The following is an 87,107-nucleotide window of genomic DNA, read 5'->3' as shown; positions in this document are numbered from 1 at the left end:
TAGGCACGCCGCCAGCGTTCGTCCTGAGCCAGGATCAAACTCTCATGTAAATGTGGACTCTTGTACAGAAATCCTACATGTTAAGCTGATAGCTCTTAATTTCTTGCTGACTTTATGTTTGCGATACAAAGTATCGTCTTCGTTTGCTTCGACCGAAGTCTAAGCTCCTTGCACATTTGGTTCGTTCATTCTTTATTCAGTTTTCAAAGGTCAATCGTGTATCACGCGTTACGTGATTGCTTACCTATATTAGCACGGCTTCGTTTATCCGTCAAGCGATTTTTGAAATATTTTTCAAAAACATTTACTGACGACTGCTCGAAGCAGCAACTTTTATATCTTATCACCCACACGATTGCATGTCAACAATTTTTTTCAATTGTTTTCTTTGCTCCCGTGGACAACTTCTAAATACTACCACCGGCCCCTACTGTTGTCAACACTTAGTAGCAGAGAAAAGTCCGGACGGCCGAATAAATGATTTCATTTATGCATTCCTTCATTAGAGTGCGAAGCAAATAAACACGAATAAAAAAAAGGATATCCGGTTTCCGCCGAATATCCGTTTGCATTTGATTTGTTATTTACTGATTTTCTCGTAGATTTCGACGATTTCTTTCGCCAAGTCTTTGAATGCGATCGAAGTCATCAAATGATCTTGTCCGTGCACCATCAATAACGACAGTTCCACTGCATCGCCTGATGCTTCTTGTGTCAACAGACCGGTCTGTGCATGGTGGGCTTCCACCAATGCTTTTTCCGATTCGCCGATTTTTTCGTTCGCTAATGCAAAGTCTCCTGCTTTTGCCGCTTCGATCGCTTCAATCGCATTTCCTTTTGCATCGCCCCCATGCATGATCAATTGCATGATGACATCCAGGTTTTTTGGTTCTGCCATGTTATAAACTCCTTAGTCTTCTTATTATTCGCCCATCAAAGTTAGAGCTGTTTTCAATACTTTTTCGCCGTTCATCATGCCGTAGTCCTGCATGTTGATGACATCCATTTTTGTATCCGTGCCGGCTACTTTATCTTCGAATTGTTTTTTCATGTATTTAACTTGAGGTCCCAACATCAGAACGTCGATTTTTTTCTTAGCCAAGTGTGCATCTGCTTCTGAAGCGGATACTGCGAAAATATCAGCGTCCAATCCTTGTGCCACCGCCGCTTTTTGCATTTTTGATACAAGTAAGCTGGTGCTCATTCCAGCTGCACATACTAACATGATTGTTTTATCTGCCATATTCATTCTCTCCATCCATAAATATAATTTAATATGCAATTATTATAACACACATGATAGCGTTTGTCGCAAGCACTTACATAAATTTACAAACGTTTTCAGCAAATCGCTTTCTTTTTGCTTCCGCGAAGGAAAGATCCTACTTCAGGTTCTTGCCGTTTTGTTCTATGACCTCTTTATACCAGTAATAACTGGCTTTTTTGTAGCGTTTCAATTGTTTCGGACTGTCTTCATCGCGGTCCACATATACAAATCCATAGCGCTTTTGATACCCGTTCAACCAACTCAAAAGATCGGTATAGCTCCAAGTGCAGTAGCCAAGCACTGTGACCCCGTCGGTAATGGCTTCCTGGACCGCTTTGGCATGGTCGTTCAGATAGTCAATCCGGTACTGGTCATGGATTTCTCCGTCTTCAAGCTTATCGTATTCGCCCAATCCGTTTTCGGTTATCAATATCGGCAATCCGTAGCGGCTGTTTATCCGACGCAAGGCAATCCTAAGTCCAACTGGATCGATATCCCAATCCCAATTGGTTTTTTCGACGAATGGATTCAACACTTCTTTGAAGACGCCTGGAGTCCCGCCTCTTTCGGTACTTCCCTTTTCGCCGGAATAGTTCGGAGTCCCGATGCCGACGCCATCCAATGGATTCGCGGCAACTGTGGATGTCTGATAATAATTCACGCCCATGAAATCCGGCTTGCCAGCTTTCAATACCTCAAAATCTTCCGCTAGCGTTTCAGGCATCAAATCATTCTCTTCCAACCAATTCCAGATGACCGAAGGGTACTCCCCCTTGGCATAGACATCCATCCAAAAATAAGCATTCAGTTCATCGAAGTTCTCCGCCGCCAAAATATTCTCAGGTCGGGCATCAATAGGATAGCCTGGCGAATAAGCGAAACTCGGACCGATTTTCCCTTCCAATCCAAGCGAACGGTATTTTTTGATGGCTGACGCATTCGCTACATTCGCATGATGATTGGCTTGGTACATCCGTTTCGGATCTTTCACTGCCGGCGGGTGGGTCGCCATCAAGTAGCCATGGGAAATGAAGACATTTTGTTCATTCAAGGTTACCCAATGGTTGACCCGGTCGCCGTATCTCCGGAACACGGTTTCTGCGTAAGTGGTGAAGTCTTCAATTATCTGGCGGGATTCCCATCCCAGATAATCATCCTGCAGATATTGCGGGATATCCCAATGATACAACGTGACAACCGGTTCAATATGGTTCGCCAACAATTCATCAATCAGATCCTCATAAAATTGCAGGCCTTTTTCATTCACTTCCCGCATGTTGTGCGGGAAAATGCGGCTCCAGGCAATCGAGAAACGGTAAGCCTTCAACCCTTGTTCAGCCATCAGCGCGACATCCTCTTTGAACCGGTGGTAGTGGTCAACCGCTACATCCCCGTTCGTGCCTTTAAAAGTCTTGCCGGGAATCCTGACAAAGGTATCCCATACAGATGCGCCTTTCCCATCTTCATCCCAAGCCCCTTCGACTTGATAGGCGGCCGAGGCAGAGCCCCATAAGAAGTCTTCAGGAAAATCCTTCAGTTTTTTGTGTTGCATATCATGACCCGCTTTCTCTTTAGTTTGTTTCTGCTTCTCAAAACACAAAATGGACCATAAATCATATGAGCGATTTATGGTCCATCTATGTTTGGTGATCAGTGACTATTTTGCGATTTTCTCATAGATTTCGACGATTTCTTTCGCCAAGTCTTTGAATGCGATGGACGTCATCAAGTGATCTTGTCCGTGGACCATCAATAAGGACAATTCCACTGCATCTCCTGATGCTTCTTGTGTCAACAGACCGGTTTGCGCATGGTGAGCTTCCACCAATGCTTTTTCCGATTCGCCGATTTTTTCGCTTGCTAATGCAAAGTCTCCTGCTTTTGCCGCTTCGATCGCTTCAATCGCATTTCCTTTTGCATCGCCCCCATGCATGATCAATTGCATGATGACATCCAGATTTTTTGGTTCTGCCATGTTGGTAACTCCTTCAGTGTTATTTGTTTATTCGCCCATTAATGTAAGAGCTGTTTTCAATACTTTTTCGCCGTTCATCATGCCATAGTCCTGCATGTTGATGACATCCATTTTTGTGTCTGTGCCGGCTACTTTATCTTCGAATTGTTTTTTCATGTATTTGACTTGAGGTCCCAACATCAGAACGTCGATTTTCTTCTTGGCCAAATGTGCGTCTGCTTCTGAAGCGGATACTGCGAAAATATCAGCGTCCAATCCTTGTGCCACCGCCGCTTTTTGCATTTTTGATACAAGTAAGCTGGTGCTCATTCCAGCTGCACATACTAACATGATTGTTTTATCTGCCATAATATTTTCTCCACCCTTATATATATTTGAGCCCCTATAAAAGGGGCTCATTGTGAGGCTATATGATTATGCTACTACGTTGCCTGAAGCATCAGCTTCAAGTTCACCGATTTCAACATTGTATGCTTTGTTGTCTTCGATTTTGAAGAATGGGTAGAAGATTACAGCACTGATGACTGTTTCGACGATTTGCCATACAGCACCTCTCCATCCGCTGATCAAGAAACCAGAGAATACTGGAGGAGTTGTCCAAGGAATGTTTACCCCGTTTGCAAGAGGAACCAAACCGATGCTCATCACGACATAAGTAAGGATAGCCAAGATTACTGGAGTCAAGATGAATGGAATCATCAAGATTGGGTTCAATACGATTGGCATACCGAAGATCAATGGCTCGTTGATGTTGAACAATCCAGGTCCGATCGCTAATTTTCCGAGTGTTTTGAATTGAGTCGATCTAGCTACGAATAAGCAAAGCAATGCTAAACCTAATGTTGAACCTGCACCACCGATTTTAACGAAGTTTGCATAGAATTGGTAGTTGACGATGTTCGGCAATTCCAAACCTGCAGCGTAAGCATCTGCATTTTCTGCAGTCAGAGTCAACCAGATTGGTTGCATTACAGCACCCAAGATGTTTGGACCGTGAAGACCGAATGAGAACAAAAGTGTTTCCAAAATTAGTACCAAGACAGTTGCAGGCAATGTTGCGCCTAAGCTAGTCAGTGGTGCTTGGATGATTTCGAAGATGAATGATTGAGCTGTTTCGTAAGGTGTCAAAGCGAATACCATACGCAAGATGTTGAAGATCAGGATAACGAACAATCCAGGGATCAAAGCGTCAAATGATTTTGCAACGTTTGATGGTACGGAATCAGGCATGCTTAATTTCCAGCCGCGAGCCAATACCCAACGGATGATTTCGACTGCGAATACAGCACTCATCATACCAAGGAACAATCCGCTTGCGCTCAAGTTACCCATTGGGATTCCTGATGCATTTTCAGCACTCAATAATGTTGGAGTCAAGATTAGGAATCCTACGATACCGTAGATGATTCCTGCCAGATCATCCAAGCCGTAGTGTTTAGACAAGTCTTGGGAAATCCCGATCATAACGAACAACGTCATGATGTTCATTGTCATGTTGTAAGGTACCATGAAGAATTCTGTCCAGTTAGCGCCGAAGACGCCTGCCATCATGTCTGCGTAACCAGGAATTGGTAAGTTAGCGAATAATAGGAAAATCGATCCGATGATCAGTAGGGACATTGCTCCGAAGAACCCACTCTTGATTGCTGAAAGGTAACGGTTTTCGTTTAATTTATAAGCAATTGGTCCTAATTTTTCTTGTAATGTATCTAAGAATTTATCCATAATAAAATCCTCCTCTGTTAGAACACTTGTGAAGACAGCGTACCGTCTTCAAAAACAGTAAAATAAATTGATATGATTGCTTGTCCGGATTCTGCCAGTCAGTCTCAGAACAATGGCCCTTCGTCTTCCGCATTCATTTGCCGCTGTTCTTTATCAACAACGGATGGTGCGAAAAACTCTTCTTGCTTTCTACCTCTAACCTTCCAGTTTTTCCCCGTTCGACGCGATCACTCCTTTGTACCAATAGAAACTATCTTTCCGGTATCTCTTCAGATCTTTCAGATCGAAGTCTTCCCGGTTGACGTAAACAAAGCCATAACGCTTGCGGAACCCTTGGTGGGTGCTGATGAGGTCGATCGCACTCCAGGTGCAATAGCCGAACACATCTGCTCCATCCGTAACAGCCAGGTTCATCTGTTCGATATGGTTGCGGAGATAGTCGATCCGATAGTGATCATGGACCTTCCCATCTTCCAGCTTATCAATACCGCCTAAACCGTTTTCAGTAACGATCAGGGGTTTACGATAACGAGAGTAAATTTGGTTAATCGTCGTGCGGAATCCAGTGGGATCGATCTGCCAACCGAATTCAGTATAAGGAAGATGCTCATTGTCGGATCCTGCGAAGAATCCTTCTTGGCTATCTGATAATTGCTGATCTTTTTTGCCTGTTGCGCGTTCCGTTCCGGCCGGATAGGCTTGAACAGTCGAGCTGTTGTAGTAGTTGAAGGCGATGAAATCGCATTCCGCAGATTTCAGTATCTCCAAATCACCCGGTTCCATATCAGGCAGGGCTTCATTTTCTTCCAGGTAAGCCCACACTTGGTGATTGTATACACCATACACGGCGATATCAAGATATAGCCAGTTACGGATTGCGGTATACAGATCGGCTGCTTGGACATCCGCTGGGTTGTTCGATTTCGGATAGACGGCCGAAATGTTCGGTGCCGGTCCGATTTTCACATGCGGTAATTTTTCGTGGCAGTTGTTCATCACCATCGCTTGCGCAACAAGCATGTGGTGGTTTTGTTGGTACAAGGATTTCAAGGTGCTTTCTCCTGTACCGACTGCAGCGCCGTGAAGAATCATCATGTTCTGTTCGTTGATCGTCAGCCATAATTTGACGCGGTCTCCTAAGTTATCGAAGAGGACATCGCAGTAGCGGACAAAAGCATCGATTGTGGCACGGTTTTCCCAACCACCTTTTTCAGCAAGTCCCTGCGGTAAGTCAAAGTGGTAGACCGTCACTAACGGTTCTATGCCGTATTTCAGACATTCATCAATCAAATCGCTGTAGAACTGAAGACCTTTCGGATTGACTTCTCCGTCACCGTCCGGAATGACCCGTGACCATGAAATCGAGAAGCGATAGGTTTTGAAACCCATCTCAGCCAACAATGCGATATCTTCCTGCATATGGTGGTAATGGTCAGTGGCTACTTTAAAATCAGAAGTATCGGGAACGATTTCCTTCGCGTCCTGAACAGATGGTCCTTTTCCGTCTTCATTCCAAGCGCCTTCGACTTGATATGCGCTGGTTGCGGATCCCCATAAAAAATCTTCTTTAAACGGTTTCAATTTCTTATGATACATACTCTCATTCCTTCCCTATCGATTTCCACTCAGGAATCCGACTATCTTTAAGCGGTTACATGATTTTCAAAAGCGAACTCTCTTCTTTTCAAAAAGAGTCGTTTTCAGATCGCGAATGCGCTTTCTGTTTTTCAATATAAGCTTATTATAGAGTTTGTGAACGGAATGTAAACAGTTACATGCATTAAAGGAACAATAATCAGCTTTTGGAATGATGTTTCAGAAAAGAAACGTTTTGTTTCAGCTTAACCCTCTGCTAAAGCTTATTGTTAAGCATTTGTTGCATGTAGTTATAATTGCGTCTTGCCAGTGTTTCAATCAAAAATACGACCGGCAGTTGGGAAGTCACGTTCACCTCATCGTCGACGTATTCAGGAGTCAGGTGATAGGCAAAGTTTATGTCCGACTGTCTGGCCAATGAATTGGTGGAGGAATTCGTGATGCTGATGACTTTGCTCCCCAGACTCTTCAGGTCGCCCACCTTCCTTAAGGTGATGTCCGTTTCTCCTGACACGGAACAAACAATCGCCACTGTGTTCGTATATTGCTTGCTGATCAAATGGAAGGGATAGTAAGCATCCTGGATATGGAAGGTGCTTTGGCCCAAATTTGAAAACTGGCGGGCTGCATAAGCGGCAATCAGGCCTGATGTGCCGATCCCGAAAAAAAGTGCGACTTCTGAATTGGCTATCAGTTCGACTGCGGATTGTATTTTTTCTTCGTATTCCGACTGCATGGAACGGCTGAAAAACTCTTCGACGATTTCGGAAGTTTCAAACACCTTCTTATTGTGTTTGCGGTTGTCCATTTCCTTCAAGTGCAGCTTGCACTCCCAGATGTTTTCGAACCCCAGCTTGCTGATGGTCCGCGTAACCGTTGCCGGCGATACATGGGTCTCGGAAGCTATCTCGCGAACGCTCATACGGATGACTTTTTGGGTATGCTGTACGATGTACTCGTATACCTTTAACTCTGTATTCGTCAGTAACTTCACATTCTCTTGATTGAACACGTAAAAACCCCTTTATCCGGAACAAAATAAGCTCTGAGGCGTGCATTAGTTCGTTGTCTTTTCTTCTTAACCATTTTACCATTTATTTTGAAAAAAACAAAAAACAAAACAATTTTACGGAACGCAAAATTGTTTTGTTTTTTTGTGATGCTTATTTCAGAAAAACAGGCTATTTCTTAGAAGATATCATCCGCAAGGCTTTTGCGGAATGCCTCTATTTTGCGTAATTTGCTCTTTTCACTGTGTGCGATGTCCAGCTCATCCAGCAAGGGAACCAACATTTCGTAGGTTTCCAACACGCTGTCGCCGCGCATTTCGATTTTTGCAGGGAAGACTTTCGCTTCAAACAGGTATTTGTACAGTTCGAATTGGATATCGCGTGATTTGTCGGAAGTCAGCACAGTCGCCAGCAGCACTTCCCCTGATTTTTTATCTGCGACGGCCATCATCTTCACAAAACGCGGCCGTTCCCCTTCTTTGAAGGTGATTGGTTGCGGTAAATAGAACAAGTCTACTTCGAAGGTGTTTCTTAGGAAGTTTTTCTTTTCCATCATCAGACGACGGATTTCGAACTGGGAAAGCATCAGATCGTATGGACCTTTCGTCAATTCGCCGCCAGTCAGGAACGCAAGGATATGTTCTTCTTTCAATTTCCAAACACTGTCCTTTGTACCGGCTTGGTAATAGTAACGCGTCGGAACGTCATCCGCAGCAAAAGACTTGTCAAAATCCAGTTTGCTGTAGATGGGGAACATTTCCAAAAAGCTCTCCAGCACCCGTTCGAAAAGAGTGATGTCCTCTTCGGTCGCCGACCAAGGAACAAAGCCTGGCGTAAAATCCAGCAGTTCCGGCCAAGCTTTCTTGCCGCGGAATTTGACATCCGTTGTGCGGATGCGGTTATAGTCGATTTCTTCCAGTTTGCTTCGGTCGACGAATTCAAGTCTGATGTTTTTCAGTTTTTCTGTGTATTCCCCGATGCCATCCGCTTCCGTGAACTCAGACTCCAACAGATCCAAGTAGAGGATGTATTCCGAAACATCCCTGAATACGCTCAATCCGATGCTGTCCTCATCCAGCCCATCCAAAGCAAAGAATACCGGTTCCTTGCGATCGGAATATTTGATTCCGACGACGTCCGTGTCTTTCATTTTATCCCAAGGTTTCAATTTATGAAAAGCCTTTATGTTCTCGTACAATTTTTGATAATCTCTCATTTATATCTCCTATCTACTAAAAAACATAAGCGCAAACACTTGATAATGGCCGAACGCGGAGCACACGCCGCTACTTTTAGCATGTGTTTCCAGCAATTCCGCCGCTTATCCTGTTTCGGCTTATTGTAACAAATTCCTTTCCTATGCTATCATATCTTGAAGCGTGCATCAATTTTTCTTTTTAAGGAGTCCAAAAATGACCTTTTCTTTCAAGGATATCGAACATAGCAAGTCTATCGTCAAAGAAACCTCTCTGTACACGCACCATCTCAATGAAGACGCTCTTTTTATGCACGTCGAGAATTATGTGGTTTTCCATCGCGTCCCCACCTTCGCTGAATTCGTGGAGACGGAAGCCTATTTGAAATCGGAGCACCAAAAATATGGCCAGGATTTCATAAAATTCATTTGGCCCGAAGATTGCGAAATTCCGCAGCCGATCATTTCCTATCTGGGATCGAACGACTTCAGCCTGGATGTCCTTGAGCTCTACGCGGCCCCTCCCGGAACTTTTGTGCCGACGCGGATTGATGAAACGCCTTCCGACGTCAGAGTGGAATGGGTGAACGCCGATAACCGCAGTGCCTATCTGGATTTGTCCGCACGGGCAGACAAGGAAGTCGGCGAGGAATTCGCGAAACAGAAGCAACCCTACACCCAAGCTAAATTCGACAATCCGGCCTTCCGCCCCATCGTGGCCATGTGCTCCGATGAAGCGGTCGGTTCCATCGACCTTTATCTGAAAGAGGACAGCATTGAAATCGATAATTTTCACGTTGCCGCAGATTCCCGGGGGAAAGGGATCGGAACGGCGCTGCAACAGTTCGTCATGGAGCATGCCGACGGGAAGACCGTCCTTTTGGTGGCTGATGCATCCGATACGGCGCGCGAGATGTACAACCGCCAAAATTACACGTATATTTCTTTCCGCTACGAGCTCCTGAAAGTCTTCAAATAATAGATCAACGCACCTTCACCCACTCGGCTAATTGCCGGATGGCTGGAAGTGCGTTGGTTTTTTTATTCGATTTCGTTGATTTGGTAGATTTCCACCGGATAGTTCGATTCAATTTCCTCAATGATTTTATCCACGATTTGTTGGCATAGGACCCGGGAGCTGTTGACAACCGCCAATCCGATGACGGCCTGGTTCAACATATCCTGTGCCGATACTTCCGCAATGCTGACATTGTACCGTTGATGCATCTTGGCAAGGATGCTTTTCACAACGCTGCGCTTGTCCTTCAGAGAATTGGAATCAAAAAGCCGCATAGACAGTTCCACAGCCAACACGTTCATCGTCATCGCCCCATTTTTGTTTAATATGGAAACATTCTCTCTTCAAGACAAAAAATAACCGAAACTGCCCCTTCTGTCAAGGGATAGCTCCGGTTACCGGATAAATCAAGGACGGGATTCATCGTATCCTAGAACGGTTCTGAATCCTAGAGTTCTCCGCCTAACGCTGTTCACGCCCACTCAGCCAAAAACGGGCTGTTTGGTCCTGAACCTCGTTAGTGCTCAAACTCTGAGCTTAGGATTCATCACACACTTTAGTAGTTGAACTCTGAATCCCAGAACTCTCCGCCTAAGTTGACAACCACACGCGGACAAAAAACGTCCGCTTTGCGTTTGTCCTCTTAGTGCTCGATTTCTAAACGGGATTCATCGTATCCTAGTATTCTTCTACATCTTTTCGTTCGCCTTTGAAGTTGTTTTTCTTTTGGTGGCGTTCGATGAGGACTTTGGTCACATCGGCTACGTCGACGCCTTGGTCGTACAGGAGTACGCCGAGGTGATAAAGCAGGTCTGCCGTTTCGTTGGCGACTTCTTCTTTGTCGTGATTTTTTGCGCCGATGACGACTTCAAAAGCCTCTTCGCCGAATTTCTTGGCAATTTTATCTGTTCCCTTGTCCAGCAAGTAGTTCGTGTAGGACTTTTCATCATGTCCGACAGCGCGCTGGCGGATCGTCTCTTCCAAGTCATCCAAACCAAAGGCAACCGGCACATCGAAACAGCTTTCCGTGTTACGGTGGCAAGTCGGGCCAGCCGGATCAATCATGATGAGCAACGCATCCTGATCGCAGTCCAGATACATGTCCTTCACGAACTGGTAATGCTCGCTGGACTCGCCTTTTTTCCAGAGCCGGTTCTTGCTTCTGGAAAAGAACCAGACAACCTCGTCCCGTTTCGTCAATTCGAAGGCCTCTTCATTCATGAAGCCGACCATCAAAACATTTTTGTTCGTAAAGTGCTGAAGAACGACAGTCAATAACCCTTTCGAAAAATCAGGCACTAGTGCATCGTATTTAGACATTGCGCATATCCACTCCATTCTCCGTGCAGCATTCTTTCACTTCGGCGATTGACACTTCTTCATCATGGAAGATTGAAGCTGCCAATCCTGCCGATACATCTGTTTCCTTGAACAAGGCGGCGAAATGCTGGGCATTGCCGCCGCCTCCGGAAGCGATGACAGGGATCGATACCAAGGCTTGGATTTTGTTCAGCAAACGGTGATCGAAGCCTTGCTTCATGCCATCATAATCCATGCTGGTGACCAGCAATTCGCCGGCCCCCAGCGCTTCCACTTGCTGCACCCAGTCCAACGTCTTGATGTCGGTCCGTTTTTTGCCGCCGTGGGTATAGCAATACCATTCCTCTTTATCGGCTTCCCATTTCGCATCGACAGCGATGCAGATGCATTGGCTGCCGAACTTGTCGCTTGCTTCCTTGATCAGCTGCGGATTCGCCAATGCTGATGAATTCAGGCTGACTTTATCCGCTCCGGCATTGAGCAGACGGGAAATGTCATCCGTCGACTTGATGCCGCCGCCGATCGTCATCGGGATGAACAGCTGTTGCGCCGTTTTGCGGATGACATCGATCATCAGATTGTGCCCGGTTTCGGTTGCCGAAATGTCCAGAAAGACAAGTTCATCCGCACCCAAAGCATTGTAGCGCTTCGCCAGTTCGACCGGATCGCCGATTTCACGCAATCCCTTGAATTGGATCCCTTTTACAACGGTGCCGTCCTTCACATCCAGGCAGGGTATGATCCGTTTCTTTATCATGCCAAGCCCTCCCAGAAGGCATCCGTATTGGCCGCTTTGCCGACGATCGCTGCCGCCACACCCAAAGCTGCCAATTTTTTGATGTCTTCGATGTTGCGGACGCCGCCAGATGCAGTTATGGGATGGGTCGAGAGTTCGACAAGCTTGCCCGTCAACTCAAAGTTCGGTCCGGCCATCTTGCCGTCTTTCGAGATATCCGTATAGATGATGCCGCCCAAAGCCATCGGATTCGTCGCTTCCACGACATCATAGATGGTCTGGCGGCCCGTTTCGGTCCAGCCGTTCACAGCAACCAGTTCACCTTTTGCATCCAGACCCAAGTAGATCTTGCCGGGATATTTCGCCGTCATCTCAGCCAACCATGGCAGATCCTGCAGCCCTTTCGTCCCGACGATCACATAGCTGGCGCCTTTTTCGAAATAGTGCTTGATGGTTTCTTCGGAACGGATGCCCCCGCCGATTTCGACAGGCAATGCGCTCTGTTGCAAAAGTTGCTCGATGAACGGTGTCTCTTCCGGTTTTTGGTTCAAGGCGCCCATCAAATCCACGATGTGGATGCGTTTCACTTGCTCATATTGCGCATAAAAAGCGATGGCTTCCTGAGGTGTGCGCTGCATTTCTTCTTTCGTGCCGTAGTCCCCTTCGGTCAGACGGACACTCTTGTTGTCGATCAAGTCGATCGCCGGCCAAATCTCTATCATTTATTTCCATCCCCCTTGCAAAGCTTGGTTCAAAATTTCCAGACCGTAATCCCCGCTTTTTTCCGGGTGGAACTGGATTCCGATGACATTGTCCTTCTGGACGATCGCCACGATTTCCTGACCATAGTCCGCCGTTGCCACAACATTTTCGTCGGTCACTACCTTATAGGAATGGATGAAATAGACATCCCGATCCAAACCTGGTTGGCTTGAATGCAGATTGTTCCAGCCCAAATGTGGAACCGGCAGGTCGCTGACGATGTATTTCACTTCGCCCGGCAAAAAGCCCAATCCATCCACATCGCCTTCTTCGCTGTGTTGGAACAGGAGTTGCATCCCGAGACAGATACCGATGAACGGCTTCGTCTGCTCCAACTCAGTCAGGAGTTCCCGCAAACCGATCGCATCGATCCGCTCGATGGCATCCTTGAAATGTCCCACTCCCGGCAAAACGATGACATCCGCCTTGCGCAATTCTGTTTCATCATGCGTCAGGACCGTTTCATAGCCCAGATAACGGATGGCGTTCGTCAGGTTCGCGATGTTTCCCAAACCATAATCAACGATTGCTATCATTCAATCACTCCTTTTGAGGAAGGCAAGCGCTGCACATCTGAATCGGCCATCGCGATGCGCAGGCTTTGCGCAAAAGCTTTGAAGACGGCTTCGATTTCATGGTGCGTGTTGCCGCCGCGAATCAAATCGATATGCGCCGTATAACGGGCATTGATGACCAATCCATGGAAAAATTCTTCAACCAGTTCCACATCGAAACTGCCCACTTTTTCTTTCGAAAACGCGGCATTGAAGCTCAGATAAGGGCGGCCGCTGATGTCGATGACGGAACGGGCCAAGGTTTCATCCATAGGCACATAGGCACTCCCGTAGCGGTTGATGGCGCCTTTGTCCTGACCCAGTTCAGCCAAAAGCTGCCCCAAGACGATACCGACATCCTCGCTTGTATGGTGATCGTCCACATCCGTGTCGCCGTCCACCTGCACATCCAAAACGAAGTGGCCATGGAAAGCGAACAGATCCAACATATGATTCAAGAAGCCCACACCTGTGTTGATGACGGAAGGTTCCAACCCTCGTTTCAAGGTGATGGCGATTTTCGTTTCTTTGGTAATGCGCTCTTTTGATACGCTCACAGCTGTTCTCTCCATTCTCTGATGATTTCGGCTAAGGCATCCAACTGTTCATCCGTGGCGATCGAGTAACGGACAGCCGTTTCGATGCACGCGATGCCTGATTTTTCATAGGTGCGCGGCTGATAGCCGTGGTCGATGATCCATTGGCCCAACGCGGGCGCCAATTCACCGTAAGTGAAGACGAAATTTGTTTCGCTCGGCAGCACGGAAAGAATATCCCCTACGCCTTCATTGAAAATTTTCTTCAATTTGGCGGAAAGCCGGCGCTGATCAGCCATGAAGGCCCTCAGCCTTTCCGGATGCTCCAGCAGGAAAGCCGCTATGCTCAAAGATAAGGTATTGAGCGGATAAGGATGCGCGATGGAGTTCAACAACTGCATCGTCTTCTCCGTCGAACTGGCGATGCCGATGCGCAGACCAGCCAATCCGTAGATTTTTGACAAGGTACGCAAAAGGATGACATGATCCCCGACCGGCCGTGCCGGCGGATTGTCCACGAAATCCATATAAGCCTCGTCCAAAATCAGATAGCCGCCATATGCAGCCAGCAGATCCGCTGTCTTTTCGATGAAAGCGGCAGGGTGCAGCCCGCCCAGCGGGTTGTTCGGTTGCGAAACGATGAAATAGGAAGGTTTTTCCTTCTCGATGACGGCATACACCTCGTCATAGTCAAACGAATAATCCGCTCTGCATGGCACTTTGATGATTTCGCGTTGGAATTGCGCGGCGTACTCTTCGTACATCACAAAATCCGGTTCCAGCATCAGTATCGGACCATCCCCCAAAAGGATCGTACACTTCTGGATCCATTCATCCGATCCGTTGGCAAAAGCGATCAGGGCGGGATCCTCGCCGTGGAAAGCGGCGTACGCTTCCGTCAGGCGGTCGATGGCATCGTCCGTATACTCCTGGAAGCGCGTCGCTACAGCTATTTCGGCAATTTCTTCATTTGTCAGTGCACGGATGGGACTTTCATTTTTGTTGATGCGGATCATTTGTCGTCCCCCATTCTGACAGCCAAGGAATCGTGGTGGGCCTGCAGCGACTCTTCGGTCGCAATCAGCATCCCGGCCGGGGCCATTTTGCGGAACGTTTCTTTCTTCAGGTTCAGGACAGAGTTCGGGCGCAGGAAGTCGTTTACGGACAAACCGTTCGCAAAGCGGGCATTGCCTCCGGTCGGCAGCACATGGCTTGGTCCGGCAACATAATCTCCGATCGCTTCAGGCGAATATTCGCCGATGAAGATCGCTCCGGCTGTTTCGATGGCATCTATGTAGTCTTCTGCGTCTTTTGTCTGGATCGAGACGTGCTCTCCCGCAATCAGGTTCACGACTTCGATGTTCTCTTCTTTACCGCTCGTCAAGATCGGGAAGTGGTTGTGCTTCAAACTCTCCTCGATGACCTCGATGCGGCTTTGTTTCGCTTTCTGGACAAGCAGCTCGGCTTCGATGGCGGCCAATTTCTCTTCGTTGTCGCAGACAAGGAAAGTGCGGGCCAATTCATCATGCTCGGCTTGCGCCAACAGGTCGATGGCAACCCATTCGTTGTTCGCCGTTTCGTCAACGACTACGACGATTTCGGATGGTCCGGCGATCGAATCGATGCCGACATCTCCGTACACCAATTTTTTGGCCAAGGCGACGTATTGGTTCCCGGGTCCGACGATTTTGTCGACGCGCGGAATGGTTTCCGTCCCGTAAGCCAGGGCAGCAACTGCTTGGGCTCCGCCCACTTGATAAACGTGGGTCACGCCGCAGATATAGCAAGCGGCCAAAGTTGCTTGGTTGATGGCGGTCTTTTGCGGAGGGGTCACGACGATCGTTTCCTTTACGCCCGCTACATTAGCCAATACGGCAGTCATGAGCACTGTGGAAGGATAACTTGCTTTGCCGCCCGGCACATAGATGCCGACTTTGTTCAATGGATGGATTTTCTGGTACAGTTCCCCTGCCGGAGACTGTTGCCATTTGATGCTTTCTTGGTAGACCGTGATGTTGTCGCGGGCTTCCTCCAAGGCAGCGCGCAAGTCCGCATCCAAGCTGTCATAGGCTTCCTTGATGACGCTCTGCGGCACTTCCAATTCCGTGATGTCCGCCCCATCGAAGCGTTTTGCGTATTCGAACAGCGCAGCGTCGCCTTTTTCCTGGACCGTCTGAATGATTTCCATCACGGCTTGCGTCTTCGAAAAGTCGATTGTGTTTTTGGTTTTGTAAGCTTCCTTGAACGTTTTAGTTGTGTACATTATTCGTCACCTTCAATTGATTGATTATAGTCTGGATTTCATCATATTTGGAGAAATAAGCGTGCTTGTTCGAAATCAGGCGTGCATTGATTTCATCAAGGCGGACTTGCTCGCTTAAACCATTATCATGCAGCGTTTTGCCTGATTGGACGATATCCATGATGGCATCCGCCATATCGATGGTAGCGGCCAATTCTACGGACCCATTCAGCTTGATGATCTTCACGGGTTGCTTGATGGAATCAAAATATTGTCTGGTGAAGTTCACGTACTTCGTCGCAACCACTGGATAAACGTCCTTCTTCTCTTTGCTGGCGATGGCGAAATGGCAATAGCCGAAAGGCAGATCCATCAGATTGTTGATGTTGCAGTTCTGCTCGATCAGAATATCGCTTCCGGTGATGCCCAGATCCGCGATCCCTTCCTCCACATATACGGGCACATCTTCCCCTTTAACCAAAATGAAGCGGGTGTCCTTTGTCTGAATGACCAATTCCCGAGAAACGGACTTCAATGCTGTCGACCATTCCGTCAGGTTGATTTCGTCCAAGTATTGGATAAAATCCTTAAGCTGTCTGCCTTTTGATAGCGCGATAGTAATCATTTTTTCCCTCCGTTAATTGTTGATGGCCATTCCGAATGCTTTGGAAGAGCTTGTGTATTGACCGCCCGATGCTACGGGTTCCGTTTGGTTTTCTCCGTACAGTTGGATAAAAATCCCTTTGTAATAAGATTGGTTCGGCAACGCCAGCATATCCGCGTAGACGTAATCCACGTTCTTGCTTTTCAGAGTCGATTCCCATTCCGCCAGTTCATTCAAATGTCCTGTCAGTTCAGGATAGTGTTCTTTCAGATAGCCGGCCTGTTCGGTAGGTGCTTGGTCCATCAAACCGATCAGCGGATGGTCCGCACCCAAACGATGCTTCAAGGCATCCTGGTTTCTTTCGCAGATGAACTTGCGGACGGAAGGATCTTCCAACTCCCTAGGGCTCAGAATTTTTTTCAGTAATTTGTTATGGCTGACTACCGCAACCGATAAGGAAAGGTCCAATTCCTTCTCCATGAATGTGATCATATCGCCCAGAACCTCGATTTGTTTCGGAATCGAGTCGGTAAATGTTTCCACACCCAATTGGTGACGCTCTTTAAGCAGCGAATAGACCGGGCCGGAATAGGCTATTTTATCGGCGCGTAAATGGTACTGCTTGCGGTATCTCACGATGGCATTCGTCCAGTCACTGCGCAGGGCGAAAAGTTTATCGCCGCTTTGCCATTTATGCCGGTTCAGCATCAGGTGCAAGTCATCATGAGACAGTTGTGTCCACTCAAATTTCTCTACGACTCCCAGGTCGATCAGATCGTACCCTAAGTGGTGGAAATGATGGAGAAACCCCATCTCTCTTTGTTTCTTCGCTAGCAACGATTCATTCGTCATCATTTCGTCCAAACTGTCTCACTCCCATTTCTTTTTGATAGCCCATCTGTTATCCTTAGAATATCGTTAGAATACCATTAGACGTTGGTGTTATCATACCATAGAAAGGTGCTACATTGTATCCTAAAATGATGACACTTTACGAAGGAAGGAAGATAGAAGATGCTAAGCGACAGACACGTCCATACCCCCTATTGCCTGCACGGTTCATCCGATGCTATGGAAAATTATGTGAAGGTTGCCATCGAGGCCGGCCTCGAGTCCCTCACATTCACGGAACACGCCCCTTTACCGATGGAAGATCCGCTTCCGGACAAGGATAGTTCGATGCGTCCTGAAGATGTCGATGCCTACCTTTCCGAAGTCCGCTTACTTGCCAAGAAGTATCAAGGCAGTATCGAAATCCACGCCGGTTTTGAATTTGATTATCTGGAAGGAAAAGAAAAAGAAACGCGTGCCTTCCTGGAAAAATACCCAGAGACCGTCCCCCACTCGATTCTGAGCGTGCATTTCGTGCAGCTCGCGCCGGAAGAATACTTCTGCATCGACTTGGATCGCGAATCCTTCACGCAAAAAGGCACGGAAATCGGCTACGAAACCCTCTACAGCCTTTACGAAGCGGCAGTCAAAAAAGCTTTGGCGCTTCCGTATGGAGAACTGACCCCGAAAAAAATCGGCCACATCAATCTGATCCATAAGTTCCAAAAGGCCTACAGCGTCAGCGACCCGATCGACTGGAAGCTACTGTTGGATAAGGTGAAGGAGAGCGGGTACACCCTTGATTACAATTTTGCCGGAATCGACAAACCGGACTACGGCAAAACTTACCCGGATCCGGAAATGATGGCTTACGCCATAAAAATCGGCCTCACCTACGAGAAGGGTTCCGATGCCCACGCCTCCCATGAAGTCGCCCGTTATTTCGGCACGGCAACAGAAACGGAATATGATGACTGGAAAGAAGCCTGAAAATGGCTTCTTTTTTTAATAGTCTTATCCTGTCAGCGCCGAGCCTTCGGAATTGAATTTCCTGTCGAATACTGGTACATTTATCTAGTAACCAAAAGTATTACATCTAGTATCGAAAACTAGATTAAATTTTTTTTAGTTCAGAAAGCAGGTTTTCCCGTGAAGCTTAAACCAGAATTGGAAGAATACCAGCAACAGCTGCTCGACTTGACGTTCATCCGATTTGACGAGCTGCCTGATTTTGGCCTCTACAGCGATCAAGTGATCGCCATCATCGAAAAGCAATTGAGTTTCCTGAACGCCACCCAAGAAGAGCGCATCATCACACCGACTATGATCAATAATTACGTAAAACTGCAGCTGATCGATAAACCAGAGAAAAAGAAATATTTCAAAACCCACATCGCCCAACTGATCGTCATCACCTTGCTCAAACAGGTATTGCCGTTGTCAGAGGTGAAAAAAGGCCTGGAACTGCAAGTATCCATCCGCGGATTCCAGATTGCGTACGACACCTTCTGCCAAGAATTGGAGTATGCTTTCCGGATGCTCTTCCGTGATCTCGACAAGAAAGAGCATTTCACTTATACCTTGGAGGACATCCACAGCGAAAACATCGCTTTGAAAATGATCACGCTGTCGCTTGCTTCGAAATTGTTGACACAAAAAATCATATTGGTCGATGGCGTCAGTCACGCATCCAATAAAGGGGAGAATACTAATGATGAAACCTAATTCCATCGCCGTCTTGGCCGATTCCTGCAATGATATTCCGCAGGAGCTGCTCGAAAAATACCACATCTACATCTTGCCGTTGATGATCAATTATAAAGACGCGAGCTATCGCGACCGGGTCGACATCACGCCGGAGCAAGTCTACGAAAGATTCCAGGAAGAGATACCGAAGACAAGCCTGCCGTTGCCGGAAACGATTGTCGAAACTTTCGCCAAAATCAAAGCGGACGGCTTTGATCAAGTGATCGTATCCGCCATTTCCAGCGGGTTGAGCGGCACCTGCCAAGCCATCAAATTGTTGGCGGACGATATCGAGGATATGCAGATCGTTGTCATCGATACGCTGAATATCGCCATCGCATCCGGATTTGTGGCACTTTTCGCTGCCGAGCAGATCGAAGCGGGACTTCCCTTTGATGAAGTCGTTTCGAAAACACAAGCAGCCGTGAAAAAGTCCACCATCCTTTTCGGGGTCGGCACCTTGGAGTATCTGATGAAAGGCGGCCGCATCGGTAAAGTCTCCGGGATCCTCGGAAGCGCCTTGAACATCAAACCGATCATCTCCTGCAACGAAGAAGGCATCTACGACACGGTCGCAAAAGTGCGTGGCCGCAAACAGAGCATCCAGAAATTGATCGATATGACCCGCGAAAAACTGGGTCAGCACAAAAATTATTACTTGTCCATCTGCCATGGTGATGCCTACGATGAGATGCTCGTTATGAAAGAACAACTGAAAGATCTGGTAGCCGGAGCTAAAATATACGCCGAAGGCCAAATCTCGCCGGTATTGGGTGTCCACACCGGACCTGGTCTGCTGGGCATCGGTATCATGGTACTTGAGGACTAAAACAGAGTGTGATGATTCGCGGGAGGGGATGAGCACTAAGAGGACTAACACTAAGCGGACGTTTTTTGTCCGTGTGTGTTAGTCAACTTAGGCGGAATCCCCTGCGAATCAGAACACGTTTAATAAGAGTGTGATGATCCCGCTGGCCGGAGAACAGCGTCGAAATTCCGGTGTACCTCAGGCCGGGCCGCTGTCCCCGGAGGACACCGGCAATGATCCGCCTCAGCTCCGGTGAAGCCTTCCTTGTCGGAGAACGCAACCAGAATGTCGGGCGAACTCCGGCGAAGCCTCCGTTCTCCGGAGGTCGCAAACACAAAAAGAGTGGCTGCCCGAAAGGGCAATATCATTAACTTAAGCAACTTGACAACTTTAAAAAAAACGAGAATGCAAAATGCATCCTCGCTTTTTTTTGATGAGAGGTGGAATCTTTTCCTACCCTTCGGGTTTCCCGTTATACTTAATGTAGGATGGTCAACACATTAAAAGGAGGGTTCAAAAATGACGGTCCAACTGATGTCATTTCAGGAATATATTGAGGAGGCCCAAATTATCTATCTGGAAGATATCCGCGAAGGGAACCCACATGCTTTTACCCGAAAAAGGAAAACTACCCCTATCGCATTGATGCTTCAAATGTTTGCGCAAAAGGGGAACTCCCAATTTTGCGAACTCTTAAATTTCTACGAGGATCAGGGGAAGCCTCTCGACATTTCAACCGTCGCTTTTTATAAGGCCCGAATGAACTATAATCCCAAAGCCATCCGGTTGATGATGACTGACTACATGTCCATGATTTATGAAGAGAACGATGACCAATTGGTCAAGCTGAACGGATACATTGTGACTGCGATAGACGGTTCTGACATCATCCTGCCCTCCACGGAGGAAAACGCCAAGAAATACGGTGTGGTTCCTAATCCCAAGGCATCTGCCACTCCGGTGATGGCCTCCGTCTCCCTCCTTTATGATTGTATCAACAAATTGGTGATTGACACGTTTGTCGGTCCGTACAAGAGCAGCGAACGCGACTCGGCTTCGCAACATCTTCACGTATTGAAAGAAACGCTTCGGCAACCGACGATTACCGTGTTTGATCGCGGCTATTTCTCGATGCGTCTGGTTCACCAACTAATCCAGGACGGGCAAAAATTCGTGATGCGGATGGATCACCAGAACTTAAAGCGTTATTCCAGCCAACTGTCTGTCGGGCAAGATCAAACTTTTGATGTCACCTTTGACAGATATCAGACAAATGACTACAGGAATGATCGGATTTTCCGAGCAACCTTGATGAGTACAGTTTATCCCTTGAGGTTTATAAAAATTCCACTTCACAAGAAGGACAGCGATAAGATAGAGGACGAAGTCCTTTTGACGAATCTAACACCTGCAGAATTTTCATCCGACGACTTGAATGAAGTGTACCGATTGAGATGGGAAATCGAAACTGCCTACAACGTCCTGAAAAACCGGATGAAGTTAGAAGAGTTCAGTGGCATTCGGGAACGGTTGATTCTTCAGGACATTTATTGTAGTGTCTGGTTGTACAACCTGACGATGCTTCATCTAATCGAAGTGAGCGAAACAAGAGCCATCCCCCAAGAGCGTTATAAATATGAAATGAAGCAAAATCTCAGCATCGCTATCGGAATCGTGAAAACCTATTTCATACGATCGTTCATGAGTGAAACACGCGAACAACGGAGAGAAAGTTTCGAACAAATGAGTGCGTTGCTTACCAATCACCTTGTCCCCGTCCGCCCAAATCGGGCGGCCAAAAGGAAGACTCCGGTGAACAAATCTAGACGATCTTATCGTTACACATATTAACTTGGATTCCCTATAAAATTGTAAAGGGGATCATTTAAAGCTTGATAAATAGATGTTTACCTGTTGAACCACGTTATAGTAATTCGGGAATGAAGGTGTTAGGGCAACTTTTTTCATGGAGTTGCCTCGCTTCGTCGTGCTTTCGATTGTTAGAAAAAAAAGAGACAGTGGAAACGTGAGAATTTCTCTCCCATTTCCACTGTCTTTTTTTGTCAATACCCTTAAGTTAATGACATTGCCCGAAAGGGCAGCCACTCTTTTTGTGCTATCTGTTCTTAGTTTGATTTCATCAATTCATCGACGTAAGCAACTGTTTCCGGTTGGTTTGCTTCGATTTCAGCGATTTTCTCTGCGAATTGTGGCAAGTGCTCTTTGTGTGCATACAATAATTCATCCAACAAAGTCTTAGCCGTTGTACCGCCTGGTACTAGCGGGTTGATTGTGAATGCTTGCAATGCCGCGCCGTAGCTGCCTGTGATGGCTGCGCGGATGACCGTTTCTTCCATCGCTTTCATGCCTTGCAATAAGCCACGGGCCGCGGAAGGCATTTCACCCCAGTTGTATGGTTCTGCGCCATGAGCTGTGATCAAAGCGGAAACTTCTACGACGCAATCATAAGGCATATCTTGGATCGTACCGTTGTTCGCTGTTGATACGACCATGTCCGTGCGTTTGTCGTTTTGGATCGACGCGATCACTTCGCAGGCTGCATCGCTGTAGTGCGTACCGCCGCGTTGCGATAATTCTTCCGGTTTGTAGTTCAAAGCAGGATCTTTGTAAAGTTCGAACAAGCGCGTTTCTGTTGCCTTGACGACTTGTGCACGCGTTTCGCCTTTTTCGAACTCTTCGATGGAATGCTTCAACATTTCATCTTCGATATAGTAATAACGGTGGTATCCGCATGGAAGCAATCCTAAGTCCTTCAATTGCTCGTAGTGGAATTGCGCACTGTGGATATTTTTCAGATGGTTTTCATCTTCTGTTTTTTGTGGTCCGTAAACCATATCGATCACTTCATCTGTGCGTTCAGCGCCCTTGTCATCCCAGACACGGTGCCAGTGGAAATGGTTGATTCCAGCAAATTTGAATAATAATTCCTCTTCAGGAATCGCTAATTTTTCTGCTGCGACTTTGCGGTGTCCGATCGGAACATTGCATAGGCCGATTGTTTTCTTCCAACCGAAATGTTTGATGGCTGCTTCAGTCACCATACCTGCAGGGTTCGTAAAGTTGATCAACCATGCATCCGGACATTGCACTCTCATATCCGCAATGATTTGACCGATGATCGGAATCGTACGGAAAGCTTTGAACATTCCGCCTGCACCATTGGTTTCTTGACCCAAAACACCATGGGACAATGGAATGCGCTCATCTTTGATACGAGCATTCAGTAAACCTACACGGAATTGCGTCGTTACGAAATCCGCATCTTTCAAAGCATTGAAACGATCCAATGTTAAGTGGACTTCCCAGTCCAATCCAGCCGCCTCGACTTGGCGTTTCGCCATTGCGCCGACGATTTCCAGTTTTTCTTTACCTGCTTCGATATCCACCAACCAAATTTCTTTGATAGGCAATTCATCTTTTCTTAAGATGTATCCTTCAATCAATTCCGGTGTATAACTGGAACCTCCACCAATCGTTACAATCTTCAAAGCTTCTTTCGACATGCATGCTTCCTCCTATTTTTGGTTACTTTTTTGCTTTCCGGCTCGGCCGGCTCAAAAATTCTGTCGTGACAATGCATTCCCTAGCAAAAACGGCTAATGTCCCCCAACACCCGGTCAGGAAAGGCTTTCATTCCAGCCGTCCGTGAAAGGGCTTTTCGCTTTCATGATTTCATTTTAGCACAACCCCGGTGCATCCGGAGAATCCCCTTACATTTTGATTGCAGGTTCCCCCTAATGATTTTCGTTTCAGAAATGAAACAGTTTGTTTCATCCTCAAAGGATATCCAGCGCCGTTTTGCGGGCGGGTGCCGGGAACCTTTTGTCCAGCAGTTTCAGATCTTCATCATCCAGACGGATTTTGGAAGCCTGGGCATTGAGATACGTGTGGTCGGGATTTGATGAGCGCGGTATCGCTGCAATGTCCGGATGGATGATGCACCACGCCAGAATGATTTGGATCGCTTCGACACCGTGTTTTTTGGCGATGCTCTGCACTTCCTCGCTCTCCAGCAGTTGCTCGCGCAACCTGCCTCCCTGGGCTAATGGCGAGTAGGCCATGATCGGAATGTTGTGCTCCCGTTGCCATTTCAGCAAATCGTACTCTATTCCGCGGGAGCCCAAATGATACAAAACCTGATTGACTTGGCATTGGTTCCCGTGCTCCATCGACAAGAGGTTCTGCATATCATGGATATCGAAATTGGAAACGCCCCATCTGCCGATTTTCCCTTCCGCCTTCAGCTGTTCCATTCCGGCTATCGTTTGCGACAAAGGTACACTTCCGCGCCAATGCAGCAAATAAAGATCCAAGTGGTCCGTATCCAATCTGCGCAAACTTTCGGCACAGGCTGCCAAAATTTCATTCCGGCTCGCCCGATGGGGATACACTTTGGAAACAAGGTAAACCTGGTCGCGGATGCCTTTGATCGCTTCACCCACCAAGTGCTCCGACTTCCCGTCCCCATACATTTCAGCTGTATCGATAAGGGTCATGCCCAGTTGCACGCCTAAACGCAAAGCCTCGATTTCCTCTTGCCTTTTTTCAGGATCTTCCCCCAAGTACCATGTTCCTTGCCCCACTTGCGGCATCATGCTGCCATCCGGCAACGCCACCATCCGATTGGCATTTTCCCTCTGCAGAGACGCCATTGTATGTTCGTCTATGTTCGTCATTTACAGACACCATCCTTTCTGTTTTCGACAATATTCCTTACATCAAGTATACCTTTTTTTGTCGTTAATACAAAAATAATCATAGCGCTTCCATATTTTTCGATTCGGTGGCCTTTTCCTTTGGCGATTTCGATTTTGTGGCTTATGATAAGGATATAAAACTATTTTGGCTATCATCAAAGTCTGATTAAGTGAATCAAGGAGGACGAGTGGATGAAATACAGGAATCTAGGGAAAAGTGGTTTGCGCGTCAGCGAAATCGCACTGGGCAGTTGGTTGACCTATGGAAAATCAGTAGCGGATCAGACAGCGGAGGAATGCATCCGGACCGCGTATGATGCAGGCATCAACTTTTTCGACACAGCCAACGTTTATGAAAAGGGTGCTGCTGAGACCGTGCTCGGAAAAGTGTTGAAGGACTATCGGCGCTCCAGTTTGGTCGTCGCCAGCAAAGTCTATTTCCCGATGGGCGATGGGCCGAACGACAGGGGCTTGTCGCGCAAACACATCATCGAATCCTGCGACGCCAGCCTGAAACGCCTGGATATGGATTATATGGACCTTTACCAATGCCACCGTTACGATCCGAGCGTACCGATGGAGGAAACGCTCTGGGCGCTCGATGATCTGCAGCGTCAGGGCAAGATCCTTTATGCCGGCGTCAGCGAATGGCCAGCCGACAAAATCCAGGAAGCCCACCAGATCGCAAAACAGCATAATTTCCGGCCGCTCATTTCCAACCAACCGATCTACAATATGATCGAGCGCTACATCGAGGTCGATGTGCTGCCCGTCTCCGTCGCCAACGGAATGGGCCAAGTCGTCTTTTCCCCATTGGGACAAGGCATCCTGACCGGCAAGTACAAATCCGGACAACAAGTTCCGGAAGGCAGCCGTGCCGCCAACAGCAAGCTGAACAGCACGATGCAAAAGTATCTGGAAAACGAGTCCCTGTTGGAAGCCGTCGGAGAAATCGAAGCCATCGCGCATGAATTGGAAATAACCATGCCGCAAATGGCTTTGGCCTGGATTCTGCGCCAACCCGGCGTCAGCTCGGCCATCATCGGCGCCAGCCGTCCGGAGCAGATTGAGGATAACATCAAGTCGGTGGATATCGAATTGACGGATGAACTGTTGCTTGGCATCAACCAAATTTTATTGAAAGTGAGCAGCTTCAAACCGCGAAGCTGATTGTGGGATGAATCAATCCGGGAAACCGGACGCCGAAAAGGCCACCTTGATCGATAAGGGTGGCCTTTTTGGTGTTCTCCATTCATTTGTTCTCCTGATCCAATAAAAATATGGGACCTCCGGTGAACGGAGGCTTCGCAGGAGTTCGCCCAACATTTCTGCTTGCGTTCTCCGATGAGGAAGCTCTCGCCGGAGTTGCGGTTGAAGACGGCCGGCGTGCTCCGGCAAGCGAAGCTTCACCGGAGCTGAGCGGAAATCCGAAAGTTCCGAACCGCTCTGCTCAGCCCGTCGGCTCTTAATCCAACGCTAAAATTTCCAGGATGGAACGGACATCGCGGACCGACACCTGACCGGGCGCGGAAACCTCTTTGGCCGCCGCAAAAGTCAGGCACGAACCGAACAGTTCTCCTGCCAACCGCGAAATGACGCCGTATTTGCCCATCGACATCGTGATGCACGGGCGGTCAGCTTTCGCTTTTTTCATTTCCAACGTCGCCGCCAGCAGCGTCAGGACATCCTCCTCGCTCTGCGGCATGACCGCAATCTTCGTGATATCCGCCCCGAGTTCCTGCATCTTCACCAATCTTGCGACGATTTCCTCTTTAGGCGGCGTACGGAAAAAATCGTGGCTCGACAGAACGACTTTCACGTTTTTTTCGTTCGCTTCGGCAATCAACTTGATCACGTCTTCTTCTGAACTGAATAGCTCGAGATCGATCATGTCCACCAATCCGCTCCGGATTGCGAAACGGTTCAGTTCGAAATAATTATCCAAATTCAGTTCGCGCTCTCCGCCCTCTTTTTTGGTGCGGAAGGTGAACAGCAACGGCTTTTTGTAAAGGCTGTTGATTTCGGTCAATAATGCTTCGACCTGCTCCGGGTGCTCTACCCCTTCGAAAAAATCGATGCGCAACTCCGCCAGATCGAAAGCGACGTTCTCCAGCATTTTTACCTCGGCAATGATTTCCTGTTTTGTTTTCCCTACCAACGGCACGCAGATTTTCGGCCTGCCTTCGTTGAAGACGACATCTTTCACTTGAACGGTTTTCACTGGTGTATCCCCTCCATGGCGCATTCCTGTCCCTCTCCCTTGAATATTTCCGGTCAAAGGAAGCTGAACTTACGAGTATATGTTACTTCCCATTTTATCGTTTATTGCGCCAAAAGCATAGGAGCACTTTGCGGAAGTTTTTCCATAAGCTAACATTTCCGTCCTGTCTCTACTTGGAAACATACAGAACGACGCCGTGCGGAGCGATAAAAGCCGTTTCCGCATCCGCCACCGATACTGCCCTGTTTGCCCAAACCTCATGCAGTTCCCCACCGAGGGACTGCAGCCATTCCCCGGCTGCAGCAGGCAAACCTGCCGGACGATCCGCAAGATTGAAGCACGCGACATATTTCCTGGCATCGCTTGCCGAAACCCAGATCACCAAATCATCCTTCCGGTACACTTCCCTTGCATCGCGCCCGTTCTGATGTGCATCGATCAGATAAGGATCGGTCAGCAGCGACCGCGTCCAATCATCCAACTTCCGCAGATCGCCGCCGAACAGCAGCGGCGAACGGAAAATCGACCACAGTGTCATCAGGGAGCGCTGTTCATCCTTCGTGAACCGCGTCATGCGCGCTTCCGATCCGTCAGCAGCGGTCCGGGTGCCGATATGGCCCAGCGGCAGCATGTCGCAATCCGGCCAAGTGCCGGAGCCTACAAAAGTCGACCACTTTCCGCAGCGTCCGAACATGTCATAAAGCTGATTCCAGTTGTCCCACAGGTCATCCGTCAGCCGCCACATGTTGGCATGCCGCTGGAAAAATGTGCCAGACTCGATCGGGGCGGGTCCCGGCGAGAGGCTCAACACCATTGGCCTGCCGCAGCCGTCGATGGCTTTCCGGATCAGCTCGATTTCACCTGTGTGCGTTCCGTATAATTTCGAATCGGCGATGTCATCCACCTTCAGGAAGTCGACTCCCCAGGAAGCGTATAAAGCCAGCAGTGAATCATAGTACGCTTGTGCGCCTTCCTTCGATGCATCCACGCCGTACATATCCGTGTTCCACGGGCAAATGGAATTCGCATCCGCAATATCTCGGGCCGTTTTTTGCGCACCCAAAATTTTTGTATTGTCGTGCACCGCCTGCCTCGGGATGCCGCGCATGATATGGATGCCGAATTTCAGCCCCATTGCGTGCACCGCATCCGCCAGTGGTTTGAACCCTTGTCCCCCGGCACTCGAAGGAAACCGGTTTTCGGCAGGGATCAGTCGGCTGTATTCATCCTGATGAAGTTCAGTGAACGGATGATAGGCGCAGGAGTCCGCGCGTGGTTCGTACCACTGGATATCAACGACAACGTATTCCCAACCATAATCTTTCAAATTTTTCGCCATCACTTCGGCGTTGCCCAACACTTCCGCTTCCGTGACGCTTGCTCCGAAAGAATCCCAACTGTTCCAACCTTTTGGTGGTGTCTGCGCGTAAATCCTAAACATATGCGTCCTCCTTGTCGACCCATACCTGCATTTCTCCCAAAGAGCGATTGCCCCAGCTGTAGTACGGGATAAACGTCAGCTTTTTGGGAGTGGTTTGCGGTTTCTGATGGACGCGGTATAACGTGTCCTGCCAACCATCCTCCATCACGTGCATCTTCCCTTCGGCTTCCAGGCAGACGATATCGCCGAGAATCATATTCGATCGGAAACGCGGTCGGATCGCTCCGGTCAATGCCATCAGATGCAGCTGTTTCCCGTTGTCCTGTTCTTCCAGGCAATAAATGAACGGCCCCCGTTGCAGGGCGACTTTGCCCTTATCCGCTTTGACGAGCGGGTGCGCCTCGAGTTCATTGATTGCGATCGTGTAGGTCAATTCGATAGCCGTCGACTCGGCCCTTGCGGTCACATAGGTGTAGCCATTGCGTATGTCAGCAATCGCTTCTTCGCCGTCCACAATCAGCACGGGATGCTCCGCCCAATAAGGGATGCGGATGCCCAAACGCAGCATTTCGGAAAATGCTTTTTCAACCGTGATGACGGACCGCCCCTGCTCGGAAAACGTATGGCTTTGTCGAATCGTGTATGGTTTGCCGGCTTGCTCCCCGGTCAACTCGCTGTCGATGAACAGATTCAGCAGCACTTCATCTGCCTTTTGCGTGAAGGCGTATCTCCCGACAGCGGGCAGCGTGCGCGCCAAGTTTGGCGGGCAGCAGGCACAACCGAACCAGGAAGGCCGCTTCGCTTTCACGTGGCTCTTGTCCGGATTCAGGGCGCTCGCTTGGGGATCCACCTCCAACGGATTGACGTAAAAGAAGTGCTTGCCGTCCAAGGCCATGCCGCTGATGATGCCGTTATAGAGCACTCTTTCCATGATGTCCACATACCGGCTGTCGGTTTCGGTCTTCAGCAATTCATGCGAAAAATTCAACAGCCCGATCGCCGCGCATGTTTCGCAGTACATCAGATCGTTCGGCAGGTCATAATCATAGGTGAAGGCTTCCCCGCGGACGGTCGAGCCGATGCCGCCTGTGACGTACATGCGTTTTTGGACGATGTTATCCCAAATTTTTTTCGCCGCAGCAACCAATTTCCCATTTTCTTGGTAATGTCCGGCACCCGCCATCGCCTGCGCCATATAGACCAGCCGGACAGCGTGCCCTCTGGCCGTATCCTGTTCGATTACCGGTATATCCGCTTGATGATAGACGGCATTGATGATGGGCTTGGGCCCTTGCTGCAATCCCAAGCGGTCATTTTCTTCCAGTTGCTCCGCAAAGAAATGCGGATTCTGGCCGCGAACCTCCAGGAAGTAGGCACTCAAATCCAAGTATTTCCGGTTGCCCGTCAACTCGTAGAGGCGCACAAGCGCGAGTTCGATTTCCTGGTGGCCATCGCTACCGTCGATTTTACCTTCCTCTTTGCCGAAGTGCGTTTCGATGCAGGCGATCGCTTTGTCGGAAATATGAAGCAGCCGATCGGAACCAGTCGCTTCATGATAGGCGATGGCAGCTTCGATCAGATGACCGATGCAGTACAGCTCATGGCTTTCGAACAACCTTCTGAACTTCAGTTGCGGGGCATCGATCTGATAATAGGTGCTCAAATACCCGTCATCAGCTTGCGCCGCTTCCAAGAGGTCTATCGCTTCCTCCACTTGGGCGACCAAAGCTTCATCCTTTTCCAACGCGAGCGTGTTGGCTGCCGCTTCGATCCATTTGTACAGATCGCTGTCCTGGAACAGCCAGCCGTAATGGTGGCCTGCCTTCAGCCCAGCCGCTATCTTGAAATTTTCGATCACATGGCTTTTTTCCGTCGGGATGGTCGCATCGTCCCTTTCGCTTTCAATGATGATGTTCCCTCTGTCGTTGAGGACATCCCATTGGAATGGGATCATTTTCTCCTTCACCAGTTGCATATACTTCAGCCAAAAACTATCTGCCACTGTCACTTTCGGGTGTTGCTGCAGCGATGGTTTGTTCATTTTTTGTCCTCATTTCATCCAATTTTTATGCCAAGATACAAGAAAAGCCACCAGCAAGCCGGCAGCTATTCCTGTTGATATGCGCGTTAATGCAAACGCGGTGCCTGAGACGGATGGATTCACCACTTACCCAAAGGGCAGCGTTTGTCCTGCAGACTGGCACGGAAGCGCACGAAGCAGCCGCAATGCCGGCACGTATGTTCCGAAAGCGCCGGACACACACTGCAGGCAGCCAGCCGTTGATCCCGCAGCTCTTCGGAAGCGTGGTTCAGCTCCATCGACAGTTGCTCATCAATGGCGCTTTCGATATCCATCTCCATCATCTGGTTGTGGCGTTCGCAGCCTTTGCAGGCCATGTCAGTTTTCCTTTGCGTATAAAGAAATGACACTCATCGGAGGCAAAGTGATCGTCAACTCGTTGCCTTCCACGCTGAAATCGGTGAATGCTTGTTTCGCAACGGCTTCAGGATTTTCGAACGAATTGTGGGCATCCGTCTTGTTTCCGAAGATGCCCTCTGCTGTCACTTCGCCGAATGCGCCATCGACACGGCTCAACGTGATGGTTTCTGCGTCAGTCAGACTGTAGTTGCAGAAGGATGCCGTCATGACGCCGTCTTTTTTGGATACCGTGTAGCTGGTCGTGCCGGAAACAGCGCCATCCGCATCTACGAGGGTGGCGTCTTGGTGATTTTTGTAGAGATCGAACACATGGTAGGTTGGGGTCTTGATCATCTCTGCGCCTTCGGTCAGGATCATGGCCTGCAGCACATTGACCATTTGGGCAATGTTCGCCATCTGAACGCGCTCTGCATGTTTATGGAAAATGTTCAGAGTCAGACTTGCGATCATCGCATCCCTGATCGTGTTCTGTTGGTAAAGGAAACCCGGGTTTGTGCCCGGCTCCACAGCCAGCCAAGAACCCCATTCATCCACGATCAGACCGACGCGTTTGTCAGGGTCGTATTTGTCCATGATCGTGCTGTGCCGCGTGATCAATTCATCCATCTTCAAAGCGCTGTCGATCAGCGAAAACCATTCTTTTTCAGGGAATCCCAATGCCGGGCGCTTGTCTTCCCATACAGAAGCCAGCGCATAATGGTGCAGGCTGATGCCGTCCATGAACGGTGCCGCATGCTTCATCAGCACATCCATCCAATTGTAATCGTCGATGTTCGGACCGCAGGCGATTTTGTAAAGCGGTTCTTTTGTGTACTGTCTGACGTAGGTTTGGTAACGGCGGTACAGATCAGCGTAGTATTCCGGACGCATGTTGCCTCCGCAGCCCCAGCTCTCATTGCCGACGCCAAAGAATTTGACTTTCCAAGGCTCGTCCTGGCCGTTTTCGCGCCGCAACTTCGACATCGGCGAAATGCCGTCCATCGTCATGTATTCGACCCATTCCTGCATCTCCTGGACCGTGCCGCTGCCGACGTTGCCGTTGATGTAGGCTTCAGCCCCGACCTGTCTGCATAATTCAAAGAACTCATGCGTACCGAAATGATTGTTCTCCGTCACGCCGCCCCAGTGCGTATTCACAATTGTGGCGCGCTCTTCGGTAGGACCGATGCCGTCTTTCCAGTGGTACTCGTCCGCAAAGCAGCCGCCCGGCCATCTGATGACCGGAACCTGGATGGCTTTCAAAGCCTCCACAACATCTTGTCTGATGCCATTGACATTCGGGATTTCCGAATCGGTTCCCACCCAGACACCTTCATAAATGCATCTGCCCAGATGCTCCGCAAATTGACCATATATATAGCGACTGATCGTCCCTGTTTCTCTGTTCAAGGTTACTTGTATCTTATTCAAATCGATATCCATCCCTTCTAGTCATTGTCTGTCCCGGGTTCTCCGAAAATCGGAAACCCGTTATCGCTCCAAGAAAACACTTGCGCATGCGCATGGCGGTCCGGCACATCCAGTGGATCGCCTTCCGTCACGATTTTCGGCCGCGCGTGGTAGATCAACACGTCGTTCTCCCCGTCTTCGCTGCGGGTGAAGCTGTTGTGCCCCGGCCCGAACAGTTGGTTTTTTGAAGAACTCTGGAAGACCGGTTCCGCCAGTTTGTGCCAGTTGTAGCCGTCCAACAGATTGGTTTCCGTGTCCGCCCACAACAGACCCATGCAATAATTTTCATCGGTCGCGCTGCCGGAATAGGTGATGAAGACTTTGCCGTTGCGGATGATGACCGCCGGCCCTTCGTTCACCAGGAAGCCCGTTTTTTCCCAAGCGTATTCCGGAATGCTCAGGAGCGTCTGCTTGCCGCACAGCGTCCAAGGGTTCTGCATTTCGGAAATATAGAGATTGGAATTGCCCGGGATGGCCGGATCTTTCTGGGCCCAGACATAATAGAGCTTGTTGCCCAATTCGAACACAGTCGCATCCAGGCTGAAGCTTTCGAATGCCGTTTTGACCTGGCCTTTTTCGATCCAATTGCCGGTCAACGGGTTTTCGCCGTCGCATTCCAGCACATACATACGGTGCTGGAACGTGCCTTTGGCGACTTGATCCGTTCCGGCCGCGGCGAAATAGATGTACCAACGGCCTTGGATCAGATGGATTTCCGGCGCCCAGATCAGGCTGCTCAGAGGACCTGTTGCATGCGCCTGCCAAACGCTGGCGCGTTCGCCGTCTTCAAGCTCGTTGAGGCTTTTCGCGCGGCGCACTTCGATCTCCTGATAGCCCGGAACCGAGCCAGTGAAATAATAATAGCCGTCCGTATGTTTGTAGACCCATGGATCCGCTCTTTCGATCACAATCGGGTTTTTGTAAGTTGTCATAGCCTTAACCAAAGCATCCACCTCTTTATTCTTTACTCTAATCTTCTGTTTTTTTGATGCCGAACAGGGCTTCCCCTTCAGCGGACATGCCTGAAAAAGTCGTCGTTTCGACGCCGTTCACTTCATCCCATTGTCTGATGAAGTAGCCTTTGTATTCGGTGAAATTCACGACCAAGCTGGATTCGTTCGGCAATTCCGACCCTTTCCAGTAGCCTCCGCCTTGACCGTAGACAAGATGCGTAGCCGTCAACGTCAGCGCGAGTTCCTCTTCATAGTCGGCATCGATCGCATTGTCCATTTTGTAGATGCGGTAATCCCCTGCTATATCCGCTGTTTCCAAAGCGGCGATTGACTCCCCGGCATATCTCATCGGCGCAATCACCGGCCAGCCATCCGAATTAAAGAACAATTGATGGACCCGCACTTCATTATGCTCGCCCTTGTTCGGAAAGCGTGCGTGGAAAATGATGTAGTACTTGTCCTCAACTTCATCGTAATAGGCTGAATTATGCCCAGGCGACACATAGCCGCCGACCGGGATATCCTGTTCATTCGTGATCTCAAAATTACCGATAAGTTTGGTTCCGTAGTCTTCTATCGCCTTATCATCGAAGAAGCTGCCTTCTTCACCTTTGGCTTCCATCATCGCATTGCCGCTTGCGTCCTCATACGGCCCATCGGGATTCTTCGATCGCGCGACCCTTATGTTGTAGCCGCCGCTTGCGTCCAAGCCGCCAAAGGACAGGAACAGGTAATAATACGCTGTGTCTTTGTTGTATAAAATATAGGGGGCTTCAATCCTGCTGTGGTTGCCGCCCAACAACTTTTTGCCATAGCCTTGTTCTTCTTTCGGAAAACCGGTTGCGGAGTCCATCTCAAGTATAAAAATGCCTCCCGAGTAGGATCCATAAACCATCCACAGCCTTTCCTCCTCATCGTAAAAAACGTGGGGATCAATGACATTCGGCTCTTCCGTCGCATCGAACGCCGCACCGGTCACACTCTCGGTGCCGGAAGTCAAAAAGATGCCTTTGTCCTCGTAGGGTCCTTCGATCGAATCCGCCACTGCCACTCCAAGCGTCGACTGCGGGCTGCTGCCTTCACAGAAACAATAGTAAAGATAGTATTTTCCGTCCTTCAGTTGGGTTATGTCGCTTGCCCAGAGCGTATCCGTTCTGGCATAATCGAAACTTTCCGCCAACGAAACGGTGACGTCCTCGAACAACTCGCTTGTCGAAACACTCGTCGCCAATTGATCCCAATTCATCAAGTCCGGACTCTTCGCAAATGCCAGATGGGACCCGATTACATAGTATTGCTCCTCCGCAAAAATGATCGACGGGTCATGGACGGAGGCTTCCTTGAAATTTTGATTCAGGCTGACCTCCTGGTTCGGTACCGCTGTCGCATTTTTTGCTTCTTCCCCGCAGCTGGCCAATAATGCTACAGCCGACAGACTAAACAGTATTTTTTTCCGCACAATCACAACCTCGACTTTTCTCTTCATTTCTCTTTTTTTTTTTAAAATCAAAGGGACATTTGGTTTGCCAATCGGATCGCTTTATTGCGCGATTGATAGATGACGAACAGCACCGAGTAGATGATGATGCCGATGATATCCATGGTGCTGATGGAGAAGAGGAGCAATCCCCCCAGCCAAACAACTACCCTTTTCTGTATTTGATTATTCCGGAGACGGCGCACAATAATGATGTTGAACACACCGATGATCAATTGCAGAATGCCGTATCCGACTGCAATGGTGTAGACGGAGTCGATCAAAGAACCGTCGAAATTGATATCGGATGACATCCCGGAGGACAGCGCACCGATTCCGGATGTTTTGATCCAGGTTGCATATCCCAGTATCGTGACCACCCCATTGATGAGATTCCAGATGGCACCGCCTCTTAATAGGTTTCTTTCCAAAGTTCTTTTCATCTTTTAACACCCCGTTACTTAATGCCTACATTTAGGTTCAATGAATCAATGAAATACTTCTGTGCAAATACGAACAGCAGCACTGTCGGGATCATGGCGATGACTGCAGCCGACATCAGTTGCCCGATCATCACATAGTTGCCGTACAAGTCCTGCAGCAATTGCAGACCGGCTGTAATCGTCATTTTTTTGACGTCGCTCAAAACGATTGTTGGCCACAGGAAGTCATTCCATGAGCCGACGAACGAGAACATACCCGCAACAATCAGGACAGGCTTCACTAAAGGAAGGATGATGTTTTTGTAGATCACGAAATCCGATGCACCATCCATTCTTGCGGACTCGTCGTATTCTTTCGGAATGTTCTGCATGAATTGGCGGACCAGAAACACATTTCCGACGCCGCCCAACCCTGGGATGATGACCGCCAAGTACGTGTTCACCCAACCAAGGGAATCCACTATCTTATAGGAAGGGATGATGTTCACGGCTGATGGGAACATCGAGATGGCAAGCACGCCATAGAACAAAGCATCGCGGCCTTTGAAATTGACCCTTGTGTAGCCGAATGCAGCCAAGGAGACGACTACCACAACCAACAAGGCATGCGTGGTCGAAACGAACAGTGAATTGAAGAACCACGTGATGATTGGTGCGCTCGATGTGTTCTGCAGCAATTTCAGGTAATTGGTGACGATCCAGTTGGCCGGGAACATCCGGAAGCCCACTTCCATGATGTCGCCTTGGGATTTGAAGGATGTGAACAGCCCGAAAAGAGCCGGGAACAACCAGACAAGCGCCAACAGAATCAGGAAGGCATAAGCCAAATATTTTGAAACATTGTTTTTTCTCATCTTTTTCACCCCTTCGATCTTTTCGTCATGACATAGAATTGCAAGGCTGAGACTGCCAGAATGACCAGACCCAACAGGACTGCCATTGCGGAAGCCATACCCGCAACCGACTCGCCCGAGCCGAATGCCAGGTTGCGGATGTACATCATCAGGACGGTGGTGGACTGATTAGGTCCCCCGTTGGTTGCCATCAGCGGTTGAACGTACACATTGAAGGCACCTGCAGTGGACATGACGAATGTATAGAACAGCGGGAACCGGATGGAAGGCAACGTGATGCTGATGAATTTCCGGAACGAGCCCGCACCGTCAATTTCCGCGGCTTCGTAAAGGTCCTCCGATACGCCCGCCATAGCGGAACGATAAATGATCAGGTTGCCGCCGATCGCACCCCACATCGACATCACGAAGATGACGATCCAGGCATACGGTTGCTGGGCTGTCCAAACGACATCCGAATTGACCAAGTTGTTCATGGGCCCCAATCTCGGATTAAAGATCAATAGCCAAATCAAGGCACCTGCCGAGGCGGAAACGAGTCCTGGAACATAAAAGATGGCTTGGAACAAGCCTTTGAATTTCAGTCCTTTATGCTGCATGACGGTTGCGATGATCAGCGGGAACAAAATTTGGAAAGGGATCGTGTAGAGCACAAAGAGCAAAGTGTTTTTCAGACCATTCCGGAATTGAAAATAGAACGTCGACTCCTGGTCCAACAAAATCGTTTTGTAGTTGTTCAAGCCTACCCAAGTCTGGTCGGAAATAAGGTTCCACTGTGTGAATGAAGAATAAATACCGTATATGATCGGCAACAGCACGAATACAAAGAACAGAATCAAGTGGGGACCTATGAAGTACAGAAATTTAAAGTTTTTTTTCTTGTTGTCTTTAGCGTTGACTTTGGTGGATACAGCTTCAGATGTTTGCATATTATCTTCCTTTCAAAAAAATCCATACAGCAATTCCGGTTAAGAATGCCGTATGAATTTTTGAATTACTTCCTTGTCACTCCATTGCGTTTGGATGATCAGCTTGCATTTTCGGCAATCAAATCTTCGACTGTTTTTTGCGCTTGATCCAGACCTTCGTCGATTGTGATGTTGCCATAGATCATGTCAGATAAAACGGTACCCAAAGCCGATTCGACATAGCTGTAATATTTGTAATCAAAGATATAGGAAGCTTCTTTTTCAGCATCTGAACTTGTGAAGAAGGATTGTGGATATTTTTGATATTCTTCGCTCTCGAATACTTCTTTACTTGCAACGATTTGGCCGGCACCTGCCCAGTCGATCGAATTTTCACGCATCCAGCTCAAGAAATCTGCAACCCCTTGTTCTTTTTCATCGGTTCTGTCTTCATTGCTTAGCAATGAGAACAAGTGGGCAGACGATCTGTTTGTGAATTTGTCAGGCGTCACGGAATAAACGTTGGTCACTCCGAAGTTCAATCCTTCAACAGAGCCGTGAGCTGTGGATGTCCAAGTTCCGTCAGTGGAGAATAACACATCTCCCGATTGGAACATCGCATAGCCATCTTCTCCGTAAGGTGACATCAAGCCTGCATCCGCTACCGATTTCAACTGTTCGACTACCGTTTTCATTGCATCCGTATTGATGGTAGGATTGCCGGCTTCGTCGGAAATATCCCCACCTATATTGACGACGTTCGCTAATGCCACCCATTCGATCAAGGCGTTATTGATGGCATACTGTCCTTCATCCAGTTTCCCATCCAATGATAGGATTTCTTCGATCGTCACCACATCATCATCCAGGAAAGTGTTTGCGTCATATTTATCCAGCAGATCTGTATTGTAATACATCGCATTCCCGTGGATATCCAACGGAACCGTGTATTGCGTTCCCTCATAATTGCCTGCATTCCAGGCTACTTCAAGGTAGTTGTCCGCTGTCAGATCGGTATTCGTCGCCATCAGACCTTCGACAGGCTCCAACATATCCAAATCAGCGAATTGGGGTACGCGGTCTGCGTGAATCAAGGCCAAATCCGGAATGTCTTTGCCGGAGTTCATGACTGTGTAGATTTTGGTGTACATATCCGCTGTGATGACGCTCTCGACGGGAAATTCAGGGTCTGTCTCATTGTACTCGGCAACCAACGCATCCATATAGGCACCATCGTCCCCGGTCAACGGGTTCCAGAAGGTGATCGTGTTTGCGTTCCCGCAACCTGCCAATAAGGTGATGCCTGCCAAAGTCGCTGCTGATAAAAACTTTCTGTGTGCATTTTTCATTTTTTATGCCTCCATTTTATTTTGTTTTTATTCTGATGACATTCCAAGATAACGGTTTCAAAACAGTGGACAATCTACCCTCCTTCAGTTCCACATCCGACTTTTCTTTCAGTTTGACCAAATCATGATTCGTTGCATTTGTATCGTTTTTATCATATCCAGCTAGCTCCGTCGCGTCGGCGATGCTTTCCAACCCGAACCCTTCTTCTTCGAAGGTAAAGGCGATGTCCGTATCTTCTGATCGGTTCACCGCAAAAATCACCAGTTCATCCGTTTCATCGTTGTGGACTGCAATCGTTTCGATATACGGCACTTCGGCAAAATCCTTCGAAGCGTATGTTTCCGACTCGACATGCGGAGTCAGCACCACGCCTCTCCCATAATTGGAAACTTGCATAAAAGGATAGAAAATGGTTTGTTTCCATGTATCTCCATTCTTTTCCGTCATGATCGGTGCGATGACATTAACCAATTGGGCTAGGCAAGCAATCTTGACGCGGTCAGCATTTTTCAACAGCGTGATCAGCAAGCACCCAACCATCAAGGCATCTTCGAAATTATAGATGTCCTCCAATAAAGGCGGCGCGACTTGCCATGGTTCCAATTCCTTATCCTGATCATTGGAGTGATACCATACGTTCCACTCGTCAAACGACAGATTGATCTGTTTGTCGCTGCCTTTTTTGACCTTCACGAAATCGCAGATGGAAACAACAGTCTTGATGAAGCGGTCCATATCCAAAGATTGTGCCAGATAATTGCCAATGTCATTTTCCTTATTTCCATAATAGCAATGCAATGAAAGATAGTCGACATAATCATAGGTATGTTCCAAAACGATCCGTTCCCAGTCACCGAAAGTCGGCATTTTGCTGGTCGAACTTCCACAAACGACCAATTCGATGCTGTCATCGACCAACTTCATCGCCTTAGCGGTCTCTGCCGCCAAGCGTCCGTATTCTTCCGCGGTCTTATGGCCGATCTGCCACGGCCCATCCATTTCATTGCCGAGCGACCAAGTCTTGATTCCGAAAGGTTCCGCCGATCCGTTCTGCTTGCGTAGGTCGCTCCAATGGGTTCCGCCTTCAAAGTTGCAGTATTCCAAGCATTCCACAGCTTCCTGGATGCCGCGCGTGCCTAAATTGACTGCCATGTTGACTTCAGCATTGACTTCTTTTGCCCATTTGGCGAATTCGTGGATGCCTACCTGGTTCGTCTCCAGCGAGCGCCACGCCAAATCCAATTTTTTGGGACGCGTCTCTTTTGGCCCGATCCCATCCTCCCACTTATACCCTGATACAAAATTCCCTCCAGGATAACGGATAAGCGGTACATTCAGTTCCGCCACCACCTCTTTTACATCTGTCCGAAAGCCCTCTGCATCGGCATTTTTGTGTTCCGGTTCGTAAATGCCGTCATATACAGCCCTTCCCAAGTGTTCTATGAACGAACCATACAAACGCTTATCTATCTTGCTGATGGTATTCTGCCTGTTGATCGATAATTTCGCTTCCATTTGTCCTCCTTACCAACTTAGTTAACATTTTAGTTTACTAAGATTAATAAAATTAACTTATGAGGTAATAATATCGAACTATGCAAACGTTGTCAACACTATTTGCGTTGTTTTGGCAAATATATTTTAAATTTAATTAACACATTTGTTAACCATGTTCATAATCGCTACCGTCACGCTCTTTTCAATCAGCATTTTCATAAACCTATGGGAAATATATCTTTTTTAGTTAACTAATAGAGTAATCTAACCTAACCTATTGACAGACAAGTGATAAACTTTTATATTTATCACATACAGTGATAAACAATATCATTAACAGAAATGAAAAATGAGGTGAGCTTATGCAATTGGACATATCCGAATCATCTTTGGCTGTATATGAGGCATTGGCCAGCGATATACGCTTAAAGATCATCCAATTATTATCCAAACAAAAAATGAATGTGAAAGATCTCGCGCTTGAACTGAATCTAAGCAGCGCCATCATTTCAAAGCACATCAAAAAACTTGAAGCCGTAGGTATCATCAAAACGGAAAGGATCCCCGGCATATCCGGTCTCCAAAAAGTATCCATCCTGAAAGTCGATCATATCGATATCCATTTTCCGAAGAAAATCTACCACTCCTTCGAAACCTTCGATACCGCCATTCCGATCGGGCACTACACGGATTATCACGTCACTCCGACTTGCGGCTTGGCCGATTCCAAAGATTTCATCGGAAATGTCGATGAACCGAAATACTTCATGGACTCTGGGCGAATGGACGCCAGCATCCTTTGGTTCACTGCAGGTTATGTGGAATACAAAACCCCCAACTTCCTGACGCCTGATGACACGCTGGAGCAGATTGACATCAGCATGGAAATCAGTTCGGAATTCCCTTTTTCGAATGATGTTTGGCCATCCGACATCACATTCACCTTGAACGGAACAGAGTTGGGCACGTGGACGAGTCCAGGCGACTTCGCGGACACGCGCGGGAAGCTGAATCCATCTTGGTGGCCTTCTAATTTGAATCAATACGGTTTGTTGAAGACACTAAGGGTAACCCATCACGGCACTTACATGGACGGAGACCCCCTTTCCCAAGTCAGCATCTCTGACCTGAATAAGACAGCTGAAACATGGGAAATCCGCATCGAAGTGAAACCGGATGCTGAAAATGTCGGAGGCGTAACCCTATTCGGCAAAAAATTCGGGAATCATGACCAGGACATCAACTTCAAAGCCTATTACTCCTGAAAAATGAAAAAAGCTGCGACCCACTCCTCTCGGAGCGGATCGCAGCTTTTTGATTCCTTAAATTGAAGTCTATTTTGCGAATTTTGCTTGATAAGCTGCAACCACTTTTTCAGTAGTGAAGCCATATTCCGCCATTACCACGTTGCCGTTGCCGCTTGCACCGTAAGTATCGATGCCGTAAGCTAGGCCATCCAGACCAACATAACGTTCCCAACCGAAGGTCGCGCCCATTTCGATGGACATGCGGTTGCGGACTGCGCCAGGTAGGACTGTTTCTTTGTAGGCTGCATCCTGCGCTTCGAACAGATCGAAACTCGGCATGGAGACAACAGATACGTCCACTCCAGCTTCACGCAATTGTTTTTGAGCTTCCACAGCCAAGTTCACTTCCGAACCGGTTGCAATCAGGATGCCGGCAGGCGTTTCGCCTTGTTGTGGAGAAAGTACGTAAGCACCCTTCTTCACGCCTTCGCGGGCCATTTCTTTTGTGCCTTCCAAAACAGGTAAGTTTTGGCGCGTCAGTACCAACATCGTTGGTTTGTCCGCTGAAGACACTGCGATTTCCCATGCAGCACTGACTTCGTTGCCGTCGGCCGGACGCAGAACCGTCAAGTTCGGCATGCCACGGTAGCTGGACAAGTGTTCCACAGGCTCATGCGTCGGGCCGTCTTCGCCGACCGCGATTGAGTCATGCGTCATCACGTAAGTGCCAGGCAAGTGCGAAATGGCAGCCAAACGCATCGCTGGGCGCAAGTAGTCAGTGAAGACGAAGAATGTCCCTACATACGTTCTCGTTCCGCCATGCAGAACGATGCCGTTCATGATAGCGGCCATCGCGAATTCGCGCACACCGTACCAGATATTGCGGCCGGCATAGTTGCCCGGCTCAAAATCGCTTGCCGATTTGATCATTGTGTTGTTTGAAGACGATAAGTCCGCAGAACCGCCCCAGAAATAAGGTACAACTTCACCCAATGCTTGAATCGCTTCAGCACTGGTCACACGGCTTGCTTTGGCTGCGCTGCCCACTTCATAAGTCGGCAGTTTGTCTTGCCAACCTTCAGGCAATTTACCGTCGATGGCAGCTTCGAATTGTTGCGCCAATTCCGGATAAGCGGCTTTGTAGTCGTTGAACATCGCTGTCCAAGCTGCTTCAGCCTGTTGGCCTTCTTCAACCATTTTTTCATTGAAACGGGTTGTCACTTCAGCCGGTACGCAGAAAGCTTCGTCCGCACAGCCGTAAGCCGCTTTAGCAAAAGCAACGCCTTCCGCTCCAAGGGGAGCACCATGCACTTTATGCGTTCCTGCGTCAGGAGCACCAAAGCCGATGATGGTTTTGATTTCGATCAAAGTCGGTTTTTCGGTTTCAGCTTTCGCTTCTTCGATGGCTTTGGAGATGGCTTCCAGATCATTGCCGTCCTTCACCAGGATATGCTGCCAACCGTAAGCTTTAAAACGAGCAGCCACGTCTTCCGTAAAGGATTTCGATGTTGGGCCGTCAAGGGAAATGTCGTTGGAGTCATACAAACCAATCAGTTTGCCCAATTTCAAGTGGCCAGCCAAGCTGGCTGCTTCATGGGAGATGCCTTCCATCAGATCGCCGTCGCCGTTCAGGAAGTAAGTATAGTGATCCACAACCGGGAAGTTTTCTTTGTTGTAGGTAGCAGCCAAGTGCGCTTCAGCCATCGCAAAACCGACCGCATTCGCGATCCCTTGTCCCAAAGGACCAGTCGTCGCTTCCACGCCGTCTGTGTCATGCACTTCCGGGTGTCCAGGTGTTTTGCTGCCGAATTGACGGAAGTTCTTCACGTCGTCCAGGCTTACAGCGAAGCCGGATAAGTGCAACAAGCTGTACAACATGGATGACCCATGTCCAGCCGATAATACGAAACGGTCACGGTCTGCCCACAAGCTGTTCTTAGGGTTGACTTTCAAATGTTTTGTCCAAAGCGCGTAGGCCATCGGAGCGGCTCCCATCGGCAAACCAGGATGTCCTGAATTGGCCTTCTGTACGGCGTCTATGCTAAGTGTACGTACTGCATTAACTGCTAACTCATCAATTTGATCAAACATTTTTTTCCTCCTCAAGATAGTGAATCTAGTATTGAACTCCTCAACAAACTTTTTTAATCATGATTTAATCTTATTATAACATATTCCGAATCGGTTTATATCAGTTTATTAACTTAGATATGCATCAATAATGGATTATCAATCCGACAATTCAACCAATCGCTCACCCTCGGCTTCCTTGCGTCTGTTCTCCTCCAAAGAGGTCAATTTTCTTTTCAACTGACGATAAGCGTACATCATCGGAACGGCAGCTCCCACCCATGCAATCGGGTTGGCAAAAGCAACAGCTTGGTAGCCTAGCAGACCGGAAAATCCCAACGGAACAAGGACGCGCGCGACCATCTCCATCACACCCCCAAAGGTAGGCGCGGCATTGTCCCCCACACCTTGCAGCGTATACCGCAAAATGATCAACGTCGTCAATACAAGATAGAAGCTGGCCGTCGCAATAAAATACGTATGCGCATATGCCAATACTGCCGGATCATTCTGATTGAACAACAGCCGGATGATATCCGTCCCGAAGAACAAAAGCGCTCCTCCTAAAACAATGCTGTAGACAAAGGACAGCAGCAAACTGATGCGCGCGCCTGCCCAAATACGCGAATACAATCCGGCCCCGTAGTTTTGGGCTGCGAAAGTCGCCATCGCGATACCGATGGAGGCTATCGGCAAAGTTGCCATGATGTCCAATTTTTGGGCGATGGCGTATCCACCGACCGCTTCCGGTCCAAAGCCATTCAGACTTTTCTGCAATACAATCAAACCGATCGAAATGATGGAGGCTTGCAGACCGATCGGGAGCGAAATTTTCAACGGCAACGAGAAGTCCGCGGGCTGCATGCGCCAATCTTCTTTGGAAAAGCGCAGAATCGCCATTTTTTTCCGGATATATACGAAACAGAGAAAACTGGCGAATAATTGCGCCGCAACTGTCGCCAGCGCTGCTCCTGCAACCCCCATAGAAAACCAGACAATGAAAACATAATCCAATACCACATTCAATATGGAAGAAATCACCAGGATGACCAATGGAAGTTTGCTGTCACCCAGTGAACGCAGGATGTTGCTCAACAAATTGAATACCATGATCGCCACCGAACCCCACATCAAAGTCAAAAAGTAAGCTTCGGCTTCCTTGCGTATTTCTGCCGGCGTATCCATGAACAACAGGATATCTTCAGCTAGCCAAACGCTCAGGATGGTTATAAGAACAGTCATGAAAAGAGTGATCCAGACGCTTATCGTGATGCTTTTCCGGATCCGCTCCTCATTTTTCGTGCCAAAACGCTGCGCGATGACGATTCCCAAACCCGAAGTGACCCCGATCCCGAATCCATGGATAAAAAAGAGCACCCCGCCGACCGATCCGATGGCCGCCAGTCCGTCCACTCCCAATGTCCTGCCGATGATGATCGTGTCCGCTAAGCTGTAAAGTTGTTGGAATATATTCCCTATCAGCATCGGAACCGCGAACAGCACGAGCAGCTTCGCGGGACTGCCGGCAGTCATATCTTTTGTCATCCTTCACCTCCATTTGATGATCCTTGGCCTTGCTGATTTATATTATACCAGAGATGTACGAACAAATTAACAAAAATATGTAAATTGTACCTACAAAAATTCCGGCCTATTCGTTTGGCTTGCTTCCGAATCCGTTGTCGGCGAGAATTTTCTCGCACAAAGAGTGGCTCAGATAGCTCGATTCTGTGGAGACGGGGTTAGTATGTTCCTTTATGCCTGCGACAAACGAACCGATCAACGGTGCGAATCCTCGCTTGCGGAGCGTCCCTTCCCAATCGCCAAAAGCAATTTGCTGCTTGCCATTTTTTTGTCCAATGGTCATGTCGGTCAGATTCAGGACGCGCGCAATCCCCTCAGGACTTTGGACCTCCATGACTTCCTGATTGGCTCCCGCTTCATAGTTCATTGAAACGAAACAAGTGGTGCTCTTCGTTTCGAGCATCAGCCATAGCCGTTTCAGTTCCCCTTCGGTTTCGACCAGATGCGATTGCACCGAAACCACCTCATCATCCAATAAATACAAAGCCGTATCCGCGATATGGATGAACAGATCATAGACAGCAAAACGGACCGGTTCCACGTTCTTCACGCGATCCTTCTGAATCAGGATCATCTTTTTATCAGGGATCCCTTTCAGCCGTTCCACCATCGGAGCAAACCGGCGATTGAAGCCAGCGGTAAGGAGCAATCCCTTGGCATCCGCCAACTCGATCAGTTGCTTTGTTTCTTCCAAATCATCACTGATGGGCTTGTCCACATAGACCGAAATGCCGCGCTCCAATAGCTTGCGGATGATTTCCGCATGGGCAACGGTAGCTACGTGCACAAAAGCAGCCTCGATTCCGCTGTCCAACCATTCCTCAATCGAAGTGTACAAATGCCGGAAGCCGAATTTTTTCCCTACAGTTTCCAGCGTCTCCCGATTCCGCGAGCACAGATGCCATTCCACCTCATCCTGCATCTCGACCATGACCGGAAGATACGCCTTTTGCGCAATGTTACCTAACCCGATGACTCCAATTTTCATCACCTATCGCCTCCAAACCTGTTTGTTCTCTTTATACCATAATCAACTCCCCAATTCTCGTCAGAACGCAAAAATAATTGAGAAATAATAAAAATATATATTTTTCGTTGAAATCGATTGCATTTTCTTTTTCTGTTTTGTATAATTCTATTTGAAGTTATGTATAGACATAGAAAAGGAGTTGTTTAGATGAAATACGAATTTCCTGCAGGTTTCTGGTGGGGATCGGCAGCAAGCGGACCGCAGACAGAGGGCACGGTTGCCGGAGACGGCAAGGGGGACAGCATCTGGGATCATTGGTACAAGCAGAACCCGGAACTGTTCTTCAATCAGGTCGGCCCTGAAGACACATCCTACGTATACAATCGCTACAAAGAAGATATAGCACTCATGAAAAAAACGGGACACACTACGTACCGAACCTCCATCCAATGGAGCCGTCTGATTCCGGACGGGATCGGCACAGTGAATCCAGAAGCGGTGGCGTTTTACAACAGCTACATCGACGAGCTGTTGGCCAACGGCATCGAACCTTTCATGAACCTTTATCACTTTGATATGCCGTTGTCATTACAACAGAAAGGAGGCTGGGAAAGCAAAGAAGTCGTGGATGCCTATGCGGATTACGCACGCATCTGCTTCGAGCTGTTCGGCGACCGCGTAAAAAAATGGTTCACCCACAATGAACCGATCGTTCCGGTCGAAGGCGGCTATCTCTACCAATTCCACTACCCAAGTGTCGTGGATATGAAAAAAGCCGTTCAAGTCGCTTATCACGAAACTTTGGCAAGCGCAAAAGCCATCAAAATTTATCATGAAATGAACCTTGACGGGCAAATCGGTATCATCCTCAATCTGACGCCTAGTTACCCGCGCAATGAGAATGATCCTGAAGACGTCAAGGCAGCCCGTCTCGCGGATGCCTTCTTCAACCGTTCCTTCTTGGATCCTGCCATCAAAGGTACCTTCCCCGAAGATTTGGTTTCGCTGTTGAAGGAATTGGATTACCTACCGGAATATACGCAATCGGAATTAGAACTCATCCAACATAATACCATCGACATTCTGGGGATCAATTACTATCAGCCAAGACGCATCATGAAAAAAGAAAGCACGGAACGCTTGTCCGACAAGCCGATGCCGGATGATTACTTCGACAACTACATCTGGCCGGAACGCAAAATGAATCCGTACCGCGGCTGGGAAATCTACGAGAAAGGCATTTATGATTGCCTGATCAATGTCCGCGACAACTACGGCAACCTGCCCTGCTACATTTCCGAAAACGGGATGGGTGTGGAAGGCGAAGAGCGCTACATCAACGCGGATGGCAGGATTGATGATGATTACCGTATCGAATTTGTCCAAGATCATCTGAAATATGTCCATCAAGCGTTGCAGGAGGGTTGCAACGTGAAAGGCTACCACATGTGGACGTGCATGGATAACTGGTCCTGGACCAATGCCTACAAAAACCGCTACGGATTCATAGCGGTCGATCTGGCGGAAAAAGGAAAACGCACAATCAAGAAAAGTGGCTACTGGTTCAAAGAGGTTTCTGACAATAATGGTTTTGACGCATAAGTTTTCTAAGAGAGGAAAATGACTAATGAATAATTTTATTGATAATTTAGCCGAAAAATTGACTCCGCTTGCCGGCAAGCTCGGCTCAAACAGATACTTGGCAGTATTGCGTGACGCTTTTATGCTTTCTTTCCCACTGACAATGTTCGGTTCCATCGTAGTGGTGCTGAACAACCTGCCCTTCTGGAGCGATGACTTGAAAGGAACGTTGGGCGGTCTCTTCGGAAACGGCCAAAATGCGACCATGTCCATCATGACGATCTTCATCACATTCGGTATCGGGTATTACCTGACCCGTTCCTATGATGAGGACGGCATCTTCGGTGGAGCTGTTTCGCTGGCTTCTTATCTGATTTTGACACCTTTCAGCTTCACGACTGCAGACGGCGCTGAAGTAAGCGGCGCGCTGTCCTTGGATCGCTTGGGCGCAAAAGGGATGTTCATCGGGATGCTGGCTGCTTTCCTTGCGGCTGAAATCTATGTCCGCATCACGAAAAAAGGCATCGTCATCAAAATGCCTGAAGGTGTTCCTGATGCCGTTGCCCGTTCTTTCGCTTCCCTGATCCCTGCCATTTCGACTCTGACCATCTTCTTGTTTGTGAATGCCTTTGTTTCCGGCGTGTTCACGACAAACTTGCATGATGTGGTCTACACCGTCATCCAAAAACCGTTGGTAGGTTTAGGCAGCGGCTTGCCCGCAACCCTGCTTTCCTTGTTCTTTGTCCAAATCCTGTGGTTCTTCGGTCTTCACGGCCAAATCATCGTCAACTCCGTTATGGACCCGATCTGGAACACCTTGGCTCTGGAAAACCTGGATGCTTTTAAAGCCGGCGAAGCACTGCCGCACATCATCACGAAACCTTTCATGGAGACATTCACTGTCGGCCTGGGCGGTTCCGGTATGACATTGATGGTAGTCATCTTGATGGCTTTCGTCATGAAGAGCAGACAAATGAAAGACATCGGTCGGCTGGCGATCGGACCTGGAATATTCAACGTAAACGAGCCTGTCATCTTCGGCTTGCCGATCGTATTGAATGCCTCCATCCTGATCCCTTGGGTATTGACACCGCTGATCGTAACGACCGTCAATTACTTGTCGATGGCATCCGGTTTGTTCCCTACTCCAACAGGCGTAACGGTTCCTTGGACTGTTCCGTTGTTCTTCAGCGGTATGATGGCCACCAACTCGGTTATGGGCGGCGTGCTTCAGCTGATCGACTTCGCAATCGTCGGAGTGATGTGGTATCCATTCCTGAAGGTTGTCGATAAAGCGAATTTGGCACTCACTGTCGAGGATGATGAGCAAGCACCTGAGCGCACTTCCTTGCAAGGCGCGCAATCAAAAAACTAAGCTGATTCATTCCGGAAACTGCATTCTCTGATTTTTTGAGCAAATGGCCCGAGGCAACCTGCTTCGGGCCATTTGCCTTTCCTTAATCAGCCAAATGTAAAGGTTAACTTGTTTCAAGTCTAGCCATTACGGTATAATGGGGAATGAAATCGTGTAATTCCCGGGAGGATCGACTCTAATGAAAAAATATGAAGAAATAGCGGATGAATTGCGGCGCCGCATCGCTGACGGCGAATATGCGGAAGATGAAATGCTCCCGGACCAGATCGCCTTGGCGGAAGAATTCGGCGTCAGCCGGATGACCTTAAAGAAAGCCATCGACATGATCGCAATGGAAGGACTGATTTTCCGCAAACGGGGTGTCGGCACCTTCGTCATCAAGAGCGCCCTCTGGAACAGCGGAGATTCCAAAGCAGATGAATACGCCGGCTTGTCCAAACAGTTCCCGAACAAGACTGTAAAGAGCAAAATCATCCTATTCGATATCATGTTTCCCCCAAAAACGATCCAAGCCTTGTTGATGCTGGAAGATAATCAGCCTGTCTATCATCTGCAGCGGCTACGGATCATCGACGACAAACCGTATATACTTGAAAACACCTACTTTGTGGCCGGATTGGTGAAGAACCTGACGGAGGACATCATCCACCATTCCATCTACGACCATATCCGCGATACCTTAGGGCTGAAAATCGGCGGCGCCTACCGAAAAATCCACGCCGACCGATCCAATGAACTGGATTGGCAAGAACTGGAATGCGATGCGAATACTCCGATCCTTGAAGTGGAACAGGTCGTTTATCTCACGAACGGGACTCCTTTCGAATACTCGACTTCCCGCAGCCGCTTCGATACACGTTCCTACACCATCACCGATATCATCAAACAATAGGAAAAGCGGTCCAAGCCAGCTCTGCCTCGAAAGAAATTTAGGAAATCTGGCCTCGCAACGTTCCCTACGGTCACCTTGTACTGGGGCTCTAAGGGATGAATCCCTAAGAGCCCCATGCAAATGAGCATCGCAGAGCGCAATGGGTCAGATTTATCTAATTTCCGAGAGGCAGGCTTGGACCGCTAGACATCTTTTTAGATGCATAATGCATTTTGTTAATCTGCGCTTTGTTCAATTCATCAAGAAAATTTACTACTCAAACCTAGGAGGAAAAATATGCAAGAGCCATTGTTCATCCAACCTGTCCTGCAGGAAAAAATCTGGGGCGGCACAAAGCTGCGCGACATCTACGGTTACGACATTCCCAGCGACCATACCGGGGAATGTTGGGCGATCAGCGCCCATCCGGATGGCACCGGAGCCGTGGAAAACGGCCAATATGCCGGCACCAAACTGGATGTCCTCTATGCGGAGCATCCTGAACTGTTCGAAAACCCGACTTCGCCCGTCTTCCCATTGCTGACCAAAATCATCGATGCTGCAGAAGCCTTATCCGTCCAAGTGCATCCCGATGACGCTTATGGACTGAAGCATGAAGGCGAGTTGGGGAAAACGGAATGCTGGTACATCATTGATGCCGATGACGATTCCGAAATCATCTACGGACACAATGCCCAAACAAAAGAACAGTTTTCCGAAATGATTGCGGAAGGCAATTGGGATACCTTGCTGCGCCACGTCAAAGTAAAAAAAGGCGACTTCTTCTTCGTACCAAGCGGCACCATCCATGCCATCGGCGGCGGTATCACGATTCTGGAGACGCAACAGAGCAGCAACACAACTTACCGCGTCTACGACTTTGACCGCAAGGACGATCAAGGCAAAACCCGTGACCTGCACATCCAACAATCCATCGATGTGTCGATGATCCCGCACACGGATCCTGCGAACCATTTCGAAACAACCACAGTGGATGGCAATACCGTGACGACTTTCATCGAAAGCGACTATTTCACTGTCTATAAATGGGACATCCTTTCGGAAATGGCCTTCAAAAAGACGGCTCCCTACACCTTGGGAAGCGTCATCGAAGGTAGCGGCACCCTGACTGTCGACGGAAAAGCCTATCCGTTGCAAAAAGGCTACCACTTCATCTTGCCTGCGACCGTTTCGACTTGGTCCCTATCCGGCAAAATGGAACTGGTAGCATCCAATCCCGGACCGAAAAACAGCTGAGAATAATAAAGCGGCCCCTTCCTGACGATAGCTTCGTCAGGAAGGGCCGCTTTTTCTGTTGCTGATTCGATCGTTTATTATGCTTTTACTTCATTCGCCAGAATAATCGCACCGGTAATACCAGCATCGTCGCCCAAGCCCGGCAGCACCAGGTAATCATCGACAGCAGGGACCGGCACATAATCGGCAAGCAGCTTCGTAAATTTCGCTTTGATATTATCAAGCATACCAGGAACCTTCATGACACCGCCGCCCAATACAATACGCTCCGGACGCAGAATGACCGTGTAGGCTTCCAAAGCTTGCGCGATATAGTAAGCAATGTAATCCCAAACCGCATCGGTAGGCTCAACATCTTTACCGGCTTTACCCAACCGTCCGTCTATTGAAGGACCGGCAGCCATGCCTTCAAGGCAATTGCCGTGATAAGGACAGAAACCTTCATAGTGGTCATCTTCATGCGGACGCACCAACATATGCCCCATTTCCGGATGCCCGATGCCTTGCAGGATTTTCCCGTCGACGATCGCACCGGCTCCAACACCTGTGCCGATTGTGATGTACATGATGTTCTTCATCCCTTTTGCGGCGCCCAGAGCGGATTCGCCCAAGGCAGCACCGTTCACATCAGTCGTCCACCCCATCGGAACGGCATATCTTGCTTTCATGGCACCAAGGAAATCAAAATCTTTCCAGGCCAACTTTGGCGTGGAGAGAATATGGCCATATGTTTCCGAGTCTGCGTTGACGTCGATCGGCCCGAAGGAACCGATTCCGATTGCAGCTAAATCAAAACGATCAAAGAAAGCAAACACCTGCTCCAATGTTTCTTCCGGCGTAGTCGTCGGGAAAGCGACCCGTTCCAACAACTCATTCTTTTCATTTCCGATGGCGCACACAAATTTTGTTCCGCCTGCTTCAATTCCACCTACTAGCATAAATTTATCACTCCAATTGGTTAGTTTTCGCGTGCGTTGCCACCCTCGGAACCAAGATGAAAAGACGTCCGATTTGTCATGATCCAGCATGCCCGCACTTCTTCCCATTATACCGCTTTCAGTTACCGGAAACATGTTTTTCAGGCATTTTCTGCTGAAATGCAGCACTTTTTTTGATGAAGTCACAACCATCAGTAAATATTTACTTAAATTATAAAATATTTTACTATTTTTGTTGCTTTACAAAATTCAAACGCTTACAATAGAGTGGAAACTTATCTACAATTTCAGTGAAAAATACAGCGGATGTGTGCATTCGCTCAAATCTAAGCAACCACGAGAGGGGAAACAAAATGAAAGTTTCTGAAGCAATAATCGGGCAAGCCAACGGAAAGGATGTTGTGGCTTATACCTTGACGAATCCGAACGGCATCTCCCTGACAGCGATGACCTACGGCGCCACCATCACGGAACTTTTGATGCCTGACAAAAACGGAAAGACGGAGAACGTTATTTTGGCAATGGATTCGTTGGATGATTACGTGACGCATCGCCCGTATTACGGAGCCACTATCGGCCGGATCGCCGGACGCATCACCAAAGGGGCTTTTGATCTGGACGGAACGGCGCATCAATTGGTCGTGAATGAGGGGGGCAATCAGCTCCATGGAGGGCCGGCTGGATTGGATACGCATGTCTGGGATGCGGAGATCCAGGCATCCGCTGATGAAGCCAGCATCCATTTCACAACGACCGACGCGGACGGCGCCAACGGCTATCCCGGAACACTTTCGGTAACGGTCAGCTATACGCTCACTGCCGAGAACGAATGGAAAGTCACTTATCGGGCAACGACGGATCAGGCGACTTTGTTCAACCCGACCAATCATGTCTACTTCAACCTGAGCGGCGACATCAGCAAACCAATCCTGCAGCACGATCTGCAACTGAACAGCGCCGTTTTTGCCGAATTGGGCGACGGCAACCTTCCCACCGGAGCCTTGTTGCCTGCAGAAGGGACCGCTTTTGACTTCCGCAATGGAGGAAAACTTACAGTTGCCGCTGAACAGAACCACCCGCAGACCCAAAAAGTCGCCGGCTTCGACCATCCTTTCCTGCTGCAGCACGATGATGGAAACCCTGATGCGATCCTCAGCGATGTGGAATCCGGCCGAACCGTCAAAATGTATACGGATCAGGATTGCGTCGTGATTTATATGCATAACGCCGCCATCGATAAGTACACGATCTCCGGCAGCCCGGTCATCCAATACGCGGGCATCACCTTGGAGACGCAGGCATTGCCTGACGCCATCAACCAAGAAGGCTTCGGCGACATCACGCTCCGACCGGATGAAGTCTATTCGGCTGAAACAATCTACAAATTCGAAATCCAAGACTGATAGCTAATAAAAGAAGGTGGACCGTAAATCCGGATGATTTACGGTCCACCTTCTTTTATTGCATGTTGATAGCGTAAAAACTGCCATTACCTTCAGTCCTGGACATCCTTAATGGACTGTCGTTCTGTCAAGGTTGTCTTCGGCTTCAGTTCCACCACAAGCACGCCGGCCAGAATCAGCGCTGCTCCGATAAGCATCCGCAACGTAATCTCTTCCTTCAGAAAAAGCGCCGAAGCGACCATTCCGAACACGGCCTCCAACGACAGGATGATGGCTGTTTCCGTTTCTTTGGTGAACTGCTGCGAGGCCGTTTGGATCAGAAAGCCCAGCATCGTGCTGACCGTTCCCAAATAAATGATGGAAAAGTAGCCTTCCGCGGCTGCCGGAAACAAAAATTCTCCCCTTGCGAGCGATACGAGCACCCCTAAGAGAGTGGCAGTGCCCATCTGGATGGTGGTCAATGCATAAATGTTTTCACCTAGCACGAACCGGTTCGTGAAGATGATCTGCAAGGCGAACAACAGAGCGCAAACCAGCGTCAACATATCCCCGAAGTTTACACTGTGGAAGTCGGTAAGGGAAATGACGGCGATGCCGCCGATCGACAACAGCGCGCCCACGATGGCCGGGGCCGTCACTTTCCTCTTGAAGAACAGTGCGCCTATGAACGGCACCAACACGACATTGAAGGCGGTAAGGAACGCGTTCTTCGAAGGGGTCGTGTAGACCAGCCCCACCGTCTGAAACAAGAAAGCCAGGTAAAGGATGGTTCCGAGACCTATGCCTTTTAGATAAGTCTTTTTGGTCGCATGCTTCAGCTGGCCGAAAAAAATTGCACCCATCAGTATAAATGCCAACAAAAAACGCATGGTCAATATTTGGTAGGGGGAAAAATACTCCAAAGATATGGCGCTCACGACGAATCCCGAACCCCATATCATCGTCACAAAAATAAGTCCGATCTGTCCCTTTCTTCTGTCTGTCATATCACTGCCCCTTTCTATGAATAAAGATGCTTGCCTGATTGGATTGTTGCTGATGAACAATCCGGGCGTACTTATCCACTTTACCCAACATTCTGATTGTCTGCAAGCAGATTTCTGCAAAATAGTAATACTATTTTCTGTTCATGATGCCTGCGCACTGAGGTAATTACGGTCTTCGAACAGCAAAAAAAGCTCCCCGAACGATGCATAACATCGCTTCGGGAAGCCGTTCCTACTTTATTATTTTGCCAATACCGCTTCGATTTCATCCAATTCTTCATTGCTGAAATCAAGGTTCTCCAACGCTTTTACGTTGTCATCGATTTGGCTCACTCTGCTGGCGCCGATCAGTACGCTCGTGACTTTCCCGTCGCGGAGAATCCAAGCCACGGCCATCTCAGCCAATGTTTGTCCGCGTCTTTGCGCGATTTCGTTCAGAGCGCGTGATTTCTCGATGGTTACCTGCACCCCTTCCGCATTCAGGAACGGTGAAGAAGATCTGCCCGCACGTGAATCTTCCGGAATACCATGCAAATAACGGTCGGTCAGCATGCCTTGCGCCAACGGGCTGAAGGCGATGGAGCCCAACTTGTTGGCCGTCAAAACATCCTGCAGGCCATCCTCGATCCAACGGTTGTACATGTTGTAAACCGGTTGATGGATGATGAACGGCGTCTTCAAGTCTTTGAAGATGGCTGTAATTTCAGTGGTCTGCTCCGCAGAATAGCTGGAAATACCGATATATAGTGCTTTCCCTTGACGGACCATCAGATCCAATGCTTGCGCAGTTTCTTCGAATGGTGTTTCCGGATCCGGACGATGCGAATAAAAAATATCCACATAATCAAGCCCCATCCGTTTCAGACTTTGATCAAGGCTCGCCGTCAAATACTTTTTGGAGCCCCATTCCCCATAAGGTCCGGGCCACATATCATAGCCGGCCTTGCTGGAAATGATCATTTCATCCCGGTAAGGCAGGAAGTCCTTTTTCAAAATCTTGCCGAATGTTTCTTCCGCGCTGCCTGGAGGCGGACCGTAGTTGTTCGCCAAATCGAAATGGGTGATCCCCAGATCGAAGGCGCGTTGGACCATTTTGCGCGAGTTTTCGAACAGATCCACCTCGCCGAAGTTATGCCAAAGCCCTAGGGAAATGGCAGGCAGTTTCAGACCGCTGTTGCCTACGCGGTTATAAATCATTTTGTCATATCTGTTTTGTGCCGGTTGATACATGTCATCACCTCAACAAGTTAATATACCTAGTATAGCGTTTTCATTATTGTAACGCAAAGCTTTTACGGAAAACGGACAACGAAAGTTGCCGCGCAACCTCATTGTCCGTAAAAGCTATCCCAACAGTCCGTCCCGGCTGACGTTGATGAAGGACATCTCCACCATGTCATAGCGATGATGCACGATTGAATATTCCAAGGGCGTCCCTCTTTCCAGGAACATGACTTTGCTGACTTCAAGTACCGGATCTTCATTGGAACACTGCAGATATTTTTTGTCGTTCTCATCCGGTTTGACCGCTCGGACGGTCTGCCGGTTGTCGCCAAAGACGATACCCAAATCCCCTTGGAGATAGTCATACAAGGAGCGGTTCAGGATGTCCTTCGTGATGTTCGGCGCCAGCACAATCGGGATGATCGTATGCTCCAAAGAATACGGTTTTTCATCCAGTATCCGCAACCGTTTGATGTCATAGACGGGTTCTTCCTGCGTGATGCTCAGTTGATTGCATTCTTCCTCATCCGGGAAGCGGACGTTGAAGTCCAGCACTTCCGTCTTCAGTTCCAGTCGTTCTCCGGCTGCAGCGGTCAAGCCGACGTTCTGGCCGATTTGGATGCTCTGCTCGGCCAGATTGACCGCATTTTTCTTCACATAGGTCCCTGAACCTTGGATCGTGTACACCAACCCGGCGACGCTCAGCATATCGAGCGCTTTTTTTACCGTCACGCGGCTAGTGCCGAACTCCTTCGCCAATGATTCCTGGTCGGGAATTTTTTCTTCGGAATGATAGATTCCGCTTTTGATTCTTTTTCTGATTTCATTTGCAACTTCTTTGTATTTTGCCATGTCCTTCACCACTTATCTACGTGATACGAAAATTTGTATTTACAAATCTCTCCATGTTGATTATAACATAGACAACTGGTCAACAGACATGAGGAAATACAGATGTCACTTATATGTGTGCTCCGCCACTTCAAGTCGTTTGCTTTTGATAAGATCCCGGTACCAATAGCCCGACTGCTTCAGGGAACGCTTCTTATCGTCCTCCAGATCGATCCGCACAAGTCCGTAGCGGTTCTTGAAGGCATTCATCGGCGAGACACAATCGGTGAAGGCCCACAGCATGTAGCCCTTGCAGTTCGCCCCGTCCTGGACAGCATCCAACAAGGAACTCAAGTGTTCAGTGATATAAGCGATGCGGTAATCATCCTGGATGGTGCCCTTGCTGTCTGCAAAGCGCTCCTCCTGCTCGATGCCCATCCCGCTTTCCGCAACAAACCATGGAATATTTCCGTATTCGGATTTCAGGCGCATGGCCATATCATACATGATTTGTGGGTAGATTTCCCAGCCGCGCGAGGTGTTCATCCTTCTGCCAGGCAGAGAGAACTCTTCGTAATAGTATTCCGGATGGAACGGCGTCTCCTTGTTCCACTCGTAACGCGGCGACCGGACCCGTTTCGGGAAATACAGATTGATCCCTAGATAGTCCACCGTATTTTCTTTGATGATAAGCAGTTCCTCTTCGGAATATTCAAACGGGATCGCGTGCTTCGCGAGCACATCGAACAACTCTTCAGGATACTCCCCCTTCACCAATGGATCCAGAAAAATACGGTTATGCAAAAGATCATACATCCGAGCGGCTTTTTGATCCGCCGGCGATGAGGACCGCGCGTAGGTCACCTCCGGATTCAGGATGGCTCCAATCTTACCGCTGTAGCCTTTTTCATGGAAAATTTGGACTGCCCGTGCCGTGGCGATCACCTTGTTGAAATTCCATTGCATCCATTTCGCCGTGTCTTGCTCATGCGGATAGCGGATGGCATCAAGGTACACACGCGTCTGGACCACGATCGGCTCGTTGAAAGTGAACCAATGCTTGACGCGGTCCGCATAGCGATCGAACGCTATTTCGGCATACTTCGCATAGAGATCGACAACATGCTTCGAGCTCCAGCCCTCGTATTTCTCCATCAGATAAGCAGGGACTTCGTAATGTTCAAGGCAAAGCATCGGTTCGACTCCGGCCTCGAGCAGTGCATCCACGACATCGCTGATGTGCTGGGCATAGTCTTCATCGACTACCGAATTTTCATAGTCCGTAAAGAAGCGCGCCCAGTTGATCGACGTTCGGTAATGCGTCAGACCGATTTTTTTCATCAAAACTACATCTTCGTGGTAGCGGTCATAGAATGAGGTCGCTCCAGCCGGTCCATAGCCTTCATGCCATACGAAAGGCTCCTCTTTGTACCACATATCCAAGTAGGAATCCTGTCCTTCTTTTTTTCCCTTCCAGCCTTCTGTCTGCCATGCAGAAGAAGATGCTCCCAAGATGAATCCTTCAGGTATATTTTTAATCATACTCATGCCCCTTTCTGTTCAAATCTTTCATTATTCGATGGCTGCCGCCACTTCTGCTTCTTTTTCGATTTCTGGTTCCACTGCAAGCGCACGATTGCTGGCCTTCACGAACGGCAGATAGATCAACACGGAAACAGCGATGCAGATCAGTTGTGTAGCGACCGCACCCAGGCTGCCTGCTGTCGCAAGATAGCCGCTGATCAATGGTGGCGTTGTCCAAGGAACCATCACAACCGCCTTGCCGGCAAATCCGATTACCGTCGCGAAGTAACCAATTGTACCTGTAACCAGCGGCGTCAAGATGAACGGGATCGCCATGATCGGATTCAGCATGATCGGCATCCCGAAAATAAGCGGTTCATTGATGTTGAATAGTCCGGGGCCTACAGACAGTTTGCCGATTTCCTTGAAGTCGGCGCGCTTCGAAACCAAGAAGACGGCGATCAAGAGACCAATCGTAACGCCGGATCCACCCATGCTCATGTACATATCCCAGAATGGCATGTTGATGATGTTCGGAATTTCCTTGCCGGCTTCAAAAGCGGCTGTATTTTCAGCGATGGCAGCCAACAAAATCGGCTCGCGGATCGGTTTGATCATTTGGTTACCGTGGATCCCGATCACCCAGAAAATCTGTGAGACGAACATCAGCAACAGGATACCCGGTAAGCCTTGAACGACTTTCGCAAGCGGCGCTTGGATGGTCGTATAAATGATGTCATACAAAGTCAAACCCGTGATCATGAAAATCAGATGGGCACCTGCCGCAATCAGTGACACCGTCAAAATAGTCGGAATCAAAGCAGAAAAACCGCGGGAAACATTCGTAGGGACCGTATCCGGCATTGTGATCTTCAATCGTTCCTGTTTGCTCAACCAGGTGTACAGTTCAACGGATAAGATGGCGATGAACATACCCAGGAATAAACCGCGGGACCCTGTATAATTGCTGGAAAGGACATTTGTCACCGGAACCGGCGTCTCTTCAAACAGAACCTCAATCGTCGTCGGGATGGTCGCGACATAACTGATGACCGCCAACAGCCCGGCGAAATGATCGGATACTTTGTTCAGTTTGGCGACTTCGATCCCGATCAGAAAAACCGCACCGATCGTCATCAGGTTCATGGTGGCATAGTTGATCGCCTGCGTAATCGGTTTCATTTGTTCCAAGAACCGTAAAGCCTCAAATTGGGCCAATCCATTCGTTGAATCGAACACCATGTTCGAAAACAAGGTGGCAAAAGCACCCGTGATGATGACCGGCAACAACATTGAAAAGGCATTTTTGATTGCGATGATATATTTCAAATCATTGATCTTATAGGCGATCATATTCAAACGTTCAATCCACTTCGCATTTTCCATTCTTTTTCCTCCTAGACTGTTTGTTCTGATTATTCTGATTGATGATTGAGTTGCCTCCTCCAACTCTCTTTTTCATATTGTAACCCCTTTCCCACACGTTGTAAATACCTATTTAATATTTGTGTTTACAAATTATAGTTTTGAAAAGATGAATGCGTCACCTCGATCGGAGGCGGCTGCTCTGAACTCCGGTGAACAAAGGCTTCGCCGAAGTTCGGACCGTAATTTTCCATGCGTTCTCCGATGAGATCGGCCTTGCCGGAGTTGATAACGATTAGCAACACTGTACTCCGGCGAAGGGGCCCTCACCGGAGCTGATGGGGTTCCCAGAGCTAGAGGGGGAAAAAATGAAATCCCCAGCCAGTAAGATTGGTTGGGACGGCCGAAAAAAACGGGGAGCGCCTCAAATGAGACGCTCCCCGTTTCGACTAATCTTTATTCATGCAATTCCAGCGGCAAGCCGTCCGGATCCTTGAAAAAAGTGAATTTTTTGTTCGTGTAGTCATCCATCCGGATCGGCTCAGTTTCCACGCCCTTGCGGTTCAATTCAGCCACAGTCGCCTCGACATCCTCCACATAGAAGCAAAGATGACGGAGCCCGACTGATTCCGGACCGCTCGGACGCTCAGGCGGATTCGGAAAAGAGAACAGCTCGATTTCGCTCTCCCCCAGCTTGAGATCGAGCTTGTAGGAATCCCTTTCCGCCCGGTAGTTTTCGCGGATGATCGGCAATTCCAACACCTCAGTGTAGAAGGCTTTGGATGCCTCATAATCGGAGGCGATGATCGCCACATGGTGAATTTTTTCAAATTTCATAGTAACAGCCCTTTCTGTTTCGAGTCTTCCGTAATTTTACCATTAACGAACAATCTGTACACTCTTGCCTGTAACATTTTTCTGCCCAACGGCCACCAAGATGACAGGTTTCTGTATCTTTTCAAGCCTGACTTTTGATATAATGAAGGCATCACCAGAAAGTTATAATCGATTTGTTGCACTGATTGTTTCACCGTTAGGAGAAAGGATGGTAAGTCACATGATTATTACAACAACAGCCCATATCGAGGGCAAAAAAATCGCTGCCTATCAAGGCATCGTTTTCGGAGAGGTCATCACAGGCATCAACGTATTCAAGGATTTCGGAGCCGGCATCCGCAATATCGTAGGCGGACGTTCAAAGAGCTACGAGGATGAATTGACTGTGGCACGCGAAAATGCCTTGGCGGAAATGCAAGATCGCGCATCTGCAAAAGGCGCAAACGCCATCGTCGGCATGAAGATGGACTATGAAGTGCTGGGAGCCGATAACGGCATGCTGATGGTCACTTGCAGCGGCACCGCCGTGAAATTAATGGACGAATCAGACTATTTAGGCTAAAAAATCAAAAAAGGTATCCGGGAAGCAATTTCCCGGATACCTTTTTTCTGTTCATTGTGTCTTTTTGCGCACCGGCTTTTTCTTGCTCGGAGCGAACGGTTTGAAGGAAACGGCATAATTGCCTGCTTCGTCTTTCCCCAACAGCAAAGCCGTTGAAAAACTCTTGCCGTCTTTTTTCTTGAAACCGGAAAGGCGCTTCGTTTCTTTTCGGGCCAGGAGTTCTTTCGCTTCCTCCGGAGACAGATAGCGGCGGGCGATATAGCGGGAAATCCGGAATGCGCATGCCTCACCGTAGTCCTGGCATTGGAGGTAACTCCCCTTGATGATCGCTTCTGTCCCGCAGACCGGGCAAACACCGACGACCGCACCATCGCCTGCAGCATCGATGCGCTCCGCGATCCCTTCGGACTGCAGCATCGCGTTCTTGGTGCCGAGGATTTCCATAACGAAGTGTTTGATGTTATCCAGGAAATAGTCCTGATCGCCCTCGCCTTTATGGATTTTTGCCAGATATTTTTCCCATTCGGCCGTGAAGGCGACATCGCTCATCTTGTTGCCGGCCACCGCCTCACAAAGCAGGGTTCCCTTTTCGGTAATCGCCAGCTGATTCTTCGAAGCGGTTATGTAACCCCTGTCCTTCAGATTTTCGATGACACCAGCACGGGTCGCTTCCGTTCCGATACCATGCGTTTCCTTCAGGATTGCCTTGTCTTCGGCATCATCTACTTCTTTGCCGGCGTTCTTCATGGCTGCAATCAGCGTGCCTTCCGTGTAAGGCTTCGGAGGCGTGGTCTTCTTCTCCTTCGTGGCCAAAACGGCTGTTCCGGTTTCCCCTACCGTAACCATCGGCAGGATTTTGTCCTCAGGTTCCCCTTTTTTCCTTGTGTTGCCTTCCAGCTTCTTCCATCCGAGATTCTTGATGATCTTTCCGGAAGCCACGAAATCCAGTCCGCCTATATCGGTAATGATGGTCGGTTCATCGTAAATGAAGTCCTCTTCGAACATCGCCATCGTCCGGCGCAGGACGAGATCATAGATTTTCTGCTGGTTCGCATTCAATTTCGCGATTCGGGCCTGATCCGGCACTTTTTTCGTCGGGATGATGGCATAATGCTCCTGCACTTTGGCATCATCGACATATTTTTTGCGCGGAGTCAGATTCGGCTTGTCGATGGTGTGGCCCAATATGCCCAAATAACCGGAAAGATTGGCCTTCAGGTAGGCGAATTCATTTTTGGTGATGACCGTCGCGTCCGTCCGCGGATAGGAAAGCAGCTTTGCTTCATACAAAGACTGGACGGTTGCCAATGTGTCTTTCGCGCCCATCTTGAATTTGGCATTGGCTGCCCGCTGCAGATCGCTGAGCGAATACAGACGCGGCGCTAACTCGCGTTTGTTCTCGTTGGCTTCGAAACGCTTGATGACGGCGGGCATCTCAGCCGCCAATCCGTGCGCCGCAATGAAGGTTTTCATTTCCTGCTTGGACTCAAATTCATGCTGATACTTCGCTTCGAATGTCCCATTGGTGACCGTGATCCGGGCCAAACACTCGTAATGTGTCTCTTCCCTGAAGGCAGCGATTTCCTTCATGCGTTTATAGATCATGAAGAGCGTCGGTGTCTGCACGCGTCCGACCGAAAAGGCACCTTCTTTGATCCCGGCCTTCTGGAGCGCAATGGTGTATAGCCGGCTCAGATTCATCCCCACCAACCAATCGGCGATTTCCCGGCTTTGGGCCTCGATGTAGGACGGATACGTGTCTTTCCCATCCAGTAATTCGCTGAACCCGCGGCGGATTTCATTGGATTCCAGACTGTTGATCCAGAGGCGTTTCATCTCTTTTTTTTCTGCACCGGCGTGGCGGATGATCGAGCGGGCGATATTTTCCCCTTCGCGGTCCGAGTCGGTGGCGATGATGATGCGGTCCGCTTCCTTGAGCTGCTGCTTGATGTTCGCCATCTGCTTGCCTTTTCCATATTGGATTTTGTATTTGTAGTTTTCCGGGAAAATCGGCAAGTGATCCAGGCTCCATTTTTTCCATTTCGGATCATATTCTTCCGGCTGCAACAACCCCAACAGATGACCGGATGCATGCACGATTACCGTTTCGCCATCGAACAGGCTGTCCTGGATCACGTAGTTCCCGGCAACCGTCGCCTTCTTTTGGAAAGAGCTCGCATAGGCAGCCGCCTGCGATGATTTTTCGGCTAAAATGACTGTTTTCATTCTGAAATTCCCTCCCTGACAGGATTGCCGTCTGAGACTTTTAAGGCAATCGATACCCTACAATTATAACATACGCGCATTCCCGAAACCCGATCGAAAAAGGACTGCGACAGGCACAAAAAGCGCCGTTACAGTCCTTTTCGGTAAATTGTTTTTAATCGTCCAGCTTGAGTTTCTTCAGCGCTTCGAATAAGGCGGAATTTACCGGCTCTTCCTCTTGATTCTGTTTCTTCAAATATTTTTGGACGTCCTGCTTCGCGGCTTTTCCGCCGGAGCCTTTTTTGCGTCGTTCGTTGAAGGCCGAAAGCTTTTCGCGGTAACCGCACTTGCAGGTGAAGATTTGGCCATCGCCTTCGCCGTGCAGCTCCATTTTCTTCATGCACTGCGGACAGCGGGCGTTGGTGACACGCGCCACATTCTTGCGGTAGCCGCAATCACGGTCCTGGCACACAAGCATCTTGCCTTTTTTTCCGTTCACTTCCAGCATCGGTTTGCCGCAATCCGGGCAGGTCTTGGTGGAGATGTTTTCGTGTTTGAACTTGCCTTCGCTCATCTTGATTTCCGAAACGATCTCTTTCGTGTAGGCCTTCATTTCGTTGATGAATACGTCCTTCTTCAGCTTGCCGGCAGCGATCTGCTCGAGCTTCCGCTCCCACTCGCCAGTCAGAGCCGGAGATTTCAGTTCTTCCGGAACCAACTCCAGCAGTTGCTTGCCTTTGGAAGTGATATGGATTTCCTGTCCGCGTCTTTCGATCAGGAAGGAATTGAACAGCTTCTCGATGATGTCGGCACGCGTAGCCACGGTTCCCAATCCGCCCGTTTCCTTCAGCGTCTGAGCCAAAGCTTTGTCGGTCGTCTCCATATATTTCGCCGGATTTTCCATCGCCGTCAATAGCGTTGCTTCATTGAAGTAGGCAGGCGGTTTCGTCTGGCCGGATGTCTCGCTTATGTAACGGACAGCCAGCACATCGCCTGCCTCGATTTTCGGCAACAGTTGCTCCTGGAGACCGTCTTCCGACTCCTCATCTTCCGTGCGATTGCTGTAGACTTCTTTCCAGCCGGCAGCGATGACCGTCTTGCCGCGGGCCACGAAGCGCTCGCCACCGATGTCTGCGCGCAAAGTCAGCTGCTCGTATTCGTAAGCCGGGAAAAGCACAGCCAAGAAGCGTTTCACGACCAAGTCATAAATCTTGAGTTCCTGCGCCGATAGTTTCCCTATTTGGACGACTTGTTCCGTCGGGATGATGGCATGGTGATCGGAGACTTTGCTGTCGTCGACGAACGACTTATTCGCCTTGATTGGTTTCGCCAACACCTTGTTCACGAGCGGACGGTATTCCTTGATGGCACAGGCCTTCAGCCTGTCCGGCAGCGTGGCGACGATATCGTTCGACAGGTAGCGGGAATCCGTACGCGGATAAGTCAACAATTTATGCTGCTCATAGAGTTTCTGCATGATGTTCAGCGTCTCTTTGGCGGAATAGCCGAAAAGCTTGTTGGCGTCGCGTTGCAGTTCGGTCAGGTCATACAGGCCGGGCGCATAGGCTTTTTTCGGTTTGCGGTCGACTGCCGCAACCGTCGCTTGTTGCTTATCCAACTTTTTGACGATGGCAGTAACTTTCTCGCGCTCGAAACTCTTGGTGTCGTTTGTTTTCTCGTCCTGCCAAATCAGCTTCAGCTTCGTATCTGTCTGGGCCTCGATGCCGTAATAGGTCTTCGGCTGGAATTTTTTGATTTCCTCTTCGCGTCTGGCGATGATGGCGACAACCGGCGTCTGGACGCGGCCGCAGTTCAATTGGGCGTTGAATTTCGTCGTCAACGCTCGGGTTGCATTCAGGCCGATGTACCAATCTGCTTCCGAACGGGCCACGGCCGACTGGTACAGGTTTTCATAGTCCTTGCCCGGCTTCAGGTTCTGGAAGCCGTCTTTGATGGCCTTGTCCGTCACGGATGAAATCCACAGGCGTTTGACGGGTTTGGTGACTTTCGCTTTTTCGATTATCCAGCGGGCAACCAGTTCGCCCTCGCGGCCGGCATCCGTCGCGATGATGATGTCGGAAACGTCATTCCGCACCAGTTGGGACTTGACGGCATTGAACTGCTTGCCGGACTGCTTGATGACAGTCAGCTTCAGGTCTTGCGGAAGCATCGGCAGATCCGCCAAGTTCCAATTTTTGTATTTCACATCATAGGCTTCCGGATCGGCAAGCGTCACAAGATGACCCAAGGCCCAAGTGACGATATAGTCTTTCCCTTCCAGGTACCCTTGACCCTGTTTCTCGCACTGCAGCACGCGGGCGATATCGCGCGCCACCGATGGTTTTTCAGCTAATACTAGACTCTTTCCCATACTCTATTTCCTACTTCCTAATTTTTTGATTCGTCAGTCTTACTATATCACAGAAGTTTTATGCGGACTGGACTGTCAACACTTTTTCGGACAAAAATAATAAGGTGTCAAAAATGATTTGAGGGTATACACGGCTGCCATTGACACGGAGCCTCTGGCGGTAGGATAAACTGGCCTGTCTCCAAATTTTCAAGAATCGAAATATGGGCCAGCCCCAAAGCCTATCCTGCCGCCCCTCCATGTCAATGGTACGCAAGCCAGCCTCGTCTTGTTTTATTCGCAGTTTGCTTCCGCCAATTGGCGGCGATACTCCACAGGGGCCATGTAGTCCAATGTGCTGTGCAGACGGATATGATTGTACCAATGCACATAGTCAAACCACTTAATCTGAAGTTCTGCTATTGTTTCGAATGTTTCTTGGTATACGAATTCTGTCTTGATTGATTTGAAGGTCGCTTCGGCAACAGCGTTGTCGTAAGGGCAACCTTTGGCGCTGAGGGAGCGGACGATGTCGAAAGTATCCAATAGTTTGGAAATCAGTTGATTATCGAACTCGCTGCCCCTGTCCGTATGAAAGAGCTGAATGGACGACAAAGGCGCCTTGACTGTATGGAAAGCTTGCAGGACCAATTCTGCCGTTTTGTGCTCACCACACGAATAACCGATGATTTCTCGGTTGTACAGATCAAGCAGGACGCACAAATAGTTCCACTTCTTCCCAACTCTAACGTAAGTCAGGTCACTAACGATTGCGCCATGTTGATTGGCTGTTTTGAATTCACGGTTCAGCGTATTCCCCAGGTCCGATTCATTGCTCTTCGGTTGATGGACCCTATAGTGGGCTACCGTGTAACAGGATTGTAGGCCCAACTTCTTCATGATGCGTCTGATTTTCCTGCGAGAAATGACTTTACCTTTTTTGGACAGCTCTTTCTTGATCCGCCGCGTGCCATAGGTACGCCGATTGGCTCGGAAGATTTCCTGGATTTCTTCCGTTAGCGATTCATCATCGGATGGGCTACTCTTGGATTCGTAGTAATAGGTACTTCTGGCGATATCTAGGCTTTCGCACATCGCTGATACTGGATATCTATCGGCATTTGCCTGAATGACTTTTATTTTTGTCCGAGTATCAGCGCCGCTTGCTTTAAAATATCATTTTCCATCTTTAGGCGCTCATTTTCTTTGCGTAGGCGAATCATTTCTTCCTGTTCGGGAGTACGGTTGTCTTTTTCCTTAAATGAGCCCGACGATTGGGATTGGCGTACCCATTTGTCGAAAGCTGATGCGGTCAACTCATACTCGGTCAATATGTCTTTTCGCGGCTTGCCGTTTTGGTAGAGGAGTATCATCTGTTTTTTGAAGTCATCGGTATAGGTTCTTCTTGGACGTGGTGTCATGAGGATTATATTCTCCTTTTGATTATATTAAGTTCTATTGTATAGACCTCAATGAATTATTCCAGTTAAGTGTAACCTATCCAGACCTTACTTTTCGTTTCTCAGCTCAGAGGGAGGGGCCCACATCAATTCCAGTTTGATGCTTCAGAAATTATGAAGAAAAAAGAAGGGACAGATCCGTTTATGGATTCTGCCCTTCTTTTTTTTGAAGCTGTTCCCTGATGGTCCCCGGATACAGCATCCTCTTCATTCAAACGCCTTCCGGTACCCATTTCCCCATTAAGCTGCGGTAATCGATTGTTTCCCCGTCAACTACAAATGTGCCGTCGCCATTGGCATGGAAGGTTCGGCGTTCTTTTCGGTCGTTGTCGCACCAAATGCGTTCGGCCTGCAAAACGACTATTCCATGTGGCTCGACATAATCGATGACTTTGCACTCCAAGCATGCAAGGCATTCACCGATCAGAGGGGCCTCAACACCTGTTGCCGGCAAGGGAGTCAAGCCAAATTCCTTGAATTTATCCACTGTTGTTCCAGAACAGGTGCCGATCCTGATCACTTTTTCGGCAAGGTCAACTGTTGGAATGGCTAGGACACATTCTTTCGTTCTCGTCAACTACCCATGACTGAAGTCACGGGCTTGCCTCTCGCCACTTCGTGACGAGTGCATTAGCTTCGCTAATACTTTTTAGGTTTACGCCTAACGCTACGCAGTTCAAACGTCCTGCGGACTCCTGAGTAGTTTGAGATCGGTTGGTCCCTCAAAATGTTGGCGTTACTCACTGCCCCTTTCTTCTTCAACCAGAATGGGGCAGTCCGACAGTTGACTTTGCCGGCAACCCAGCACATTTATGCACTAGGAATTTGCTTGTTGTTTCTCAAATTTGGGATGCGCTACACCGCTTACGTATTGTGTCCCTAGTTGTTGAATATTCATTGCGCCAACACGGTCATCGTTTGAGCGATACCCGCAGGGGCAGTGATATTCGTGATGGTGCTTATCCCGATTGGATTTTTTGATTGTGCCACACTTGGGACAACGCTGACTTGTGTACGCGGCACTTACTTCAACCACCATTGAGCCAACTTTTTTGGCTTTGTAAGTGAGCATCTGCCCAAATTGAAAGAACGCCCATGATACTTGCTCATAGCGTTGTGCTTTCGCAACTTGTTCCGTGGCGAAACGCACGCCAATCAAATCTTCCAACACAAATACCGTATCGGAACCATATAGGGAGACGAGTGTCTTAGACAGGCAGTGGTTCACATCTGCCATCCAGCGGTTCTCTCGACTTTCCATTTTCCGGATGCGACGTTTGGAGTTCCTGGTATTGCGTGCCTGCAAACTGCGGCGCAGTTCTTTGTAGTGCCCGCGCTTTTTCAAAACTGCGTTTCCGTTGTAGAAAGCGGTTTGGTCTTTTTCGTCATAGGTTGTCACTAATTGACGCAACCCTCTGTCGATTCCGACAACGTGTTTGATGTCTGTCAATTCCATTTCGGCGATTTCTTTTTTTACCGAAATATGCAAGAACCAATGCTTGCCTGACTTGACCAATTTCGCCAAACCAAACGCCCAGGTACCGTCAAGATACTCTTCAAAACCTTTGAGGAAAAAACCGCACTTCACGCGCCCTTTTAGCGTATTGATTGAGAACGTTTTGCCGTTATCGACAATGCTCCAATCGCGATTGCGCACCAAATCGGCTTGTGGTTGAGAAAACTGGATAGGGTGCCAGAGCCAATTCAGGTCCTTTTGAACTGTAATGTACACTGGCTTTCCGTCCCCATCCTTTTTGCCGCTGTCATATTTATTGGAATTGCGACAGAGTTGCGTTTGAACGGTTTTGTATCGAGCCGTAACGGTCCGAAAGGTTGATTGGGTCAATTGGGATTTCAAATGGAACCGCTGGCGAACATCATGGTACAAAACTTCGTTTAATTTAACGGAATTTAACTCGAAATCGTGGTTAAAAACATAATCAGATACGTAATTGCAAGCCTGTCTATACTGTTCGCAGACTTCTTGAAACGCCAATGCGTCTTTAGGGTCCGAGAACTTCAATCTTGCTTTGATCGTCAGATTTAGTTCCACGGCATTCACCACCTTTTAATAACCCTATTATACTAAAATCGCCAGTGAAAGTACACCAAAAAGAGAACGTAAGTTCGCATAAAGCAAAAGAGGAAGGAGCTCGGAAATCAAGGAGAGTTTTTGGCTCGATTGGCCAATCGTTTTCTCCTCCCACGAATGAAGTCGCGGGAGGAGAAAATCAAAAAACCATGAAGGTTGTGAACGAGTGGTTCCACGGACCCGTTGACAGTGCGATTCGCGGCGTGAAATCCATCACCATGTGCCACGAAAGGGTCATGATATTATTCTTGCCGTCATCGTTTGTGGTGAGCAATAAAACCGGCCCGGGCTCAATGAACATAAACGCCTTCTCGATAGACAATTCCACCATTGTCATAATCGTTCCCCCTCTTTTCTGTCAATTATATCAAGGCCGATCCGTTGTAACTAATGCGACGATCGATTTGGAAAGCCAGCCTATATTCTGCGGTAGCGTTTCAATCCTAGAATGTTCAAAATGGTAAAAATGCCGATGAACAACACAATGACCAGCAGATCATTACGAATATCCCCTAGCGTGCCCGCTTTTATCATGACACTTTGCAAAGCATTCCCGATGTAATACAGCGGCATGAATCTGGCCAAAAATTGCAGCCAATCCGCCAAGGTGCCTATCTCGATGATTCCTGAAAAGAAAATTTGCGGAATGATCACAACCGGAATGAATTGCACCATTTGAAATTCCGAGGCAGCGAAAGTCGATAATAACACGCCGAAAGATAAAGCCAGCAGCGCCGATAAGAAGGTGATCACCATCACCAACGCGAGGCTTCCGGCTACGGGAACATGCAAAACATGAACAACAAACTCCACCAGCAACAAGGTTTGAATTAATGCAAAAAAACCATACCCCAAAAGGTAGCCAGCAATGATTTCCCACCGCCGGACCGGCGCCGCTAACAGCTTATCCAGCGTCCCGGTTGTCCGTTCCCGCAAAAGTGCCATTCCCGAAATCAAGAATACTAAGAAAAAGACAAAAAAACCGAGTAATACTGGGCTGATGGTCGTGAAATAATCCGAATCGGCTTCACCGTAAAGATACTGCTCATTGATTGCCAGCTGTTGTGGAACAGCTTGAGCAAGGTTCGGATTTGCCGCCACTGCTTCCTTTCCAAGTGCTGTAAGTGCGCCTATTTGCAGTTTGATCAAGGCTCCTTGAAGCTTTGCGCTGACGACCGCACGCTTGGCAGGCGCACTGTTCTCATAAGTAATCTCAATATGGCCGGCATCTTTTTCGGCAATAAAAGCCACCAATTGATTATTTTTGATGCTTTCCTCCACGTGCTCTCCACTCGAAAAAACGGTGGCGTTGATGTGATTTTCTTCCAGATTTTTGACTATTTCCGGATTTAGGTTGTAGACTCCCACTTTGTAGGTTGTATCCGTTCCCGAGGAAGTGAATAAAAAATACATCAACGTAAACAGCAATAAGGGTGCGACCCACATTAAGGCCAACGTCCGCTTATCCCGGAACATTTGGATGAAAATCCGTTTGGCGATGGCAAATACGCTCATTCTTCCTCACCTCCTGCCGCCAAAAAGACTTCCTCAATGGTGCGCACGTTGAACTTTCCAGTCATTTCTTCAGCGGTTCCCAAAGCGATCACTCTGCCATGATTCAGCAGAACCAACTTGTCGCAGCGTAGTGCTTCATCCATGGCGTGGGTTGTGACCACAATCGTTTTCCCTTGGTCCCGGATGTCATTCAGTTCATGCCAGATCCCTTGCCGCAAAATTGGATCGACTCCAACAGTCGGTTCATCCAAAATAAGTATATCCGGATTGTGCAGCAACGCTATCGCCAAAGACAAACGCCGCTTCATCCCTCCGGAATAGCTTGACACGCGTTTGGATAAATCTTTCGTCAAATTCGTCACTTGAGCAACATAATCCAGTCTTTGCCGAAGAGCCTCTTTCTTCAAACCATACAATTTACCGAAAAAAGTCAAGTTCTCTTCACCCGTCAATTCTTCGTATAAGGCATCCGATTGAGCCATATATCCTACTTTTCCCAATACAGAAAAATTGGGCATCGGATAGTCGTAAATTTTCGTTTGCCCCGCATCCAGGCTCTCCATCCCCAGCATCAGCTTGATCAAAGTGGTCTTTCCTGTACCGGAAGGCCCGATGATTCCGACGATTTCACCTGTCTCGATCGTAAAATGAATATCTTTCAGAACACTCTGTTGCTGGAATTTTTTTGAAACGTGTTGAACCTCGATTGCATGCATAGGCCTACCCCCCGTTGTCCTTATAGATCGAAAAGGATCCTGTATTTTCCCATTATAGTCCTCGGCAGTTCTGAAAACTAGTAGCGAGGCCCGACCGAATGCAAGAACCCCCTTCAGATTCGCGAGTTGAATCTGAAGGGGGTTCTTGCGGAGTTAAGCCAAATAGCGCAAACATTTTTTTAAATCTTCTCTGCTTTGAGATATTTCTTTGGCTAATTTTTTCTCGACTTCATCTTTATCGATTATCAACCTGTAACGTTTGACAAATGCATATAGTTCTTTGCTGAATGCCTCATCCAAGCTTTCGAAGTCCAGAGGCAATTGGGTTCTGTCCCCTGTAGTCAAATAATTTTGATACTGTTCTTTCGCCCAACTTTCGGCACATGCGTCAAGGCCAACAGCTATTTCTCGATTTTCCTTAGATACTGTTTTCCAAGCAAACATATTCGGTTGCAAATATCTTGACCCCAGAGCATTCTTTTGCAAAAGAATGAATGCATTCCGATATTTTTCCAAGTAATACCGCAAGAGTGTTTCTTGGATATAATCTTTATGCACTGCATAGCAACGCTCTATTTCGCTTTTCTCGCCTTCGTTTGCTTCAGGTTCAAACTTATAGCTGAATCCTCGTATGGCGCCGTCCACATGAACGATCGAAGTACCGTAGTTGGTAAGCAGCCTTTCCTCTTTTTGAACAGCATTCGATCCGGGATCGAAGTATTTACGGAAAGCTGCAAATAAGCTATAATCCACCCGGATAAAATCATTTATCGGTACAGCAGGCATCGCTTCGCTGAGCTCTGCGCGCTGAATGGCTCCCCACGAATACTCCAAAAACGAACGCATCCTATCAAAGCTAAAATAATCATCTTCAAAACCTGACATCTTTGAGGACATAAGAAACGCCAAATAGGAACCTATTACAAACAACAATACCAGTATCGTTACAATAAGCCCTTGGAAACCGCCCACAAAAAAACCAAACACGGGAAGTACCAGAAAAAGAATGAGGAATATATTTTTTATGTTTTTCATAGCCACAGCCCCACATACATTTTAGATAGAACCATCCTTTAACCCTATTCCCAGGGAGTTCAACAATCAGTACGCATAACGAATCGTATCTATGCAACACCATTATACTGGAGTGCACAAGCTATTTCCATTAACAGCCCAGCGTTCCGGGATCTGAAAAAAAATAAACCAGATGGAATGCGCTCTTCCATAAGAGCATTCCATCTGGCTTTTCTTTACCCTTTTTTCTGCTGCGCCAGCAACAAAGGCGCCAAAATCGGCTCCAGGATCAGATAGAACCCGGCATTCCCCAAGCCGTGCAGGAAATCGAAAGGGATCCCGGCAATATAATAGGCCCAAAAACTGTTGATGCCCATCAATTTCACGGAAATGACGGAGATGACGAATCCGTAAAGCAGTCCCCCGAAAAAAGCGAACAGCGCGAAAAGGATTCTGCGATGTTTCTTTTGGCCTGTGCTGTAGAACGGCTTCATGAACAGGCCCGTTACCACGATCAGAACGCCGAAACTGGCGATCTGCGCGATCGTCCATGGCCCCATCCCCAGCAGGAAGTTGGTCAGGATGATGGACAGGATGGCCACAATAAAGCCGTCCGTCATGCCCAGCGTCAGGGTCAGGATGATTAGCACGGCCGTCACCGGTTGGACATTCGGGATGAACTGGAACACCATCCTCCCGACATAGCACAGAGCCGTCAAAATCGACAGCAGCGCCAGTCGCCTCACCCCGAAGCCCACAGTCTTTCTTACATTTCTGTCAGGTTCCACACGATTACGTCTCCTTCTTGGAGCACCACATCAGCGGCTCCGACCATCGAAGGCTCGCCGTTTACATCAAACAGCCAATATTTGGCTTTCGTTTCGGCTGACTCTTCCACTTGTGCCAACCCGTCGATGGCTGTGATGAAGCCGCCATCTTCTTCGATAGTATAGTTTTCTTTCATGACATCAAATAAGCTCGTGCTCGCTTCAACCTCCACCGTTTTTTCAGAGCCTGCGACGACTGTGCCGCCATCCGTCAAAGAAATCGTTACGCTGACTGTCTCTGCTGCTTCGGAGCTGACTGCAACAGTCGACTCCTGCAGGACGGAACTTGTTTCCGCTTCTTCCGTCGGGGCGCACCCGAATAATACCAAACTCAACGATAAGGCCAACAACAATTTTTTCATTTTACCACTCCTAATCTTTATTCGACAGGGGTTGCATCGCCAACGGCCGGGATCATGCAAAAAAAGCCCATGCGCCATCGCATAGACAAGTAACGGGACCGTTTTACCTCGAAACGGCACGCTTGCAAAAAATAGCAGCTTGGAATGAAGACCTGACTTAGACGTTCCGGGACGTCATCACAGTGGCGGGACCGCGTTGGATTTTCACCAAACTTCCAAATTCCAAGTGTCTTTGAATGGTTTTCCTATCCCTACCATTTTACCCAAAGGAGAAAAAAATACAAGACCAGTTGTGCTTTTCAGTGCACTCCGGTCTTGCAATTGATGATAAGTGTGTCAAGTCAATCTTTGATTCCCGTTACGCCTTCAAGCTTTCGCCGTTGGTTGCGATAACTTCTTTGTACCAGTTGAATGATTTTTTCTTGTAACGGTTCAGTGTGCCGGATCCGTCGTCGTGGCGGTCGACATAGATGAAGCCATAGCGTTTCTTCAACTCTGCCGTAGAAGCGCTGACCAGATCGATGCATCCCCAAGTCGTATAACCCATCACATCCACGCCGTCCGCGATTGCTTCGGCAACCTGCACAAGGTGGTCGTTCAGGTACTTGATGCGGTAATCATCGTTGACAGTCATTTGGCCATTTTCGCCTTCAACCAGCTGGTCGACAGCTCCCAAGCCGTTTTCGACGATGAATAATGGTTTTTGGTAACGATCCCAGAAGTCGTTCAAGACGATGCGAAGGCCCTTCGGATCGATCTGCCAGCCCCACTCGGAAGCTTCTAGATAAGGGTTCATTACCCCACCGAGGATATTCCCTGCCCCCTTCACTTTTTTGGACTCGTCTGCTGTTTCGGTCGAACTCATATAGTAGCTGAAGGAAACGAAATCAACCGTGTTTTTCAGTATTTCTTCGTCTTCCGGTGTGATGTTCAGTTCGATGCCATGCTCACGGAAATAGCGCTTCATGTAACCAGGATACATGCCGCGTACATGCACATCCGAGAAGAAGAAGTTTTGACGGTCCGCTTCCATCACGGCGATGACATCATCCGGATGGGAAGTCAACGGATAGGTAGGCATAGCGATGACCATGCAACCGATCTGAAAGTCCGGATTGATTTCGTGGCCGATTTTAGTCGCCAAGGCACTTGCTACCAATTCATGGTGACAGGCTTGGTACAGGTCCTGCTTCGACAGTTGCTCTGGTGGCGTTGAGATGCCGCCGCTCATGAAAGGCGCATGGACGATCGAGTTGATTTCATTGAACGTCAGCCAGTACTTCACCTTGTCTTTGTAGCGCGTGAAGACCGTGCGCACATAGTTCTCATAGAAGCCGATCATTTTGCGGTTGATCCAGCCATCGTATTCCCTTGAAAGGTGCAGTGGCGTTTCGTAATGCGACAGCGTGATCAGCGGCTCGATGCCGTATTTCGCCAATTCATCGAACACGTCGTCGTAGAACTGCAGGCCAGCTTCGTTCGGCTCGGTTTCGTCGCCGTTCGGGAAAATGCGTGTCCAAGCGATGGACGTACGGTAGGTTTTGAAGCCCATTTCAGCAAACAACGCGATATCTTCCTTATAACGGTGGTAGAAGTCGATCCCTACCAATTTCATGTTGTCAGGTGTCGGTCCGTCAGTGATCAGCCCCCCAAAACCGCCTTTCGGTGTGACATCCTGAACAGACAAGCCTTTACCATCCGCGTCATAAGCTCCTTCGTATTGGTTGGCAGCAGTAGCGCCACCCCATAGGAAGTTTTCTGGAAATCTCAATTCTGTCAAAGTCCTTCATCCCTTTCATGATAACGTTTTACAACCTCTATTTTACCTGAACGTCTGCACAAATGAAACTGTTACCATCCAAGCCCTTAATTCTGCTATGATAAGCATGAGAAACTGCAGTCATTTTTATAGACCTTATTGTTTGGGCGTTTTGAAACAAAGGAGGAATGGCAAGATGGATGAACACAAACACACAGAGCACACGCACACAGACCGCACTACGGAGATCCCAAAGACAAGCGATCCGCATGCCGGACATGAGCATTCAGGTCATCATATGCCCCCGTCCCAGCCAGTTGCCGCCGAACCCCAGTCCGAAAAGCACACAAATCATGTTCATACAGAGACACAATCACCCAAACCGAAGCAGACTGCATCCCATGATCACGAACAACATGATAAGCACATGGCGCACGGTCCGGCCGGGCATGGCGCCACAAGCCACGCCGGCCACCACGAACAGATGGTGGCCGAATACCGGAAACGTTTTTGGATCGTCTTGCTGCTGACCATTCCCGTCACCGTGCTGTCGCCCATGATCATGATGCTTTTCGGTTACCATTTCGAATTTCCGGGAGCAAATTTTGTCGTCTTTGGCTTATCCACCGTCATCTTCTTCTATGGTGGAAAACCGTTTCTGGAGGGAGCTTGGGAGGAATGGAAGAACCGGTCGCTCGGCATGATGATGCTGATTTCCTTGGCGATCGTTTCCGCCTATATCTACAGCACCTTCACGGCCTTCTTCATAGAGGGCTCGGACTTTTATTTCGAACTGGCTACCTTGATTCTGATTATGCTGCTCGGGCATTGGATTGAGATGAAATCCCAGATGGGGGCCTCCAAAGCACTGGAAGAACTCATCAAACTGATGCCGAAGGAAGCCCACCGGTTGGATGCGGACGGCATTGTCGAAGAAGTATCGATCGAAGCGCTCGTTCCGGGTGAGCGCATCCTCGTCAAGCCCGGCGAAAAAATCCCTTTGGACGGCAAAATCTACGAAGGCCTCTCAACGGTTGACGAATCGATGCTGACGGGCGAATCTGTACCCGTCGAAAAACAACCGGGCATGCAGGCCATCGGCGGCTCCATCAACGGGTCAGGCGTCCTGAAGCTGACCGTCGAAAAGGTCGGGAATGAAACCTACTTGGCCCAAGTGATCAATATGGTCCAGGCCGCCCAGAAACAAAAATCCAAGTCGCAGGGCTTGGCAGACAAAGCGGCCGGTTGGCTATTCTATATAGCTGTCATCGCCGGCGCCCTGACTTTCCTTTATTGGATCTTCGCAGCCGACTTGGCCTTCGCTTTGGAGCGGATGGTGACGGTACTCGTCATCGCTTGCCCCCATGCACTCGGGCTGGCTGTCCCTTTGGTGAATGCGGTGTCCACTTCAATCGCAGCCCGAAACGGCTTACTGATCCGCAACCGGACGCAATTCGAGGAGGCGCGCAACGTGGATCGGATCGTCTTCGACAAGACCGGGACCTTGACGGAAGGCAACTTCGGCGTAACCGACATCCTTCCCGCAGCTGGGGTCTCCGAGAAGGAATTACTGACGTTGGCCTATTCTGCCGAAAGCCAATCTGAACACCCGATCGCAAAAGGGATCGTCCGCAAAGGAGAAGCAGCAGCCCTCACCCTTTTGCCGGTAACTGATTATCAAAACCTTACCGGCCAAGGTCTGCAGGTCACTGTGGACGGCATGGAGGTCGCTGTTGTCAGCCCCGGCACCATAGACGAGCGCGGCATCGCATACGACAAGGATACATTCGCCAGCTTAGCCCAGCAAGGCAAAACCGTTGTCTTCGTCCTGAAGGAAGGCATCCTGCAGGGGATGATCGCCAACGCTGATATCATCCGTTCGTCATCGCACGAAGTCGTGACTGCCCTGAAGGAGCAAGGTATTGAAGCCATCATGCTGACAGGCGACAATAGCCGCGCAGCGCAATACGTGGGCGATCAATTAGGGCTGGCTCAAGTATTTGCGGAAGTTCTGCCTGCCGAGAAATCGAAACACATCGCAGCACTGAAAGCCGGGAACAAAAAAGTCGCAATGGTCGGGGATGGCGTCAATGATGCGCCCGCTCTGGCGGAAGCTGATCTTGGCATTGCCATCGGCGCCGGAACGGATGTCGCTATCGAAACAGCCGACGTCATTCTGGTGGACAGCAATCCGAAAGACGTATTGACCATCATCACCCTTTCGAAAGCCACTTACCGGAAGATGGTCGAGAATCTGATTTGGGCTGTCGGCTATAACGTGATCGCCATCCCGTTGGCTGCAGGCGTGTTGACCAATCAGGGTTTCCTTATCACACCGGCAATCGGGGCGGCCGTCATGTCGATCAGCACAATCATCTGCGCGGTCAACGCACGGCTTTTGAAGATAAACTGAGCATGCATTTCAAATAATCACCGCAACAGCCAGCGAAACCACATCCAATCTACACAATATGACTGTATACTTCATTTATAGAGAAAAAAGGGGGCCTTTGCATGTTTGGCAGATGCTTACAATATTTTGGAGGTTTTGGTATGGGCGGCATGATGTTTATGGGAATTTTCTGGATTGCTTTGATCATACTCGTCATTTACTTGGCAACCAGGCTTTTGAACGATAGATCAGGAAAAGTTTCAACGGATGAATCCGCTTTGGATATCCTGAAGAAGGAATTGGCTAAAGGGAACATCACCGAAGAAGAGTTCGACCGCAAGAAGAAACTTCTGTAATCCAGCATGAATACAAAACGAGGGACAGTCACATTTGTGGCTGTCCCTCGTTTTGCTTGTCATTCTTCTGACAGTTAAAGTTCGAATCTCTTTCGTTCATGATCTGTGCTGATCCAACGGAATCGAAACCGTGAACGTGGCTCCCTTTCCGACATCGCTGGCAACCCGCACAGTCCCGTTGTGCTTCTTGATGATGCTTTTGACGATGGCCAGACCCAGCCCTTGCCCTCCGGATCGGCTGTTGCGCGAAGGTTCCGTCATATAGAAGCGTTCAAAAATCTTTTTCTGGTCTTCCGGATCGATGCCGATGCCGTCATCGGATACTTTCAGCACCGCTTGGTTACCCTCCTGATGGATTTCGATATGGATACTCCCTTGCTTCGGAGTGAATTTGATCGCATTCGCCAAAAGGTTCGTCAGCACTTGACTGATTTTGTCCTGATCCGCCGTTATCATCAGCGGCTCCCCAGTAACCACCAAAATGATATTCTGTTTGGCGGCTGCAGCCGTGAAGTTCGTCGCGACTTTCTTGCTCAAAGCCTGCAGGTCAAAACGGCTGAATTCCAATTTCTCGTGATTGCTTTCCATTTCGTTGATTTTGTCGATATTCCCGATCAGGCGGGAGATCCGGTTCACTTCATCATAACAGATCTTCAAACGCTCGTTGCTCGGCTCCCAGATGCCGTCCAACATCGCTTCCAGATTGCCCTTCAATGTCGTAAGTGGGGTCCGGATTTCATGGGCGATGTCGGAAGAAAGGCGGTTCCGGATTTCCTGTTGGTTGTCCAGTTGACGGGAAAGGCTGTCCACCGAACGGATGAGCGCATCTATCTCGACGATGTTCGTTTCCTTCGGTGCCTGCTCCGTATAGTTGCCTTTGGCGATTTCTCCTGTGAAACGGCTCACCGCAAAGACCGGTACGCTTAACTTTCTGGCGATCCAAACAGCGAAAAACAGTGATAAGGCGAAAGCAAACAACGCCACAATCATCAGGTTATTCCGGATGTCGCTCACGAATGATACATCGTGTTCTGTATAGAAATATGTCCCCATCGTACCGATTTCCAGACTGCCGATTGTGCGGGAGCCCTCATCAAGTTCCACAGTGGTAACCGAATATTCGCTTTCTGTTCCGCCCATCATCTCGCTCATCTGCGACATATGGCTGGACATCATCTGGCGGTTTTCTTCTTCCTCCATTACGCTGGGGCTCCAAATCAGCTGTCCTTGACTATCGTAGACTTTCAGGATGATGTCGTCCTGCAACGCCTGCCTACCGATGACCGCTATCGCATCCTCGTCCCAGCTCCCTGTTTGAGCAAAAACTGCCTCAATTTCATCTGTGTAGCCGGTTATTTCTTCCGTACGCCGTTCGCTGACATATTCTGAGAAGTGACTGTTCACCAACTGCATGCTGAACCAGCCGAACAAACCGATGATGACGATTGAAAAAAGCAAGAAGGAAAGGATCAGATGCCAACTGATTGTCCGCCTCATCGTTTCCCTCCAAACCGATAGCCGCTTCCCCGGACAGTCAGAATATAGATGGGCTGTTTCGGTTCCGGCTCTATCTTTTGCCTGATGTTCTTGATATGCGTATCGATGACCCTATCCAAACCTTCAAAATCCATCCCTTTTACGGTCTCCAGCAATTCTTCCCTCGTGAAGAGTCGGCTCGGATTCTTGGCCAATAGCGTCAACAGTTCATATTCGGTAGCCGTCAATGCGACTTCCTGCTGCCTCGCGAAAACTTGCTTCGTTTTGGGATGAATGACCAATTCGCCGCCATCGAAGCTCCATTTTTCTTCAGCATCGGCTGGGGCAGCGCGCCTCAGCACCGTCTCGACCCGTGCCACCAGCTCCTTAGGGCTGAATGGCTTGACCATGTAATCATCCGCTCCGATCTGCAAGCCGCTCAAGATATCCTTTTCGGATGACCTTGCCGTCAGCATGATGATGGGAACGTTGGATTCTTCGCGGATTTTGGCGCAGATATCTCCGCCTGCCATATCCGGCAGCATCAGATCCAACACAATCAGATCCGGATGGAAGGCATGAAATTTCTCTAATGCCTCCGCCCCGGTCTCAGCACGGTACACTTGATATTTTTTGGCGGCCAGATAGGCCTCCACGATATCCAAAATATTTGGTTCATCATCGACGATCAAAATCTTCATGGGCATCCACCTCCATCTTGTTTTCCTGATTTTTATTGTACACTGACCTGACCCATCATACCATTGTCCTCATGCTCCAAAATATGACAATGATACATGAAAACTCCCTTCTCAGAAAAAGTCACCGCCAGACGGACCGTCTCGCCGGGATAAACGGCGATGGTGTCCTTCCAGCCTTGCTCGTTCTGCGGCGGCTCCGCTCCGTCACGCGAGAGTACCTGGAATTGGACGCCATGGATGTGGAAAGGATGAACCATGCTGCCCATCATATCCTGCGCATTGCGGACTTCCCAGATGACTGTTTCATTCAAGCTCTGTTCGACGTCGATCCGATCCATATCGAACTGGTTGCCGTTGATGTTTACCATGAAGGACATACCGCTCAACGTGAACCGTTGGACAGCCGCACCATCCGTCGTCAATTCAGTAATCTCATTCAAAGTTTGCGGGAGGGCCGTCTGTGCGTTCGTCTCCTCCATGACATTCAAGGAAAGGACGGTTACGTTCCCGTCCATCAATTTCAAGGTATCCCCTTCAGCGTATTCACTCAGGTCCACGATGATTTCCGCCCGTTCTCCGGGTGTCAATGTCACAGATGTCAACGCAACGGGCTGTTCAAGAAAGCCGCCATCGCTGGCGATCTGATGGAACTCCGCGCCATTTTCCAATCCGAATGTGTAATTGCGGGCATTTGAACCATTCACCAAACGCAGGCGGATTTGTTCATTTTTTACCTCAACGTAGGGATTGATGGTCCCGTTGATCAGCAAGGTATCGCCATAAGTACCGTCGGGATTGTAAGTCCCTGCGTAATCGAATTGATTATCCGCATCGAAGGTCCGATCCTGGATAATCAAAGGGAAGTCATTCACCCCATAGTCCTTCGGCAAATCAAGCTGATCGGAGTTGTCGTCCTCGACAAAGATCAATCCGGCCAGACCGGCATACACTTGTTCAGCAGTCGTCCCCAAGGCATGCGGGTGGAACCACAACGTAGCCGCCTCCTGTTTGACAGTGAAATCCACTTGCATCGTTTCATTCGGTCCGACCGGGTGATGCGGCCCACCATCCATATCCGAAGGGAGCTTCACTCCATGCCAATGGAAAGAGGTTGCTTCGGCCAACTGGTTCTCGGTCTTGATATGCACCTCTTGGCCTTCATGCACGACCAGAACCGGGCCAAGATAGGAACCGTTGTAGCCGATTGTCTGCGTCGTTTCCCCCTCCAAGAAGGCGGTTTCCCCCGCTTGCGCTGTGACCGTATAGGTGATTTCAGTAGCGGATTCGGAATCCGGCTCCAATAGTTCCGGCAACCGCAGCGCGGTCATTTCCTGCCCGCTCTCGTCCAAGACTGTAGCCCGATCCGTACCCATCATATTCCCCATCCCGCTGAAATTCCCTGTGTTTCTCGAATCTGTATTAATAGTTGTCACAGATGTCCGGCTTTCCCCGCTGTTGAAAAACGTCGAAAAAAGATTGACTGATACAAACAGCAATAAAGTTAGTGAAACGACCAAAGCGACAATCAATGATGTTCTTTTACTCATTTTAATTCGCCCTCCATTTCTGACTCTTTTGTTGCCTTCATTATACATCCTCCATGTGTAGAACAGATGGATTTAGCAATCGTGTGGCCTTGAAACAATAAAAAATCCCCTTCTGACATAAAAAATCAGAAGGAGATGGTTAATAGTCCGCACTCAGCCGAAGAACGCCAACAGGACACCGGCCGCGACGGCCGAGCCGATGACGCCTGCCACATTCGGGCCCATCGCATGCATCAGCAAATAGTTGGAAGGGTTGTATTTGATGCCTTCCTTCTGCACGACCCGCGCAGCCATCGGCACAGCCGATACACCGGCGGCACCGATCAACGGGTTCACTTTACCGTTCGTCAGTTTGTACATCAGTTTTCCCATCAGTACGCCGGCTGCGGTCCCGATGGAGAAAGCAAAAAGGCCAAGAACGATGATTTTTATGGTTGTCAGCGATAAGAACAACTCGCCGTTCGCCTTGGCTCCGACTGTTACGCCCAAAAGTATGGTGACGATGTACATCATCGCATTCTGAAGCGTCTCCGTCAATTTCGGAACTTGGCCGCTTTCCCGGATCAGATTGCCCAGCATCAGCATCCCCACAAGCGCAGTGGCTGATGGAACGACCAAGCTGACGAAAATAGTGGTGACGATCGGAAACAGGATGCGCTCGTTTTTGGATACGACGCGCATTTGCTTCATGACCGTCTCCCGCTCCTTTTGGGTCGTCAACAGGCGCATGATCGGCGGCTGGATGAGGGGAACCAAGGCCATATAGGAATAGGCGGCCAGGGCGATGACCGATAAGAGATGATTGGCCAATTTTGTCGTCAAATAGATGGCAGTCGGTCCGTCTGCTCCACCGATGATGCCGACGGATGCCGCTTCCTGGGGCGTCATTCCCAAGGCCAGTGCCCCGAAGAATGCCGCAAAGATACCGAACTGTGCAGCCCCGCCCAACAACAACGTCTTCGGATTGGCGATGAGCGGACCGAAATCGGTCGCTGCCCCGAGACAGAGGAAGATCAAGGGCGGATAGATGCCCAAATCAGTCCCTTGATAGAGGTAATAAAGCAATCCTCCAGGCCCCCCCTCAGATGGATGCGCCATTAACCCCGCAAGCGGCAGATTCACCAAGAGGATACCGAATGCGATTGGAATCAGCAAGTACGGTTCATAGCCCTTTTTGATGGCTAAATAAAGGAAAATGCATGCAATGATGATCATAATGATTTCTTTATACGTAATATTAACCAATCCGGATGTCCGGATCAGATCCGTCAAAGCTTGTACCATAGGAATCCCTCCCCTTCTAGAGAATCAGCAACGGTTGGTCGGATTCGACACTATCATTTGCTTTCACCAAAATACTTCTGATGATGCCATCCTCATCCGCAACGATTTCATTCTCCATCTTCATGGCTTCGAGGACAATGAGATTTTCCCCTTTTTTGACTTTCTGTCCCTCTTTGACGAGGATGCGCAAGATGGTGCCGGCCATCGGCGCCAACATTGTTTTCCCTTCTGTTTGGGTCGCAGGATCAGCAACGTGTCTGCCGCTGTCGGCCTTAGGTTGCTCTGTCATGACTGCATCATCCGGCAACTCCCTCACCTTGACATGATAAACTTGCCCGTCAATTTCGATTTCATACTTTTTCATAAAAAATCCTCCCTTTATAGTAAGCAGATGGAATTTATTTAATACGCGTTACATCAACGATCTCGAACTTTTTGGCCGGATGTGCCTCATATGCGGCGACCAGTGCCATAATCGCCGCGGCTTTGGCCCGTTGCTCATCCACACCTGTATTCTGCTGAACAGGCTGCAAATTTTCTTCACGGTGCTCCGGTACTGAAGCTGCCTGTGCAGGTTCCCCGACCAGCTTATGGACCAGTTCAACCAAGAACCAAAGACTTGCCAGTACAGCAAAAACAACGATCATCGCAACAACTGTGACAACCAGACCATCTCCTAAATTGAATGTTTCCATTTCTTTCACCTCTTCCTCTTAATTGCGATAGCGGGCTTGGATTCGAACCACTGTTTCCGTCTTCTCGCCTGGAGAGGGCGCTTTTATTTCTGCTTGTTCTTCTGGAATAGTTGGATAATAGACTTCCTGCAGATACGCTTTGCCGACTTGAGGGAACAGTGCATAAGTCAACACGTCCTCGTCCGTTCGCGCCAGGTCACCCAACTCCGCCTTCAATCTTGCGAACTCAGGCTCAAGATGATCCGCCGGGCGATCCGTGATGACGGCATCATCCCCGATGATGCTGCGCCGGAAATTGTCGTTTACCGGGACCGGTGTCTTTCCGTATTTTCCGTGCAGGTAATCCTTCACTTCATTCGGTACCATCTTGTAACGTTCTCCCGTCAGGACATTGAAAACGGCCTGCGTCCCGACCATTTGGCTCATTGGGGTGACTAGCGGTGGAAAGCCTAAGTCCGCTCTGACGCGGGGCACTTCCCGCAGCACGGCCTCGTACTTATCACTGGCCTTTGCCTGCTTGAGTTGCGAATTCAAGTTCGACAGCATCCCACCCGGCACTTGATAGATGAGCGCTTTGGGATCGACCGACAGCATTTTCGGATCGAGCACACCCGAAGCGATGTACTTGTCGCGGATCGGTTTGAAATAATCGGCAATCTCTTCCAATTTGGCAATGTCCAAGCCCGTACTGTACCCGAGTTCCTCCAGCACCAGCGCCATCGATTCGGTCGGCGGTTGGCTTGTCCCTTCCGCAAAAGGGGAAATGGCGCAGTCGATGATGTCCGCACCGGCTTCGATGGCAGCCATGTAGGTCATCTGCGAAACGCCGCTGGTGGCATGCGTGTGGATATTCAGCGGCACATCGATAACGGCTTTGATGGCCGGAATCAGCTCTTTGGCTACTTTCGGCGTCAATATGCCAGCCATATCCTTGATACAGATTGAGTCCGCACCCATTTCAGTCAGTTCCTTGGCCAAATCGGTGTAAAATGGGATTGTGTGGACATCGCTGATGGTATAACAGATCGTCAGTTGTGCGTGGGCGCCATATTTTTTGACTGCTTCTAGCGATGCTCTCAAGTTTCTCGTGTCATTCAAGGCATCAAAAATCCTAAAAATGTCGATACCGTTTTCGACAGCTTTGCCGACGAATCGATCCACGATATCATCTGCATAGTGGCGGTACCCGATCAGATTCTGTCCTCTGAGCAGCATCTGCAGCTTCGCATGCGGAGCACGCTTGCGGATTTGCCGCAGTCTTTCCCACGGATCTTCGTGCAGAAAACGGATAGCCGCATCATAAGTGGCCCCGCCCCAGCACTCGAGCGCGTAATACCCGGCTTCATCCATTTTCTCCACAATAGGGAGCATGTCGTCCGTAGACATGCGTGTCGCCATCAAACTTTGATGCGCATCGCGCAGAACGGTCTCAGTAAAAAGCACTTTCTTTCCTTTTTCCAATCCGATCACATCCATTCTTTTCATTGGTGCCAACGTTTCAAAATCAATTTTTTGTGATTTTTTTATCTAACAGTATTTTTAATCCCTCCGCATTCATCAGGAAGTCCACGACAGAAAACCCCTCCTTGTAAGCGTTTTCCATAATACTAGCTTACACTAAATTGACCGATAATTCAATCTGTAGATACAAATTATTAGAAATAACAATGAGTCAATCCAGCTTGAGCAACGGAAAAAATCAGATAATTGTCCACAGTTGCTGAATCTGGATGCCTCTTATGAACAACTGACAAACCCGTAAATATTCTCTTGTGCATAATGGCTAAGTTTTTTTATTTTTTATGAGAACACAGTATTGTTAGCGCTTTACCCCCTTGTTATACTAAGGTCATATTTCGTTTGTGATTATCTGAACACAATGGAATTGAATCGGTTATCCCAATATACATTACAGACAAGGAGCGGTTAATATGGAAACAAGAGGAAGCATTTCTGAAATGGAAGCGATTGAGGTAACACAATCGAACCAATCAAAGATCAAGGAACGGTTATTCAAACTGGAAGAGGTCATTCAATTCGATCCCGAAGCCGGCAAAAAGACCATCTTTTATGAAACAGCTTTTATGGCTGGTGCTGTCTGGTGCTTGGAACCCGGTCAAAAAGTAGTGAACCATTCGCACTCCACTTCTGATGACATCTGGATTTGTGTGCAAGGAACAGGCACTTTTTATCCAGGATTTGGAGAAGAAGTTGAAATCACGAAAGGTGACATCATTTTCTCCGAGCGTGGACAACAACACGGAATGGTCAACACAGGCAATGAACATTTTGTATTTGTAGGGGTTGCAGGACCTATGCCGATGGATTTCATTTCCCACGAAGAATAATGCTTGATCGGGGGCTGACTCATTGAGTCAGCCCCTGTAACTTTTGCCAACTATCCTGGACTTCCATTCACTGAAATTCTCTCCATCAAATTCAAGCATATAAAAGAAAGGTCTGTAGTATTGAGCACGCTCGCTCATAACACAGACCTTTCTTTTATCATTTTAGGCTTTCTTTGTTCTTCCGTTCACCAAGTAGAAGATTGTCGTCCCTACGAGGATGATGATGACGGACAAGTAAAAAGCATACACTTTTGATCCGGTCGCATCGGAGATGGCACCAGTAAGGGACGGAACGATTACGGAGGAACTCATCCCAAAGAAATTAAAGAACCCCAGCGTTGTAGCGATACCCCGTTTTGGTGCGTGCTCGCCCAACCACGAAATGATAATCGGCTCAACCGCAAGCTTACCGAAAAATCCATAGGAAATCAGTCCGACCATCAACAACACTTGGTTAGGAGCCTGTACTGCCAGGAAAAGCATAATCGCTGCGACTATCTCCAAAAAGATGATCAAACTGATTTTTTTATGACTGAATTTATCAGCGATCCGACTGAAGAACAAGGCACCCGGGATAGCCGCAAAAAATACCATCGATGAAGCCAGTCCGATAGTTGCTCCTTCAAAGCCTCTTTCAGTCGACAAGAAGTTTGGCAACCAAGTATCCGTAAGGTAATAAGCGTAGCAGGTAGCAAAGTAAAGACAGTATGCTCCCAACATCTGAGGACGCATCAAAGCTTTCAACGACGTTTTTTCTTGCGGAGTTTCCGTGATCATTTTTGTTTGCGAAATGATTGCTTCACTTTCTTTATTGCCTTTGATGAATTTCCAGAAGATGAAAACCATCGTGATAATCAGAAATAACGTGAAGAATAGCATATATTGCCAAGGCAACCCCAATTGTGCGACGAAGTAACTGGAGGAGATCATGCCGATTCCGCTGCCGACTGCCGTACCACTGTTTACGATGGCCGTTGCCAAGCTTTTTCTGGAACTAGGTACATGTTCTGCAGTCAAAGAATACGCCACACCATAGTAGGTGCCGCACCCGATTCCCGCCAACACACTTCCGATGTACACGACCAACAAGGTGTCCGCCATGCCCACAACCATGGTCCCTAATCCGAACAGCAGGAAACCGGGAATCAGGATGGTCTTCTTACCAAATCGATCCACCAATAGACCTGAAGGGATTTGCATCAAAACGTAGCCCAGGAAATAAAAACTGGAGATGGATCCGAGTTGGGAATCCGTTGCACCTCCAAAATAAGCGCTGATTTCAGGATAAATAGGCGCTAATGCTGTGCGATAAACCCAGATTGCTATCCAACCGGCCGTCATAACATAAATAATTTGTTTCCAGTATTCCACTTTTTTTTCTGGTACTACTTCCACTACTTTTGTTGCTTCCGTCTCACTCATATGATTCTCCTCCATCACTTATTATTGTATCTCTTGATTATGGGCACGGCTTCTAAGATGCTCTCCAAGACAAGTCAGTAAGCCCTTCCATTCCATATCTGACTGTTTCCATTATAAGCATTTACAGCCGCACTATCCCTGTACATTCCACACAAGAATATGCACTGTTTTGTATAGAGTGACCAAGCAAAACGCACATCCGGCAATCATCGGCAACAATCGAGTAGGAGGAGCCAACAGGCTCCGACCTCTCACACCACCGTGCGTACGGTTCCGTACACGGCGGTTCAATAACTTAAGTATCTGTGCTGGTAAAGTTGATTAAGGTCTTTGAGACCCCAACTT

At 48.7% G+C, this 87,107-nt stretch carries 79 protein-coding genes and 1 riboswitch; of the genes, 16 read left to right on the top strand and 63 right to left on the bottom strand.

The window, feature by feature from the left end; genetic code table 11:
- Nucleotides 1–580: 580 nt before the first annotated feature.
- From PH235_RS13645 to PH235_RS13605, 9 genes are all read right to left on the bottom strand, one after another.
- On the bottom strand, nucleotides 581–898 hold the full coding sequence (locus tag PH235_RS13645; RefSeq protein WP_068561593.1) for a PTS lactose/cellobiose transporter subunit IIA: 318 nt from the start codon (nucleotides 896–898) through the stop codon (nucleotides 581–583).
- A 24-nt stretch (nucleotides 899–922) separates the two neighbouring features.
- Entirely contained in the window at nucleotides 923–1,243 is a 321-nt protein-coding gene (locus PH235_RS13640) for a PTS sugar transporter subunit IIB (RefSeq protein WP_086986658.1), read from the bottom strand.
- Nucleotides 1,244–1,382: 139 nt separating this feature from the next.
- Complete coding sequence (locus PH235_RS13635; RefSeq protein ID WP_272162839.1) at nucleotides 1,383–2,819, bottom strand: glycoside hydrolase family 1 protein; 1,437 nt, start codon at nucleotides 2,817–2,819, stop codon at nucleotides 1,383–1,385.
- A gap of 105 nt (nucleotides 2,820–2,924) precedes the next feature.
- Nucleotides 2,925–3,242, bottom strand: coding sequence for a PTS lactose/cellobiose transporter subunit IIA (locus PH235_RS13630; protein ID WP_106450373.1), 318 nt, complete (start codon nucleotides 3,240–3,242; stop codon nucleotides 2,925–2,927).
- A gap of 27 nt (nucleotides 3,243–3,269) precedes the next feature.
- The gene (locus PH235_RS13625) at nucleotides 3,270–3,590 is read right to left on the bottom strand and encodes a PTS sugar transporter subunit IIB (protein ID WP_086986658.1); all 321 of its coding nucleotides are present in this window, start codon (nucleotides 3,588–3,590) and stop codon (nucleotides 3,270–3,272) included.
- Between the two features lie 66 nt (nucleotides 3,591–3,656).
- Nucleotides 3,657–4,967, bottom strand: coding sequence for a PTS sugar transporter subunit IIC (locus PH235_RS13620; protein ID WP_272162838.1), 1,311 nt, complete (start codon nucleotides 4,965–4,967; stop codon nucleotides 3,657–3,659).
- Nucleotides 4,968–5,162: 195 nt separating this feature from the next.
- Nucleotides 5,163–6,563: a glycoside hydrolase family 1 protein gene (locus PH235_RS13615; RefSeq protein WP_272162837.1), complete on the bottom strand. Its 1,401-nt coding sequence runs from the start codon at nucleotides 6,561–6,563 to the stop codon at nucleotides 5,163–5,165.
- Between the two features lie 256 nt (nucleotides 6,564–6,819).
- On the bottom strand, nucleotides 6,820–7,575 hold the full coding sequence (locus PH235_RS13610) for a MurR/RpiR family transcriptional regulator (RefSeq protein WP_272162836.1): 756 nt from the start codon (nucleotides 7,573–7,575) through the stop codon (nucleotides 6,820–6,822).
- Between the two features lie 176 nt (nucleotides 7,576–7,751).
- Nucleotides 7,752–8,789 (bottom strand): DUF7309 domain-containing protein, encoded by a 1,038-nt coding sequence (locus PH235_RS13605; RefSeq protein ID WP_272162835.1) that lies wholly within the window; start codon nucleotides 8,787–8,789, stop codon nucleotides 7,752–7,754.
- A 196-nt stretch (nucleotides 8,790–8,985) separates the two neighbouring features.
- Here PH235_RS13605 and PH235_RS13600 point away from each other — a divergent pair, with 196 nt between their 5' ends.
- Nucleotides 8,986–9,747: a GNAT family N-acetyltransferase gene (locus PH235_RS13600; protein WP_272162834.1), complete on the top strand. Its 762-nt coding sequence runs from the start codon at nucleotides 8,986–8,988 to the stop codon at nucleotides 9,745–9,747.
- Nucleotides 9,748–9,809: 62 nt separating this feature from the next.
- Here PH235_RS13600 and PH235_RS13595 read toward each other — a convergent pair whose 3' ends face one another.
- From PH235_RS13595 to PH235_RS13550, 10 genes are all read right to left on the bottom strand, one after another.
- Complete coding sequence (locus PH235_RS13595) at nucleotides 9,810–10,088, bottom strand: DUF503 domain-containing protein (RefSeq protein ID WP_086986666.1); 279 nt, start codon at nucleotides 10,086–10,088, stop codon at nucleotides 9,810–9,812.
- A 376-nt stretch (nucleotides 10,089–10,464) separates the two neighbouring features.
- Nucleotides 10,465–11,106: a bifunctional phosphoribosyl-AMP cyclohydrolase/phosphoribosyl-ATP diphosphatase HisIE gene (hisIE, locus tag PH235_RS13590; RefSeq protein ID WP_272162833.1), complete on the bottom strand. Its 642-nt coding sequence runs from the start codon at nucleotides 11,104–11,106 to the stop codon at nucleotides 10,465–10,467.
- Complete coding sequence (gene hisF / locus PH235_RS13585; protein WP_119092716.1) at nucleotides 11,099–11,863, bottom strand: imidazole glycerol phosphate synthase subunit HisF; 765 nt, start codon at nucleotides 11,861–11,863, stop codon at nucleotides 11,099–11,101. The genes hisIE and hisF overlap by 8 nt, the downstream gene beginning before the upstream one ends.
- A complete protein-coding gene (gene hisA, locus PH235_RS13580; protein WP_272162832.1) occupies nucleotides 11,860–12,564 on the bottom strand; it encodes a 1-(5-phosphoribosyl)-5-((5-phosphoribosylamino)methylideneamino)imidazole-4-carboxamide isomerase in 705 nt (234 codons plus the stop codon). Before hisA ends, hisF begins: the two co-directional genes overlap by 4 nt.
- Entirely contained in the window at nucleotides 12,565–13,140 is a 576-nt protein-coding gene (gene hisH / locus PH235_RS13575; protein WP_272162831.1) for an imidazole glycerol phosphate synthase subunit HisH, read from the bottom strand.
- Entirely contained in the window at nucleotides 13,137–13,715 is a 579-nt protein-coding gene (gene hisB, locus PH235_RS13570) for an imidazoleglycerol-phosphate dehydratase HisB (RefSeq protein ID WP_443080890.1), read from the bottom strand. The genes hisH and hisB overlap by 4 nt, the downstream gene beginning before the upstream one ends.
- The gene (locus PH235_RS13565; protein WP_272162829.1) at nucleotides 13,712–14,710 is read right to left on the bottom strand and encodes a pyridoxal phosphate-dependent aminotransferase; all 999 of its coding nucleotides are present in this window, start codon (nucleotides 14,708–14,710) and stop codon (nucleotides 13,712–13,714) included. The genes hisB and PH235_RS13565 overlap by 4 nt, the downstream gene beginning before the upstream one ends.
- Entirely contained in the window at nucleotides 14,707–15,957 is a 1,251-nt protein-coding gene (hisD, locus tag PH235_RS13560; protein WP_272162828.1) for a histidinol dehydrogenase, read from the bottom strand. Before hisD ends, PH235_RS13565 begins: the two co-directional genes overlap by 4 nt.
- Nucleotides 15,944–16,561 (bottom strand): ATP phosphoribosyltransferase, encoded by a 618-nt coding sequence (hisG, locus tag PH235_RS13555; protein ID WP_119092720.1) that lies wholly within the window; start codon nucleotides 16,559–16,561, stop codon nucleotides 15,944–15,946. Before hisG ends, hisD begins: the two co-directional genes overlap by 14 nt.
- A gap of 12 nt (nucleotides 16,562–16,573) precedes the next feature.
- A complete protein-coding gene (locus PH235_RS13550; RefSeq protein WP_272162845.1) occupies nucleotides 16,574–17,395 on the bottom strand; it encodes an ATP phosphoribosyltransferase regulatory subunit in 822 nt (273 codons plus the stop codon).
- A 159-nt stretch (nucleotides 17,396–17,554) separates the two neighbouring features.
- Here PH235_RS13550 and hisJ point away from each other — a divergent pair, with 159 nt between their 5' ends.
- From hisJ to PH235_RS13530, 4 genes are all read left to right on the top strand, one after another.
- Entirely contained in the window at nucleotides 17,555–18,361 is an 807-nt protein-coding gene (gene hisJ, locus PH235_RS13545; protein WP_272162827.1) for a histidinol-phosphatase HisJ, read from the top strand.
- 159 nt (nucleotides 18,362–18,520) lie between these two features.
- Nucleotides 18,521–19,096 carry a DUF1836 domain-containing protein gene (locus tag PH235_RS13540; protein ID WP_272162826.1) on the top strand — a complete coding sequence of 192 codons (576 nt, stop codon included), beginning with the start codon at nucleotides 18,521–18,523 and terminating at the stop codon, nucleotides 19,094–19,096.
- Nucleotides 19,086–19,946 carry a DegV family protein gene (locus tag PH235_RS13535; protein ID WP_272162844.1) on the top strand — a complete coding sequence of 287 codons (861 nt, stop codon included), beginning with the start codon at nucleotides 19,086–19,088 and terminating at the stop codon, nucleotides 19,944–19,946. The genes PH235_RS13540 and PH235_RS13535 overlap by 11 nt, the downstream gene beginning before the upstream one ends.
- Nucleotides 19,947–20,444: 498 nt before the next feature.
- Entirely contained in the window at nucleotides 20,445–21,776 is a 1,332-nt protein-coding gene (locus PH235_RS13530; protein ID WP_272162825.1) for an IS4 family transposase, read from the top strand.
- Nucleotides 21,777–22,051: 275 nt separating this feature from the next.
- Here the strand turns inward: PH235_RS13530 and PH235_RS13525 are convergent, their stop codons facing one another.
- Together PH235_RS13525 and PH235_RS13520 are read right to left on the bottom strand one after the other, a co-directional pair.
- Nucleotides 22,052–23,449 (bottom strand): 6-phospho-beta-glucosidase, encoded by a 1,398-nt coding sequence (locus PH235_RS13525; protein WP_108033486.1) that lies wholly within the window; start codon nucleotides 23,447–23,449, stop codon nucleotides 22,052–22,054.
- Nucleotides 23,450–23,722: 273 nt separating this feature from the next.
- The gene (locus tag PH235_RS13520) at nucleotides 23,723–24,622 is read right to left on the bottom strand and encodes an aldo/keto reductase (RefSeq protein WP_272162824.1); all 900 of its coding nucleotides are present in this window, start codon (nucleotides 24,620–24,622) and stop codon (nucleotides 23,723–23,725) included.
- 213 nt (nucleotides 24,623–24,835) lie between these two features.
- Between PH235_RS13520 and PH235_RS13515 the strand changes: the two genes are divergently transcribed.
- Nucleotides 24,836–25,813: an aldo/keto reductase family protein gene (locus PH235_RS13515; protein ID WP_272162823.1), complete on the top strand. Its 978-nt coding sequence runs from the start codon at nucleotides 24,836–24,838 to the stop codon at nucleotides 25,811–25,813.
- Nucleotides 25,814–26,108: 295 nt separating this feature from the next.
- Here PH235_RS13515 and aroD read toward each other — a convergent pair whose 3' ends face one another.
- The 12 genes from aroD to arfA all read right to left on the bottom strand — a co-directional run bounded on the left by aroD (nucleotide 26,109) and on the right by arfA (nucleotide 39,634).
- Complete coding sequence (gene aroD, locus PH235_RS13510) at nucleotides 26,109–26,888, bottom strand: type I 3-dehydroquinate dehydratase (RefSeq protein WP_272162822.1); 780 nt, start codon at nucleotides 26,886–26,888, stop codon at nucleotides 26,109–26,111.
- Between the two features lie 145 nt (nucleotides 26,889–27,033).
- Entirely contained in the window at nucleotides 27,034–28,305 is a 1,272-nt protein-coding gene (locus tag PH235_RS13505; protein WP_272162821.1) for a glycoside hydrolase family 27 protein, read from the bottom strand.
- The gene (locus tag PH235_RS13500; protein WP_272162820.1) at nucleotides 28,298–30,286 is read right to left on the bottom strand and encodes a glycoside hydrolase family 127 protein; all 1,989 of its coding nucleotides are present in this window, start codon (nucleotides 30,284–30,286) and stop codon (nucleotides 28,298–28,300) included. Before PH235_RS13500 ends, PH235_RS13505 begins: the two co-directional genes overlap by 8 nt.
- Nucleotides 30,287–30,405: 119 nt before the next feature.
- On the bottom strand, nucleotides 30,406–30,564 hold the full coding sequence (locus tag PH235_RS13495) for a DUF6171 family protein (RefSeq protein WP_272162843.1): 159 nt from the start codon (nucleotides 30,562–30,564) through the stop codon (nucleotides 30,406–30,408).
- Between the two features lie 79 nt (nucleotides 30,565–30,643).
- Nucleotides 30,644–32,095 (bottom strand): alpha-N-arabinofuranosidase, encoded by a 1,452-nt coding sequence (locus PH235_RS13490; protein ID WP_443080889.1) that lies wholly within the window; start codon nucleotides 32,093–32,095, stop codon nucleotides 30,644–30,646.
- Nucleotides 32,096–32,112: 17 nt separating this feature from the next.
- The gene (locus PH235_RS13485) at nucleotides 32,113–33,066 is read right to left on the bottom strand and encodes a glycoside hydrolase family 43 protein (protein ID WP_272162841.1); all 954 of its coding nucleotides are present in this window, start codon (nucleotides 33,064–33,066) and stop codon (nucleotides 32,113–32,115) included.
- Nucleotides 33,067–33,103: 37 nt separating this feature from the next.
- Nucleotides 33,104–34,546: a glycoside hydrolase family 43 protein gene (locus PH235_RS13480; protein ID WP_272162819.1), complete on the bottom strand. Its 1,443-nt coding sequence runs from the start codon at nucleotides 34,544–34,546 to the stop codon at nucleotides 33,104–33,106.
- A 47-nt stretch (nucleotides 34,547–34,593) separates the two neighbouring features.
- Nucleotides 34,594–35,007, bottom strand: a complete 414-nt coding sequence (locus PH235_RS13475) for a hypothetical protein (RefSeq protein ID WP_272162818.1) — start codon at nucleotides 35,005–35,007, stop codon at nucleotides 34,594–34,596.
- Nucleotides 35,008–35,021: 14 nt separating this feature from the next.
- The gene (locus PH235_RS13470) at nucleotides 35,022–35,861 is read right to left on the bottom strand and encodes a carbohydrate ABC transporter permease (protein WP_272162817.1); all 840 of its coding nucleotides are present in this window, start codon (nucleotides 35,859–35,861) and stop codon (nucleotides 35,022–35,024) included.
- Nucleotides 35,862–35,866: 5 nt separating this feature from the next.
- On the bottom strand, nucleotides 35,867–36,790 hold the full coding sequence (locus tag PH235_RS13465; protein ID WP_272162816.1) for a carbohydrate ABC transporter permease: 924 nt from the start codon (nucleotides 36,788–36,790) through the stop codon (nucleotides 35,867–35,869).
- A gap of 98 nt (nucleotides 36,791–36,888) precedes the next feature.
- Entirely contained in the window at nucleotides 36,889–38,118 is a 1,230-nt protein-coding gene (locus tag PH235_RS13460; protein ID WP_272162815.1) for an extracellular solute-binding protein, read from the bottom strand.
- Between the two features lie 16 nt (nucleotides 38,119–38,134).
- Complete coding sequence (gene arfA, locus PH235_RS13455; RefSeq protein ID WP_272162814.1) at nucleotides 38,135–39,634, bottom strand: arabinosylfuranosidase ArfA; 1,500 nt, start codon at nucleotides 39,632–39,634, stop codon at nucleotides 38,135–38,137.
- A gap of 344 nt (nucleotides 39,635–39,978) precedes the next feature.
- Between arfA and PH235_RS13450 the strand changes: the two genes are divergently transcribed.
- On the top strand, nucleotides 39,979–40,881 hold the full coding sequence (locus tag PH235_RS13450; RefSeq protein ID WP_106450341.1) for an ArsR/SmtB family transcription factor: 903 nt from the start codon (nucleotides 39,979–39,981) through the stop codon (nucleotides 40,879–40,881).
- Between the two features lie 69 nt (nucleotides 40,882–40,950).
- Here the strand turns inward: PH235_RS13450 and tkt are convergent, their stop codons facing one another.
- The 3 genes from tkt to PH235_RS13435 form a co-directional block, all read right to left on the bottom strand.
- Nucleotides 40,951–42,954 (bottom strand): transketolase, encoded by a 2,004-nt coding sequence (gene tkt, locus PH235_RS13445; RefSeq protein WP_272162813.1) that lies wholly within the window; start codon nucleotides 42,952–42,954, stop codon nucleotides 40,951–40,953.
- 138 nt (nucleotides 42,955–43,092) lie between these two features.
- Nucleotides 43,093–44,478, bottom strand: coding sequence for an MATE family efflux transporter (locus PH235_RS13440; RefSeq protein ID WP_272162812.1), 1,386 nt, complete (start codon nucleotides 44,476–44,478; stop codon nucleotides 43,093–43,095).
- Nucleotides 44,479–44,584: 106 nt separating this feature from the next.
- Nucleotides 44,585–45,505 (bottom strand): Gfo/Idh/MocA family protein, encoded by a 921-nt coding sequence (locus PH235_RS13435; protein ID WP_272162811.1) that lies wholly within the window; start codon nucleotides 45,503–45,505, stop codon nucleotides 44,585–44,587.
- A gap of 189 nt (nucleotides 45,506–45,694) precedes the next feature.
- Here PH235_RS13435 and PH235_RS13430 point away from each other — a divergent pair, with 189 nt between their 5' ends.
- The 4 genes from PH235_RS13430 (at nucleotide 45,695) to manA (ending at nucleotide 50,571) form a co-directional block, all read left to right on the top strand.
- Nucleotides 45,695–47,089, top strand: a complete 1,395-nt coding sequence (locus tag PH235_RS13430; RefSeq protein WP_272162810.1) for a glycoside hydrolase family 1 protein — start codon at nucleotides 45,695–45,697, stop codon at nucleotides 47,087–47,089.
- A 25-nt stretch (nucleotides 47,090–47,114) separates the two neighbouring features.
- Nucleotides 47,115–48,443, top strand: a complete 1,329-nt coding sequence (gene celB, locus PH235_RS13425; protein WP_272162809.1) for a PTS cellobiose transporter subunit IIC — start codon at nucleotides 47,115–47,117, stop codon at nucleotides 48,441–48,443.
- A 178-nt stretch (nucleotides 48,444–48,621) separates the two neighbouring features.
- Entirely contained in the window at nucleotides 48,622–49,335 is a 714-nt protein-coding gene (locus PH235_RS13420) for a GntR family transcriptional regulator (RefSeq protein WP_272162808.1), read from the top strand.
- 276 nt (nucleotides 49,336–49,611) lie between these two features.
- Entirely contained in the window at nucleotides 49,612–50,571 is a 960-nt protein-coding gene (gene manA, locus PH235_RS13415) for a mannose-6-phosphate isomerase, class I (RefSeq protein ID WP_272162807.1), read from the top strand.
- 77 nt (nucleotides 50,572–50,648) lie between these two features.
- Here manA and PH235_RS13410 read toward each other — a convergent pair whose 3' ends face one another.
- Nucleotides 50,649–51,509, bottom strand: a complete 861-nt coding sequence (locus PH235_RS13410) for an ROK family protein (protein WP_272162806.1) — start codon at nucleotides 51,507–51,509, stop codon at nucleotides 50,649–50,651.
- A gap of 353 nt (nucleotides 51,510–51,862) precedes the next feature.
- On the opposite strand from PH235_RS13410, the gene PH235_RS13405 reads away from it, so the two are divergent.
- Complete coding sequence (locus tag PH235_RS13405; RefSeq protein WP_272162805.1) at nucleotides 51,863–52,912, top strand: aldose epimerase family protein; 1,050 nt, start codon at nucleotides 51,863–51,865, stop codon at nucleotides 52,910–52,912.
- Nucleotides 52,913–53,004: 92 nt separating this feature from the next.
- On the opposite strand, the gene PH235_RS13400 is transcribed toward PH235_RS13405, so the two are convergent.
- The 6 genes from PH235_RS13400 to gloA2 form a co-directional block, all read right to left on the bottom strand.
- Nucleotides 53,005–53,898, bottom strand: a complete 894-nt coding sequence (locus PH235_RS13400) for a DMT family transporter (protein ID WP_272162804.1) — start codon at nucleotides 53,896–53,898, stop codon at nucleotides 53,005–53,007.
- A 240-nt stretch (nucleotides 53,899–54,138) separates the two neighbouring features.
- Nucleotides 54,139–55,128, bottom strand: coding sequence for an L-glyceraldehyde 3-phosphate reductase (gene mgrA, locus PH235_RS13395; protein ID WP_272162803.1), 990 nt, complete (start codon nucleotides 55,126–55,128; stop codon nucleotides 54,139–54,141).
- A 114-nt stretch (nucleotides 55,129–55,242) separates the two neighbouring features.
- Complete coding sequence (locus PH235_RS13390; protein WP_272162802.1) at nucleotides 55,243–55,974, bottom strand: GntR family transcriptional regulator; 732 nt, start codon at nucleotides 55,972–55,974, stop codon at nucleotides 55,243–55,245.
- 105 nt (nucleotides 55,975–56,079) lie between these two features.
- The gene (locus tag PH235_RS13385) at nucleotides 56,080–57,495 is read right to left on the bottom strand and encodes a glycoside hydrolase family 1 protein (RefSeq protein ID WP_272162801.1); all 1,416 of its coding nucleotides are present in this window, start codon (nucleotides 57,493–57,495) and stop codon (nucleotides 56,080–56,082) included.
- A 30-nt stretch (nucleotides 57,496–57,525) separates the two neighbouring features.
- The gene (locus PH235_RS13380) at nucleotides 57,526–58,863 is read right to left on the bottom strand and encodes a PTS sugar transporter subunit IIC (RefSeq protein WP_272162800.1); all 1,338 of its coding nucleotides are present in this window, start codon (nucleotides 58,861–58,863) and stop codon (nucleotides 57,526–57,528) included.
- A 435-nt stretch (nucleotides 58,864–59,298) separates the two neighbouring features.
- Nucleotides 59,299–59,679 (bottom strand): SMU1112c/YaeR family gloxylase I-like metalloprotein, encoded by a 381-nt coding sequence (gene gloA2, locus PH235_RS13375; protein ID WP_272162799.1) that lies wholly within the window; start codon nucleotides 59,677–59,679, stop codon nucleotides 59,299–59,301.
- A gap of 220 nt (nucleotides 59,680–59,899) precedes the next feature.
- On the opposite strand from gloA2, the gene PH235_RS13370 reads away from it, so the two are divergent.
- The gene (locus PH235_RS13370; RefSeq protein ID WP_272162798.1) at nucleotides 59,900–60,241 is read left to right on the top strand and encodes a heavy metal-binding domain-containing protein; all 342 of its coding nucleotides are present in this window, start codon (nucleotides 59,900–59,902) and stop codon (nucleotides 60,239–60,241) included.
- A gap of 51 nt (nucleotides 60,242–60,292) precedes the next feature.
- Here PH235_RS13370 and topB read toward each other — a convergent pair whose 3' ends face one another.
- The 12 genes from topB to PH235_RS13310 all read right to left on the bottom strand — a co-directional run bounded on the left by topB (nucleotide 60,293) and on the right by PH235_RS13310 (nucleotide 74,562).
- A complete protein-coding gene (topB, locus tag PH235_RS13365; protein WP_272162797.1) occupies nucleotides 60,293–62,467 on the bottom strand; it encodes a type IA DNA topoisomerase in 2,175 nt (724 codons plus the stop codon).
- 154 nt (nucleotides 62,468–62,621) lie between these two features.
- Nucleotides 62,622–64,817, bottom strand: coding sequence for a DNA topoisomerase III (locus PH235_RS13360; RefSeq protein ID WP_272162796.1), 2,196 nt, complete (start codon nucleotides 64,815–64,817; stop codon nucleotides 62,622–62,624).
- Nucleotides 64,818–65,090: 273 nt separating this feature from the next.
- Nucleotides 65,091–66,217, bottom strand: a protein-coding gene (locus PH235_RS13355) for an IS3 family transposase (RefSeq protein ID WP_272162795.1) whose coding sequence is annotated in 2 segments (ribosomal slippage) — nucleotides 65,091–65,968 and nucleotides 65,968–66,217 — 1,128 coding nt in all. Because the reading frame shifts where the segments join, the coding sequence is not laid out codon by codon here.
- Nucleotides 66,218–66,467: 250 nt separating this feature from the next.
- Nucleotides 66,468–66,833, bottom strand: a complete 366-nt coding sequence (locus PH235_RS13350) for a flavin reductase family protein (RefSeq protein WP_272162794.1) — start codon at nucleotides 66,831–66,833, stop codon at nucleotides 66,468–66,470.
- Nucleotides 66,834–67,073: 240 nt separating this feature from the next.
- Nucleotides 67,074–68,309, bottom strand: coding sequence for a transposase (locus PH235_RS13345; protein ID WP_272162793.1), 1,236 nt, complete (start codon nucleotides 68,307–68,309; stop codon nucleotides 67,074–67,076).
- A 178-nt stretch (nucleotides 68,310–68,487) separates the two neighbouring features.
- Entirely contained in the window at nucleotides 68,488–68,685 is a 198-nt protein-coding gene (locus PH235_RS13340) for a hypothetical protein (protein WP_272162792.1), read from the bottom strand.
- Between the two features lie 80 nt (nucleotides 68,686–68,765).
- On the bottom strand, nucleotides 68,766–69,863 hold the full coding sequence (locus tag PH235_RS13335; RefSeq protein ID WP_272162791.1) for an ABC transporter permease: 1,098 nt from the start codon (nucleotides 69,861–69,863) through the stop codon (nucleotides 68,766–68,768).
- On the bottom strand, nucleotides 69,860–70,579 hold the full coding sequence (locus PH235_RS13330; RefSeq protein WP_272162790.1) for an ABC transporter ATP-binding protein: 720 nt from the start codon (nucleotides 70,577–70,579) through the stop codon (nucleotides 69,860–69,862). Before PH235_RS13330 ends, PH235_RS13335 begins: the two co-directional genes overlap by 4 nt.
- A 153-nt stretch (nucleotides 70,580–70,732) precedes the next feature.
- Nucleotides 70,733–71,614, bottom strand: coding sequence for a hypothetical protein (locus PH235_RS13325; RefSeq protein ID WP_272162789.1), 882 nt, complete (start codon nucleotides 71,612–71,614; stop codon nucleotides 70,733–70,735).
- A 215-nt stretch (nucleotides 71,615–71,829) separates the two neighbouring features.
- Nucleotides 71,830–72,381 carry an ECF transporter S component gene (locus tag PH235_RS13320; protein WP_272162788.1) on the bottom strand — a complete coding sequence of 184 codons (552 nt, stop codon included), beginning with the start codon at nucleotides 72,379–72,381 and terminating at the stop codon, nucleotides 71,830–71,832.
- Nucleotides 72,360–72,782: a DUF4430 domain-containing protein gene (locus PH235_RS13315; protein ID WP_272162787.1), complete on the bottom strand. Its 423-nt coding sequence runs from the start codon at nucleotides 72,780–72,782 to the stop codon at nucleotides 72,360–72,362. The genes PH235_RS13320 and PH235_RS13315 overlap by 22 nt, the downstream gene beginning before the upstream one ends.
- 87 nt (nucleotides 72,783–72,869) lie before the next feature.
- A riboswitch (adenosylcobalamin (AdoCbl) riboswitch) is annotated at nucleotides 72,870–73,026 on the bottom strand.
- A gap of 114 nt (nucleotides 73,027–73,140) precedes the next feature.
- Nucleotides 73,141–74,562: a glycoside hydrolase family 1 protein gene (locus tag PH235_RS13310; RefSeq protein WP_272162786.1), complete on the bottom strand. Its 1,422-nt coding sequence runs from the start codon at nucleotides 74,560–74,562 to the stop codon at nucleotides 73,141–73,143.
- Between the two features lie 175 nt (nucleotides 74,563–74,737).
- On the opposite strand from PH235_RS13310, the gene PH235_RS13305 reads away from it, so the two are divergent.
- Entirely contained in the window at nucleotides 74,738–76,954 is a 2,217-nt protein-coding gene (locus tag PH235_RS13305) for a copper-translocating P-type ATPase (protein WP_272162785.1), read from the top strand.
- 140 nt (nucleotides 76,955–77,094) lie between these two features.
- Complete coding sequence (locus PH235_RS13300) at nucleotides 77,095–77,289, top strand: SHOCT domain-containing protein (RefSeq protein ID WP_272162784.1); 195 nt, start codon at nucleotides 77,095–77,097, stop codon at nucleotides 77,287–77,289.
- 96 nt (nucleotides 77,290–77,385) lie between these two features.
- Here the strand turns inward: PH235_RS13300 and PH235_RS13295 are convergent, their stop codons facing one another.
- From PH235_RS13295 to PH235_RS13265, 7 genes are all read right to left on the bottom strand, one after another.
- Nucleotides 77,386–78,786 carry a sensor histidine kinase gene (locus tag PH235_RS13295; protein ID WP_272162783.1) on the bottom strand — a complete coding sequence of 467 codons (1,401 nt, stop codon included), beginning with the start codon at nucleotides 78,784–78,786 and terminating at the stop codon, nucleotides 77,386–77,388.
- Nucleotides 78,783–79,466: a response regulator transcription factor gene (locus PH235_RS13290; protein WP_272162782.1), complete on the bottom strand. Its 684-nt coding sequence runs from the start codon at nucleotides 79,464–79,466 to the stop codon at nucleotides 78,783–78,785. Before PH235_RS13290 ends, PH235_RS13295 begins: the two co-directional genes overlap by 4 nt.
- 32 nt (nucleotides 79,467–79,498) lie before the next feature.
- The gene (locus tag PH235_RS13285; RefSeq protein WP_272162781.1) at nucleotides 79,499–81,013 is read right to left on the bottom strand and encodes a multicopper oxidase family protein; all 1,515 of its coding nucleotides are present in this window, start codon (nucleotides 81,011–81,013) and stop codon (nucleotides 79,499–79,501) included.
- A 153-nt stretch (nucleotides 81,014–81,166) separates the two neighbouring features.
- The gene (locus PH235_RS13280) at nucleotides 81,167–82,297 is read right to left on the bottom strand and encodes a sodium ion-translocating decarboxylase subunit beta (RefSeq protein ID WP_272162780.1); all 1,131 of its coding nucleotides are present in this window, start codon (nucleotides 82,295–82,297) and stop codon (nucleotides 81,167–81,169) included.
- A 16-nt stretch (nucleotides 82,298–82,313) separates the two neighbouring features.
- The gene (locus PH235_RS13275; protein ID WP_272162779.1) at nucleotides 82,314–82,661 is read right to left on the bottom strand and encodes a biotin/lipoyl-containing protein; all 348 of its coding nucleotides are present in this window, start codon (nucleotides 82,659–82,661) and stop codon (nucleotides 82,314–82,316) included.
- Between the two features lie 34 nt (nucleotides 82,662–82,695).
- Nucleotides 82,696–82,992, bottom strand: a complete 297-nt coding sequence (locus tag PH235_RS13270; RefSeq protein WP_272162778.1) for an OadG family transporter subunit — start codon at nucleotides 82,990–82,992, stop codon at nucleotides 82,696–82,698.
- 18 nt (nucleotides 82,993–83,010) lie between these two features.
- Nucleotides 83,011–84,468 (bottom strand): oxaloacetate decarboxylase subunit alpha, encoded by a 1,458-nt coding sequence (locus tag PH235_RS13265; protein ID WP_272162840.1) that lies wholly within the window; start codon nucleotides 84,466–84,468, stop codon nucleotides 83,011–83,013.
- A gap of 455 nt (nucleotides 84,469–84,923) precedes the next feature.
- On the opposite strand from PH235_RS13265, the gene PH235_RS13260 reads away from it, so the two are divergent.
- Nucleotides 84,924–85,340 carry a cupin domain-containing protein gene (locus PH235_RS13260; protein ID WP_272162777.1) on the top strand — a complete coding sequence of 139 codons (417 nt, stop codon included), beginning with the start codon at nucleotides 84,924–84,926 and terminating at the stop codon, nucleotides 85,338–85,340.
- Nucleotides 85,341–85,502: 162 nt separating this feature from the next.
- On the opposite strand, the gene PH235_RS13255 is transcribed toward PH235_RS13260, so the two are convergent.
- Nucleotides 85,503–86,762 carry an MFS transporter gene (locus tag PH235_RS13255; RefSeq protein ID WP_272162776.1) on the bottom strand — a complete coding sequence of 420 codons (1,260 nt, stop codon included), beginning with the start codon at nucleotides 86,760–86,762 and terminating at the stop codon, nucleotides 85,503–85,505.
- Between the last annotated feature and the right edge of the window lie 345 nt (nucleotides 86,763–87,107).

This window comes from Trichococcus sp. K1Tr, assembly GCF_028309625.1.
Classification (GTDB): domain Bacteria; phylum Bacillota; class Bacilli; order Lactobacillales; family Aerococcaceae; genus Trichococcus.
Note: the sequence above shows the minus strand (reverse complement) of the source record. Positions and strands in the feature narration are given on the sequence as shown.

Bases quoted from the DNA above. Each gene is read 5' to 3' on its own strand.
- PH235_RS13470 (WP_272162817.1), bottom strand. From the start codon at position 35,861: ATGAGAAAAAACAATGTTTCAAAATATTTGGCTTATGCCTTCCTGATT.
- celB (WP_272162809.1), top strand. From the start codon at position 47,115: ATGAATAATTTTATTGATAATTTAGCCGAAAAATTGACTCCGCTTGCC.
- PH235_RS13600 (WP_272162834.1), top strand. From the start codon at position 8,986: ATGACCTTTTCTTTCAAGGATATCGAACATAGCAAGTCTATCGTCAAA.
- PH235_RS13330 (WP_272162790.1), bottom strand. From the start codon at position 70,579: ATGCATGCAATCGAGGTTCAACACGTTTCAAAAAAATTCCAGCAACAG.
- PH235_RS13505 (WP_272162821.1), bottom strand. From the start codon at position 28,305: ATGTTTAGGATTTACGCGCAGACACCACCAAAAGGTTGGAACAGTTGG.
- PH235_RS13565 (WP_272162829.1), bottom strand. From the start codon at position 14,710: ATGATCCGCATCAACAAAAATGAAAGTCCCATCCGTGCACTGACAAAT.
- PH235_RS13325 (WP_272162789.1), bottom strand. From the start codon at position 71,614: ATGAAAAACATAAAAAATATATTCCTCATTCTTTTTCTGGTACTTCCC.
- PH235_RS13430 (WP_272162810.1), top strand. From the start codon at position 45,695: ATGAAATACGAATTTCCTGCAGGTTTCTGGTGGGGATCGGCAGCAAGC.
- PH235_RS13390 (WP_272162802.1), bottom strand. From the start codon at position 55,974: ATGGCAAAATACAAAGAAGTTGCAAATGAAATCAGAAAAAGAATCAAA.
- PH235_RS13315 (WP_272162787.1), bottom strand. From the start codon at position 72,782: ATGAAAAAATTGTTGTTGGCCTTATCGTTGAGTTTGGTATTATTCGGG.
- PH235_RS13460 (WP_272162815.1), bottom strand. From the start codon at position 38,118: ATGAAAAATGCACACAGAAAGTTTTTATCAGCAGCGACTTTGGCAGGC.
- PH235_RS13360 (WP_272162796.1), bottom strand. From the start codon at position 64,817: ATGGGAAAGAGTCTAGTATTAGCTGAAAAACCATCGGTGGCGCGCGAT.
- PH235_RS13465 (WP_272162816.1), bottom strand. From the start codon at position 36,790: ATGCAAACATCTGAAGCTGTATCCACCAAAGTCAACGCTAAAGACAAC.
- PH235_RS13385 (WP_272162801.1), bottom strand. From the start codon at position 57,495: ATGATTAAAAATATACCTGAAGGATTCATCTTGGGAGCATCTTCTTCT.
- PH235_RS13625 (WP_086986658.1), bottom strand. From the start codon at position 3,590: ATGGCAGATAAAACAATCATGTTAGTATGTGCAGCTGGAATGAGCACC.
- PH235_RS13630 (WP_106450373.1), bottom strand. From the start codon at position 3,242: ATGGCAGAACCAAAAAATCTGGATGTCATCATGCAATTGATCATGCAT.
- tkt (WP_272162813.1), bottom strand. From the start codon at position 42,954: ATGTTTGATCAAATTGATGAGTTAGCAGTTAATGCAGTACGTACACTT.
- PH235_RS13475 (WP_272162818.1), bottom strand. From the start codon at position 35,007: ATGAAAAGAACTTTGGAAAGAAACCTATTAAGAGGCGGTGCCATCTGG.
- hisA (WP_272162832.1), bottom strand. From the start codon at position 12,564: ATGATAGAGATTTGGCCGGCGATCGACTTGATCGACAACAAGAGTGTC.
- gloA2 (WP_272162799.1), bottom strand. From the start codon at position 59,679: ATGAAATTTGAAAAAATTCACCATGTGGCGATCATCGCCTCCGATTAT.
- PH235_RS13605 (WP_272162835.1), bottom strand. From the start codon at position 8,789: ATGAGAGATTATCAAAAATTGTACGAGAACATAAAGGCTTTTCATAAA.
- hisIE (WP_272162833.1), bottom strand. From the start codon at position 11,106: ATGTCTAAATACGATGCACTAGTGCCTGATTTTTCGAAAGGGTTATTG.
- PH235_RS13290 (WP_272162782.1), bottom strand. From the start codon at position 79,466: ATGAAGATTTTGATCGTCGATGATGAACCAAATATTTTGGATATCGTG.
- PH235_RS13420 (WP_272162808.1), top strand. From the start codon at position 48,622: ATGAAAAAATATGAAGAAATAGCGGATGAATTGCGGCGCCGCATCGCT.
- PH235_RS13500 (WP_272162820.1), bottom strand. From the start codon at position 30,286: ATGAACAAACCATCGCTGCAGCAACACCCGAAAGTGACAGTGGCAGAT.
- PH235_RS13550 (WP_272162845.1), bottom strand. From the start codon at position 17,395: ATGATGACGAATGAATCGTTGCTAGCGAAGAAACAAAGAGAGATGGGG.
- hisH (WP_272162831.1), bottom strand. From the start codon at position 13,140: ATGATAGCAATCGTTGATTATGGTTTGGGAAACATCGCGAACCTGACG.
- PH235_RS13305 (WP_272162785.1), top strand. From the start codon at position 74,738: ATGGATGAACACAAACACACAGAGCACACGCACACAGACCGCACTACG.
- PH235_RS13640 (WP_086986658.1), bottom strand. From the start codon at position 1,243: ATGGCAGATAAAACAATCATGTTAGTATGTGCAGCTGGAATGAGCACC.
- PH235_RS13485 (WP_272162841.1), bottom strand. From the start codon at position 33,066: ATGACAACTTACAAAAACCCGATTGTGATCGAAAGAGCGGATCCATGG.
- PH235_RS13525 (WP_108033486.1), bottom strand. From the start codon at position 23,449: ATGTCGAAAGAAGCTTTGAAGATTGTAACGATTGGTGGAGGTTCCAGT.
- aroD (WP_272162822.1), bottom strand. From the start codon at position 26,888: ATGCGCCATGGAGGGGATACACCAGTGAAAACCGTTCAAGTGAAAGAT.
- PH235_RS13275 (WP_272162779.1), bottom strand. From the start codon at position 82,661: ATGAAAAAGTATGAAATCGAAATTGACGGGCAAGTTTATCATGTCAAG.
- PH235_RS13340 (WP_272162792.1), bottom strand. From the start codon at position 68,685: ATGACAATGGTGGAATTGTCTATCGAGAAGGCGTTTATGTTCATTGAG.
- PH235_RS13400 (WP_272162804.1), bottom strand. From the start codon at position 53,898: ATGACAGACAGAAGAAAGGGACAGATCGGACTTATTTTTGTGACGATG.
- topB (WP_272162797.1), bottom strand. From the start codon at position 62,467: ATGAAAACAGTCATTTTAGCCGAAAAATCATCGCAGGCGGCTGCCTAT.
- PH235_RS13370 (WP_272162798.1), top strand. From the start codon at position 59,900: ATGATTATTACAACAACAGCCCATATCGAGGGCAAAAAAATCGCTGCC.
- hisD (WP_272162828.1), bottom strand. From the start codon at position 15,957: ATGTACACAACTAAAACGTTCAAGGAAGCTTACAAAACCAAAAACACA.
- PH235_RS13645 (WP_068561593.1), bottom strand. From the start codon at position 898: ATGGCAGAACCAAAAAACCTGGATGTCATCATGCAATTGATCATGCAT.
- PH235_RS13405 (WP_272162805.1), top strand. From the start codon at position 51,863: ATGAAAGTTTCTGAAGCAATAATCGGGCAAGCCAACGGAAAGGATGTT.
- PH235_RS13260 (WP_272162777.1), top strand. From the start codon at position 84,924: ATGGAAACAAGAGGAAGCATTTCTGAAATGGAAGCGATTGAGGTAACA.
- PH235_RS13380 (WP_272162800.1), bottom strand. From the start codon at position 58,863: ATGGAAAATGCGAAGTGGATTGAACGTTTGAATATGATCGCCTATAAG.
- PH235_RS13435 (WP_272162811.1), bottom strand. From the start codon at position 45,505: ATGAAAATTGGAGTCATCGGGTTAGGTAACATTGCGCAAAAGGCGTAT.
- PH235_RS13255 (WP_272162776.1), bottom strand. From the start codon at position 86,762: ATGAGTGAGACGGAAGCAACAAAAGTAGTGGAAGTAGTACCAGAAAAA.
- PH235_RS13270 (WP_272162778.1), bottom strand. From the start codon at position 82,992: ATGGAAACATTCAATTTAGGAGATGGTCTGGTTGTCACAGTTGTTGCG.
- PH235_RS13535 (WP_272162844.1), top strand. From the start codon at position 19,086: ATGAAACCTAATTCCATCGCCGTCTTGGCCGATTCCTGCAATGATATT.
- PH235_RS13335 (WP_272162791.1), bottom strand. From the start codon at position 69,863: ATGAGCGTATTTGCCATCGCCAAACGGATTTTCATCCAAATGTTCCGG.
- PH235_RS13515 (WP_272162823.1), top strand. From the start codon at position 24,836: ATGAAATACAGGAATCTAGGGAAAAGTGGTTTGCGCGTCAGCGAAATC.
- hisJ (WP_272162827.1), top strand. From the start codon at position 17,555: ATGCTAAGCGACAGACACGTCCATACCCCCTATTGCCTGCACGGTTCA.
- PH235_RS13295 (WP_272162783.1), bottom strand. From the start codon at position 78,786: ATGAGGCGGACAATCAGTTGGCATCTGATCCTTTCCTTCTTGCTTTTT.
- PH235_RS13620 (WP_272162838.1), bottom strand. From the start codon at position 4,967: ATGGATAAATTCTTAGATACATTACAAGAAAAATTAGGACCAATTGCT.
- hisG (WP_119092720.1), bottom strand. From the start codon at position 16,561: ATGATTACTATCGCGCTATCAAAAGGCAGACAGCTTAAGGATTTTATC.
- PH235_RS13285 (WP_272162781.1), bottom strand. From the start codon at position 81,013: ATGAGTAAAAGAACATCATTGATTGTCGCTTTGGTCGTTTCACTAACT.
- mgrA (WP_272162803.1), bottom strand. From the start codon at position 55,128: ATGTATCAACCGGCACAAAACAGATATGACAAAATGATTTATAACCGC.
- manA (WP_272162807.1), top strand. From the start codon at position 49,612: ATGCAAGAGCCATTGTTCATCCAACCTGTCCTGCAGGAAAAAATCTGG.
- PH235_RS13520 (WP_272162824.1), bottom strand. From the start codon at position 24,622: ATGACGAACATAGACGAACATACAATGGCGTCTCTGCAGAGGGAAAAT.
- PH235_RS13615 (WP_272162837.1), bottom strand. From the start codon at position 6,563: ATGTATCATAAGAAATTGAAACCGTTTAAAGAAGATTTTTTATGGGGA.
- hisF (WP_119092716.1), bottom strand. From the start codon at position 11,863: ATGATAAAGAAACGGATCATACCCTGCCTGGATGTGAAGGACGGCACC.
- PH235_RS13265 (WP_272162840.1), bottom strand. From the start codon at position 84,468: ATGGATGTGATCGGATTGGAAAAAGGAAAGAAAGTGCTTTTTACTGAG.
- PH235_RS13440 (WP_272162812.1), bottom strand. From the start codon at position 44,478: ATGACAAAAGATATGACTGCCGGCAGTCCCGCGAAGCTGCTCGTGCTG.
- PH235_RS13635 (WP_272162839.1), bottom strand. From the start codon at position 2,819: ATGCAACACAAAAAACTGAAGGATTTTCCTGAAGACTTCTTATGGGGC.
- PH235_RS13280 (WP_272162780.1), bottom strand. From the start codon at position 82,297: ATGGTACAAGCTTTGACGGATCTGATCCGGACATCCGGATTGGTTAAT.
- PH235_RS13450 (WP_106450341.1), top strand. From the start codon at position 39,979: ATGCAATTGGACATATCCGAATCATCTTTGGCTGTATATGAGGCATTG.
- PH235_RS13410 (WP_272162806.1), bottom strand. From the start codon at position 51,509: ATGCTAGTAGGTGGAATTGAAGCAGGCGGAACAAAATTTGTGTGCGCC.
- PH235_RS13530 (WP_272162825.1), top strand. From the start codon at position 20,445: ATGACGGTCCAACTGATGTCATTTCAGGAATATATTGAGGAGGCCCAA.
- PH235_RS13595 (WP_086986666.1), bottom strand. From the start codon at position 10,088: ATGAACGTGTTGGCTGTGGAACTGTCTATGCGGCTTTTTGATTCCAAT.
- PH235_RS13495 (WP_272162843.1), bottom strand. From the start codon at position 30,564: ATGGAGCTGAACCACGCTTCCGAAGAGCTGCGGGATCAACGGCTGGCT.
- PH235_RS13300 (WP_272162784.1), top strand. From the start codon at position 77,095: ATGGGCGGCATGATGTTTATGGGAATTTTCTGGATTGCTTTGATCATA.
- arfA (WP_272162814.1), bottom strand. From the start codon at position 39,634: ATGGAAGCGAAATTATCGATCAACAGGCAGAATACCATCAGCAAGATA.